The 113,307-nt window shown below is 64.2% G+C and carries 109 protein-coding genes and 1 pseudogene (2 of these 110 only partly in view); 42 read left to right on the forward strand and 68 right to left on the reverse strand.

Annotation, left to right across the window (positions count from 1 at the left end):
* A protein-coding gene (locus GGR90_RS03500) for a TonB-dependent receptor (RefSeq protein ID WP_137752008.1) crosses the window boundary here: on the forward strand, positions 1 to 1,336 show its final stretch. Its footprint begins 1,601 nt before the window's first position; only the last 1,336 of its 2,937 coding nucleotides appear in the window; the start codon falls outside the window, past its left edge; it ends in the stop codon at positions 1,334 to 1,336.
* Positions 1,337 to 1,735: 399 nt separating this feature from the next.
* On the opposite strand, the gene GGR90_RS03505 is transcribed toward GGR90_RS03500, so the two are convergent.
* Both GGR90_RS03505 and GGR90_RS03510 read right to left on the reverse strand, forming a co-directional pair.
* Positions 1,736 to 1,969 (reverse strand): hypothetical protein, encoded by a 234-nt coding sequence (locus GGR90_RS03505; RefSeq protein WP_152567707.1) that lies wholly within the window; start codon positions 1,967 to 1,969, stop codon positions 1,736 to 1,738.
* 191 nt (positions 1,970 to 2,160) lie between these two features.
* A complete protein-coding gene (locus GGR90_RS03510; protein WP_161786577.1) occupies positions 2,161 to 3,195 on the reverse strand; it encodes an MlaA family lipoprotein in 1,035 nt (344 codons plus the stop codon).
* A 930-nt stretch (positions 3,196 to 4,125) separates the two neighbouring features.
* Here GGR90_RS03510 and GGR90_RS03515 point away from each other — a divergent pair.
* Positions 4,126 to 4,938, forward strand: a complete 813-nt coding sequence (locus GGR90_RS03515; RefSeq protein ID WP_037557590.1) for an alpha/beta hydrolase — start codon at positions 4,126 to 4,128, stop codon at positions 4,936 to 4,938.
* A gap of 356 nt (positions 4,939 to 5,294) precedes the next feature.
* Here GGR90_RS03515 and GGR90_RS03520 read toward each other — a convergent pair whose 3' ends face one another.
* Genes GGR90_RS03520 through trbB form a run of 11 tightly spaced genes read right to left on the reverse strand, consistent with a single transcriptional unit; the run spans position 5,295 to position 14,554 of the window.
* On the reverse strand, positions 5,295 to 5,516 hold the full coding sequence (locus GGR90_RS03520) for a DUF2274 domain-containing protein (protein WP_167919392.1): 222 nt from the start codon (positions 5,514 to 5,516) through the stop codon (positions 5,295 to 5,297).
* Entirely contained in the window at positions 5,513 to 6,745 is a 1,233-nt protein-coding gene (locus tag GGR90_RS03525) for a TraB/TrbI/VirB10 family type IV secretion system protein (RefSeq protein WP_381448600.1), read from the reverse strand. The genes GGR90_RS03520 and GGR90_RS03525 overlap by 4 nt, the downstream gene beginning before the upstream one ends.
* A complete protein-coding gene (trbG, locus tag GGR90_RS03530; RefSeq protein WP_167919394.1) occupies positions 6,742 to 7,596 on the reverse strand; it encodes a P-type conjugative transfer protein TrbG in 855 nt (284 codons plus the stop codon). The genes GGR90_RS03525 and trbG overlap by 4 nt, the downstream gene beginning before the upstream one ends.
* Positions 7,593 to 8,276: a conjugal transfer protein TrbF gene (trbF, locus tag GGR90_RS03535; RefSeq protein WP_167919396.1), complete on the reverse strand. Its 684-nt coding sequence runs from the start codon at positions 8,274 to 8,276 to the stop codon at positions 7,593 to 7,595. The genes trbG and trbF overlap by 4 nt, the downstream gene beginning before the upstream one ends.
* Positions 8,277 to 8,280: 4 nt before the next feature.
* Complete coding sequence (gene trbL / locus GGR90_RS03540; RefSeq protein ID WP_167919398.1) at positions 8,281 to 9,561, reverse strand: P-type conjugative transfer protein TrbL; 1,281 nt, start codon at positions 9,559 to 9,561, stop codon at positions 8,281 to 8,283.
* Positions 9,562 to 9,565: 4 nt separating this feature from the next.
* Positions 9,566 to 9,808: a putative entry exclusion protein TrbK-alt gene (trbK-alt, locus tag GGR90_RS03545; protein ID WP_037557586.1), complete on the reverse strand. Its 243-nt coding sequence runs from the start codon at positions 9,806 to 9,808 to the stop codon at positions 9,566 to 9,568.
* 1 nt (position 9,809) lies between these two features.
* A complete protein-coding gene (trbJ, locus tag GGR90_RS03550) occupies positions 9,810 to 10,526 on the reverse strand; it encodes a P-type conjugative transfer protein TrbJ (protein WP_037557585.1) in 717 nt (238 codons plus the stop codon).
* The gene (gene trbE, locus GGR90_RS03555) at positions 10,523 to 12,976 is read right to left on the reverse strand and encodes a conjugal transfer protein TrbE (protein WP_037557584.1); all 2,454 of its coding nucleotides are present in this window, start codon (positions 12,974 to 12,976) and stop codon (positions 10,523 to 10,525) included. Before trbE ends, trbJ begins: the two co-directional genes overlap by 4 nt.
* A complete protein-coding gene (locus tag GGR90_RS03560) occupies positions 12,973 to 13,242 on the reverse strand; it encodes a VirB3 family type IV secretion system protein (RefSeq protein ID WP_037557583.1) in 270 nt (89 codons plus the stop codon). Before GGR90_RS03560 ends, trbE begins: the two co-directional genes overlap by 4 nt.
* On the reverse strand, positions 13,242 to 13,574 hold the full coding sequence (locus tag GGR90_RS03565; RefSeq protein ID WP_037557582.1) for a TrbC/VirB2 family type IV secretion system protein: 333 nt from the start codon (positions 13,572 to 13,574) through the stop codon (positions 13,242 to 13,244). The genes GGR90_RS03560 and GGR90_RS03565 overlap by 1 nt, the downstream gene beginning before the upstream one ends.
* Entirely contained in the window at positions 13,571 to 14,554 is a 984-nt protein-coding gene (gene trbB, locus GGR90_RS03570) for a P-type conjugative transfer ATPase TrbB (protein ID WP_037557689.1), read from the reverse strand. Before trbB ends, GGR90_RS03565 begins: the two co-directional genes overlap by 4 nt.
* Before the next feature lie 208 nt (positions 14,555 to 14,762).
* On the opposite strand from trbB, the gene GGR90_RS03575 reads away from it, so the two are divergent.
* The 4 genes from GGR90_RS03575 to GGR90_RS03590 are packed head-to-tail and all read left to right on the forward strand — an operon-like array spanning position 14,763 to position 17,123.
* The gene (locus tag GGR90_RS03575; protein WP_081933239.1) at positions 14,763 to 15,278 is read left to right on the forward strand and encodes a helix-turn-helix transcriptional regulator; all 516 of its coding nucleotides are present in this window, start codon (positions 14,763 to 14,765) and stop codon (positions 15,276 to 15,278) included.
* Between the two features lie 59 nt (positions 15,279 to 15,337).
* Positions 15,338 to 15,670, forward strand: a complete 333-nt coding sequence (locus GGR90_RS03580) for a hypothetical protein (protein WP_037557580.1) — start codon at positions 15,338 to 15,340, stop codon at positions 15,668 to 15,670.
* 41 nt (positions 15,671 to 15,711) lie between these two features.
* Complete coding sequence (locus GGR90_RS03585) at positions 15,712 to 16,185, forward strand: hypothetical protein (protein ID WP_037557579.1); 474 nt, start codon at positions 15,712 to 15,714, stop codon at positions 16,183 to 16,185.
* A complete protein-coding gene (locus GGR90_RS03590; protein ID WP_082639844.1) occupies positions 16,134 to 17,123 on the forward strand; it encodes a JAB domain-containing protein in 990 nt (329 codons plus the stop codon). The genes GGR90_RS03585 and GGR90_RS03590 overlap by 52 nt, the downstream gene beginning before the upstream one ends.
* On the opposite strand, the gene GGR90_RS03595 is transcribed toward GGR90_RS03590, so the two are convergent.
* From GGR90_RS03595 to GGR90_RS03675, 17 genes and pseudogenes are all read right to left on the reverse strand, one after another.
* Positions 17,099 to 17,536 (reverse strand): hypothetical protein, encoded by a 438-nt coding sequence (locus GGR90_RS03595; protein WP_037557578.1) that lies wholly within the window; start codon positions 17,534 to 17,536, stop codon positions 17,099 to 17,101. The genes GGR90_RS03590 and GGR90_RS03595 overlap by 25 nt on opposite strands.
* Positions 17,533 to 19,545, reverse strand: a complete 2,013-nt coding sequence (locus GGR90_RS03600) for a conjugal transfer protein TraG (RefSeq protein WP_037557577.1) — start codon at positions 19,543 to 19,545, stop codon at positions 17,533 to 17,535. The genes GGR90_RS03595 and GGR90_RS03600 overlap by 4 nt, the downstream gene beginning before the upstream one ends.
* A gap of 26 nt (positions 19,546 to 19,571) precedes the next feature.
* Positions 19,572 to 21,317, reverse strand: a complete 1,746-nt coding sequence (locus GGR90_RS03605) for a relaxase/mobilization nuclease domain-containing protein (RefSeq protein ID WP_037557686.1) — start codon at positions 21,315 to 21,317, stop codon at positions 19,572 to 19,574.
* Positions 21,318 to 21,901: 584 nt separating this feature from the next.
* A pseudogene (locus tag GGR90_RS03610) lies at positions 21,902 to 22,919 on the reverse strand (IS110 family RNA-guided transposase); the annotation flags it as partial.
* A gap of 211 nt (positions 22,920 to 23,130) precedes the next feature.
* Positions 23,131 to 23,757 carry a lytic transglycosylase domain-containing protein gene (locus GGR90_RS03615; RefSeq protein WP_245198478.1) on the reverse strand — a complete coding sequence of 209 codons (627 nt, stop codon included), beginning with the start codon at positions 23,755 to 23,757 and terminating at the stop codon, positions 23,131 to 23,133.
* Between the two features lie 84 nt (positions 23,758 to 23,841).
* Positions 23,842 to 24,174: a DUF736 domain-containing protein gene (locus tag GGR90_RS03620; protein ID WP_167919402.1), complete on the reverse strand. Its 333-nt coding sequence runs from the start codon at positions 24,172 to 24,174 to the stop codon at positions 23,842 to 23,844.
* Positions 24,171 to 24,761, reverse strand: coding sequence for a S26 family signal peptidase (locus GGR90_RS03625; RefSeq protein ID WP_167919404.1), 591 nt, complete (start codon positions 24,759 to 24,761; stop codon positions 24,171 to 24,173). The genes GGR90_RS03620 and GGR90_RS03625 overlap by 4 nt, the downstream gene beginning before the upstream one ends.
* Complete coding sequence (locus tag GGR90_RS03630) at positions 24,758 to 25,276, reverse strand: DUF2840 domain-containing protein (protein ID WP_245198479.1); 519 nt, start codon at positions 25,274 to 25,276, stop codon at positions 24,758 to 24,760. The genes GGR90_RS03625 and GGR90_RS03630 overlap by 4 nt, the downstream gene beginning before the upstream one ends.
* A 26-nt stretch (positions 25,277 to 25,302) precedes the next feature.
* Positions 25,303 to 25,545, reverse strand: a complete 243-nt coding sequence (locus GGR90_RS03635; RefSeq protein ID WP_167919408.1) for a helix-turn-helix transcriptional regulator — start codon at positions 25,543 to 25,545, stop codon at positions 25,303 to 25,305.
* Between the two features lie 102 nt (positions 25,546 to 25,647).
* Positions 25,648 to 26,046, reverse strand: a complete 399-nt coding sequence (locus GGR90_RS03640; protein ID WP_167919410.1) for a DNA -binding domain-containing protein — start codon at positions 26,044 to 26,046, stop codon at positions 25,648 to 25,650.
* A gap of 91 nt (positions 26,047 to 26,137) precedes the next feature.
* Positions 26,138 to 26,425, reverse strand: a complete 288-nt coding sequence (locus tag GGR90_RS03645) for a transcriptional regulator domain-containing protein (protein WP_209023548.1) — start codon at positions 26,423 to 26,425, stop codon at positions 26,138 to 26,140.
* 122 nt (positions 26,426 to 26,547) lie between these two features.
* Entirely contained in the window at positions 26,548 to 26,862 is a 315-nt protein-coding gene (locus tag GGR90_RS03650) for a DUF736 domain-containing protein (protein WP_037557681.1), read from the reverse strand.
* A 309-nt stretch (positions 26,863 to 27,171) separates the two neighbouring features.
* Entirely contained in the window at positions 27,172 to 27,603 is a 432-nt protein-coding gene (locus GGR90_RS03655) for a hypothetical protein (RefSeq protein WP_058539111.1), read from the reverse strand.
* 123 nt (positions 27,604 to 27,726) lie between these two features.
* A complete protein-coding gene (locus GGR90_RS03660) occupies positions 27,727 to 27,891 on the reverse strand; it encodes a hypothetical protein (RefSeq protein ID WP_167919412.1) in 165 nt (54 codons plus the stop codon).
* Between the two features lie 473 nt (positions 27,892 to 28,364).
* Positions 28,365 to 28,685, reverse strand: coding sequence for a DUF736 domain-containing protein (locus tag GGR90_RS03665; RefSeq protein ID WP_167919414.1), 321 nt, complete (start codon positions 28,683 to 28,685; stop codon positions 28,365 to 28,367).
* Between the two features lie 254 nt (positions 28,686 to 28,939).
* Positions 28,940 to 29,371 (reverse strand): hypothetical protein, encoded by a 432-nt coding sequence (locus GGR90_RS03670; RefSeq protein ID WP_167920800.1) that lies wholly within the window; start codon positions 29,369 to 29,371, stop codon positions 28,940 to 28,942.
* A 278-nt stretch (positions 29,372 to 29,649) separates the two neighbouring features.
* Positions 29,650 to 30,051, reverse strand: coding sequence for a hypothetical protein (locus GGR90_RS03675; RefSeq protein ID WP_167919416.1), 402 nt, complete (start codon positions 30,049 to 30,051; stop codon positions 29,650 to 29,652).
* Positions 30,052 to 30,203: 152 nt separating this feature from the next.
* Between GGR90_RS03675 and GGR90_RS03680 the strand changes: the two genes are divergently transcribed.
* The 5 genes from GGR90_RS03680 to GGR90_RS03700 all read left to right on the forward strand — a co-directional run bounded on the left by GGR90_RS03680 (position 30,204) and on the right by GGR90_RS03700 (position 34,660).
* Entirely contained in the window at positions 30,204 to 30,977 is a 774-nt protein-coding gene (locus tag GGR90_RS03680; protein ID WP_167919418.1) for a dCTP deaminase domain-containing protein, read from the forward strand.
* A gap of 2 nt (positions 30,978 to 30,979) precedes the next feature.
* The gene (locus tag GGR90_RS03685) at positions 30,980 to 31,333 is read left to right on the forward strand and encodes a hypothetical protein (RefSeq protein WP_167919420.1); all 354 of its coding nucleotides are present in this window, start codon (positions 30,980 to 30,982) and stop codon (positions 31,331 to 31,333) included.
* On the forward strand, positions 31,305 to 32,339 hold the full coding sequence (locus GGR90_RS03690; protein WP_167919422.1) for an oxidoreductase: 1,035 nt from the start codon (positions 31,305 to 31,307) through the stop codon (positions 32,337 to 32,339). The genes GGR90_RS03685 and GGR90_RS03690 overlap by 29 nt, the downstream gene beginning before the upstream one ends.
* A gap of 565 nt (positions 32,340 to 32,904) precedes the next feature.
* Entirely contained in the window at positions 32,905 to 34,212 is a 1,308-nt protein-coding gene (locus GGR90_RS03695; RefSeq protein ID WP_209023550.1) for a DNA cytosine methyltransferase, read from the forward strand.
* Complete coding sequence (locus tag GGR90_RS03700; protein WP_167919424.1) at positions 34,205 to 34,660, forward strand: very short patch repair endonuclease; 456 nt, start codon at positions 34,205 to 34,207, stop codon at positions 34,658 to 34,660. Before GGR90_RS03695 ends, GGR90_RS03700 begins: the two co-directional genes overlap by 8 nt.
* Here GGR90_RS03700 and GGR90_RS03705 read toward each other — a convergent pair.
* The 3 genes from GGR90_RS03705 to GGR90_RS03715 all read right to left on the reverse strand — a co-directional run bounded on the left by GGR90_RS03705 (position 34,589) and on the right by GGR90_RS03715 (position 39,404).
* Positions 34,589 to 35,899: a hypothetical protein gene (locus GGR90_RS03705; protein WP_167919426.1), complete on the reverse strand. Its 1,311-nt coding sequence runs from the start codon at positions 35,897 to 35,899 to the stop codon at positions 34,589 to 34,591. The genes GGR90_RS03700 and GGR90_RS03705 overlap by 72 nt on opposite strands.
* Positions 35,900 to 35,903: 4 nt before the next feature.
* A complete protein-coding gene (locus GGR90_RS03710) occupies positions 35,904 to 37,625 on the reverse strand; it encodes an AAA family ATPase (RefSeq protein WP_167919428.1) in 1,722 nt (573 codons plus the stop codon).
* 264 nt (positions 37,626 to 37,889) lie between these two features.
* Positions 37,890 to 39,404: a hypothetical protein gene (locus GGR90_RS03715; protein ID WP_167919430.1), complete on the reverse strand. Its 1,515-nt coding sequence runs from the start codon at positions 39,402 to 39,404 to the stop codon at positions 37,890 to 37,892.
* Positions 39,405 to 40,064: 660 nt separating this feature from the next.
* Here GGR90_RS03715 and GGR90_RS03720 point away from each other — a divergent pair.
* Positions 40,065 to 44,573 (forward strand): hypothetical protein, encoded by a 4,509-nt coding sequence (locus GGR90_RS03720; protein WP_167919432.1) that lies wholly within the window; start codon positions 40,065 to 40,067, stop codon positions 44,571 to 44,573.
* A gap of 66 nt (positions 44,574 to 44,639) precedes the next feature.
* Here GGR90_RS03720 and GGR90_RS03725 read toward each other — a convergent pair whose 3' ends face one another.
* Positions 44,640 to 45,809, reverse strand: coding sequence for a restriction endonuclease (locus GGR90_RS03725; protein WP_167919434.1), 1,170 nt, complete (start codon positions 45,807 to 45,809; stop codon positions 44,640 to 44,642).
* A 280-nt stretch (positions 45,810 to 46,089) separates the two neighbouring features.
* On the opposite strand from GGR90_RS03725, the gene GGR90_RS03730 reads away from it, so the two are divergent.
* Positions 46,090 to 46,749, forward strand: a complete 660-nt coding sequence (locus GGR90_RS03730) for a hypothetical protein (RefSeq protein ID WP_167919436.1) — start codon at positions 46,090 to 46,092, stop codon at positions 46,747 to 46,749.
* Between the two features lie 365 nt (positions 46,750 to 47,114).
* Positions 47,115 to 47,324: a hypothetical protein gene (locus GGR90_RS03735; RefSeq protein WP_167919438.1), complete on the forward strand. Its 210-nt coding sequence runs from the start codon at positions 47,115 to 47,117 to the stop codon at positions 47,322 to 47,324.
* Between the two features lie 217 nt (positions 47,325 to 47,541).
* Here the strand turns inward: GGR90_RS03735 and GGR90_RS03740 are convergent, their stop codons facing one another.
* The 6 genes from GGR90_RS03740 to GGR90_RS03765 form a co-directional block, all read right to left on the reverse strand.
* Entirely contained in the window at positions 47,542 to 50,937 is a 3,396-nt protein-coding gene (locus GGR90_RS03740; RefSeq protein WP_209023551.1) for a UvrD-helicase domain-containing protein, read from the reverse strand.
* Positions 50,934 to 53,579, reverse strand: coding sequence for a PD-(D/E)XK nuclease family protein (locus GGR90_RS03745; protein ID WP_245198382.1), 2,646 nt, complete (start codon positions 53,577 to 53,579; stop codon positions 50,934 to 50,936). Before GGR90_RS03745 ends, GGR90_RS03740 begins: the two co-directional genes overlap by 4 nt.
* A 75-nt stretch (positions 53,580 to 53,654) precedes the next feature.
* Positions 53,655 to 54,389 carry a DUF6602 domain-containing protein gene (locus tag GGR90_RS03750; protein ID WP_167919441.1) on the reverse strand — a complete coding sequence of 245 codons (735 nt, stop codon included), beginning with the start codon at positions 54,387 to 54,389 and terminating at the stop codon, positions 53,655 to 53,657.
* Positions 54,386 to 55,333 carry an AAA family ATPase gene (locus GGR90_RS03755; protein ID WP_167919451.1) on the reverse strand — a complete coding sequence of 316 codons (948 nt, stop codon included), beginning with the start codon at positions 55,331 to 55,333 and terminating at the stop codon, positions 54,386 to 54,388. Before GGR90_RS03755 ends, GGR90_RS03750 begins: the two co-directional genes overlap by 4 nt.
* Positions 55,333 to 55,845, reverse strand: a complete 513-nt coding sequence (locus GGR90_RS03760) for an HORMA-1 domain-containing protein (protein WP_167919453.1) — start codon at positions 55,843 to 55,845, stop codon at positions 55,333 to 55,335. Before GGR90_RS03760 ends, GGR90_RS03755 begins: the two co-directional genes overlap by 1 nt.
* Before the next feature lie 8 nt (positions 55,846 to 55,853).
* Positions 55,854 to 56,819, reverse strand: coding sequence for a CBASS oligonucleotide cyclase (locus GGR90_RS03765; protein ID WP_167919455.1), 966 nt, complete (start codon positions 56,817 to 56,819; stop codon positions 55,854 to 55,856).
* A 119-nt stretch (positions 56,820 to 56,938) separates the two neighbouring features.
* On the opposite strand from GGR90_RS03765, the gene GGR90_RS03770 reads away from it, so the two are divergent.
* Positions 56,939 to 57,853, forward strand: a complete 915-nt coding sequence (locus tag GGR90_RS03770; protein WP_167919457.1) for a helix-turn-helix transcriptional regulator — start codon at positions 56,939 to 56,941, stop codon at positions 57,851 to 57,853.
* A 508-nt stretch (positions 57,854 to 58,361) separates the two neighbouring features.
* Here the strand turns inward: GGR90_RS03770 and GGR90_RS03775 are convergent.
* The 9 genes from GGR90_RS03775 to GGR90_RS03815 all read right to left on the reverse strand — a co-directional run bounded on the left by GGR90_RS03775 (position 58,362) and on the right by GGR90_RS03815 (position 70,756).
* Positions 58,362 to 59,288 carry a nucleotidyltransferase and HEPN domain-containing protein gene (locus tag GGR90_RS03775; protein ID WP_167919459.1) on the reverse strand — a complete coding sequence of 309 codons (927 nt, stop codon included), beginning with the start codon at positions 59,286 to 59,288 and terminating at the stop codon, positions 58,362 to 58,364.
* A gap of 62 nt (positions 59,289 to 59,350) precedes the next feature.
* Entirely contained in the window at positions 59,351 to 60,292 is a 942-nt protein-coding gene (locus tag GGR90_RS03780; RefSeq protein ID WP_167919461.1) for a DUF2493 domain-containing protein, read from the reverse strand.
* Positions 60,293 to 60,732: 440 nt separating this feature from the next.
* A complete protein-coding gene (locus tag GGR90_RS03785; RefSeq protein ID WP_167919463.1) occupies positions 60,733 to 61,782 on the reverse strand; it encodes a DUF7146 domain-containing protein in 1,050 nt (349 codons plus the stop codon).
* Positions 61,783 to 61,794: 12 nt separating this feature from the next.
* A complete protein-coding gene (locus tag GGR90_RS03790; protein WP_381448599.1) occupies positions 61,795 to 66,147 on the reverse strand; it encodes a strawberry notch-like NTP hydrolase domain-containing protein in 4,353 nt (1,450 codons plus the stop codon).
* 94 nt (positions 66,148 to 66,241) lie between these two features.
* The gene (locus GGR90_RS03795; protein WP_167919465.1) at positions 66,242 to 66,886 is read right to left on the reverse strand and encodes an antitoxin of toxin-antitoxin stability system; all 645 of its coding nucleotides are present in this window, start codon (positions 66,884 to 66,886) and stop codon (positions 66,242 to 66,244) included.
* A gap of 92 nt (positions 66,887 to 66,978) precedes the next feature.
* Positions 66,979 to 67,479 carry a hypothetical protein gene (locus GGR90_RS03800; protein WP_167919467.1) on the reverse strand — a complete coding sequence of 167 codons (501 nt, stop codon included), beginning with the start codon at positions 67,477 to 67,479 and terminating at the stop codon, positions 66,979 to 66,981.
* Complete coding sequence (locus GGR90_RS03805) at positions 67,472 to 67,978, reverse strand: hypothetical protein (RefSeq protein WP_197411478.1); 507 nt, start codon at positions 67,976 to 67,978, stop codon at positions 67,472 to 67,474. The genes GGR90_RS03800 and GGR90_RS03805 overlap by 8 nt, the downstream gene beginning before the upstream one ends.
* A 125-nt stretch (positions 67,979 to 68,103) precedes the next feature.
* Positions 68,104 to 70,230, reverse strand: coding sequence for a ParB/RepB/Spo0J family partition protein (locus tag GGR90_RS03810; protein ID WP_037556203.1), 2,127 nt, complete (start codon positions 70,228 to 70,230; stop codon positions 68,104 to 68,106).
* A gap of 124 nt (positions 70,231 to 70,354) precedes the next feature.
* A complete protein-coding gene (locus tag GGR90_RS03815; RefSeq protein WP_037556205.1) occupies positions 70,355 to 70,756 on the reverse strand; it encodes a DUF2958 domain-containing protein in 402 nt (133 codons plus the stop codon).
* 234 nt (positions 70,757 to 70,990) lie between these two features.
* Between GGR90_RS03815 and GGR90_RS03820 the strand changes: the two genes are divergently transcribed.
* From GGR90_RS03820 to GGR90_RS03835, 4 genes are read left to right on the forward strand one after another with little or no spacing between them, the layout of a single operon-like run.
* On the forward strand, positions 70,991 to 71,182 hold the full coding sequence (locus GGR90_RS03820) for a DUF6771 family protein (RefSeq protein WP_167919469.1): 192 nt from the start codon (positions 70,991 to 70,993) through the stop codon (positions 71,180 to 71,182).
* Position 71,183: 1 nt separating this feature from the next.
* The gene (locus tag GGR90_RS03825) at positions 71,184 to 71,513 is read left to right on the forward strand and encodes a hypothetical protein (protein WP_167919471.1); all 330 of its coding nucleotides are present in this window, start codon (positions 71,184 to 71,186) and stop codon (positions 71,511 to 71,513) included.
* A gap of 11 nt (positions 71,514 to 71,524) precedes the next feature.
* Positions 71,525 to 72,037 carry an SOS response-associated peptidase family protein gene (locus GGR90_RS03830; RefSeq protein ID WP_167919473.1) on the forward strand — a complete coding sequence of 171 codons (513 nt, stop codon included), beginning with the start codon at positions 71,525 to 71,527 and terminating at the stop codon, positions 72,035 to 72,037.
* 28 nt (positions 72,038 to 72,065) lie between these two features.
* Positions 72,066 to 72,713, forward strand: a complete 648-nt coding sequence (locus tag GGR90_RS03835) for an SOS response-associated peptidase (protein WP_167919475.1) — start codon at positions 72,066 to 72,068, stop codon at positions 72,711 to 72,713.
* A gap of 24 nt (positions 72,714 to 72,737) precedes the next feature.
* On the opposite strand, the gene GGR90_RS19590 is transcribed toward GGR90_RS03835, so the two are convergent.
* On the reverse strand, positions 72,738 to 72,863 hold the full coding sequence (locus tag GGR90_RS19590) for a hypothetical protein (RefSeq protein ID WP_280740830.1): 126 nt from the start codon (positions 72,861 to 72,863) through the stop codon (positions 72,738 to 72,740).
* Positions 72,864 to 72,992: 129 nt separating this feature from the next.
* Between GGR90_RS19590 and GGR90_RS03840 the strand changes: the two genes are divergently transcribed.
* From GGR90_RS03840 to GGR90_RS03885, 10 genes are all read left to right on the forward strand, one after another.
* Entirely contained in the window at positions 72,993 to 73,610 is a 618-nt protein-coding gene (locus GGR90_RS03840; protein WP_167919477.1) for a type IV toxin-antitoxin system AbiEi family antitoxin domain-containing protein, read from the forward strand.
* Positions 73,528 to 74,508 (forward strand): nucleotidyl transferase AbiEii/AbiGii toxin family protein, encoded by a 981-nt coding sequence (locus GGR90_RS03845; RefSeq protein WP_209023553.1) that lies wholly within the window; start codon positions 73,528 to 73,530, stop codon positions 74,506 to 74,508. The genes GGR90_RS03840 and GGR90_RS03845 overlap by 83 nt, the downstream gene beginning before the upstream one ends.
* Before the next feature lie 278 nt (positions 74,509 to 74,786).
* Positions 74,787 to 75,542 (forward strand): LuxR family transcriptional regulator, encoded by a 756-nt coding sequence (locus GGR90_RS03850; RefSeq protein WP_342449882.1) that lies wholly within the window; start codon positions 74,787 to 74,789, stop codon positions 75,540 to 75,542.
* Positions 75,543 to 75,698: 156 nt separating this feature from the next.
* Positions 75,699 to 76,268, forward strand: a complete 570-nt coding sequence (locus tag GGR90_RS03855) for an acyl-homoserine-lactone synthase (RefSeq protein ID WP_245198383.1) — start codon at positions 75,699 to 75,701, stop codon at positions 76,266 to 76,268.
* Positions 76,265 to 77,143 (forward strand): phytanoyl-CoA dioxygenase family protein, encoded by an 879-nt coding sequence (locus GGR90_RS03860; RefSeq protein WP_167919481.1) that lies wholly within the window; start codon positions 76,265 to 76,267, stop codon positions 77,141 to 77,143. Before GGR90_RS03855 ends, GGR90_RS03860 begins: the two co-directional genes overlap by 4 nt.
* Positions 77,140 to 77,751 carry a GntR family transcriptional regulator gene (locus GGR90_RS03865; RefSeq protein ID WP_037556223.1) on the forward strand — a complete coding sequence of 204 codons (612 nt, stop codon included), beginning with the start codon at positions 77,140 to 77,142 and terminating at the stop codon, positions 77,749 to 77,751. The genes GGR90_RS03860 and GGR90_RS03865 overlap by 4 nt, the downstream gene beginning before the upstream one ends.
* Positions 77,752 to 78,005: 254 nt before the next feature.
* Positions 78,006 to 78,614 carry an RNA polymerase sigma factor gene (locus GGR90_RS03870; RefSeq protein ID WP_231732680.1) on the forward strand — a complete coding sequence of 203 codons (609 nt, stop codon included), beginning with the start codon at positions 78,006 to 78,008 and terminating at the stop codon, positions 78,612 to 78,614.
* The gene (locus GGR90_RS03875; RefSeq protein ID WP_037556225.1) at positions 78,611 to 79,600 is read left to right on the forward strand and encodes a FecR family protein; all 990 of its coding nucleotides are present in this window, start codon (positions 78,611 to 78,613) and stop codon (positions 79,598 to 79,600) included. The genes GGR90_RS03870 and GGR90_RS03875 overlap by 4 nt, the downstream gene beginning before the upstream one ends.
* Before the next feature lie 97 nt (positions 79,601 to 79,697).
* Positions 79,698 to 82,235, forward strand: a complete 2,538-nt coding sequence (locus GGR90_RS03880) for a TonB-dependent receptor (RefSeq protein ID WP_052182326.1) — start codon at positions 79,698 to 79,700, stop codon at positions 82,233 to 82,235.
* Complete coding sequence (locus GGR90_RS03885; protein ID WP_052182327.1) at positions 82,225 to 84,408, forward strand: prolyl oligopeptidase family serine peptidase; 2,184 nt, start codon at positions 82,225 to 82,227, stop codon at positions 84,406 to 84,408. Before GGR90_RS03880 ends, GGR90_RS03885 begins: the two co-directional genes overlap by 11 nt.
* A 2-nt stretch (positions 84,409 to 84,410) precedes the next feature.
* Here GGR90_RS03885 and GGR90_RS03890 read toward each other — a convergent pair whose 3' ends face one another.
* From GGR90_RS03890 to GGR90_RS03905, 5 genes are all read right to left on the reverse strand, one after another.
* A complete protein-coding gene (locus tag GGR90_RS03890) occupies positions 84,411 to 85,955 on the reverse strand; it encodes an asparagine synthase-related protein (protein WP_167919483.1) in 1,545 nt (514 codons plus the stop codon).
* A 176-nt stretch (positions 85,956 to 86,131) separates the two neighbouring features.
* Positions 86,132 to 86,776: a lasso peptide biosynthesis B2 protein gene (locus GGR90_RS03895; RefSeq protein ID WP_082656048.1), complete on the reverse strand. Its 645-nt coding sequence runs from the start codon at positions 86,774 to 86,776 to the stop codon at positions 86,132 to 86,134.
* Between the two features lie 56 nt (positions 86,777 to 86,832).
* A complete protein-coding gene (locus GGR90_RS19595; RefSeq protein WP_257545256.1) occupies positions 86,833 to 86,964 on the reverse strand; it encodes a hypothetical protein in 132 nt (43 codons plus the stop codon).
* Between the two features lie 743 nt (positions 86,965 to 87,707).
* Positions 87,708 to 89,126, reverse strand: coding sequence for an amidase (locus GGR90_RS03900; RefSeq protein WP_167919485.1), 1,419 nt, complete (start codon positions 89,124 to 89,126; stop codon positions 87,708 to 87,710).
* Complete coding sequence (locus tag GGR90_RS03905; RefSeq protein ID WP_167919487.1) at positions 89,123 to 90,487, reverse strand: MFS transporter; 1,365 nt, start codon at positions 90,485 to 90,487, stop codon at positions 89,123 to 89,125. Before GGR90_RS03905 ends, GGR90_RS03900 begins: the two co-directional genes overlap by 4 nt.
* A gap of 132 nt (positions 90,488 to 90,619) precedes the next feature.
* Here GGR90_RS03905 and GGR90_RS03910 point away from each other — a divergent pair, with 132 nt between their 5' ends.
* The 3 genes from GGR90_RS03910 to GGR90_RS03920 are packed head-to-tail and all read left to right on the forward strand — an operon-like array spanning position 90,620 to position 94,472.
* Complete coding sequence (locus GGR90_RS03910; RefSeq protein ID WP_167919489.1) at positions 90,620 to 91,522, forward strand: alpha/beta hydrolase; 903 nt, start codon at positions 90,620 to 90,622, stop codon at positions 91,520 to 91,522.
* Positions 91,523 to 91,556: 34 nt separating this feature from the next.
* Positions 91,557 to 93,785 (forward strand): TonB-dependent receptor, encoded by a 2,229-nt coding sequence (locus GGR90_RS03915; protein WP_167919491.1) that lies wholly within the window; start codon positions 91,557 to 91,559, stop codon positions 93,783 to 93,785.
* 60 nt (positions 93,786 to 93,845) lie between these two features.
* On the forward strand, positions 93,846 to 94,472 hold the full coding sequence (locus GGR90_RS03920; RefSeq protein ID WP_167919493.1) for a TetR/AcrR family transcriptional regulator: 627 nt from the start codon (positions 93,846 to 93,848) through the stop codon (positions 94,470 to 94,472).
* Here GGR90_RS03920 and GGR90_RS19600 read toward each other — a convergent pair.
* Together GGR90_RS19600 and GGR90_RS03925 are read right to left on the reverse strand one after the other, a co-directional pair.
* A complete protein-coding gene (locus GGR90_RS19600) occupies positions 94,469 to 94,603 on the reverse strand; it encodes a hypothetical protein (protein ID WP_280740831.1) in 135 nt (44 codons plus the stop codon). The two genes, GGR90_RS03920 and GGR90_RS19600, sit on opposite strands and share 4 nt — an antisense overlap.
* 141 nt (positions 94,604 to 94,744) lie before the next feature.
* A complete protein-coding gene (locus GGR90_RS03925; protein ID WP_167919495.1) occupies positions 94,745 to 95,080 on the reverse strand; it encodes a hypothetical protein in 336 nt (111 codons plus the stop codon).
* A gap of 83 nt (positions 95,081 to 95,163) precedes the next feature.
* Between GGR90_RS03925 and GGR90_RS03930 the strand changes: the two genes are divergently transcribed.
* Positions 95,164 to 96,090 (forward strand): LysR family transcriptional regulator, encoded by a 927-nt coding sequence (locus tag GGR90_RS03930; protein WP_167919497.1) that lies wholly within the window; start codon positions 95,164 to 95,166, stop codon positions 96,088 to 96,090.
* A gap of 138 nt (positions 96,091 to 96,228) precedes the next feature.
* Positions 96,229 to 96,999 carry a sulfite exporter TauE/SafE family protein gene (locus GGR90_RS03935; protein WP_167919499.1) on the forward strand — a complete coding sequence of 257 codons (771 nt, stop codon included), beginning with the start codon at positions 96,229 to 96,231 and terminating at the stop codon, positions 96,997 to 96,999.
* Positions 97,000 to 97,168: 169 nt separating this feature from the next.
* On the opposite strand, the gene GGR90_RS03940 is transcribed toward GGR90_RS03935, so the two are convergent.
* The gene (locus GGR90_RS03940; RefSeq protein WP_167919501.1) at positions 97,169 to 97,720 is read right to left on the reverse strand and encodes a hypothetical protein; all 552 of its coding nucleotides are present in this window, start codon (positions 97,718 to 97,720) and stop codon (positions 97,169 to 97,171) included.
* Positions 97,721 to 97,910: 190 nt separating this feature from the next.
* Here GGR90_RS03940 and GGR90_RS03945 point away from each other — a divergent pair, with 190 nt between their 5' ends.
* Positions 97,911 to 99,047, forward strand: a complete 1,137-nt coding sequence (locus tag GGR90_RS03945) for a beta-ketoacyl-ACP synthase III (RefSeq protein WP_167919503.1) — start codon at positions 97,911 to 97,913, stop codon at positions 99,045 to 99,047.
* A gap of 85 nt (positions 99,048 to 99,132) precedes the next feature.
* Here GGR90_RS03945 and GGR90_RS03950 read toward each other — a convergent pair whose 3' ends face one another.
* The 5 genes from GGR90_RS03950 to hisB all read right to left on the reverse strand — a co-directional run bounded on the left by GGR90_RS03950 (position 99,133) and on the right by hisB (position 103,231).
* Positions 99,133 to 100,215 carry a calcium:cation antiporter gene (locus GGR90_RS03950; protein ID WP_167919505.1) on the reverse strand — a complete coding sequence of 361 codons (1,083 nt, stop codon included), beginning with the start codon at positions 100,213 to 100,215 and terminating at the stop codon, positions 99,133 to 99,135.
* Positions 100,216 to 100,266: 51 nt separating this feature from the next.
* Positions 100,267 to 101,031 carry an imidazole glycerol phosphate synthase subunit HisF gene (gene hisF, locus GGR90_RS03955; RefSeq protein WP_167919507.1) on the reverse strand — a complete coding sequence of 255 codons (765 nt, stop codon included), beginning with the start codon at positions 101,029 to 101,031 and terminating at the stop codon, positions 100,267 to 100,269.
* Positions 101,032 to 101,149: 118 nt separating this feature from the next.
* The gene (gene hisA / locus GGR90_RS03960) at positions 101,150 to 101,893 is read right to left on the reverse strand and encodes a 1-(5-phosphoribosyl)-5-[(5-phosphoribosylamino)methylideneamino]imidazole-4-carboxamide isomerase (protein ID WP_167919509.1); all 744 of its coding nucleotides are present in this window, start codon (positions 101,891 to 101,893) and stop codon (positions 101,150 to 101,152) included.
* Positions 101,881 to 102,534: an imidazole glycerol phosphate synthase subunit HisH gene (gene hisH, locus GGR90_RS03965; RefSeq protein ID WP_167919511.1), complete on the reverse strand. Its 654-nt coding sequence runs from the start codon at positions 102,532 to 102,534 to the stop codon at positions 101,881 to 101,883. The genes hisA and hisH overlap by 13 nt, the downstream gene beginning before the upstream one ends.
* Positions 102,535 to 102,643: 109 nt before the next feature.
* Positions 102,644 to 103,231 (reverse strand): imidazoleglycerol-phosphate dehydratase HisB, encoded by a 588-nt coding sequence (gene hisB / locus GGR90_RS03970; protein ID WP_167919513.1) that lies wholly within the window; start codon positions 103,229 to 103,231, stop codon positions 102,644 to 102,646.
* Positions 103,232 to 103,327: 96 nt separating this feature from the next.
* Here hisB and GGR90_RS03975 point away from each other — a divergent pair, with 96 nt between their 5' ends.
* The 4 genes from GGR90_RS03975 to GGR90_RS03990 are packed head-to-tail and all read left to right on the forward strand — an operon-like array spanning position 103,328 to position 105,932.
* Positions 103,328 to 103,810 (forward strand): SspB family protein, encoded by a 483-nt coding sequence (locus GGR90_RS03975; protein WP_167919515.1) that lies wholly within the window; start codon positions 103,328 to 103,330, stop codon positions 103,808 to 103,810.
* Between the two features lie 4 nt (positions 103,811 to 103,814).
* Entirely contained in the window at positions 103,815 to 104,126 is a 312-nt protein-coding gene (locus tag GGR90_RS03980; RefSeq protein ID WP_167919517.1) for a hypothetical protein, read from the forward strand.
* The gene (gene fumC / locus GGR90_RS03985; protein ID WP_167919519.1) at positions 104,123 to 105,511 is read left to right on the forward strand and encodes a class II fumarate hydratase; all 1,389 of its coding nucleotides are present in this window, start codon (positions 104,123 to 104,125) and stop codon (positions 105,509 to 105,511) included. The genes GGR90_RS03980 and fumC overlap by 4 nt, the downstream gene beginning before the upstream one ends.
* Before the next feature lie 52 nt (positions 105,512 to 105,563).
* On the forward strand, positions 105,564 to 105,932 hold the full coding sequence (locus GGR90_RS03990; RefSeq protein WP_245198384.1) for a hypothetical protein: 369 nt from the start codon (positions 105,564 to 105,566) through the stop codon (positions 105,930 to 105,932).
* 125 nt (positions 105,933 to 106,057) lie between these two features.
* Here the strand turns inward: GGR90_RS03990 and GGR90_RS03995 are convergent, their stop codons facing one another.
* Complete coding sequence (locus GGR90_RS03995) at positions 106,058 to 106,624, reverse strand: DUF2585 domain-containing protein (protein WP_167919523.1); 567 nt, start codon at positions 106,622 to 106,624, stop codon at positions 106,058 to 106,060.
* Between the two features lie 50 nt (positions 106,625 to 106,674).
* Here GGR90_RS03995 and gmk point away from each other — a divergent pair, with 50 nt between their 5' ends.
* Positions 106,675 to 107,337 (forward strand): guanylate kinase, encoded by a 663-nt coding sequence (gene gmk, locus GGR90_RS04000; RefSeq protein ID WP_167919525.1) that lies wholly within the window; start codon positions 106,675 to 106,677, stop codon positions 107,335 to 107,337.
* A 130-nt stretch (positions 107,338 to 107,467) separates the two neighbouring features.
* Here gmk and GGR90_RS04005 read toward each other — a convergent pair whose 3' ends face one another.
* From GGR90_RS04005 to GGR90_RS04020, 4 genes are all read right to left on the reverse strand, one after another.
* Complete coding sequence (locus GGR90_RS04005) at positions 107,468 to 107,905, reverse strand: acyl-CoA thioesterase (RefSeq protein ID WP_167919527.1); 438 nt, start codon at positions 107,903 to 107,905, stop codon at positions 107,468 to 107,470.
* 1 nt (position 107,906) lies between these two features.
* A complete protein-coding gene (locus tag GGR90_RS04010; RefSeq protein ID WP_167919529.1) occupies positions 107,907 to 108,689 on the reverse strand; it encodes an SDR family NAD(P)-dependent oxidoreductase in 783 nt (260 codons plus the stop codon).
* Between the two features lie 112 nt (positions 108,690 to 108,801).
* Positions 108,802 to 109,971, reverse strand: coding sequence for an acetyl-CoA C-acetyltransferase (locus GGR90_RS04015; protein ID WP_167919531.1), 1,170 nt, complete (start codon positions 109,969 to 109,971; stop codon positions 108,802 to 108,804).
* 126 nt (positions 109,972 to 110,097) lie between these two features.
* Complete coding sequence (locus GGR90_RS04020) at positions 110,098 to 111,252, reverse strand: acyl-CoA dehydrogenase family protein (protein ID WP_167919534.1); 1,155 nt, start codon at positions 111,250 to 111,252, stop codon at positions 110,098 to 110,100.
* Positions 111,253 to 111,588: 336 nt separating this feature from the next.
* On the opposite strand from GGR90_RS04020, the gene GGR90_RS04025 reads away from it, so the two are divergent.
* Both GGR90_RS04025 and GGR90_RS04030 read left to right on the forward strand, forming a co-directional pair.
* Positions 111,589 to 112,458, forward strand: a complete 870-nt coding sequence (locus GGR90_RS04025; protein ID WP_167919536.1) for an SMP-30/gluconolactonase/LRE family protein — start codon at positions 111,589 to 111,591, stop codon at positions 112,456 to 112,458.
* 86 nt (positions 112,459 to 112,544) lie between these two features.
* Positions 112,545 to 113,307 carry the start of a M3 family metallopeptidase gene (locus GGR90_RS04030; protein ID WP_167919538.1) on the forward strand. The gene runs 1,436 nt beyond the window's last position, so 763 of the gene's 2,199 nt are visible here — the first part of the coding sequence; the start codon lies at positions 112,545 to 112,547; its stop codon lies off the right edge, out of view.

A 113,307-nucleotide genomic window follows, 5' to 3' on the forward strand; every position in this document is an offset into this window, starting at 1 on the left:
GACGTCGATGTATCGGAACAACTCGCTGGAATCGAATCTGGAGAGCTATGGGATTTTCGGCGAGGTCTATTTCGATCTAAGCGACCGGCTGACGTTGACCGGGGGGCTGCGTTACAACAATGACAAGAAGGATGTAACGGCGCGTACGACACTGATCAGTTTCCTGAACCCTTATGCCAACGATGGAGATCCGTTCGATACCCCGATAACGCCTCTCACCGGGCCGTCTGGACTTTTCGATGCCGACCCGGGGACACCGGGCCAACAGCTCGCCCAGTTTCGCGAAGTAAGCTTCGACGAAATTACCGGACGAGCAGTTCTGGCCTTCGAGGTTACGCCGGACAATTCACTCTATGCATCTTACTCGAGGGGTTACAAATCCGGCGGTATCAATCCTCCGCTTTCTCCGATTTTCGCCGTCAGCGAGAGTTTCGGCTCTGAATCGATCGATGCCTTCGAGATTGGCTCCAAGAACGTCTTCGCAAACGGCGCGTTGCAACTGAATGCCACCGCATTTTACTACAAATATAGTGGACTGCAGCTCAGCCGCATCGTGGCAAGAACGTCTGTGAATGACACGGTTGACGCCAATATCTGGGGTGTCGAACTGGAGTCTGTCATCAGGCCGGACCCGAACTGGCTTATCAATCTGTCCTTCAGCTATCTCAATGCCAAGGTCGCCGGCGATCAATTCTTCTCCAATCCGCGTGATCCGGGCGGCGGAGATCCTGATGCCGTGATTATCAAGGACATCAGCAATGGTGCGCACTGCGCTGTCACGGGACCTGCGCCTGGCGTTGCTGATGCGTTCGTTGCGGGAGTAAATGCGGCTCTCGGCCTTCGCGCACCGCAGGAATTTCCTTCGGACGGCAATATCGCCTCCAGCGGCGCGTTCGGCATTTGCGGTGTCCTCGCGAGCGCTATCCCTGCGAACAGCGGGATCCAGGTATTGAGTCCTGGCGTCGAGGTTAACATCAAGGGCAACACATTGCCCCAAGCGCCGAATGTCAAGGTCTCGATGGGCGTGCAGTACACGGCAGAGGTTGGGAATGGTATGACACTCGTCCCCCGCGTCGACATTTCCCTTACCGGAAAGCAATATGGCAATATCTTCAACGGCAGGATTAATCGTATCGAACCTTTCGTCCAGGCAAATGCGGTTTTACAGTTGAATGGCGCCGACGAGCGCTGGTTTGTCCGGGGGTTCGTTCAGAATATTTTCGATAGCAACTCGGTTACCGGACTTTATGTCACCGATGCATCTTCCGGTAATTTTACAAACATCTATACTCTTGATCCGCGGCGTTATGGTGTCGCCATCGGAGCAAAATTCTGACGATTTAGCGGTTCCAATCTAACTCGCATAGAAATCGCGGCGTCGGAGAGACGGGGGAACCTTCTCCGACGCCGGTTTCCATGCGCCAGGCCCAAGGCACCAAACGGGGGCATCTGCGACGGAAAGAGGCAAGTCATCTGGAGCCATCTCAAGGATCTCCGAATTTCGCGGCCTGTGCTTGCGATGTCGCATGCGACCGACGCGAACGGCGCGCTGACCGTTGCCCACGGGCACTTGTAGGAAGCACGCTGGTCTCCGGCACCGCGAGCTCGCGATCAATCCGGCAGCGTTCGGAGGCGGCACGATCATCGCGGCGGTTTGTGGCCCCTGATTGCCGAGTGCAGCATGACACTCTTGGCCGCCGCATCGATCACGATATTCCCAAGCTTGCTTGCGAACCTATAATTTTTGAACAGAAAAGAGATATCCAGATCCCAATCTGGCAGCCTGGTTTGCGCGGTAATTGAGCCATTCGGCGAGCAAAACACCCATCTGACGCGCGGCGCATCTTGCCACGCGAAGGCCCAGCGGTTCCCACGCAAAGCGACGAGCATTTGACATGGGACCATCGGCGAGTTCGGGAACGCCAGTCGGAGACAGCGCGAGGCACGCGTTCATGATCGAAAAACTCATCCGCGATGGCCGAACCGATAGCGGTTGTGGGCATTTGTCTCGACACGTCCGAAACCGGAAGACCAAACTTCAGCGAGGAAGCTTATTGAGATTCACCGCGGCGATTGCAGTTGACGGCTTGAGTTCCGTGCGAGCAAAATTTCGAAGCGCTTTGGCTTCTCTGCGCGCCCGCCAAATGTGCATCATTGGCGTTAAGGTCGCGGTGGCAAACCGTCCGAGGTCGGCGTCTCGAGTTCAAGGGGGCCGACGGAGATGAGACCTTCTGGATCGGACAAGGGCCCGGTCTGGCTGACCGTGATTTCTGTTTGAGGTCCAGCCTCGCCATTGCGGTCGCTGCGCCTAACTTTCAATGCGTCGATTTCGCGTTTGCGCAGTTCCAGATAGAGGGTCCGTGTCTCGACATAGGGATCAAGGCTTTCCTGTTGCAAGCGCTGGATTTGAGCGTCGCCCTCGATGCGGTCATTGAGTTGCCTGACCACAGTTGTCGGAACGGCATATGCCGTGCGGTCGAAAGGCGCGCCGACCGCGGTCGGCACGACGAGCAAGTCAATGCTGTTGCCCGCCAGATCGCGCAATGTCGTCGACCCGATAAGCGGAAGATAGAAATAGGGACCGGGCTCGACGCCGTAGAAACCCAATGTATTGGCAAAGCCGTTGCGTCGGTAAGGCAGATTGAAAGGCATTGTCTTCGCGACATCGAAAAGGCCGCCGACACCAAATGTCGTGTTTACGGCGAAACGGCCGAGCGTCTCGGCAGCCTTGCCGATCTTGAACTGTAACAGGAAGTTCAGAAAATTGACGGGTTCGCTGAGGTTACGCAGTGCATTGCCCAGCCCGTCGCGAACAGGTTCGGGTACGATACCTTGATAGCCCATCGCGACTGGGGCCACGAGCGCCGCATCGATCGACTGGACCGCCCGATAAGAGGCAATATTGACCGCTTGAAGCGGATCTCCCGGCGGCGCATCGCCACGGGCCGTCACCACAATATCATGGGGCGCCGAGGGCATTTCGGCCATAGTCTCGTCGTCGGAGGTTGCTGGCGCGGCTAAAGAGGGATGCGGGGTGTTGCCGAGTGCTGGCACAACGATCGGCGGCTCGGGTGGGGCCGAGGGATCATCTACCCGCTGCAACTCGGTCTCAGTCTGGCTTTCGGATGCGAGGTCGGTCGGAGGCGGCGCTACCCCGGACAGAAACAGAAGCGCGGCGACGGTTGCAGGGCTCATCGCGCGCGCGATCCCGCCACCATGAGAGGGGCGAACATTAATTCCATTTGCCAAACTCCTGCTTCGGCCAAGGGCCCGAAACGACGACCGACGACGCTCCCTCCATCGACCCATGTCAGCTGACCCACGATGCGGCCAATCCAGCTTTAATACTCCCCCATGAGTAGGGAAACATAAAGAAGCTCGGCCTGCCGTTTAGCCCAGCAACGTCCGTACGGACGGGCAATGGGACCAACCTGTTCTATCAGGTACGATTTTCGCTGGAGGACCCGGCATAGGCACTTTGCCGACGGTCGCTTAGTTCCGGGCTGGGCGGAAGCGGCTCGAAAACTAACTCTGCGGACGCGCCCGGTCTCAGCGCGAGCAACAGTACCGCCGTCAAGAGCGAGCCGAACATGCTCCGGATCAATGCTTTGCCCCCAACCACATTGCGCAACCCGATGACGAAAGTATCGCACCCTGCCTGAGACGCGAGCAGTGCTTGCCCGATCGAACTATTCAGGTTGTTCAGACAACCGCGCTGCGGCTTCAAAGGCGCGGCGCGTGTTTAGCGAGATTGATCGCCGACCCACGGCATGTCCCTAAAAAAATTGGACGCTAGCCCGAGAAATCATCCTTTGGTCACCCGGTCAATTAAGGGTTGGATGTCGTCAGGAGAAATTTTTCCGGTGGCGATCCGAGGTGAGGAAGCAGGAAAATGCGGAATGTGGGGCGGTTCGGAATTTCATTGCAGCGAAGCGTGATTCCAGCAGGCCTTTTGTGCTTTCAAGGCTTCGTTGTTGGCTGCAGCGAGGCCGAGACGCGTGATCCTGACGCTAAGGGCCCGACAAAGATGCCCGAGACGGCAAGCGTTGAGGGCAGGGAGGAGGGCGTGTGGCAACCCCAGCGGGCCATCAGCAGACGCCACCGTGGCCTGGAGCGGCGCCGAACATGGAGGATGTCAAACTTCCTCCAGAGTATAGCGAAACGGCAACGAATCCGAAACGCTTCGCCGGACGTCCGGTTACCGGCGCCTTCAACGTCACTGTGCCCACTCTCACGGTGTTTCCCGCCCAACAACCAGGCAATGGCACAGCGATGCTGGTTTTTCCCGGCGGAGGATTCTCCAAGCTCGCGATCGATCTGGAAGGTAGTGAAGTTCGCGACTGGCTGACTTCAAGAGGCACCACTTGCGTGCTCGTCAAATACCATGTTCCCAAAAGCGGCCACCATTATGATGAAGACTGCCATTGTGCAGTGACGCCCAAGCACCTCCTTGCGTTGCAGGTCGCCCAGCGTGCGATACGCCTGGTGCGCTCGCGCGCCAGCGAGCTCAAGATCAACCCCCGCAAGATCGGTGTCATAGGCTTCTCAGCCGGAGGGTATCTGGTCGCGCAGACCAGCAATATATTCGAACCTGCTTATGAGCCGGTCGACGAAATAGACAAAGTGAGCAGCCGGCCCGATTTTGCCATCGCAATGTTCCCAGGCCACCTGTGCAGATCGGGGGGCTCGCTTGATCCTGGTATCAAAGTTACCAAGATGACCCCGCCAACATTTCTTCTTCAGGCTTGGGACGATCCCGTCGATCCGATTTGCAATAGCATAGTCTATGCGCGAGCGCTGGACGAGGCAGGTGTTCCAGCGGAAGTCCATCTCTTTGCCAAGGGAGGGCACGCCTTCGCCATGCGCCCGCTGCGTCATCCCGTTGAGCGATGGCCGACGCTCGTGGAAGATTGGCTAAAGGACACAGGAATTCTTTGAGCAAATAGGGCAAGAAATGACCCCCTCTCCCCGGAATGTTCGCTACTCAGGGGAATCGCTGGTCTTGGCCGATCGGAGATCGCCGGGTTTCTGACTGAAACTAACCGAAAGCCGACAACGGTTTGAGCTCCAGGGTATCTTTTGGCGCTGCCGTACAATTATCGGTCGGCTCGCGACGCTATCCGCGCGGTGCGACCCAGAAGAGCTCTTCCTTTCAGGAAACAGAGATCTTCATCTGACGCCCGCACGGTTTCGATCGCGCGGGCGTCTTTTTTTTGGCGCACCGCCGCCAGCGGTTTGAACGAACACATATGGGTGATCACGCCTGACCGACGTGAGGATGACGCCGCAGACACTCAGCGCCGCCGCCGTTCCGTCGCAAATCCACGATCGGTCGCGATAAAGCGCTCGATCATCGGCACCGCGATCTTTTCCGGCGCCATAGGCGCCGCGAGGCCATTAGCCTTCGCATGCACCTCGGCATAGACGAGCAATTCGCGATGGAGGGATCCCGGCAATTCGATCGACAGCTTCACGGGCTTGTCGTCGACGATGGGGCCTAGGCGCAGCTTGCTCATGGGGCCGCTCCCGCCGGCGGTTCGAGTATCAGATCGCGTGTGACAAGGACCCGCAAAGCGAAGCCGGGGCGGATCGTGAGGGTTGGCGGGATGTTCATCTGGCGCTCGACGAGCCGCCGTCCCGATTGGTTGACCGTATCCTGCGGCCCGTCGCGAAGCGCCCGCACGAGCGCATCATCCCCGTCCGAGCCAAGTTCGGCTCCGACGCCGAGCAACGTAGAGACGAGCGCCGCGCGCAGCATCGACCCCCAATGATGGTCGGTGCGATCGGCAAGCCCCGCCATGCCCCGCGCATCGGCGCCGGGCTGACGATCGAGCCTGATCGATCGGCCACCGGGCAGGATCAGCCGGTTCCAGGCCAGCAAGACGCGTTCCTGCCCCGCGGAGATTTCGCTGTCATAGTCGCCGATCAGCCGGGCACCCTGCGGAATGAGGAGAATGCGACCGGTCGGGCTATCATAGACATTCTGGGTCACCTGCGCCGTGACCTGTCCGGGAAGGTCGGACCTGATCCCGGTGATCAGCGCGGCCGGAATGAGACTTCCGGCCTGGAGGATGTATGGCAAAGCAGGCGCATGAAAGCGCTCGGCGCTCTCGAACGGCTCGGCGGAGCCGCCCGCGAGAAAGGCGCGCCGCGCCGCCGCCGGAGTCCGCGCGCCGCCTTCGGGTGCCGACATGGTCGCGGCGGACGGTTCGATCGATCCACGCTGCGCGTCCGCCACCGGCGCGCCCGAGTTCCCTCCTCCAAGGAATATCCGGCTCGCCGTGGCGGCCTCGCGCTCCAGCCGCGCCCGATCGCGCGCCTCGTCGGCGGGCGAGCGCCCGCCGGCGGGCGGATTTCCCATCGGCGGCACCGGGATCGTTTCGCCGCTCTGCTGCGCCGAGACGATCGGCCGCCCAAGATCGCCGGGTAGCGGCGGTCCGAGCTTCGGCACCTTGCCATAGTCGGCGGGCGCACCGGTGACGACTTCGGCGCGGTTCGCTCCTTCGGTCGTGTAGAGGTTCTCGGCGGTCTTCGGGGCTACGGGTTGCAGCGCCCAGAACAGAGCGCCGCCGATCGCGGTGCCGCCTGCAGCGCCGATCATCGCGAGCGTCTTGCGCGAAAGCCGCATGACCCGCGGCGTGTCGCCGCGTAGCCGAAAAGGATCGAGCTCCGGGCCGGGCGCCGTGCGCTCGCCCGCTTCCGGCGCGTCGGCGGGCGCCACCGCCTCGCTTGCCGGCCCGGTCACGACCGCCCCCGGCGGCGCGGCATTTCACGCTCGATGCGGACGACACGCGCCTGCTTTCCGGCGCCCAAGCGGAGTTCGCCGCGCTCGAAAAGGCGGTCGACGATCATGTAGCGCCCCTGTACCCGGTAGTTCACGAGCTCGGCCTCACCGCTCCCGCCGATCACGAAAAGCGGCGGCATGTCGCCCGTTTCAACGCCCTCGCCGAACTCGATAAACAGCTGGCGCGTGTCGTCGAAGGCGCGCACTGGCCGCCAGGCGACCTTGTCGCCCGCGATGCGATAGCGAAAATTGAGCGCCGCCAAATCGATGCCTCCGGCCACGGGCGCGGCCCTGGCCGCGTCCGCCTCCGCGGCCTGCAACGCGATGAGCTCATCGGCAGGATAGGTCCAGGAAACCGAAGCCATATAGGTGGCGGCCGTCGCGCGGAGCTCGACATGATAGGTGCGCCGGTCGGTGTTGATGATCATATTGGTGGTGATGTCGGTCCGCGTTGGCTTCACGAGGATATGAACCCGGCGCTTGGCTCCGGCGCCGCTCACCGTGTCGCCGATGATCCAGCGCACCGTGTCACCCGAAGCCACCGGTCCCGGACCGACAAGCTGCTCGCCTTCCTGCAGCACGATGTCGGTGACCTGGCCGGGCGCAGTGTAGACCTGAAACAACGCGCCTTCCGACCAGGGATATTGCTGGATCGCATTGCGATAGCCTTGGGGGTCGGGCTGCACGCGCGCTTCGGCGTTAGCGCGGCCGACCCGCTGGCGGGGATCCGCAGCATCGCTAGCTTGGGCCGGCCAGGCCGTCAGCAAGAAGGCGGCCGCGACCGCGACGGAAAACGAATGAAATTTCCTCATTGGCTGAGTTCCTTCGACCAGTTGATAGCATTGACAAACAGCCCGATCGGGTTGCGGCGAAGCGCGTCGGGCGTGCGTGGCGGCCGGATCGCGACGGTCACGATCGCCGACCAGCGCGAGCGCTCGATCAGGCTGCCGTCCTGATAACGGCGCTCGCTCCAGGCGATGCGGAAGCTGTCCTTCGAAGCCCGAATGACGCTCGAAACATCGACCGCGACCTGGACCTTGCCGACCTCGGCGAAGGGATCGTTGGTGCGCGCATAATCGTTGAGCGCCTGCGCTCCGGTCGCGGTCGTAAAATCATAAGCGCTGAGCCAGTCGGCCCGCAGCACGACCGGATCGGCGGGGATCGAACGGACATGCTCGATGAAGCGCGCGAGATGGAACGCGACCTGCGGATCGGTCGGCTGATAATCGCCGTCGGCGGGCGCGACCGCGCGCGCTTCACCAAGCTTGTCGACCTCGACGACCCAGGGCGTGATCGTCCCGCGGGCCGACTGCCAGACGAGGCCCCCGGCAAGACCACCGGAGATGATCAGCGAGCCGAAGAAGGCGAGCCGCCAGTTCTTTGCCTGGACGCGCGCCGATCCGATCCGATCGTCCCACACTTGCGCGGCGCGCTGGTAGGGCGTGACTGGCTCGGGCGCGCGTCCGTAATGATTGGTGGGTCTTTTGAACATGGGATCAGTCCTTTTCGCTGATGTTCGGCGCCGAGCCGGCCCCGTGGCTGTCGCCGCTCTTGAGGGTCTGCGCGCCGATGGTCGCGCCATGGGTCACCGACTGGCGCCGCCGCATTGCGGCCGCCCAGGCCGGAGGCGCGCTCGCGGCTTGCGCTGGCGCCGCGCTATCGGCGGGACCGGCACGGCTCGCCGCGAAATTCGCGCGAACCCGTTCGGCCATGCTGCGAACAGGTGAAGCTGCGCCGCTGGCTGCGGTACGCGCCACATTCGCAAGTCCACCGCCGATGGCCTTCGCCCCGCTCTTCCCGGCCGCGCCCGCCGCATAAGCAGCCGATGCGCTCCCCGCACTGCGCGCACCTGCGGCAGCTGTACCGCGCGCTGCTGCGGCAGCCGCGCCGGTGGCCAGGGTCGCGCCAGCCGCCCCGGCGGCAAGCGTTGCGCCTGCGGCGACTGCGGTGCCGGCGGCGGCCCCTGCTCCGAGTTGCGGACCGCCTGCAACGATACCGTTCGCGATCGATGGGCCGAAGATGCCGAGGCCGAGCAGCGTCAGTGCGCCGAGCGCGATCGCCATGACCTGTTCGATGTCAGGCTCCGGACCGAGGCCGGCCTGCATGAAGCGGTCGAACAGGGTCACCCCGATGCCGGTGATCACCGCGAGGACGAGCACCTTGATGCCCGAGGATATGATGTGGCCAAGCACGCGTTCGGCCATGAAGGCGGTGCGGCCGAAGAAGGCGAACGGCAGCAACACGAAGCCCGCGAGCGTCACCAGCTTGAATTCCAAGATGGTAACGAAGACCTGCACCGCGAGAATGAAGAAGGCGAGGACGACGATCACCCAGGCGATCAGCAGGATCATGATCTGCACGAAGTTGGTGAAGAGACCGACCGGGCCGACGAGGTCCGCCGACGCATCGAGCAGGGGCTGCGCCGCATCGATGCCGGTCGCGGCGACGACGCCGGGACGCATGAAGTCGCCGATCGCCATGGCGCCGCCGCTCGCCTTAAGGCCGAGGCCAGCGAAGCTTTCGAGCATGATGACGGCCAGCGCCTGGAAGTTGCCGATGATGAAGGCGAAGACGCCGATATAGAGCGTCTTCTTGACGAGCCGCTGGATGATGTCCTCGTCGGTGCCCCACGCCCAGAACAGCGCGGCAATCGTCACGTCGATGACGATGAGGGTCGAGGAGAGAAAGCCGACTTCGCCCCCGAGCAGCCCGAAGCCGCTGTCGATATAAGTCGAGAAGACCGCCAGAAACTGGTCGATAACGCCGGTGTCTTCCATCGGGCTAGTCCTTCTGTCCAAAGAAATGGCGGCGCCTGGCGTCCCAGGCCGCTTCACAGTCCGCATCGGCGACCGTGACCGTGCGGCAGCGCTCGGCCACGTCGGCGGCTGCCGGGTGTGCGCCCGCCGCGGAGATCGGGGGGGCGGGCGCACGAGGCGTAGGCGGCGATGACGCATGCAGAATTGCCAGCGTGATGAGCAGGCCGCCCAGCACCGCGACCGCCGCTATCTTCGCCGCCCGGCCCATCTCAATTGCCTTTGCGGAAGCGGCGGAAGCGCTCGCGGCCTTCGGCCTCGGCGGCGGCGCTGCGCGCCGCGTCGAGCATCTGCGCCCGGCCCTGCGCGGCGAGAGCGGCGGTGAGGTCGGAGATCTGCTGCGACTGGACGGCGAGGATCTGGTTGCCCGCCTGCGCCGCCTGCAAGGCGCCGGTCGCCGACTGGCTCGCCGAGACGAGGGTTCCGATCGACTGGCGCGTGCCGCCGATGTTGGTGACGACGCCGGCCTGCACCTTCATCGCATCCTGGAACGCGCCGACGCTGTCGTTCCAACGCGCCTCGGCGTTGGCGACCATCGCGGCCTGCGGCCCCGACAAGGCTGCGCCCTTGTAGCGGGCATCGAAAGCGGTCTGGATATCGCCGACGTCATAAGCGACGCGCTGCGCTTCACTCAGCAATTGGCGGGTGCGATCGACCTGGCCTTGCAATTCCTTCAGCGTCGAGACGGGCAGGCTGGTCAGATTGCGCGCCTCGTTCGCCAGCGACGTCGCCTGGTTTTGCAGCATGGAGATCTGATTGTTGATCTGCTCGAGGGTGCGCGCGGCGGTCAGGATATTCTGCGCATAGTTGCGCGGATCGTGAACGATGCCGCCGATCTGCGCCGCGGCGGGAACAGTCACTCCGCTCGCGATCAAGGTCGATCCGGCGAGCAGGGCAGCAAGCAGCACGCGGTTCTTCACATTCTTCATAAAAAGGACTCCTTCAGCTGGTCGGGGGTTTCGAGGTTCGCGAGCAGATCGGCGGCCCAATAGAGGCCGCGGTGACGCAGCCAGAATTCGGCAAAATCGGCGTGGCCGCGCGTCTCGATCAGCTCGCCGATCTTGATCTGGTCGGTCTTTGAAGAGGCAGCGGTGAAAGCGAGTGCGATGTCGCCGAGGCCGAGTTCGAACAGCCGGTTGCCGCGTCGCGACTGGCAATAATAGTCGCGCTTCGGCGTTGCGCGGCTCAATATCTCGATCTGGCGATCGTTGAGCCCGAAGCGTTCATAGACCCGCGCGATCTGAGGCTCGGCGGCGCGTTCGTTGGGCAGGAAAATGCGTGTCGGGCAGCTCTCGATGATCGCCGGCGCAATGCGCGAGCCCTCGATATCGGCGAGGCTTTGCGTCGCGAAGATCACGCTCGCATTTTTCTTGCGGAGCGTCTTCAGCCACTCGCGCAGCTGCGCCGCGAAGGCGGGGCTGTCGAGCACGAGCCAGCCTTCGTCGATGATGATCAGCGTCGGTGAGCCGTCGAGGCGGCCCTCGATGCGGTGGAACAGATAGGCGAGGACCGAGGCCGCCGACGAGGCGCCGACCAGCCCTTCGGTTTCGAGCGCCTGAACACGCGCATCGCCAAGATGCTCGGCCTCGGCGTCGAGCAGCCGTCCCCAGGGACCGCCCACGAGATAGGGCGAAAGCGCGAGCTTCAGCTCTTGCGATTGGAGCAGGACGGCAAGACCGGTCAGCGTGCGCTCGCGGATTGGCGCCGTCGCGAGCGACGTGAGCGCCGACCAGAGATGCTCCTTCGCGGCCGGATCGACGTCGACCCCTTCGCCCGCGAGCAAGGCGGCGAGCCATTCGGCTGCCCAGGCGCGCTCCGCGGCCTCGTCGATGCGCGCCAGCGGTTGCAGAGCGACCGACCCGGCGCTGCCGGCATCGTGCAGCGCGCCGCCAAGATCCTGCCAATCGCCGCGCATGGCAATCGCCGCGGCGCGGATCGAACCGCCATAATCGAAGGCGAATATCTGGTTGCCCTCGTAGCGGCGGAACTGGAGCGCCATCAGCGCGAGCAGGACCGACTTGCCCGCACCCGTCGGGCCGACGACGAGGCAATGACCGACGTCGCCGACGTGCAGCGAAAAGCGGAACGGGGTCGAGCCTTCGGTCTTGCCGTAAAGCAAGGGGGCATCACCGAAATGCTCGTCCCGTTCCGCCCCCGCCCACACCGCCGACAAGGGAATGAGATGGGCAAGATTAAGGGTGGAAATCGGGGGCTGGCGAACATTGGCATAGACATGGCCGGGGAGGCTCCCGAACCAGGCCTCGAGCGCATTGACGCCTTCCACCGTGCAGGTGAAGTCGCGGCTCTGAACGATTTTCTCGACGAGGCGCAGCTTCTCGGCCGCGAGCGCCGGATCGCGATCCCAGACGGTGATCGTCGCGGTGACATAGGCGATGCCCGCCTCGTCGGCGCCAAGCTCCTGCAGTGCCATGTCGGCGTCGGCCGCCTTGTTCGAGGCATCGCTGTCCATCAGGACAGAGGCCTCGTTGGTCATCACCTCCTTGAGGATCGCGGCGACCGACTTGCGCTTGGCGAACCATTGCCGCCGGATCTTGGTCAGCAGCTTGGTCGCGTCGGTCTTGTCGAGCATGATGGCGCGCGAGGACCAGCGATAGGCGAACGCTTGGCGGTTCAATTCGTCGAGCAGGCCCGGGAAGGTGACGCTCGGGAAGCCGGTGATGGTGAGGGTGCGCAGATGATGATCGCCGAGCCGCGGCTCGAGCCCGCCGACGAGCGCTTCGTCGGCGAGCAGCGCGTCGAGATAGGCAGGCGTCTCGGGCACCCGGACGTGCTGGACCTTGGTCGAGACACAGCTGTGGAGGTAGGTTAATGTCTCGCCGTCATCCAGCCATTCGGCCTCGGGCATGAAGCCCTCGACGAGATGGAGCATGCGCCCCGTGCGATCGACGAAGCTTTTCAGCAATTCCTTGGGGTCGACGCCGGTCTTCGAGCGGCCCTCATAGAGCCAGTACTCGGCGCGCGCCGCTTCCTCTGCCGGCGGCATCCACAAGAGGGTCAGATAATAGAAGCTCTCGAAATGGGCGCCTTCCTCGCGGAACTGCTCGCGGCGTTCGACATCGACCAGCTCGGACACCGCATCGGGGAACTCGGACACCGGATAGGTCACCGCGGGCACACGCTGGGCTTCGACGAAGACTGCCCAGCCCGACCCGAGGCGCCGCAGCGCGCTGTTGAGGCGCGCGGTGACCGCCACGAGTTCGGCGGGCGTGGCGCTGTCGAGGTCGGGGCCGCGGAAGCGCGCCGTGCGCTGGAACGCGCCGTCCTTGTTCAGCACCACGCCCTCCGCCACCAGGCAGACCCAAGGGAGAAAATCGGCGAGGCGGGCGGATTTCGTGCGATATTCGGAGAGATTCATCATGAGCGCATCCAGACGGGATATTTGAGGTGACGCCGGGCGACGTCGACGAACTGCGGGTCGCGGCGGGCGGCCCAGACCGAGAGGGTGTGGCCGACCGCCCATATCGCGACGCCGACGATCCAGAGCCGGAGGCCGAGACCGACGGCGCCCGCGAGCGTGCCGTTGACGATCGCGAGGCTGCGCGGCGCCCCGCCGAGGAGGATCGGCTCGGCGAGCGCCCGGTGAACCGGAGCAAAGAAGCCCGGCACTTCCCCTTCCCGGCTCATCACACGAGCGCTCCGCCGCCGAAGGAGAAAAAGGACAGGAAGAAGCTCGATGCAGCGAAGGCGATCGACAGGCCGAACACGATCTGGACCAGCCGGCGGAACCCACCCGACGTGTCGCCGAAGGCGAGGCTGAGACCGGTCACGATGATGATGATCACCGCGACGATCTTTGCGACCGGACCCTCGATGCTCTCGAGGATCGACTGCAGCGGCGCTTCCCACGGCATCGACGAGCCGCCGGCATAGGCCGGCGCGGATACCGCAAGCGCAACGAACATCGCGGTCGAACAGAGCATGGCGCGCCGTGCGCCATGCCGAAGAGCATGGATCATCGATTTTCTCCTTCAGGGGTGATGAGCGGGGTCAGCCGATATTCGAGGTTCAGCCGGTCGAACCCGTCGATGCGGGCGAGTTCGGCGAGGCGCCGGCCCGTTCCGTCGCGGACGAGCACGGCGACCAGATTGATCGTCTCGGCGAGAAGAGCGCGCGGGACGGTGATCACGGCTTCCTGGATGAGCTGCTCCATACGGCGCAGCGCGCCAAGCGCACTCCCGGCATGGATTGTTCCGACACCGCCGGGATGACCTGTGCCCCATGCTTTCAGGAGATCCAGCGCTTCGGCGCCGCGCACCTCGCCGATCGGAATGCGGTCGGGCCGGAGGCGCAGCGAGGAGCGGACGAGATCGGACAGCGATGCGACACCGTCCTTGGTGCGCATCGCGACGAGATTGGGCGCCGCGCACTGCAGTTCGCGCGTGTCCTCGATCAACACGATCCGGTCGCGGCTGCCCGCAATCTCGGCGAGCAACGCGTTGGTCAGCGTCGTCTTGCCGGTCCCGGTGCCGCCCGCAACGAGGATGTTGAGCCGGTCACGCACGCCGCAGCGAAGTATGTCCGCAGCATCCGCCGACATGATGCCCGAGTTCACATAATCGCCGAGCGTGAAGACCGCGATTGCCGGTTTGCGGATCGCAAAGGTCGGCGCGGCAACGACCGGCGGCAACAATCCCTCGAAACGCTCGCCTCCTTCGGGCAGCTCGGCCGATACGCGCGGCGCGCTGCCATGCACTTCGGCGCCGACATGATGCGCGACGAGACGAATGATGCGCTCGCCATCGGCGGCGCTCAGTGTTTCACCGCTGTCCTCGATCCCTTGGCCGAGGCGGTCGACCCACAGCCGACCGTCGGGATTGAGCATGATTTCGATGACCTCGCGGTCGGCGAGCCAATCCGCGATCGCACCGCCCATCGCGGTGCGCAGCATGCGCGCGCTGCGGTGACGTGCCTCCAGCCGGATTGGTTCTGCGCCCATCGGGAACCCCGTTTCATGAGCCTTGGCGATGATGCCCGGCTCGACGGGGATGAGTAAGAGACGCAGAGAAAACCCAAATTCAACAAGGTTTTCGCGCCGTCGTACCGTCTCGTAGAAAGACAGGCCGTGGCGTAGGTCGATCCGCATCGGAACGGATAAAAATCATGGTGGAACTTGTGAAACGCCCGATTTTGACAACAGTGTAACAATGACTGATTCGGTGTCGCAGCCGTCAGAGGATGAATTGTGCTGGGCGCGGCTCACGGACAAGCAGCGCGCTTGTCTCGATCTTGTGCTTGAGCATCAGACCTCAAAGCAGATTGCGCGGCGGCTCGACATCTCGAAACAGGCCGTCGATCTCAGGCTCACGACCGCGCGCGATATTCTGGGAGCGGACAGTAGAGCCGAGGCGGCCGTCCGCTATGCGCGTCTCAAACGGACCTATGACCGAATACCATGGGATCCGATCATACTACCGCCGCAGGCCAGACTGATGCCATCCGATTTCCCGGACGGAGAGCCGGCCGCATTGGCGCTGAACGATCATGCATCGCTCGCCAAGCATCCCAATGCGGTCGACCCGCCGTTCAAGGGTCTCTGGAGGCGCGATCACGCGCGTTCGAGCAAAGTCTGGATCATGGCGGCGATGTTCGCCGGATTGATCCTGCTGACGCTGGCGGGGGTGACGATCGGTGAAACGCTCACCCGTCTGATTTCCGGCTGATCCTTTCATCCTGTCTGTCACCAATAGGCCGGAGCGATGCTTCCGGCAGAGGAGAAGTCATGTCCCAAGCACTTACAATCACGGCAGCCCGTCTGATCCGCGACGTACCCGCCGCCGAAGTCAGGATCGACGATGCACTCATCGCAGTGTCTTCGCTGATGACCAGCGTCGTCACCGCGCGGCGCGACACCGCCGGGGTGCCGGCGACCAGAGGGCAGGCAACGATCCGCCGATTGATGAAGGCGCAAATGGCGCTGGTCGATGTCAGCGGCGATATTCTGCGGGTTCATGGCGAACTCGCCGATATCGGGCGCGAGACGGCGGGTTATGACCTCCATGAATGCCCGTCGATCGCGGAGGCGGGAACGAGCGTGCGGGCGGCCGCAGCCTGACGCCGGTTGACCGGGAGCGACAGCCGTGAAAGTTTCAGGGCATGCGCATCGCCTTGTTTCTCGCTTTCTTGGCTGTTGCTGTCGGCTATGCCGCCTGGAAGGGCGGCGGGCCGGAACGGACGATGGCGGCGATCGCAGCAACGATGGTGGGCTTGGATCAATTGCTCCACCTGTTCGTTCCGCCGACCTTCGCTTCACTCGACACCGGTCATCTCGCGATCGACCTGTTTGGAGCCGCATCCACCGTCACGCTCGCGCTGTTTGCGCATCGCTTCTGGCCCATGTGCATCGCCGTCTTGCACATGGTCCCGCTCCTTGCGCACTCGAGCCGGATTCTCGACGTGGCGCTGCATCCGGCAGCCTATCTCGCGATGCAGGTGGCGACGTCCTGGCCGGTGCCGGCGATCCTCATCCTCGCAACCTGGCGCCACCAGCGTCGGCTGGCGCGCGGCGCCAACGAGCCATGCTGGCAGATCTCGTCGCGGCCATCGATCCCGAGCATTGCGAGTCCCTAGCCGAGCGACTGCTCGCGGAACATCGGACACTCGCACGCCTTTTCGCCCAGTCCCCCGAAGCGCTGGCGCGAACGCTCGGCAAGGACAGCCCGGTCGGCGCGATGCTCGTCGCCGCACGGTGCGCGACATTGGAGGCCATGCGCGAAGAGCTGAGCGGTCGCGGCATCGACCCCGACAATCCCAAATTGCTGCGTTATCTCAGGGCATCGATGGGCGCGCTTCCCGATGAGGCGCTGCGCGTGCTGTTCCTTGACCCGTCGCATCGCCTCATCGCGGATGAACAATTACAGCGCGGAACGCTCGGCCATCTCGCAATCTATCCCCGCACGATATTTCGGCGAGCGATCGAACTCGACGCCGCCGCGATCATTCTCGTCCATAACCATCCTAGTGGCGACCCAGCGCCCAGCCGGTGCGATATCGAGGCAACTGAACGCCTGGCTACGATCGGACAAGCGCTCGACGTCGAGGTGCTGGAACATATCATTGTCGCGCTCCGAGGGCATCGGATGATCCTCCGGGGACGACCTGCCTCCGGTCGGACGTCTTCGCCCGGCACGCTACTTCGCGACAGAATTGCCGATTGGCGGAACTCACCCGATGCCGAGTTGGCGCTCGCCAACGCGCAGCGCGTATGGCGGCGGCGCCTTCTGCGCCGACAACTTGTCGGCGCAGAAGGCCTGTTCGGCGAACCGGCTTGGGATATGCTCATCGATCTCTTCATCCATGAGGCAGCGGCGAAATCAGTATCGACCAGCTCGCTTTGTATCGCGTCGGGCCTTCCGAGAACGACGGCCCTCAGGCTGCTGCAGCGCCTTTGCGACGAGGGACTGTTGGCGCGGGAGCCGGATCGCCACGACGGAAGACGCAATTTCATCCGGCTGGCCCCCGATCTCGCGCAACGCCTCCTGGCCTATTTCGCGGCGGGCGACGAATGATCGCCGTCCACGTCGCGGGACAATTCGTCACCAAGCTTCGGCCCGAGCTCCATCCGGCGGCTCAGCGAATCGACAAAGGCCTCCCACCGTTTCTTGCCAGTCACTTGCGCCGCCCGGAGTGCCGCGTCAGGGAGCGGGGGATTGTTGATCAGCCAGGAGCGGACGAACAGCGCGAAGCCTTCGTTCGACAATTCGACATGCCATTCGAGCCGGTCGAGTTGCCGCGACAGCCGATCGAGCCGCCGCGTCAGCACGGCCTCAAGTCGCTCCTCATGATCGGGAGTGAGCAAAGATGCGAGCGCGGCCTCGACGATGTCGGTGCGCGTGATGCGGCGGCTGCTCGCGCGTTCGTCGAGCTGGCGCGCCAGCACGCTATCGATCCGGAAGGTCCGCTTGACCGACGACTTCCTCATAGTTCGATCCCGTCGTCCGGATCCTGCGACGCCAGGCGGGCGCCGCGGCGCATCGCACCGTCGATCGCCTTGCGCTCGCGGACGGGGTCATCCTCTCGTTCCTCGGTTGCGAAATCGAACTCGCTGACATCCGGGCGAGCCTCAGATACGATATTCTCATGGTCGGCCATCGCCGGCTCCTGCCGGATACCGCTGTTGGCGTCGCTATCGTCCTCCTCGCCGTCGCTCGCATCGGGGATCTCATCATGAACTGCGATCTCGACCTTCCCGCCGGACAGGTCTTTCGGTCGTTCCAACGCGCTCCAGTCGTCGGGACGGCTTTCGCCGACTTGCGGCGGCGCGGGCGGCGGCAGGATCCGCGCCATCAATCGGGGGTCGGCATAGTATTTGGCCTTGCTCGCCCGGATCGGCGCGACGCCGGCGACCATGACGATTTCCTGATCGGGCGGCAGTTGCATGACCTCGCCGGGCGTCAGCAAGGCGCGGGCCGTCTCGGTCCGCGAGACCATCAGATGGCCAAGCCAGGGCGATAGCCGGTGCCCGGCATAATTTTTCATTGCGCGCATTTCGGTGGCGGTGCCGAGCGCGTCCGAGATCCGCTTGGCCGTCCGCTCGTCGTTTGTCGCGAAGCTGACTCGGACGTGACAATTGTCGAGGATGGCGTTGTTCTGGCCGTAAGCCTTCTCGATCTGATTCAAGGACTGGGCGATCAGAAACGCCTTGATCCCATAGCCGGCCATGAAGGCGAGCGCGCTCTCGAAGAAATCGAGCCGCCCCAGCGCCGGAAATTCATCGAGCATGAGAAGAAGGCGCTGCGACCGCGCACGCGGATTAAGTTCCTCGGTGAGCCGCCGCCCGATCTGATTGAGGATCAGACGAATGAGCGGCTTGGTGCGGCTGATGTCGCCGGGCGGCACGACGAGATAGAGCGAGGTCGCCGTCTCCCCCGCCACAAGGTCGGCGATGCGCCAGTCCGACCGCCGCGTCACCGCAGCGATGACGGGGTCGCGGTAAAGCCCTAGAAAGGACATGGCGGTCGAAAGGACGCCCGACCGCTCATTGGCCGACTTGTTGAGCAGATCCTGCGCCGCCGCCGCGACGACGGGATGGATACCCTTCTCGCCGAGATGTGCCGTCGACTGCATGATGCGCAGGGTCGAGGCGATACCGCGCCGCGGATCGGAGAGGAAGGCCGCGACGCCTGCGAGCGATTTATCCTCTTCGGCATAAAGAACATGCAGGATGGCTCCGACGAGAAGCGAGTGGCTCGTTTTCTCCCAATGGTTGCGCTTCTCGAGGCTGCCTTCCGGATCGACAAGTACGTCGGCGACATTCTGGACGTCGCGCACCTCCCACGCGCCGCGCCGCACTTCGAGGAGAGGATTGTAAGCGGCCGACGCGATATTGGTGGGATCGAAGAGCAGGACGCGCCCATGCTGGGCCCGGAACCCCGACGTCAGCTGCCAATTCTCGCCCTTGATGTCATGCACGATGCAGCTGCCCGGCCAGGTGAGCAGCGTCGGCACGACAAGCCCGACGCCCTTGCCCGACCGTGTCGGCGCGAAGCATAGGATATGTTCGGCGCCGTCATGGCGAAGATAGCTCCGACCAAAGCGCCCCAAGATGACCCCAGCCTCGTCGAGCATGCCTGCGCGGCGGATATCGCCAGCCTCGGCCCAGCGCGCTGAACCATAGGTCTCGGCGCGCTGCCGCTCACGGGCCCTCCACACCGACATGGAAATCGCGACAATGATCGAGGCGAAGCCGCCCGACGCCGCGATCATGGCGCCGCGGTAGAAAATCGGCGGCGCATAGGCATCATAGGCAAACCACCACCAGAAGAAGGCGGGCGGCGGATAGACCGGATAGTCACCGATGCGGAACCAGGGCGCGCCGAGCGCCGGCTGAAATCCAAGCGCGCCCGCGGTCCACTGCGTTGCTGCCCAGACCGCGAAGATCACGATCGAACCGACCGCAGTAATCTGTCCCCAGAGGATCTTGTCGTTCATTGCAAAATGCCTTTCTAAATGCCTTTCTAGATGCCGATGCCCCGGCCCAGCGCCCAATCGACCGAGCCGCCGGGGGACATGGTGCCGGTGATGTGCTGGCCGAGATGGCGGTCGAGCGCGGGGCGCCAGGGGACGAGCTGGAAACCCAGCCCGTCGTCGATCATGGCGAAGCGCCCCGATGCGAGCGTCACGCGCTCGCGGTAGACGCCGCTCACATAGTCGCCGGCAGCCGACGATTTGTGGGCAAGGCCGGTCCGCTCGGCAATCGATGCGGTCGCGGCTTCCAGTTCGCGCGAAGCGAGCTTGTCGATGAGCCCGGATGACAGGGTCAGCCGGTCCCCGGCGCGCGACGCCAATCCCTGCTCGACGAGATAGCGCGCCCGCTTCTCCATCGCCTGGCGGATTTCGAGACCGAAGCCATTCCCGCACGCGACCGGTTCACGGGCGACGAGTTGGCGGTCGAGCCAGGTCGCGCCGGGCGCGGTGACCTGCGACGCGAGCGGGAGGTCCGAGCGCGTCGCAAGCGACATATGCGCGCGCCCCTTGCCATCCTCCCAACTGCGGAGCTCGACGATCGAGCCCGGCCTGGCATCACCGGTCATCTCCATGTAGTTGAAGCGGATGTGATGGGTTCGCCCGTCGGCGCCGTCGACGATCGCATAGGCGCTGCCGGCAAGTTCGTCATGCAACCCCCGCTCGACAAGGCGGCCCACGATCGCGGTCTCGGGCGCGCCGTCGTGAAGCGCGAGCGCGGCGGGATCGAAGCGGCGCCCGCCGCGCGACAGCGCGCGGTGCATCGTCTTGATGATATCGCCGCGCACCGCGACCTCGCGCAGCGCCGGCTCGGCGCCGGCCCCGAGCGCCCAAAGGCCGGCGCCCTGCCGCTCGGCGAGACCCATCTGCTCGAGCCGGGCGGCGCGGCCGACCAGCAGGCCGTGCATATGCCGGTCTTCGTTCGCTGCGGGGCGCAGATCGATGACTCCGCCCGCTTCGTCGGCGAGCCTCTGCAGTCGGGCATCGAGACTTGTCCAGCGATCGGCATCGACTTCGCGCGCGAGCGCGCTTTGCATGTCGAGCTCACTGCGTGGACCGAGTTCGAGCGTTGCAAGTGCTTCGGCCCGTCCGCGAATGCCTGCGGCGATATAGCCGCGGTCGATGACGAGATCGGCGCCATCATCGGTGACGCCGCGCACGAGGATATGGATATGCGGATTGTCGGTGTTCCAATGATCGACCGCGACCCAGTCGAGGCGGGTCTGGAGATCGCGTCCCATGTCCGTCATGAGATCGCGCGTGAAGGAACGGAGATCGCCGAGATCCGCGGCGTCCTCCGGGCTCACGATCAGCCGGAAGTGATGCCGGTCGTCTTCGCAGCGCGCGGCGAAGGCATCGCGATCGGCGGCGTCGCCGCCCGCATCGAACATGCTCGCGTCGCGGCCGTCACGGGTCACGCCTTCCCGCTCGAGATAGGAGATATGACGCGCCAGCGGCGCGGCGCGAAACCGCGCGCCTTGGTGGCGGACGACGCGCGCCATGACCGTGACGCGCCGGGCGCCAGGCTGACGGCGCATCGCCGCCATGGCCCGCCGGCCCCGTCCATGCGTGCCGGTCCCGCCGCCAGCGCCGCGGCCAGGCCGCGAGCGGGTGTAGCCCGACCGCGAGGCTGCTTTGCGCACCTGCGTAGCGAGCCGCTTGCCCTTGCCTGCCGACCCTGCCCCGCGATCGCGGCTCCGTCCCGGCCTGATGCGGAAATCATGGTCGTCACCGCGCATCGGGGGCGGTGCCATACGAAAAGTTGGGAGAAAACGGCGCGTTCAACGCGATGATATGGCAGATTTCGGCAGAGCCATACGCGCAAACCCGCAGAAAACCGACCATGGAGTGCCCGAAGCTGGCACGGCTTTTATCTTGCCCTCTTATTTGGCTCCCTGATTTTCGAAGTTTTCGCCATCTCCATCTCTCCTTCATAGCAAGTAATTGGCCCCTATTCGACGACAGGCTTGCAAGATCTGCGATGTGACGAGGGTCTGATACGCCGTGCACTCTTTCGGGCTCATCGACGGGATGTTGGAGCCGCACGTTCGCGGTGTTGGCGCCGTCGCGGCACATGTCGCTATCGGATTTACGGGGCAGCATCACAGGCACTCCGGCGTGGTCCGCGCGGGGCGGCCACAGGCAAGATATCGTGCTTCCCGTTTTCCAGGTCTGTATCATTCCTCTGCCGCTTGCGCGGACCTCCTAAGCTCGTTGCGCCGTCAACCGGCAGTCGATGGGGCGGTGGTTGTTCATGAGTTCGCGAGGCTGAGCCGTTGCAGTTTCGCGGCGTTCGATGCGTCGATGTCCTGCGCAGACGCGTCTGGATCGCCGACGTAAAAGGTACCGTCGCGCCACATTGCGTGCATCACGATCGCAAGTTTGCGGGCGACGGCGATGCGGGCTTTCGCGTGACACTTGGTCTTCGCGAGCTTCAGCCCCCATGTTTTGATCATGTCGCGGCCTTTGAACCGGGTGAGCATCGCCGACGCTGCTTCATAGAGCGCGCGGCGCACATCGGGATCGCCTGCCTTGCTGATGCGACCGTGGACATCGATCGACGTACCCGACTGCCATCGCTTCGACGTTAGCCCGAAGTAGGCCGCGACATTGCGCGATCGGCGGAACCGCTGCGGGTCATCAATCGCGCTGCTGAAGCTCAGCGCCGTCACCGGACCGACGCCGGGGATCGCCATGAACCGCCGACATAGCTCGTCGCGCATGGCGATCTGCACGACCAGCTTGTGCAGCGTCAGATACTCAGCCCACAGCGCAGCGCGCGCCCGAAGCATGCAGTCCATGAGTCCAGCGGTCAGCGCGTCGCCGGCGACGGCCTCGCGCACGGCCTTCTCCATGGCGCCGCGGCCAACCTTGCCGAGCCGGATTCCGAACACCTTCAGCGAGTGACGGATGGCATTTTCGAGGTCGAGGAACTTGCGCTTCAGATTGCGGCGCTGAACCAGCAGCAAGCGGATGCGATAGCAGGCGTCCGTCTTGACGTGCGCCTGGCGGAACCAGCCGGTCCGCATGATATGCGCGATGCCGAGTGCATCATTCGCGTCGGTCTTGTTGCGCTGCGCCGACAGCGCCGCGCGCACATGACGCGTTTCGAGGCAGACCGCTGGAACACCTTCCGCCAGCAGCTCGGTGTGCAGCCACGGCGACAGCGACCCGGCCTCGTGGCCGACGCGGCGCATGCGATCCGCATAGGGTCGCAGGGCCTCGGCGATCGCAGCCGGATCGGTTTCCACAGCGGTTTCGAACGCGACTTTTCCATCGTCGCCGACAACGCAGATTGCGGTTTCGTCGACCGAGACATCAAGGCCGGTAAAATATTCCATCACACGACTCCTTCGCTTCCGTTTGACCGGAGCGAGGGTCGCGCCGCTGGCATCCGCAGCGCAAGGTTTCTCATCGGGCGCAGCGGCCGTGCTGGTCGGAAGCAACGCCAAGTCCTCGCCAAATACGGCGGCACTCCCCGATTTCCCTTCCAGCAAGCCACCACAGGCCTACAGCAAAGCCCGTCAAAAAACCTAGCGGCTCCTCTGTCCGTCACTGGTCACGGCCAACGGATAAGGGGATGAAAAGCGGAGCACTTGCAGTCCGGGCAGGCGCAGCCAATCCCGACGGGCTTGCAGGTTGCGCGTCGTCAGACGGCAAATTTCGTTCGGCAAAGAGCCCCGCGTCGCGCCATCCAGGCGTGGATGAAGGCGTCATCGGCGCAGCCGCGGCGCTTTCCGATGCGTGCAATTCAGGCGCGATCTTGGCGACATAGGCGATCGTCTCAGCGGGCAGACCGCGGCGCCCCGATGCGTAGGCATCGGCGCGGCCCGGTCCCGCGTTGTACGCCGCGAGCATCAATCGAACGTCGCCGTAGCGGTCCCACATCTCGCGCAGATAGGCTGCACCGGCGAGGATATTGGCGCGCGGGTCGAACGGATCCCCCCCGAGCCGATGGCGCGCGGTCAGCGATGCCCAGGTACCGGGCATGATCTGCATCAGACCCATCGCCCCGGCATGCGAAACCGCACCAACCTTGCCGCGGCTTTCGGCGTGCATCACGCGCCAGATCCAAAGCTCCGGAATGCCGAAGCGCTGTGCCGCTTCGGCGACCGGTGCGGCATAAGGATGGCGCACCGATTGCACCGCCGCGGCAGCGGGCGCGCAGGCCAAAGGCATCGCGAATGACACAAGAAACGCGCCAAAAGGCACGCTGACGCGGAGCGCGAACCTACCCCCGAAGCGCAGCAGCAGCCCCATGGATCAGCTCCCGGCCTGCGGCTCGGGGCGCGACCACAGAATAGACAAATCGTCGTCGTCGGGGCCGAGGCGAACCAGATTTGCGCGCAGCGGAACAGCAAGGCTCGGGTCGTCGATCTGCAGCGCTATGTACAAGCCGCGCGGACCCGTGCGATCCCAACCGGCCCCGATCTCCGCACCAAGAGCGGGATCGCCGATCAATAAGCGCCAACCCGGCGCATTTTCCTTTTCAGAATAGGCTGCCGGTGTGAGCTCGATTTGCGCGTCGAACGCGAGTGTCTTGATCGAGCCGGAATATCCTCCTGTCGTGTTCCGGCGCATTGTCCCAATGATCATGATGACGTCTCCTTCTTGCCGAGTGATGGTGCGTGGTCGGGTTCGGCGGAGCCCCAGCGAAGCGCCGCCGCCGGATGGGTGCGCGTGAGGATCGGGTGCGCGGTGCCGAGCAGGCCGGCGGCGGATACCGGCCCGAAATAGCGGCCGTCGAGACTGTCGCGCGCCGCATTGACGAGAAAGAGTTCGCCGCGGCCGACGATCCGGCAACCCGTCCAGACGGGGAGCTGGCGGTTCGCCCGATCGCGCGCCAGCGCGCGGGCGACCGCCACGCCGTTCACTGTGACGAAGACGCCGGAACGGCAGACGAGCGCACCGGGAAGGCCCGCGACCCGCTTCAGCAGCGGCACGTCGCGCGGCAAATATCCGCGCTGCGCGAGAAATGTCCCGAGCGCGGGCGGCGGGTCGAGGGCGACAAAGTCGCCGAGCCGCGGCGGCGCGCCCCCATCGACCCTATAGAGGCCAGTCGGAGCACTGGCGCTCGCATTCCAGATGTAGCGCGGCGCGGGCTTCAGCCACGCGACCGCGATGAACAATGTGCTGAAGATCGTCGCGGCCGCCGCCGTGGCTCGGAGTGCGCGGCGGTTCATGACTCGACCGCCCGGCGGCGTAGCCATGCCGTGTGGCGGTCACGGGAATAGGGCCGGAACGGCAGCCCCGCGGCAATCCGGCTGCCGACATGGCGCCAATGATCGGGCGCCGCATCGCAGGCGTCAATGCCGGTCGCTTCGACCGCATCGATCGCCTCAAGCGCCTTTTGCACTTTCGGCCAGCCGTCGATCCGCGCCAGGATTTCGGCGCCGGGACGGACGAACGGGAGCGTCGAATAAGGCTCGCCAGGCGCAACCGCCGCGGCGATCGCGATGGTCGAATGGATCGTCCCGAAGTCGTTCGACGTCCAGCGCACATAAGAAAAGACGGCGCCGGGCCGGAACGCCGCGACGCGCGTGGCGCGGCTCAAGATCCGCTGGGCTGCGATGCGGCCGAAGCGGATCCACTGCTCATGTCGCCCCTCGATCCAGGTCATTTCGACCTCGGTGAGTATGGCGTCACGCGGCGACAGGTGTGCGTCAGCGTTGCGCCTTGCGGTCAGCGGCGGGCCCAGCGCCTGCTCAAAATCGGCGCGCCGCATCAGCGCTGCACCTGCCGCGCCGGGTGAACGGTTCCAGTGCCGGGATCGGAGGTCGACGAGCGACGGCCAAGTTCGACCCAGGCATCGAGTTCGTCGATCGCATAGACGACACGACCGCCGAGCTTGCGATAGGCGGGGCCCGTTCCATAGGATCGGTGCTTCTCCATTGTCCGGTGCGAAAGGCCGACCCGCTTGGCGGCATCGGGGGTGGTCAGAAAACGCGGCGGGTGACCGGTAGTCATGGGGAGCTCCTTCCAGCGGCCGGACCAAAAAGCGCGGACCGGCGGGCGATGTCGCGTCTTGGCGCGAAACAGGCTGCGCGGGGGAGCGGCTGAATTGCGGCGCTATATTTGTCGCCCCGCCCGGCCTGCGAGCAGCGCGCGGTAACCGCCCGCCGCCAGCGCCTCGGCTTCGCGGATGAGCCGCTGGGTTCGGCGGCGCTCGGGCGAGGATTTCCACGCAGCGCCGCGACCGACGATGAGGCGCGGATAGATGATTCGGTGAGCGACCTCATGGCTGGTCACGCCCCGTTCGCCGCGAAGATCGAGGATCGACAGCAACAGATCGAGCCGCTGCGCCTGGTAAGATGTCGGCCGAGACACTGCCGACGCGGACGCTGTTCCGCGGAGCCATTGTTCGAGATCGGCTACCGCCAGCAGGCGCGTCTCGGCCATGCCATCACAGGGGATCAGGGCAGCAAGCGGAACATCTGCCGGATCGCAGCGCAGCCAGATCCGGCGCATGATGCAGCCGTCGCCCAATATATAATGACCACCGTCAGGCGCGATCCGGAAGCCAAGGCGATGCGTCCAGCGAGCCGGATCGAAGCGGAGGTCAGCGGCGAAGGTCGGTGGTGCAGCGTCGAGGATCACGACATAGGAACAGACCGCCGCGTCCCAGAAGGCTGGCGCGTCGAGCGCGGAAACACGCGGATCGACCGGGAAAGCAGAGGCCCCATCGCCGGGCCATGCCCTCCTGCGACGCCGGATCGGCCTTGCGATCCGACATCACGCTTCGATAGTCACGGCGATAGTCCGGACTGCGGCGCAGAAACTCCTGGGCGTAGCCGGGAAAGTCGAGGCGCAGCGGCCCTTCGCTTTTTGCCGTCGTCTCGATCGCCATAACAGCCTCCGGGGAGACCGAAGAGTTGGCGATATGCGGGCATGCGCCAATTCCAAGACGCGGGGATATCCATCCCCAGTAATGGGTATCCCGCCCGGCGCTGCCGGGCGGGTCCCTGCGGCTCAGTCGCCGCGGCGGGTCTGGCGGCTCCAGACCAGGTCGTGCTCTTCGCCTTCGCCCGCGAACAGTTGCGCGAAGATCGGGGCGGTGAAGCTCGGATCGTCGAGCTTGACCGAAAGATAGGGGCGCTTGTCCTGCGTCTGCTTTTCCCAGGCTGCGCCGACTTCGACGTCTCCAACGAAAACACGGTGGCTGGGAGCATTGCCGCTGGGGTCTTTTTCGGGTGCGATGCGAACCGATTTCGCCTGCACCGAGAGAGTGGTGATTTGACCCCGATATTCTCCGGAGACTTTCTTGAACGTGCCGATCTTGGCCATGTCGCATTCCTTCCTTGGCTCGGGCCGCACCATCGCGGCCTCGATGCGCATCGGTCGTCAGCGGGGGACCGGCGGTGCAGCCGCAGGCCCGCAGCGCAGCGGAGGATCGCGCCGTTCGTCTTTCTTGTTTCGCGAGGAATGGCGGCACGCCAGGGGAAGAAAGTCGAACGGCGCGGTTGCACCAAGCCGGGCCAGCGAAGCGGCGCGCTGACAGATGGCGCATGTCGAGAGGCCGCGATGGGACGGCTCTGCGGACGGTTGCGTTGCCGGTCGGCCGGGAAGCGAAGACGATGAGAGGCGGGCGAACGCCTAGCTGTGCAGCGCTGGTCGCTCGATCCCACCCCCCGGCGACAGGAGATCACGCCAACCGGCATAGCCGGTGACGACGGCGGTCAGGATGGACATGCCGCGCTGCGTCCAGGGATTGAGGTCGGCCAGCATCGCGAGCGCGACCCCAACCTGAAAGCCAGCAGCCGCGGCGGCGCCAACGAAAATCAGGATGACGCCAAGCCTGACGGCGAGCGGAGCCGAGCCGCGCGCCAGGTGCCGGCCGAGGGTATGGACGGAGACACCCGCGAGCAATCCCACCGCTAAAATGACCATCCAGCCGAAACCTTGGTCCCGAAGCGTGAAGGCCAGACCAAGCCCGGCGAAGAGTGGCAGCGCGTAAGTCGCGCAGCGAAAGAGCAGGAGCAGACCATAAAATGCGGCAACCGCGCCAAGGATCAGCATCAAGGTCATGAACGTCCTCCCGTCGGACGCGCCCGCCACCACCTCCACAGCGCAAACTGCATATAGATCATAGCAAGAGCCGGCTCGAGGGAGAACCCGAACCGGCTCCAGTCTGGAACCAATTCCAGACGCTTAGCGATTGAACGGGTCATATTCGCTGACGATCGTTTCGGGATCACCGTCGAATTCGTCGAGCGGCATGACCGAATATCCGGCGCTGGTCTCGATGAGGATGATGACGGTCATCATGGTCCGGGCGAGGCTCCATCCGAGCGATTGGGCGGTGGAAAGCGGCATGGGATCAACTCCTGTCCTTGGGAGCGGGCCATTCCCGCTCGACAGGCGCCCCGCCGGACGGGGACAGGCCGCAATCACCGCGCGCGAAGCCGCGGCCCGAGCGAAGCGTGGGGACCCTTCACGGGTTGATTGAAGGAGGCCTGGCTTCGGCCAAGGGAATAGCGGCAATCGAGAGCGGGAATGGCCCGGTCCCATGCGGCAGAGCCCCCACGCCCCACCCCGCCCCCGGCTCGCCGCCGCCTCCCGGCCCCCTTGCTGACCTTTCATTTCGCAGACCTGTCGACATTCTGCCGTTCGCAACACGCGCGGCCCTCGCCGTCCGCGGAGCCCCGATAGCCGAAGAAGAGGGCAAGCAGGCGCGGGTCCAGAACCAACACTCGTCAGCACAGGAAATGCAAAAGGGCGGCCCAGAGGACCGCCTTCTCGTCGATAAGATCAAGCGGCTCCGCCCGAAGGCGGAGCCGGGGTGCCCGTCAGGCCGGCGGGTTCCAGATGATGACCTTCTTCATCGGGTCGTCGCCGGGGGCGTTGGCGACATTGCCGTAGATGGTCCCAAATTCAGGGGCCGACATCGTCACCGACACATATTCGGCACCGTTGTTCTGCGAGAAGCGCTTCCAGCCGGCACCGAGTTCGAATCCATTTTTGCGACTGAGGATGCGATAGTCGGGTTCGTTTTCCTTGGTCTTGCGACCGTTCGGAACGATGGCGATCGGCGCGGTGACGTTGAGGGTGGCAAGCGTGCCTTCGAAGCTGCCGTCGGGCTTGACGTTGAGGTTGGCGATGGTGGGCATGGATTTTCTCCTTCGGTTGCTCGGGGGACATCCCCGATGGCGCCAGAAAAAGGGACCGCGAACTGCCGTCACCGAGCGGCACGCGAGGGCGAACCCCGCATGGGGTTGACGGCCAAGGCGAGCCGGGCCCGCAGAAAGGCGACAGGAAGGGATGGCCTTGAGCAATGGCGACAAAGCCGCCGCCACGTCCATTCAACGATCAGCGCCTCACGCGAAGGCCGACCCACCCAACCTACGCCCCCGATCCGGTCCGGTCAGTCGCAGCGATGCGCACCCCAATATTTGTCCCAGCGCGCGGTAAGGCCGCTTCGAACCATCGCGCAGGAGATATCGCCGGACCGGGGCGATGTGCAGAAAGCGGCGGTGCGGGTGCCGCCGGCCCCGCCGCGCGACAGACAGCGCATGGCCGGTCCGCGGACGAGGATGTGTCCCGTCCGGTTCCGCCCTTGCGGCTCTCCGAGCAAGCCGACCAGATGATCGCGCGCCGCGATCGGATCGGCGTCCGGACAGGGATGCCCCGGGCTGCAACTGCCGTTCATCTCGCGCGCAGCGACGCCGGAAAGGCGGACATGCGGGCCTTCCGCGCACCAGATCGGCCCATCGCCGTCCCAGACCGCGACCGGTGTGCAGGAGAAGGATTGGCCGGCCGGAACGACGGAGGCGAGCAAGAACAGGCTGATCATTATCCGGTCCGTAATCCGAACAACGCGCCACTTCAAACGCCTCCGCTATTACAAAGCATCAAGGGTTAGCGCGAAGCGCCCAAAGAAGAACGCGCTCTTGGCGAGGCCGCAGGCGGGCGGCGTGCGCGCGGGCCTGTGGGCCAGCCGCCGCCCGGCAAGGATACTGAGCCGAGTGCGCTCTGCGCGGCCCAAGATACCGCGCGGCCCCTGGCGCCGCCTGCCGGCGCCAGAGCACGCTCAATTTAGCCGCGCTCGATCTGCCCGCGGCACCAGCGCCAAGTTCAACTCTTGTAACGAATGACGTGCCGCTGCTCGCCGCACAGGCCGCATCGCTCCCGTAACCGCTCAAAACCCCCAACACCGCTAAAGGTGCTGGTGGCGACGCTGGCTTGCGCCATTGAAGACAGGTCGAGGCGGTCAGTGATACATTCATCGCAGAGCGGCGTGCCGTCCATTCGCCGGACAAGAGCCTCGACTCGGTCTGCTATGGATGAACTTCTGGTCATAGGTCCGCCGTAGAGATAGATCGAGAGCCGGGAAAGCCACCTGTATACGAGAGCGAGGTCGGCCGATTTAAGACCGTCCAGCGTCAGGCGCAAATTAGAGATAGCCGACATTTGACGCTCACCATGGCGAAGAACATCGCCCGCCAAGAATGATATCATTTCGGACAAAATATTCACGAGCCGAGAAGCGATCTGCGATTGCTGTCTGTAGCAGACGCAGCCAAAGCTGCGCGCGGTACAGGAAGCAAAACGCTACATTATACCGGAAAGCGCCGCAGCTGCGTTCTCGATCGCGAGGATAAGCACAGCGGACGGGGGGGATGATAATAATGACCACATTGACCGACGGCGAAATCCGCGCCGAGATCGACTCGGGCCGGCTAATCCGCAATGCCGAGGCGAATAGTCTCGCCGGGGCATGTTACGAGCTTCGCATGGGCAGCGTATATTACGATCTCAGCGAAAACGCCGCGCGATTTGAACTCGATCCGCAGGCAAAAGTCCTGATCAAGCCTGGGCACCGCGTTGTTCTGATCACCGCCGAGGATGTCGACATTCCTCACGATATTCTTGTGCGCATTGTTTCGAAAGGGTCTCTGTTCAGCGTCGGCCTCAGCCCGGTCGCAACTTATGCAGACCCTGGGTTCAGCGGCAATCTCGGGATCGTGACCGAGAATGTCAGCGACAAATATATCGAGCTTCCGCAAGGCACGGGGATTGCAAAGGCCGAATTCACCCGGCTCTCGGGCCCCGTGACCAAGCCATATGTCGGTCAGCATGGGTTTCAGGCCGGCATCTGGCCTATCAAGACCCACCTGCAGCGGACGCACGAACAGGTGAAAGGCGACAACCGGGTCCGCAAAGAGCGCGAGGAAGCGCTCGCGCTGCTGCCAGCAGCGACGCGAACGATCATCCGGCAAGTCGAAACTACGCAGCTCTGGGTCGTGTGCGGCCTCGGCTTGGCGGTCATCGTCAATGCGGCCGCGCTGTTTGCTATTCGAAACCAGTGGATGGACAATGTCGATGCCATCATTACCAACTTGGTGGCGAGCGCAATTATCTGGATCGGGACGTTTCTCATCGCCTATTTTCGAAAGACCTGAGCATGGAAATTTCGGCACTGATCGAGCAGCAGATCGAACGCGACCGGCGTCGCGGCTTCAGGGTCGATTTCGAGACCGATGCGGCGCGCGAAGAGCAGCTGACGCACGATCTCATCGGGCTTTTCGGCGAAGTGGGCGAATTTTCGAACCTGCTCAAGAAAGTGACTCTGGCGCGGACCACCAGAGGGTATGCAGGACCGACACTCAGCGAAGCCTCGCCAGACCTGCGCGACGAACTCGCCGACGCGGCAATCTACATCTTCCGTCTCGTGACGATACTAGGTGGCGATCTGGAAAGGGACATTCTAGCGAAGATCGAACGCAATGATGAGCGATATCGTAACCTCGAGCGATAGGCGGACATTCTTCCTGGGCGTTAATACGGGCTACGTCACTGCCGACTTGCCCGACGACCGCTTTGTCGAATTTTACGAGAGCCGCGCGTCACCGCAGTTGCATTGTGCCATCGTCGGTAATGTCGTGGTGCCTGGCGGGTTCGGCAGCAACGCTGCGACGCCGACGCTAACGGACAATGTGATTTGGGAGCAGGTCGCAAAAGCGATTGCCGCTCAAGGTAGCGTACCGGGAATCCAGCTTGCGACTGCTTGGGAAGGCTATGAGGGCAGCCGGAAATTTGTCGGACTGGCCGGTGACCAAGTGATAAACACTGCGCGGGCGCTCGTTCACACGATGGGCAGAGGCGGGATCGGGGATATTCTCGATGCGTTTGACAGTGCAGCGGAGATGGCGCGCAATCATGGCTATGGCCATGTCCAGGTCCATGCTGCGCACGGCTATTTCCTCAGCCTTCTCGTCGACGCACGTATTTATGCCGAGGCGGAGCATGTTCTCGACCGGCTCGCCGCCATGGCGACCAGGCTTGCAGCCGACGGCTGCGAAAGCTCGATCCGGATATCGCTCAAGACGGGCGACACGGAATTCGACGCCGATGGGCGCGAGGAGTTTCAGGATCGGATCGCAGCCTTGCCATTTGACTTTTTCGATCTCTCGTCCGGCTTCTACAATATCGACAAACGTCTCATTTATCCGTCGCTCAGCCACATCCGCAGCGACCGGCTAGCCGAAAGTTTATCGGTTGCTGCGAGGCATCCGGCGAAGGCGTTCATTCTGTCGGGCCGCGCCGCGCACGTTGCGCCCGACGCTCTTCCACTCAATGTTCACATAGGGCTTTGCCGCGACTTAATCGCCAATCCCAATTTTCTCACCGACCCCGCCCATGGATGTTGCGGGAAAAACAAGTGCCACTATTTTTCGAGAGGCGCGGAGCATCTCACCTGTGCGCTCTGGGAGCGGGAACCCATGCATCTCGTTCGGCGAGAGGCGTCGGGCGACCGGGCATGAACTGCCAAGGCGACCTGGGGCGACAGGAGCTTCCGTACACACGCCGAACTGGTAATCGCGGCATTCGGCGGTCCATTTCCCCTGCTCGAGGCCTCCATCTGCCAACGTGGGGGCGCAGGCCTGTTGATGCGTGGCCGTGGTGCGATCCACATTAACGACGCAAACTCCGGGTTCTCAACATTCGCTCTGACGCAAACCAGCCTATTCTTCGCGGGTCAGATACTCAAAAAAATAATGTATCGGGCTCGCCGGTTTTAGTCTGGCTACCGCGGCACGCGGCACAGGCAAATACGATGAATTGATATTGAGAAACCGTTATCTCGTCCTCCGATTCTTGACATCGGTCGGCCGCTCAAGCACTAAGCAGATCGGAACAACGGGAGAACAGCGTTGACATCTCGACATGCAGTCGAAGTGCGCCATGCTCCCCAGTTTGCGACCGTCGCGCCAACGGGGCGAGAACGGTTGTGATCAAGATATCAGGGATAGTTGCCGCACGTCATAGCGATGCGCGGATCGGGGGAATCCGCATTAGTCGCGGGCAATTAGCGAACGGGACGCCAGTATGAACAAGTCAGGAAATCCCGAGGCAATGAGATCGATTGAGCTGTTCGCCGGATGCGGCGGCCTCGCGCTTGGGATGCATCGTGCCGGCTGGGATGGCCTGTTCGCAGTCGAGCGCGACCCGATGGCGTTCGCGACGCTTGCGGCAAACCTGATCGACGAGAAAGCTCCGTACCGCGCGTTCCATAATTGGCCGAGCTGGGTGCCTCGCCAAGGCACCGATCTCATCGAGCTCCTCCAAGACGAAGTATTCTGCGGTCATCTCCGCGGCCTGCGCGGCACGGTCGATTTGATCGCTGGTGGGCCACCCTGCCAGGGGTTCTCGGTCGGCGGCAAACGCGACGGCGAGGACGATCGCAATAGCCTGGTTTACCGCATGCTCGATTTTGTCGAATTGGTGCAGCCGCGCGCTGTGCTGATAGAAAATGTGGAGGGCATGGCCCGCCGTTTCGTCTCAAAGCCGGGCTCCGCGGGCATCTCGGTCGCCGAGGATGCGATCGCGAAGCTTGAGGATCTAGGCTATATTGCAAGCTACCACCTCATCAACTCGGCCGACTTCGGCGTTCCGCAAGCCCGCAAGCGCGTTGCCATCATAGGGGTGCTCGCCGCCGGTATGACGCGGCAAGCCCTGCATGACCTGACGGCACGGGCGATCGAGCGCGGTGCGAAGGCGGTTCGCGTCGAGCACGGGCTGCCTGAAGATGGCTTCATCAGCGTTAAGGACGCGATCGACGACCTATCAGGTTCGCGCCTTGTAGAGACCCCCGACAGCCCGCGCTTCAAGTCCGGCACTTACGCCGCGCCAAAGAGCGCATACGCCAAGCTGATGCGCGAGGGGGTTGCCGAGGGCGCGATCCCGGACTCGCACCGTATGACGGTGCATGGCGAGGGCGTGAGCGCGCTCTACGAGCTGGCTCACCGCACCCAGGCACCCGGGCGGCTATCCAAAGAGTTCCTGCTCGCCAACGGCACCAAGAAGGACAAGAAGGTTCTTCTCGACTCGTCGGCTGTGGTGGCGACGATTACCACGCACCCGGACGAATATATCCACTACAAGCACCCTCGCAACATCACGGTGCGCGAGATGGCGCGCCTGCAGTCGTTCCCCGACCTGTTCACGTTCCACGGGCGCTATACCATCAACGGCCCGCGCCGTCGCTTTGACGTCGCGCGTTGCAGCCAGGTCGGCAACGCCGTACCGCCGCTTATGGGAGAGGGATTGGGCCGCGCAGTGATCGAACTCCTCGGGGAAATCGATGTACTGAAGGCTAAGCCGAAAACTGATCCTCGCGCGAAAGTCGATGCCTAAGAACAACCGATCCGCCGCTGGTCAGCGGCGGATCATGCAGGCAATCCGGTCGAAAGATACGAAACCAGAGTTGCGCGTGCGTCGGCTCCTGCACACTCTAGGGTACCGATTTCGCGTCCACCTGAAAGATTTGGCGGGCAAGCCTGACATCGTCTTTACCAAGCGCCGCAAAGTGGTCTTCGTGCACGGATGCTTCTGGCACGGGCACCAAGCCGAGGGGTGCCCAGACGGCAAGCGGCCCCAATCGAATACCGGTTACTGGGACCCGAAGCTCGACCGGAATGCCGAGCGTGATCGCAAAAATACCGCTGCATTGCAGGCTGCGGGATGGGACGTCCTCACCGTCTGGGCATGCGAGACACTTAATGAGGACGCGTTACGCAGCCGTCTGATCGCATTTCTCGGCAGTCCCGTTGCCAAGGCCCCGGAGCGCTGCGCCGAAAGCTGATGCTAAATCTGCGGCGCGGTCTGACGACACCATTACGATGTCGCCCGGTGCGCCCTTAGGCGCAATGTTCGCCGGGAAAACAAGAATCGCCTTGGGCAGCTGGTGCTGGATGCCGCCCCAGATGCCTGTGAAATCCCGGAGATAGCCCATCACCTTGTACACACTGTCCCGGATATAGGCTGCGTCCTTGGTCTCTTTCACCTCGACGAGCACGCGGCGCTCGTCGAGGCCGGATTTGAACTGCACGATGATGTCGGGCCGCCGCTCAGATCCAGCGACGCCTTCGTGTGCGCCGATCAACTGCTGATACTCGGAGCCACAGCCTTTGAATATCCCGCTGGGCACTTGGTCGAAGAACACCTCGGCCCTGGTCCCGTCGGCGCGGCAGTAGGTCGCGACCGCCGAGCGCCCGCGCTGGATGAGGCCGTAGGCCTTGGGCTCACCGAAGCCGAGGTCGCCTTCGATCGCCTGCATAACCAGGATGAGCGCGTAAAGCTCGAACAGGTCCTCGCTCGACACTGGCGCCAGCCAGCCCTTTCGCAGCAGCTCCAGGATCTGCGCCCATTTGCCGCGAATCACTGCCTGGTCAAAGTCGCGCGCCAAGTGCGCCAAGTGCGAATAGCGGCGGTCGCGGTGGCGGATCGCGGTCGACAGCATGCGAGCGCTGATGCGGTGCTCGAGTTCCACGCCCTGCAGATAGGTGTTCGACAAGCCACGCGCGGCCGATTCGCGGATGCTGGCGAAACGCTGCGGCAATGCGCCGGTGCCGCGCCGGCCCATGTCGTTTGCGGCCATCATGATGCGGGTCAGGAACAGTTTCAGCAGCCGGTTCTCGGGGATGTCAGCGGACTTCTCGGTATGCTGGATCAGGTAACGGCCGCGAGGCACAGCGCCCGATAGCCGCCCAAGGATCGTCTCCTGCCATAATACTCTGCCCTTGAAGGCTTGCTCCACTGAAGGCGGGGAAGAGCGCGACCCATGACCGAGGTTCTTGAGCAGCACGGGAAGATCATGAAAGATGAACTGCTCAACCTCAGGCTGCGATAACCAATATGCACTGGCCAGCAGCTCGATACTTCCCCCCCGGTCGTCGAGGCGCGTCAGAAAGGATTGCAAGTCGACCTCGCTGCCGTCCGTGAACGCCGGTAAGAATTCGAGGTCGCGTCCCGGCATTAGATAACGGCCACCGCTCGCCGTGTCGCAGATCGCCCGCGCCCATATCTCGCGCCGCGAAGCCAAGCGACTACTCCATCGCGCCGGTAAACGTTCGAAGCCGCGCCATGCTCTCGGCTGGTAGCGCTTGCAAACCGAGCGAGGCCGCCAAGCTGGTTGCGATCTCAGCCGTCTGCTCGTGCCGGCCCTCGAACTGCGGGAACAGATAGGATTCGAGGGCTGCGAGTACGAGTATCGCCGGGTCGGCCTCGAACCGGCGCATGCGGTCGATGAAACGAATGATGTCCAGCGGGATCGCCGGCCCCACACGTAGCCCGAGCGCGCCGAGGCCTGTCCCGTCCTCGACCGCAAAGATCGCGACGAGGAGGTCGACAATCGCGTCATGAAACTTGCTGTCGCTGTCGTCGATCAATGTTGCCGCGATCTCCAGAATAGCACGGTAATCGACCTCGCCCGGGATCGCGATGTCGATCACCGCGACACGGCGTGAGAAGGCGAAAGACATCTGGAACAGGCTGGCTTTGTCGAAGGTGTTCATGGTGCCGATCAGGCGCCACGACGGATCAAGACCGTACACGTGGCTTTCCGGCTCTTGCGTGTTGGCCATGCCAAGCACGACGCGACGGTAGGCGCCATCGTCTTGGCGCTTACGGTAGGGGAGCATGATGCTCTTGCGCTTGCCCCCCAGCAGCGTGAACATCTCGCCGAACGCCTTGTCGATGTCGGCGCGGTTCATCTCGTCAATGATCAGCCACTTGTTCGCCGCCATCGCCTCGGTGAAGACACCCGGGATGAAATCGAGCGGCTCGGCGTTACTGCCGGCCATTGGGATCGGCATGTAGCCACCGATCGTATGGACGGACGTCCAATCGGATGTCGCGGTCACCACGTCGTAGTGCTGGCGGATCGAGCGGCAGACAGCCTCCGCCAGCTCGGTTTTGCCGACGCCAGGCGCCCCTAGCAACAGGACGTGCTTGCCCGCGGCCAGCGCGGCGACGACCTTCTTGTAAGCCCCCTCCATGCCGCGCAGGTCACCAAGGCTCGGCTCCGGCGGCAGATTTGTAAACCAGTCGGGTTCCGGCGTAGCTTCAGGCTGCCCCGGCTGAGCTTCGAGAGAAGTGGCCGCTGTATCATCACCGGTGGCCAACAGGTCGCTAAAGGCTTCGCCGGCGGGAGGAGGCGGCAGGTTCTCGCCGTAATAGAGCAGCAGGATGTTCTTCCCGAATTCGCGGATCGGCTGAAGCTCGTCGATTGCGGCGTCAACAGCCTTTACGAGCTCGCCAATATCATCCTCGATCGCGTCAAGGTTGCTATCGTTAGGATCGGTGACCTTGAACGTGATGTACTGCTCCAGCTGGCGCGTGACTGCTCGCACCGAGCCGGGCGCATCCTCCGCCCACCAGATGTCGGGATTACCCCAGATCTGATAATCGAAACCGCGCTCCCGCTCGAGCGGGTCGATCAGCGTCTCAAGCCGGTTCCGGATGTAGTCTGCGGCGCGTCGCGGCTCTGACTGCTGAGCACGTTCCGCACCGAGGAATATGCCAATCATCAATCGCGTCGGGTTGAGCCCAACCAACCAGAGCCGAACGTACACGATGCCAAATGAATCATGCTTTTGGACAATGCCCTCGGGATACAAGTCGAGAAAGCGCGAAGGGACACCAGTTGGCAACTCGCGCTCGCCGAAGGACCACCCGAAATTTCGCTTGGTGCCAAGCGCTCCGAGGAACGCCGGCAACGCCGTACTCACCGATGCCGCGTCGTCGGCAAGAAAGGCTGATAGAAACAACGACTTCCCCCAAGAATCATGTGCCTGATCACAGGCGTCATGGCCGCAGGGGATAGATTGCGAAAGCCATGGTGCCAAGCATCCTATACGCCCAAGCCCATCGAGCGCGATATCGCTGGCCGCTCATCCCGCGAGATGCATATGAACGGTCACCTTCCGAGATGCTCTCCCAGCCGCGCCGTTAAAGATGCTGGCGCACGCTGGTAGAGCGCGCCTATTTAAATAAATGTGATCAGGATGCGCAGACGTGCACCTCCCACCGCGCTATTCCTCGTGCCTTCCGATATACCCGACCAGAACATGGGGCGCAGACGGCGAGGTACCAAAGTATATTCGAGCGCACCGGTCTGGCGACGTTCCGTCGGTAGGCTTCGCATGGAAATCGCAGGTGACGTCGCGCCCGTTAACCGGGCGCGTACGAAACTTCCTTCCGCCGGCACTATTCTTGGCTGTTTCGGAATCCCCGCTGCACACAACGCCTTGCTCTTCGAGCCATTTGGGAATGGAAAGCCCCAAGGGGCCTTGGGCTAGTCGATTAGAAAGGTCGCCCAATGTCCTTAGATAACGCAGTATCTTTTCCGGTGGGCCAGCCTCGGAATTGAGGCGAGCGACGTCGGTGTCGGTTTCGTGGGCGATCTCGACTCTACCGGCCAGTTCTTCCCGGGCACGGAGTACTGCTTCTACGACCGATTGTGGCTCGGCACTGCCCGAAGGCAACTCTTCTTCATTCAGGCCAGCATCAGCCGGCCGCATCGTACGGAGCGCGGTCCAGGCGCTGCCGAGATTGTCGGTCAGGGTGCGTATCTCTGCATCCTTCGCATCGATCTCTTTCCGTAGCGCGGCTATTTGCCGTTCATACTCCACCGTGGGCGGCCCTTGGGGAGTGAGCAGTGCAGCCCTAGCCTTGTCGGCCACTGCGCGATCCGCAGCTCTCGCAAAATCGCCAAGGGATGGATCGTCGGATACATAGGTTGACGCGTCAAGAATACGCCCGCCAATCGCGGATCGGAGCCGTTCGCGCGCTAAGGGTTCACTGTCGGCCCGGGCCATCAGCCAGTCCCTAGTCCAGAGCGGATGTGCGCGAGGGTCTCCGCGGCTACCGCGCATCGGCCACAGCAGCCTTACCGCACCGTTGTAACAAGACCAGGCAGCGCCCCACTGCCTTGTAAGTTCCCAAGCCGCCTCTGGCTCAATTCGTACGACATGGGCCAACCCGCAGAGGTCCTGCGCCAGACGGTCGTGAAGGTCGCCCGCCAATGTCTGGCCGTCAAATTCCGAGACCACCACGATCGGCAAGCATCGCTTATCGAACTCTACGAGCGTCTGAAAGTCGTCGAGATGCGCTTTCGTCGCGACCATGCTGTGCGCGAAGACACGCTCGCCCGTCGCACCGACCGTCCAAGCGACATCGCCTTGGACCGCCGCGCGAATAAATTTGGGCGCCCGCAGCGAAATCCCGATCGGCGCAATGCCGAAATCGGAACTCAACGACAAGTTGGTCTGAAGTATCGTGCGGTTTGGAGACGATACGATATGAACGTCGGTTTGAAGAGTCCCGCCATCGATATTTTCGAGGATCGTAAAACAGGTACGGCTAAGATCACCCACCTTTTCGTCGACTCTTTCGACTAAAGCCTCTGCGCCGGACTGTGCAATAGTCAAGTTGCCATCGTGGCTGCTCGAAAACTTCCGATCTTTCCAGCGTTCGATAATCGCTGCGCCGGCCTCATGCCCTTGAACGCCTTCCGATGTCAGCTGTATCTTCGCGACAATGCGCATCCCCCCTCCCCTGCAATTTCACTAACCCGACGTAACCCGGATCAACAGCATCCTAAATGGCCGCCATTTCGACGATGGATAGGCTGATCCTTCTACTTGCCCATTCCCGCCCGGATTATCTAAAAGTAGCTGCTTATCCGTTCCGCGACTGGCACGTGTCTACCCTCCATCAAAAAGGCCGACCGAGCGACGGTCTCCGGGCATGCCTCCCGTCAAGGCCGACGATCCAAACTATTTGATCGAATGACGCTGCGCGGCGGCGGAAAAAGAAATCATAACTATGTTCTCGCAATATTGTTGACGTCGGCCTGTTGTAGACGGTCAGTGTTGCACTGAGTTTAGCGCAAGCCGACGTGCCGGCATTACGCCAGAAGGGCCCATCTAATTCAATGCGGAGATTGATTGGCTTGCAATCCGTACCGTGGTGAGTTGAGGTCTGGCAAGGGTCAGGGGAGGAGCGGTCGAGAATGTCGACAAAAGGAGCGTTTTGCAGCTCAGGGCTTGGAACATTGAGAAAACTGCCGCCCCAAAAGCGCGCGCGTAACATGCGCGGGACTTCCTGAAAATGGACGCCCGCCCAACGCCACGGCATCATGATATGATAGGCACGACTGACTCGAACACCGCTGTGCTCGGGCGATAGGCGACGGCTGGCTTATAGTGGCAAGCGACGACGAGACACTTGCGGGCCGAGCGGCGGCGGACCGGCTGGCACACGACTGGGACAATCGTGACTGGGTCCCGGGCGTCGTAACGACGGCATGGGCACGCGCGGCTGTCGCGCGCCTAGGTGAAATATTTGCCGAGGCGCCGTCGGTGATCCGCGCAAGCATGAAGGGCGCGGACAAGGGCGCCAGCACCTTGAGCCCTAGGCCATTCCAAGGAATAGTTGAGTGCCTGCAGAACGCAGACGACTTGGGAGCGACCAAGCTGCATGTCGCTTATCGCGGAGGAAAGAAGCCTGCCCTCCTGATCGTCCATGACGGGACGGCGGTGACGCTGTCCAACGTCTGCGCAATGCTGCTCCCCTGGCTCTCGACGAAGGACGCCGATCCCGACGCAGCGGGCCGTTTTGGTATCGGGCAGCGGACATTGAATTCGCTGGGAGGGCCAATCGCGCTTCATGCGCCGCCCTTTCATTTCGTGATGACTGGCAGCGGCCCCGTGGCATGCGAACCGGAGAGCGATGTCCCTAGCGTCTATCGGCCCAGCCAGCGCGACACGATGCTGGTCATCCCGCTTGCGCCATCGGTGAGCCCTGAAAGCATAGCCGCTGCCGTGCGCGAACTCGACGCTGACGCGCTGATCTTCCTGAAGTCCATCCGCCGTATCGACTTCCATCATCTCGGCGAACCGTCGCGTAATTTCGCGTTCGCGATCAACGTCACACCCGAGCGTAAGGGCTCGATGTTCTTTGGCGAAGAGGAAGCGGACGTCGCGATTGCTGACATACGGGTTGTCGAACCGAGCGATGTGCCGGGACCGCGAACTTACCGGCGTTACTCCACCCGCCGAAACCTCAAGCCTGGCGAGAAGCGATCGAACAAAGCGACCGGGACCTCCACACCGCTTGCCATCTGCGTACCGATTGACGGCGTGAAGCCCCTCCGGCTCTACGACCGCATGCCTTTGCCGATCGGCACTGGCTTGCCGATCGGCCTCGACGCTCAGTTCGATCCGGATGCTGCGCGTTCTACGCTGCAACCGAATAAGTGGAACCGACATCGGTTTGCCGATCTCGGCAAGCTTGTCGCGTGGGCTGCGATCGACGCCTTCGCAACCGATACGGTAACGGCGTGGAACCACGTGCCCCTGGAGGCCGAATTGGGTTCGTCTGACGAATGGGCATTGGCGCGTGTCCGCGAACTCGTCGTGACCAAGTGCCACAGCATACTGCAACGCCAACTGGTCTTCGATATGGAGTCCGGCCCGACCGAGCTGTCCGACCTCGCCTATGAGTGCCGCGAGCTCGAGCCGCTACTGACGGAAGAGGACGTCGAGGAATTGATGCCGGAGGGCATCTCTTTGCCGAGGTCGGACCGCGACGAGCAGGATCGGTGGCGCGATGTGCTGGGCGAGTTGGGCGCGACCGGCGAGATCGACGTGGTGAACGCACTGGAAATTCTCGACAGCCCCCACAAGCGCGCGACGAGCTGGTATGTCGACTTCGCCGCTCTAGCCGAAGAGCATGGCCTGTTGCCAGCCTTTTTGGCTCGGCCAGGCATCTTGCTCGCGGACGGCACGACCACCTCGCGTCCTGCATCGGCCGACATCTGGGTGTTGGTCAAGAAGGCCGCGCCGATTGCACTCGCGACGCGGCTCGGGCTCGCGCGGATCATCCACCCAGCATATTTGGAGTACGAAGCGCCGACAGCGGCCTTCGTGGCCAAACTTGAAAGCATGCATGTGCTGTACGAGGATCGCGACACCGCGGCGGACATCTTCTCGATTTTAGGGCGCGGTGTCGCCGAAATCGTTCAACCGTCGAACCCAATCAGGCTCGACGATGACGATCTCCTGGCGCTGCGTGACGCCTGGGCCGGATTGCCCCGAGAACGCCATTCAGAGCTAGGTATCAAGGTAGGCGCGCGGATCGCGGTACGCGCGACGTGGCTGGAAATGGACGGACGGCGAGCATCCGGATGGTTGCGGCCAGTGGAACTCTACCTTCCCGCCACGATCGACCGAGAGGTCGACAGCTTCGCCAAGGCAGCCGCGCGGACTCCTGGCCTCAGATGGGTAGACCCCGAATATGCCAAGCTTCTGAAGCAGAAAGCGGGGCGTTCGGCGATCGGTGCTCAGCGCCTCCTTTCCGCATGGGGCGTTGCCCGCGAGCCCAGGCTCATAAGGCCCACTGACGAGCGGACGCGCTGGGCGCGCGATCCTACGCCCGCCAGCCCGGTCGATTCCCCGATGCGCACCGCCGAGCAGCTGCAAAGTATTCGGGTGGGAGGCTATTACACAGATCTGATCGACGATCACTGGTCGCCCGACGCGGAGGCCGTTGCCCGGGATATTGCCAAGGCGCCGGTGAAGACGCGCCGCAAACGTGCCGTCGCGCTGGTTTCGGTGCTCAGTCGCGCATGGGAGCGGCGATTATCCGACTTTGCTACGGCAATCGCTGCGACGGCTTACTCAGGCTGGATCCGGGGTCCCGAGGTCCGCGCCACTTGGCTTGCCCGTCTCGGGGACGTGAAGTGGATGCCCGATGCGGGCAGCGGCTTGCAGCGGCCGACTGACCTCCAGCTTCAAGCGGCGGGGACGCCCGTGAGACCAGGCGAGCGGTCCTTCACGGTGGCACGGTTCGACGCGCACGTGCAACGTTCGGGGATCCTCGCTGCGCTCGGCGTGAAGGCCGGTCCGACGCAAAGGGACCTCATCGAAAGGCTTCGCAGTTTGCGTGCCGCGTCCGTGACTACGAGCACCGTCGATGAAGTGACGACGATCTACCAGCTGCTTGCGTCGTCGCTCCGTGATCGCAGCGAGGGTGTGCCCGAGGGACGGATGACCGCGTATCAACTTCGCAACGCGTTTCGCGCGGGCGTTGATGGTCCGGGCCTCCTTCTCGTCGGCAAACAGTGGCTGTCACCCGAAGCTGTCCTGCGCGGGCCAGCGATTTTCGGGCCGCGCCGCGCGTTCGCGCCGCACATCGACGGGCTGGAGCCGCTTTGGAAGACGCTCGGCGTCGAACCCCCCAATGCCAGCGATGCGATCGCCGTCCTCAAGGAATTGTCGGATGCGCCGCCTGCGCCGGTCGACCTCGGCGTCGCGATCCGCGCGCTCAAGCTCGTTGCTGCCGCCGTACCCGACATGTCGGTTCAGTTGAGAACTTCGCTGCGGCGGCTCCCACTCTGGATTGGCACGGCATGGAGCACGGAGCGCCCCATTTATGCATTCGAGGGCGAGGCGCTGCTCGCCAGCGCGCCGCCAAGCATGCCTGTCTGGAGGCCAGGTCTCACGTCGTTCGCGGCAATCGCTCCGCTACTCGAGCCATTGGGCGTCATCCTGCTGACGCCATCAGACTTTCGGCCAGAGTCGACGCCCGCTTATGGCGTTGCCGAAGGCGAACGACTTCGGCCGATATTTTCGCGCGCAGTGGCGCTGCTAAGACAGGAATTGGTGAAGGCTGACCAGAATCTCCTCGATAGCCTCGCGGTCGAATGGGATGACCTGCTCGCCGCCCAGCTGGTCGTCGACCCCGAGCTGACGATCGTTGGCGAACTTCCGACGGGAACGATCAAGCTGCCGGCAACGGCGCATATGGTGCGCGATCCCCTGCGCCTGATCGTCCGGGAGGCCGCGCAGGCAGGAACAGCGGAGAGTGGCGGCGCAGCGGTGGCGTCACTTTTCGACGGCGATCACCAGAAAGCGGCATGGGCATGGGCTGCCATATGGCCTCGCGCGGACAATGGAGAGCGGGCGGTGGGCGCGGTCCTTCCCAAGGCGCGGGCAGAGCGCAGCGGCGGCAAGGAGCGTCTCGACGAGCTTGCGCGTCAGGCCGCGCAACGTGAGCTGGCCGGAAAGCGCCGGACGGGGAAGCCCGAAACCAAGACCAAGACGCGCGTGCAGCCCGTACAAGTCCGCAAATTGCGCGAGTTGGACGAGCTTGAGCCGTCGGCCGGGGTGATCGTGAATGAAGGCGCGAAACCGTCCGGGGACATCGTGTTTGCGAGGCGGCAAGCAGCCAAGGAGAGGAAGTTCGGTCGGAAGCGCAGCCGCGACATCCAGAATGGCTCGGCACCCGCACGAACCGTGCTACCTCCCGTTACCGATCGCGAAAAGATGGCGCTCGATGCCGTCCGGCGCGCCCTTTGCCTAGACGTGGAACAGTTCAACGATCTGCGGGACACTCGCGGTGTGGGTGTCGATGCGATCGACGAGTTGCGCCAGTGCTATGAAATCAAGATGAGCTCAGGCGCGACGATGATGACCGACGTCGTGCTCACTGCCAGCGAAGTGGAGGCGGCGAAAAATGACCCGGACTTCTTCCTAGCGGTGGTGGCGGGGCTCGAGGACGGCGAGGGCGAGCTCCGGGTTCGTTTCATTTTCGATCCGCTCGCCAATTTGGACGTTCGGATGCGCAGCGATCTGACGCTTACCGGCGTAGATAAGGCCGAGGCGCTAGAATTCTCCTTCAAGAAGCGCCCCGACCCAACTGCGGCGAGTTGATAATGATAGCCGTAAAGATCGAGATCGACAATTGCGGCGTGGCACGCTTCGCGGTGAGCGCCGAAACTAAAGGGAAATCTTCCAGCTGTCAGCTTCGAGCCAAGAGCGCGAGTCCATTACTTGGAATTCCATGCCGTTTTGCAAATTGGTCACGATCCGTTCGATAATAGCTGGCAGGGCCAAGCCATAACGAACCGCAGGCGGCAATTCCCGCGCCGTGAATTCTCCCATGCCCGAATAGGTTTTCCGAAGCTTGCGAAGGTGGGCGTTAATCGCGCCATGTTGCGTCGCGGAGACAAAGATGCATACCGCGCTCTCAGCCGACATGGGTGGATGAAGGCGGATTTTTTCCATCCCGGTGACATTCCCGAATTTGGGGTCGATCCGCTGTTCAATGAAGGAACGAACGAGGAGCGCGACGTCGGTTTTATCCCAGACGGCGCGAAGGACGCCGCGAAAATATCCGTGGCTAAACATTAGCCGAAGTCCCTGAGCGATCATTTTCTCCTTTTCGCGGTGAGAATGAAGCTCATCGCGTACGGCGACAATTTTGCGCCGGTCAGCAAGACTCTGGTTCGCCTTTGCGTTGCGCGTCGCGATATCGAGCAGGAGCGCTTCGCTCTCCTGTTGGCGAAAAACGAAACGACCATCGGGAAAGTCGATAAGATCATAGATGAGCTCATCGACCGATACCGCAAGCTCTTCGTCTGAAAACAGGAGCTTCCCATTGGCGGCACGCCAACTCGCCAGCAGCGGCGCTTGCTTGCCTTGCGAATGCGCGCCGAAATGCTTTTGGGCGACGAGACTATGCCGCGTTGCGCGCCGCACCAGCTCGCTCCACCCGATGACCGCAACCGAGAACAAGCCCTGCTTCTTATGCTCTTGAGTGAGAGCCTGCGCCCGCGCAATTATCGGCGCATCGTCGACAGCAGTGGTGACGAGATAAAATTGCTCTAGTTTTGGGCGAAAGGCCTTCGCCTGCTCCACTTCCTTCTCGAGATCCCGCACGGTGAGCTTCGCCACCGGCCAGATCGATTTCTTTTTGCATTGAACGCCAATGGGCCAAACCGCGCCATGGCGGCCGATAATATCGATGCCATGTTGGGCTTGGCCGGCGCGACCGTTGCGCACAAGCGCTGCGTCGCGCCACTCTTCCTGAAAAACGTCGGCACAAAGCTCTTCGAAATGATCCCAGTTGCGTGGAGGCGGTTGCTCGAAATGCATATCGTAACTCACGTTGAACCTTCCCGCGCAAATCGCCAGACTGATATCGCCGGCTACAAGGCTGACGCTATACGCCTGATCCGAATTGACAGGCGACTATTCCATCGGAAGCGACGAAATTGATACGGAGCTACCACGTAGTTTGGCGACTTCGCCGCAATTCGCAGTCTGATCAGCGAAGTTTCTTCGCGATACCGCAGCCAAACCGATGCCGGTTGGCCCGCTGGGCTCCGATTGCGATACCTCCCCGCACGCATTTGACTTATCTTCCTTGCTCCTGTTTGGAGAGGGGATGTCACTGGAACGCCTTCGCAGCATCGTCGCGTTAGCCGTGCCCACGCTCTTTGCCCAAATTCACGGCGGCCGGATTCATTGCGAAAGCGAGGCTACGCTTCAGCTTCATCTTGGCCGCATCATAGCTCTGGCGGCGGAACTGAAGGCCGTCGGCCCCTTTGAGACATTCGGTATAGAATTGGAAAAGCCCCTCACCGAAGATCGCGGAGGGCGCGGACGGCTGGATATCTGGTTTCGGCTGACGACGGGCGACGGCGCGAACTGGAGGTGCGCGCTCGAACTCAAGCTTTTCAAGAAAGCGAACCAGCGAGAACCGAACAATCGCTATGACGTCTTCAAGGACATCGCGCGCCTTGAGCGGTGCGGAGATGTCGCCGATCTTGGCTTCATGCTCGTTGCGACCGATCACCGTCACTATATTGAGCAATCCGAATACTCGCGTGACACCCGTGATTTCGATTTCCGCGATGGCAAGACATATTCTGCTGGATCGCCGCTGGAATATCGGACCTCGAAGCCGCATGGTGCACCAATCACCCTGGCCAGTAACTACACGTTCCAATGGACGCCGGACGAATCGAATTTGCGGTATTTACTTCTGGAGGTCATCCCGATCGGCCCAGCTTCGACAACTCCTGGCGCGATGCAGGCGGTCTAATCCATGAAAGTCTCTACCGACATGCAAGGCTGGAGCATGCATGCAGCACAAAACTTCCTGTCAAACGATACCGGACCGTTGGCCCCCCGATCGACGTCAATTGCCGAGCAGTAGGTGGCCGAGGGCCGACCGGCAGCTTTCGGGCGGTTCGCCGTAAGGAGCTGACCTTCGTTCAGGTTTCTGCGAAGGCGCTAAAGACCTATTTGCGGCCATTTAGAGCACTATGTCCCCCTCCAAGCTTCTCATTTCGTTCATGGAACGCAGGACGAACCTGAGGTTCGATAGATCTGATATCACTGCTGGGCGAGCAGAGGTGCCATCGTTATAGAACAGGCCGGATCAAGGTAACTAGATGGAGGCGAGTAGTGGGTCGAAGCTGGCAGGATCGAGTCGATGCAGCCCGTCAGAATTTGATAGACCAGCGTGATCGCTTGGACCTGTGGGAACGCGAGCTCGCGAAGCTCGCGACCAAGGTAACGACCGAGGACGAACAGGAGAAGGTGATTACTGGCCTCAACGAGGCGACGCTCCGCATCAGGGAGCAGATCGACGTTTTAGAAAGTCTCGGCGTCTGACGGCTTGGATTGGTCAGCAGCAGACGAGGGCTGGCTTGACTCAGTAGGAGACATTCATGGCCGGTGTCCTTTTCTCAAAACCGGACGTCCATTCATACTATGCCGTGCAACTGGACGTGGGCAGGCAGCGGAATGACGGCTCTTGGACTCTGGGACATGATGGCGGATGTCACAGGAACCTTTTGCAATCGCGCAAAAGCGGTCGCCAATGCCACCACTATGCGGGCATCGTCGCTGGCTCCGGCGCGACCTCGATCACTTGGCCCGTCGTCATCATCACGATAAGCCCGCGCTCCGCGCCAGCCACGGCCAGATAGGCGCGGACCTGAGCGCGGTAGTGCTCGATCGTAGCCTGTTCGGGCGCGACGTCGCTCTTCCAGTCGACGATCACCACGGGACGACCATCGTCGTCCGTCGTCAAGGCGTCTGCCACGCCTGCTGTCGCGACCAGGCCCGCGTCCTCCTCTCGCAACGCGTATACGGGAAACTCCGGGAGCAGGTCGGCGCGCAGGACGGCGATCTCGGCGATGGCCAGGGTGCGCGTCACACATTCGCCCAGCTCGTCGGGCGAGAGACCGACCGCAGCGTCGCAGGCAGGGGTTCTGCCGAACGAGCGCACCAGAACCGCCGCACGAGCCGAAAGCCGCTCCGGCGCCACGCCTAGCTCCCCAGTCAGCACCTCCTCCATGAGCTTGTGGAGGATCAACCCGCGCTCCCGCCCGCCCTGGATCGGCGCAGGCGCGTCCAGAACAGGGGGCGGCGCCTCCCGGTCGCCGGGCCAGACCGCGGCCTCCTCGACGCGCATCACGAGGCCGCCCGCATCCTCGTCTCTGCTGGGAGCGAGCCACGTAAGGTGCGTCTGCAGGTCGACGATGCCCGCTGCCTCCTGCGCGAACGTCTCGCGCGTCTGCCCGTTCGTCACCGCCGTGGCCGGCTCGACCGCGCCTGCCGCGAGCTTCGCGGCATCGAAGGCCGGAAGATCGGAAGGGAGCAGGTCCACCAGACCGATCCACGCGCCCTTCTGCGGCACTACGTCGAGACGCGGCAGGAGCAGGAGCTCGCGCGCGCGCGTCGCCGCGACATACCAGAGCCGGATGCGCTCGCGGTCGAGCTCGTCCTTCTCCGCTTGCCTTGCGTCCTCGTAGCCCTTGGGCGCGACGCCGAACACCGGACAGTAGAAGGTGCCGGTCTCGCGATCCATGATCGCGGTGTCGGCGGGCACGACGCCCGTCATGGTGTTGACGGGGATCACGACCGGCCACTCCAGCCCCTTAGCGGCGTGCATGGTGACGAGCACGACGGCCTCCTCCTGCGCGTCCGGCCGACCCTCCACGGCCTTCTCCTCGTCCTCCCACGCGGCGGTCATCGCCTCGGAGAAGGCACGCAGGCCACGCACCGCGTATCCGGCCGAGAGGCTCAAATAGAGATCGACGTTGGCGAGCGCGCGCTCGGCCTGCCGCCCGTGCCGGGCGAGCAGGATCGGACGAACCCGCATCACGTCCACCGCCTGAGACAGCAGGTCGTGCGGCGTGGTCGAGTTGACCCGTTTACGTAGCGACTGGAGCCGGGCGACCACTTCGCGTGCGAGCGGGTGGCTCACGGTGGTCACGTCAACGCCTAGTCCGAGCCGCGGGATGCGACCGGGCTCGTCGTCCGACCGGGGAAGGTCACGGACGATGTCGAGAAGTTGCTCCTCAGTCAGGCCCACAAGCGGACCACGCAGCAGCGCCCCCAGCGCAAGAGTGTCGCGCTGGTCGGCCAGCACGCGCGTCAGCGCGATAAGGTCCTGCACCTCCTGGCGGCGGAACAGGCCCTTCCCGGCCTGGGTCGCGACAGGGACGCCGTGTCGCTCCAGCGCTTCCTCGTAGCGCCACAGGTCGCGGCTGGTCGGAGCGAGCAGCGCGATGTCGCCGGGCCGACAAGGCCGCGGAACCCCGGCCTTGCGGTCCTGCACCATGTGGCTGCCAATCAGCCGCGCGCATAGCTCGCCAACTGCCTCGGCCTCGGCGTCGCGCTGCTGCTCGACGCTCGCCCCACCGCCCTCGTCCGCGGCAGCGACATCGACGGCCGCGACGCAGACGCCGCCTTCCGGGTCCTCGTGGAACACGTCGAGCGCGGTGAAGCCCGGCTGGCCATGGGCCGACAGCGCAGCCTCGAAGCGCTCGTTCACGAACGTCAGGATCGAGCCGCAGGATCGGAAATTGGTGGAGATGGACACGACGCCCTCGCCGTCGTGCGCGGAGAACGCGTCGCGTGCACGGACGTAGGCACTGACGTCGGCGCCGCGAAAACGGTAGATCGCCTGCTTGGGATCACCGACTAGGAACAGCGCGCCGGGACGGATGCGATACCCAATCCAATCGGCGGGATCATCGCCGGGGTCGCCGCACAGGCGCCAGAGGATCTCGGACTGGAGCGGATCGGTGTCCTGGAACTCGTCGACCAGCACCTTCTCGTAGCGTTGACCCAGTGCTTGGCGAACGGCCTCGTGGTCCCGCAGCATGTCGCGGGCCGCATTTATCAGATCGTCGAAGTCGAGCTGCGCGGTAGCGCGCTTATGCGCCGCGTAGCGCTCGAGAATGGGCCGCGCGTCGGCGATCAACGCCGCCAGGACATGGCCGGCCACCGCCTGGACGAGATCCGTCCACGCAGCACAGCCCGCCAGGTAGAGTTCCTTGGCATCGTCGTGGAGCTGGTTGCCTTCGGCAGTCGAGCGGCCCACGGCCTTCGCCGCCGCGCCCCACTTCCCCTTCTTCGCATAGGACAGGAACGACCCGGCCTTGGTGCAGAGATCAGGATGCGGTCGGCAGACGAGAAGGCCGACCAGCCCAGCTGGCGTCGCCAGCTCCGCCGCCGACGGAAGCGCGGCGGCCATCCCTGACATAAGCCGTGCGATCGCAACCGTCTCCGGTTCGGCCACATCGGTGTTAGCCAGGAAGGCGGAGAGGTCGACAGAAGCTTGGCGAAATGCCTCCATGGGACCGGAGAGCGGTTCTGTCGTCGGCGCCACCAGATCGCGGCGTCCGCGCAGCTTCCTGGCGATTGTGTGCATTAGCGCGACGGTGGCACCGTCGGCGTGCAACACCATCTCCGCGAGTACGCCGCCCTGGCCATGGGACAGCCGCTCGCGGAGATGGGCTTCGACGATCTCGAGGAACACGAGGTCCGCTTGGCCGCTGTCCATGACGGAGGCACCCGGGTCGATGTCGGCCTCCACGGGGTAGGGCTTGATGAGCCGCTGGCAGAAGCCATGGATCGTCGAGCAGGTGATCTCGTCGATTGCCGCGCTTGCGGTGACCAGGTTGTCGCGCTGAGCCTGAGACAGTCCGTCGGGGAGGCCCACCCGCAGCTCGGCCGCGACGTCGCCCGCCGCAAGGGCCTCGACGAACTCGCGCACACGGGTGACCAGTTCGCTGGCCGCGAGCTCCGTGAAGGTAACGGCGGCAATCGAACTGGGCGGGACGCCCTGCGCCAGCATCACCGCGACGCGCCCCGCCATGACCGCGGTCTTGCCGGAGCCCGCGCCAGCCTCGACGAGAATCGACCGGTCGTGGCAGCTGATCGCGTCGTGGCGCGCGCTGTCGTCGTTGAGGATCATCACTTCCGGCATCATTTGGCCTCCCAGACCAGAGTGGCCTCGCCAAGCCGCTCGGCTACCGCGACCGACTTACGCTTGCAGTAGGTTGCGCCGGCATTGGCCGGTAGGGCGAAGGCGAGTTCGTCGTAAGCGCCACCGGTATCGGGTCCCGGCAACGCCGCCCCGCTGGCCAACGAGGCGCGGGCGGCGCTCAGGTAGCCGGTCACCTCGTCCAGCACGGCTGCCGGATCGTCGAGCTGGAGGTCCAGCGGTTCACGCGGGTAGAGGAGCGACGCGACGATATCGACGTGCTCGCCCAACAGCTCCCTGACGGCGAAGGCGTAGAGGCAGCGCTGCAGCTCGCTGCCCTTGTTGAGCCGGATTGCCTCGCGAGGAGCCTTTCCGGTCTTGTAGTCGCGGACAAGCGCGCGGGCGCCGTCGCCCGACACGTCGAGACGGTCGATGTAGCCGGAGATCGAGAAGCCCGTGCAGGGTATGGTGACCTGCGCCTCCGGATCCCAGGGAAGCTCCGCGTCCGACTTGCGCTCGGAACCGCCGAATGGCACCTCCGAATAGGATCGGCCGCCCGGCAGCAGCTCCTCGCCGTACGACAGCGCGCGGACGGAAAGCTCCCGTGCCTCGGAGAGCGTGCGGCTCCAGATCACGTGCGGAGGCACGGGACGCTCGCCCTCCCACTCCGCCGCGACCTCGGCGGCTGCCTCTGCCACAGCGGCCTCGATTGCGGGACCATCGGCTGCAGCCAGGCCGCCCGACAGCTCAAGGCCGCGGAGCGCCCGATCGAGCACGGCGTGGATCAGGTTGCCGTTCTGAAGCGGGTCCAGCATCAGCGGCTCGGCGCTGCCCTGAGGCGCCTTCCAGCCGAGTCCATACTTCCACACGAAGTTCATCGGGCTGCGCAGCATGGCCTTGAGCGAACTCGCCGACTGCAGGCGGCCGAGCGCCTCGAGGATGACCGGATGATCCGGCCGCACAATGCCGTCATGTGGCGTGACCGCTTCCACGCTCCAGTCGCGCCAGCAGGCGCGGGCGCTGGCGGCTTGGTCGTCCACGGCGAAGTCCGAGGGGCGGGCCATCAGCCGGTCCGTCTCACTGAATGCGTGCGCGGGCACTGCGTTGCGACGCAGAAACGTTTCTTCTCCGAGCCCGGAGAGTAGCGGGCTTCGCCCGAGAAGGCGCCCGTCGCTGTCGCGTCGGGCATAGGAGAGGACGACCTCGGCGGACGTGGTCGAAAGGATCGTCGTGAAGTCGCGGCGGTCGGCGACAGTGACCGGTAGCGGATCGAGCTCGGCAGTCGGGATCACGTGATCGGGAATGAGGCGGTCCTCGGCGATGCTGCGCGGCCAGCGCGAAGAGTTGAGCCCGATCAGGCGCACGTGCGACCGGGGCGAAGCCGCCAAGGCGCTCGCGGGCATCCACGCCACGGACACGCACGCCTCGAGGCCGTCGTCCTGCTTGAGCGTCTCGAGCGTGATGTCGATGGACGGGGCGGGACCCGCGAGGAGCGCCTTGCGCCAGATCGCCAGCGCGCGTCCCGGCAGGAAGGCCTCGCCGATGCCAGCCGCCTCTCCAGTCCCCTGGTGCAGCAACGTAACAGCGTCGCGCAGTTCCTGCGTGTGGTCCACGCAATCGGGCCAGTCCGAGGCGGAGAGGCGGGCGAGGAGACGTTTCCAGGCCCCGGTCGTCGAGAGCGGCGCGTCGGTGGGCAAAACGCCCAGCCAGCTTTCGGGCAGGGAGGCGAGCGGACCAGACTCGCCACATAGCGAGGCCAGACGACGGATGCGAGTCTGCGAAACGCCGCGAACCAATATGTCGGCGAGCGCGGCGGCCGCCTGCCCATCACGGGTGGTCACCGTCCGGACACCATGGACGAAGTGCAGGTCGATGTTGGCATCGCCGCGAAGCGTCATGAAGTGGTCGTCATAGCCAGCGGGAGACGTGGTGGCGATGGCGATGTCCGCGGGCGGGACGCCGGAGGCGAGCAGGCCGCGCGCCCAGCGCATCGCTTCGACCGCCTCGTGATAGGCAGTGGCCGCACTCACGACCGACGTCCCCGGCGACGCGGCAGACGCGCGAGCGACGGTGACGGCGTCGTCAATCCAGTCAGGCACCGAGCGGGGACCGGCCGACCAGCGCACGGGCACGTGCCGGGCCAGCAGCGCGAGCAGCGGGCGCCAGCAGGGCGACAGCTCTGTGAGGCCATCGATCTCGACCGGCCCAAGCACCGCCGGCGCGTGCGCGACGCGGGCCGTCGCCGCCGCGACGATGTCAGCCGGCCGCATCATCCCGTCAGGTAGCGCCGCGAGCACGGCGGCCTCAAGCCGTGCGATGGCATCGAGGCGCGGATGCTCCGCCGCGCGCGCGCCGAGCTCGATGCCGACGCGCCAGGCCTTGTGCAACGTGTCCGCCGCCGCCCCGACCATTCCCGGGAGCAGCTTGATGCTCTCCAGCTCGCCCATTTCGGTCAAGGGCAACACCGCCTGGATCGCCACGCGCAGGCTCTCTTCGTCGATGACCCGGACGAAGCCCCCCGCAAGCCGGCCCGCCGCCTGCTCGAAGGACATGATCTGGACGCCGTGGCGGCCGTCACGCGCCGCTTCCAGGCGCGCCCCCCGCATCGCGAGCCGACCGTGGACGACAAGAGTGGAACGGCTAACCATCGTCGTCCTCGCTTCCATGCTGCTCGGCGCGCGCCGGGGTGCCTGCCAAGCTGCGCCGCCTCGAACGTTCGTAGATCACGGCAACACGTCCACGTCGAGCCAGCGTGCATATGCCCTGACGTCGATCATCGGCACGGTGGCCTTCTCCTGAAGCCGCGCGATCAGCTCGAGCAGGAATGCGGTCGCCGCCTTGCCCATCGGCGTCAGCGTGCCGCATCCCTCCTCACCACAGGAGAATATGCCGTGGGCGGCGACGCAGCCGAGGTCGAGCCGGTCCTGAGCGTCGGCGACGGCCAAAGCGCTCACGAGCGGGTCGCCCAGACCCGGCCTCCAGTCGCTCTCCAGAGTGACCAGACCGCCGATAATCCGCTGAAGGGGCTTCGGTGGGTAGAGGCCTCCCGCGTGCGGGATCGGGAGGCTCGTCCTGCGCAGCGCCCGGACGCTCGCCACCTTCTCGCGCGCATAGGCTACCTGCTCAGCGTTGATCGTCTGCTTGGCCTCGAACACCGCATAGACGCTTTCCGCTGGAATCACCGTCTGCCCCTGGAACTTGAATATGAAGGGTGAATACTGCCGATCGAACACCACGATGTCGATCTGCTGGCTGAACTTCCCTTCACTGTCGACGACGTGCGCCGATGCCGCCTGATAGCGTTCAGGGAGGTATGTCTGCAGCAACTCCAGCCAGACGGCCTCGCTCGCGTCGCCCTTTGTGCCCGGATGGCCGAACGCCTTCCTCGCCCGAGCCAGCTGCTGCTGGATGTCGTCGTGAAGCTCCGAAAGGAGCGTCTGGATGGACCAGTTGCTCATTTCGCATCTCCCGTCGCCTCGTCCCGAAAAGCCGGCGTGGCCGTCATAGCCTTCGCGATCTCAAGCGCCCTCGGGCCCTTGACCGCGCGATCCGGATAGGCGTCGAGCGCGATCGCCGGCAGCAGGCGCTGAGCTAGGTCCGAGAAGGTGAAGCCGGGTGCGCCCCGCGTCGGCCCCGTCGCGTCGACGAGCGCCTGAACGTGGCTGCGGCTCACGCCGAGCGGGCCGAGCCTCAGCGACAGGATGTGCGTCCGCTGCTCGTCATTCGGGCGCGTGAACGCCATAATGTCCGCAGCGCGTCGTCGCACGGCGGGATCGAGCGCGTTCAACCGGTTCGTACACATGATCACCGCGGCCGGCAGCCGCAGATTGGCCAACCGATCGATGCCGCGGATGAAGGCGTTGACCCCTGCGCGGTCCTCGTGGTGCATCTGCGCCGCCTCGCGAGACTGGGCCAGCGCGTCGGCCTCGTCGATCAGCAGGATGATCCCGCCCTTGGCCTTGCCCGAGCACTTCAGGCGAGTGGCGGCCTGCACGCTATGCTCGAACGCTGCGGTGAGCAACTGGGTCATCTCGCCGACGCGTCCCTGACCACGCGTGGCGAGGCTCAAGGGGAACAGGGTGAGTTCGATGCCCTCCTGCCGGGCGACCGCGTCCCCGATCGTCTCCGCGAGCTCGGTCTTACCCGACCCAACATCGCCGGCTAAGATGACGAGCGGCGGCCGACGAAGCACCACGTCGAGCAGAGGACGCGCCTCCGCCGCGTGGAAGCGCTCTGCCCATCGCTCCAGTCCGTGTGGATTTACCAGCAGGCCGAGAATCTTGGCGAGGCGGGACTTCTGGTCGTCGAGACCGACGAGCCGCGCGAGCCGCTCCTGCGGATCAAAGTCGGGATAGGTCTGGCGCCGCTCGAACAGTTCGTCGAGCCCGGGCATCGTCTGCATCAGTAGCTCCTCACGCTGGACCGGTCGAGCGCGCGGCCCCCGGCGGAATAGGTCCGGTCGGAGTCGAGATAGCCATCGACCGCAGGCTCCGAACCACTCGTGCGGAAGATCGGAAGACCTCCCTTGAACGCGTCGCGCTCTGCCTGCGACAACCTGAAGAACGCGTCGCTGTAGGTCATAAAGCTGGTGAAGCTGGCGCCCGACACGTTCCTGCCGGGCCTGATCCTTCCCGGATCGTCGTCGTTGGCCGAGCCGCCCGCCAGGTCGCGCGCCGCATACTTCAGCGTTGGCTCGACCCACAGACCGTTGCGCTTGAAGCCGTAGGTCACCTCGGCGAGATAGCTGGCTTTCATCATCGCGACGGCCTCGCCCTCATACTCGGCGATCTCGCGGTCGGAGGGCCAACCATAGAGGCGCTGAATGCGTTTCAGGTCGGTGGCGATCTTCGCGGCAATGTGCCGCGCATGCGTCGCCGTGAATGTGATGCTCTCGGATATGGTGTAGCTCGACATCGCAGTCCTCAGATCTGGAAGGTGGAGCCGAAGACCTTCTGCCAGTAGCCGACGGTCAACTGCTTGTTGGGGGCCGCCAAGGCGGCGTCAATCGCGTCTCCGGCGTCGAGCGCGGCATCGACGATCTCGTCCATGTTGGCGGTGGTGTAGAGCCGCGACACATTGTTTACGGCGTTGACCGGGTCGATAATCCGCATCGGTTCGGTGAACGCACAGATGGCCGAGAGCGGATAGTAGTCGGGAAACGCGATGCGATCCTCTAGGCCGCTCGTCGCGACATAGGTGAAGAAGTGCTGGAGGGCCTCCGGGTAGTCTGACAGGTCGAGGCCGTCGTCGCAGAGCTTTGCCAGTATCAGCTCGATCATGAAGGACTTGAAGCGGAAACCGTCCCGCTCCTGCTTCTGCCGATGCGCCCAGAACTTCACCAGGCGGACGACCTGGGCGAAGTGTTTCACCTGCGCCTTCTTGCGCTTTGCCGCGAACTCGAGATGGAGCGGGATGCTGGTCTCGAGGAATGACCCGTCGTCCTGGCTGACCAAGTTGCCATACCATTGCGGGTCGCCGTCATAGAGGATCGGCACGACGTCCACGTCCAGACCGGTGCCGCGGAACGAGACCGTCACCGAGTACGTCTGCGGCTGCACCTGGTCGGGTGCGAAGTTGGGAAAGGCCTTCCGCAGCCGCTCGGCCAAATACGTCAGCAGCTCCGTCACCGAATGGGGAGCGTCAGCGCCGCTGATGTAGCATGCGACGTCGATGTCGTTCAGGGTGCGGAGCGCCGTGCCCTTCGCCAAGCTACCCGACAGCATCATCTTGCGCAGGGTGAAGTCAGGATGCTGGCCGACATAGCCCTCCAGCTTCTCGCGAAGCCGCCGCGCCTGCGCGCGATACTCCTGCGCCTTTTCCTGCGGCAGGTTCACACGCTCCTCGGCGAAGGAAAGGATGTCGCGGTGCCCGACGTGCTCACGGCTCACAGACTCGTCTCCTCGCCGCCCGACATCCCTTGACGCGGGCTGATAATTGGGCGAATCATCAGCTGACCCGCTAGGAACTATATGGGTATAGATTTAATACCCGTCAAGGAACGATACCCATGGCAAACGAAGAAAAGCGTCCGTGGACGCAGAACCGTCGGTTCGAGTTCATTGAGTGGAAGCTGTTCTGGGAGGGCGGTCTCAACAGAAGCGACCTCGAGACCACCTTCGAGATCTCGACGCCGCAGGCTTCGGTGGATCTCCGCCGCTACCGCGAGACCGCCCCTCACAACATAGAGTACGACGGCGTCGGCCGGACGTTTCGGCCGACACCCGACATGAAGCCATCGTTCCTGAAGGTCTCCGCCGATCGGTTGCTGCTACAGTTGCGGGCGCTGTTCTCGGGCGCACTGCCCAGACGTGAGATCTGGTTCCGCGACCTTCCCGGCACCGACATCGCCCCTGACATAGTACGGCACGTGGACCCGAACTGCCTTCGGCGCATCCTTGACGCGATCCGCACCCGGCAGTGCGTCGAGGTCAGATACCAGTCACTGACCAACTCGCGGACGAGAATCATTGCGCCGCACGCGCTCGCCTACGACGGCTACCGCTGGCACGTCCGTGCTTGGGCATGCGACCGCGACGACTTCCGCGACTTCGTCCTGACCCGCATCGATGAAATTAAGTCCGGCCCGCCGGCCGACTTCGACCCGGCGGACGATCTTGAGTGGGAGAACTTCGCGAGGCTTGAGCTTCGTCCGCATCCCGGGCTGACTAAGGACCAGAGCTTGGCGATCGAGCGTGATTACGCAATGAACGACGGCAAACGCGAGATCGATGTACGGCTGTCGATGGCTTACTACTTTATTACGCGGATGAATCTGGATCTGTCCGACCTTCCACCTGCTCGTGCGCAGATTTGCCTGAGCAATATCGATGAGGTGCGTAGGGCGATTGAGGAAGCCAAGGCCGGGTCGAAGGTACGGATCCAGAAACGGAAGAGCCGCGCGTCAGATCAATTGGAACCATGACCGTAGGTCTCGGTCAAACGCAAACACCAGAACGCTCTTCAGGCATGATAGCGCCATCGGTCCGCATCGCATGGCGAACGACGACGTCCAGCATCGCAGGCGGAGCGCCTAAATGTCTTAGATCGGGGGGCGTAGCTGTCAGTGGGAGCCTCCTGAACAAGCGTCCGCTTACGCCGACTGATCGCCCGAAAGCGGGCGGGCCGTTATCCACCCAGTCGTGTCTGTCGACGCTACCTAACCGAACGTCAGCTATCGGGATCGGCGATAAGCGCGTTGAACGGCGGGGAAGCGGGCGCAAAGCCGACGTACAAAAAAGGCGGCCTAAAAGGCCGCCAAAGTTGAATGGAGGAGCCCTCCATTTGGGTCGCGTCGCTCCCACTAAAGGATTGGATCACAATAGCCACTGGATTCAGGATACCGTAGCGGAATGTCGGGCAGTGATGCCACGAGGCAACACATTGTTTCCTCAGTAATTATGTCTACGAGAAAAGCGGAGGCTATTTGGTAATCAACCTGGACGACAATTGGCTTCCAGGGCCGCAATACGCTCGGAGCAGACCGCATGCACCGCGCGGCCGAGCTCCTCGACACGTACCGCGAGCCACAGGAGATCATCCTCGCTAATCCGAAAATGCTTCGAATAGCGCGCCTTCACATAGGCTTCCTTCAGCTTCTCGAAACGAGATCGGTCCGTCTTCAGTTCACGCGGCCATGCATCCACCAGCCGCATATCCAATCGCTCGGCTTGAGTGCGCAAAAAGCCCAGATTGTGGACGTGGGGCGTGTAGAAGGTGCAGACCAAAAGGACGCAATGATAGAGCCGCTCAGTGGCTTGATGCGTATCAAACGCCGCGTCCTTGAAGTGACCCTGTTCGCGGTAATACTGCGCTCCCCCAAAGCGTTTCATTGCCGCAGGAAACCACTCGTCGAAATATTCCTTCGCCATCGCCAACGCCTGCTCGGGCGTCTTCGGCTTCGGCTTGTGCAATTCCTTGTCGTCATATTCGTAGAGCGCGACCCCGTCGCGCGCGACGTCCATGAAGAAATAGCGCCCGTGCGCAAGCCCGTCGTTCACCTCCTGCAGCGTGTGAACGATGAAGTTGACCGGCGTGTGGAGCGTCTTGTCGATTGCAAGCTCGCGAGTCAGCCGGTCGTCGAGCTTCGACCAGAAGTCGATCTTGTCGGTCAGGCGCTTGTCGTTGACGATGATCAGCAAATCGAAGTCCGAACGATAGCCTTTAGCGGTGTGCGGCTCATCCACCCAGCCACCGCGCGCATAGCTGCCGTAGAGGATGATCTTGTCGATCCGGCCCTTCTTCTTCCAGCTCATCGTCCCGAGCGCCAGGGCATCCTCGAATTCTTCGAAGATGATCGCCTTCACACGCTCGAGTTCGCGCTGCTTGTTCGCCGGGAGATGATCGAGATCGGTTTTCATTGATTTTCATCCTGTAATCCTGCTCGCCGGATGGCAAGCGCCGTCAGATCCAAATCGGCACCTCAGCCGCCTTCCTTGATGCGAAAATCCCAGACCGGAATGCCGAACGCCCGCGCCTTGTCGACGAGATTGTCCTGGATGCCGGTGCCCGAGAAAACGACCAGACCGGCCGGCATCGCATCGATCATCCGCTCGTTGCGCTTGAACGGAGCCGCCTTCTTGTAGCGATTCCAGTCGGGGCGGAACGCAACCTGCGGCACGCCGCGCGCATCGGCCCAGCAGGCGGCGGCGCGCTCGGCGCCGGTCGGCGTCGCACCATGCATCAGCACCATGTCGGCATGACGGGCATGCACCTTGTCGAGCGCTGACCAGATGTGGCGATGATCGTTGCAGGTCGGTCCGCCGCTGAAGGCGATGCGGGTTCCCTCGGGGATCAGGGCCTTGGCCTTTTCGCGGAGACGCTTGTCCATGAAGTCGCGGCTGTCGATCATCGCCGCGGTCATCATCTTGTGACGGACGCGCGACCCGGTCCGCGGGGTCCAGGCCTTGCGGGCGTGGATCCGGAACTGCTCGGCGGCACATTCGCGAAAAAATTCCATCGTGTCGCGCCGCTCGATCATCGTGATGCCCTCGGCGATCGTACGTTCGAGTTCGACCGAGCGGATTTCGCTGCCATCCTGCTCGCGCTGGAGTTCGCGCTGCGCCTGTTCGTTGCGATCGAGCTCGCGCTCGACGCGCTCGCCGGCGCGGTGGAAGATATTGACGACGCCCCAGAGCAGATCTTCAAGATCGGGCTCGATGCGGGTATCGACGAGGCAGCCCGCCAAGGCGTCGAAGATGTCGGCGACGGCGCCTCCGGCAAGCCGGTCGCATGGGAGCGGCCGTGCGTCGGGTTCATCCTCAAAGGGCCGATGGCCGTAAAGCTGCATTTCCTGGAGCAGGTAGGCGCTGGCGCCGGGCTCATACGGTTCGCCGCGTTCGGGAAGGTCGGACAGGTCGATCATGTCATTTCTCTTGTCTGGGGCCGCGCCTCTCGCGGCCTTCGCGGCGACGCCCCGGCGGCGGCGGGTGCGGGTTCGCACCGCGCGGGGACCCCGCGCGGCCGAAGCGCCAGCGAAGGATGGCGGGTTCGCGGCTATTTTGTTTCGCGATGCAAAGGGGCGCCAGCCCCGGCGGAAAATAGCCGCGAGCAGAGCCATTGCGCGGCCCGCGCACGCTGCCGCAGTCGCACTCCAGCGAAGGCCGAGGCGCGGCCTCCCGAGAACAGGCTGATCGGGCTTCCCCTTCCCGGACCGGCTTGATCCGATCCCCTGCGGAGAGGTGACACTCCGCTGTCCGAAACAGCTATGGGTTTTCGGGCAACTTGAGGATGGTGCGCGCGATTGCGACGTCGCAATTCGCGGCCGCCATGCTGGAGGCGTTGCGCCGTTCGCGCCAGGCGCGATCATGTTGCGTCCAGCATCCGCTCGGCATCGCCGATGTGCATCTGCGGGGCGATGAAAGCGGCAAGCTGCGAACGGCTCATCTGCATAAGATCGCTGTTCAGATCGTCCAGCGCCGGATCGAGCGGCAGGATATCGATCCCCAGCGGTGCGGTTCGCTCGGCAAGGGCGGCGAATGCGGCGCGTCCGGCTTCATCCGGTTCGCGGGCAACATAGAGGCGGCGAAGCGGCGCAGGAAATTCGAGCGCCGCAAGATGGGCCGCCGACAGACCTGCGACGAGAGGAAGTGCCGGGGCGATTTCGCGCAGCGAGAGCATGGTTTCGATGCCCTCACCGAATGCCATGACCTCGCTCGAGAGCCCGAAACGCACGCCGTGACCCAGTAAATGTCCCATCGCGCGCCGCGGATAAGCCACGGGCGCCTTGGTTGATCGGTGCGGATCGAGCCAGGTGCGATGGACGCCCATGAGCGAGCCGCCGAGGTCGGTCACCGCGGCGATCATCGCCGGATATGCCGACTTGACCGAGGGGGCATCCTCCTCGGACCGGCGATAGTAGCAATGCGGGTGGCATCGCAGCGCGGGCAAATCGCCGCCGCGCCGAAGCGCACGGCTCGCGAGATAGTTGCGCACCGGTGTCCCAGCGATGGGCTTCGAAGCCGCCCAAAGCCGCGCTGCCGCCTCTGCGCTGCCAGCGGGCGCCCCGCGCGCCCGGCGCGGACGCGGACCCTGCGTGCCGGCGTCGGATGGAGGCAAGCTCAGAAATCGCCGCGCCTCGGCGAGCGTTTCAGCGAGGTTCGCATACGCGCAGCTGGCGGCGATGATGTCGAGCAGGTCGCCACGATCGCCAGTCGCGGCATCGGTCCATTTGCCCGCCGTGCGGCGGCCATCGCCGTCGACGAGACGCACATAAAGACTTCGCCCCGGCGCATTGCCCTTATCGCCGACCATCCAATAATGGCCTTCGCGGCGACCGTTCGAGAGGTAGTGGCGGCACACCGCCTCGGCATTTTCACCGAGACGACGCGCAAGTTCACGGACCGGACTTTCCATGGCGGGGCTCCTTCAGGCGGCCTTGCGATCCGCGATCCGCTGGATCGGAAATCGATCCACCAGCCGCGCGAACACGTCGGCGCCAGCAGCCCCTGCCGGCACGTAGAGCTTCAGTTGCCACGAGACGATTTCGGAAATCAAGCCAAATGCCTTCAGCCGGTCAACACCAAGATCGTTGAAGCCGGAAAGCTCGATCCGCCAGTCGTTCATGGCGCGAACGCGGCGCAGCATCTGGCCGTCCGCAAGGTGAAAGACAGCCTCGCCCTTCTGCAGAAGTTGCCACGCTTCGTCTTTTGGGAGGTCGCACGGCGTGTCGCGGATCACCGATGCCACCCAGCCCGGCGAGACCTTGCGCCCGATGATGCGTTCGCCCTCGTCGGTCTGGAGCCGGTAGACGCGCGACGATTCCTTTGGCAGCAGCCGCCAGATGGGCAGCAGCAAGCCCGACACCATGTGCAGGGTCGACGTCTCGTAATCGGGAATGTCCGCCAGTTCGGCCTTCCAGACATCGGCGAACTGATCGCGGTCGGCAGGCTGCCAATGGCTCATGACGAAATCGGCGAGCAGCATGTGGCTGGCGTCGAGGGGCCGATGGAGCCGCACGCGCCGGTGGATTGCGCCGTCGTCATCGATCACGCTGCGCGCGCCAAGCTTCACCGCGGCTCGCTGCGAGCGCTGGTTCACAAGCAGTTCGCCGCCGCGTGTCCGGACGAGCGCCAGTGCATCGTCAAGATCGAGCGGCAGCACCCGCTGCTTGCGCTCGATCGTCAGAAGCTGCGTCGCCGCCCCGGTGCCGGGATGGGTGTAGATCGTCTGCCGTGCGTTCACCGCGAAGCTCTCAGCGCGCAGGGTTTCGAGGCCGATCTCATAGGTTCCCGCAGCGACCGCCGCCTCGATGCGGTGCACGAGCAGACCCTCGAAGGCCTCGAACAGGATGTTCTGGAGGTCGATCGTGAGGGCCAGCATGCGATTGAGAAAGGTGGTGATCGGGGGCAGTTCCTCGCGCAGGCAGCCATCGATATCGAGCAACGACAATCCTGTCGCGCTTTCGAACGTCAGCAGCGAGCAGCCTTCGACCTTGGCGTTCACGATCAGCACATAGAGTTGGCGCAGTGCGTCGCGGGCATAGAAGGATTCCAGATTGTCCTCGGGCCGGAACATATTCTGCCCGCCCGTCTGACGCTGGCCGCGCGTGATCGCTCCCATCGAATCGAGCCGCCGCGCGATCGTCGATATGAAGCGCTTCTGCGCCTTGACGTCGGTCGACACCGGACGAAACATCGGTGGCTGCTTCTGGTTCGTTCGATTTGTCCGCCCGAAGCCCTGGATCGCGGCATCCGCTTTCCATCCTGCCTCGAGCAGATAGTGAATGCGCCGCCGCTGGTTCTTCGCGCCGAGATCGGCATGATAGGATCGTCCCGTTCCGCCGGCTTCCGAGAAGATGAGGATGCGCTTCTCGTCGTCCATGAAGGCGTGGGTCTCGCCGATGTTCGCGCTGCCGGGGCGGTTCTCGACCGCGAAACGCACCTCCCCACCTTCGCCCGTCCGCGGGACGATGCGGCGCGACCGCCCCGTGACCTCGGCGACCGTCTCGGTCCCGAAATGCTGGACGATCTGGTCGAGCGCGCCGGGCACGGGGGGCAGCGCGGCGAGCTTCTCGATCATCGCATCGCGCCGCCGGCAGGCCTCGCGGCTGACGATGATGTTGCCGCCCTCGTCATAGGCGGGCCGCGAAGCAAGATTGCCCTCGCCGTCGGTGCAGGGCTCGAACAATTGGACCGGAAAGCCGTGCGCGAGATAGTCGAGCACATATTCGCGCGGCGTGATGTCGACCGACACATCGCTCCAATCCTCCGCCGGTATTTCGGCGAGCCGGCGCTCCTGCAGCGCCTCACCGGTCGAGACGATCTGGACCACCGCCGCATGGCCCGCCTCGATATCGCGCGCGATGCTCGCAATAGCACTCGGGGTCTGCATCGCGGTGATGAGATGGTTGAAGAAGCGCTGCTTGGTGCTCTCGAACGCCGACCGCGCGGCGGACTTCGCCTGCGCATTGAGCGTGCCATGCTCGGCGCTCGTCACCCCCGCCGCCTCCATCGCCGCGGCGAGATTGTTGTGGATGACCTGGAAGGCCGCGGCGTAGCTATCGTAGATCCGGCGCTGCTCGTCGGTCAGCTTATGTTCGAGCAGTTCATATTCGACCCCGTCGAACGATAGCGACCGTGACGCGTAGAGGCCGAGCGCCTTGAGGTCGCGCGCGAGCACCTCCATCGCCGCGACACCGCCCTGCTCGATCGCGGCGACGAACTCGCCGCGCGAAGCGAACGGAAAGTCGTTCCCGCCCCACAGGCCGAGCCGCTGCGCATAAGCGAGGTTCTGCACCGTCGTCGCCCCCGTCGCCGACACATAAACGACACGCGCGTCGGGCAACGCATGCTGGAGCCGAAGCCCCGCCCGACCCTGTTGCGACGGTTTCTGGTCGCCGCGCCCGCCCTTGCCGCCTGCCGCATTGGCCATCGCATGCGCCTCATCGAAGACGATCACCCCATCGAAATCGCGGCCGAGCCATGCGGCGATCTGCTCGATCCGGCTCGCCTTGCCTTCGCGGCCCTGCGAGCGAAGCGTCGCATAGGTGGTGAAGAGGATGCCTTCGGCAAGCCGGACCGGGGTGCCCTGCCGGAAGCGCGACAGCGGCGTGACGAGCAGGCGCTCCTGCCCCAGCGCCGCCCAGTCGCGCTGCGCATCCTCAAGCAGCTTGTCCGACTTCGAGATCCAAAGCGCCCGGCGGCGGCCCTTCAACCAGTTGTCGAGAATGATCCCCGCGACCTGGCGGCCCTTGCCCGCGCCGGTCCCGTCGCCGAGGAACCAGCCGCGCCGGAACTGGACCGCCACCTCATTGTCTTCGCTCGCGGCGCTCACCACGTCCCACGTCTCGTCGACGGTCCACGCGCCGGACAGATGGTCGGCATGGGCCTCGCCAGCATAGATGACCGACTCAAGCTGGGCATCGGACAGGAGACCGTCGGCAGCGAGATTTTCGGGAAGATGCGGGCGATAAGAAGGCTGCGGCGGCGCGACCGACGCCATCGCCGCCGACTGAACCAGCGCGGTCGGATGGGGTGACGCCCCCGCAATGCGCAAGGACTGAAGCCCATAGGGCTCGTAGATCGCCTCGCCGAGCTGGCCGATGGGCGGCGACCACGCGATCGTCTCATAGACCAGCTCGCCCGCAGCGACGCACGCGGACTTTTCTGGTCGCACGGATCCCTTGGCAAGAGGACTGAGAGCAGTCGATGCGCCGCGGATGAACGGAGTTGCCGCTGCTGGCGCAGGCGGCGGCGGGGCCGGTCGCGGCGGCACATGGCTAGTCACCCAAACTAGCAGCGTCGCCAGGTCGGGTGCTTCCCCATGGCTCGCTGGCAGCAGGGATGGATCGGCTGCAGGCACCTTGTCGATAACAAGCAGGCGCGTCGAGGTCGTGGTGCCATGCTTGGCATAGACTTTTCCAGCAATCGCGGCCGAAAACAGGATCTTCGCCTGCTCCTGTAATCGGACAAAACCGGCGCGGAAAGCCGCGGCCTCGGGCGCGCAATTCGCCCCGACGATCGCGACCAGCCGACCGCCGTCGCGGAGCCGCGCGAGCGCGGAGGCGATATGGCGAAGTGCAGTGCCGCGCATCGGGCGGTCGACGTGCGCCGTGGCGGAGAAAGGCGGGTTCATGAGGACGACGTCGGGGACGAAAGCAGCGTCGAGACGGTCGTCGATCGACGCGCCATCATGACGTGTGATTGGCACGGCGGGAAACAGTAGCTCGAGAAGCTCGGCGCGACCGCCGGCCAACTCGTTGAGCGCGAGGCTCGCCCCGGCAAGTTCGGCGTGGATCGCAAGCATCCCTGTCCCGGCCGACGGTTCGAGCACGCGGTCGTCAGCATGGATCGAGGCCGCGTGCGCCGCCACAAAGGCGAGCGGCAAAGGCGTCGAGAATTGCTGAAGGGACTGGCCTTCCTCTGAGCGGCGCGTCTGGGTGGGAATGCGGGCGGCGAGCCGCTCCCACATCGCAAGCACGCGTTGCGGCGAGCGGTTTTGCGCCGCAAGCGCGCCGCCGTAGCGGCGAAGCAACAGGACCTGCGACGCCTCGCACGCGTCATAAGCCGCCTTCCAGTCCCAAGCACCGGCAGCATCGGTCGCGCCGAAGGCGCGTGCCATCGCCTCGCGAAGCTGGGCCGTGGAAAAGGGTTGGCCCGTCTCGAGCAGAGGCTGAAGCGCCTGGGCGGCATCGAGCAGGCGCCGGGAAGCGGGCGCGACCGAGCTGGAAGGAGCGGTCGCCGCGGCGCCGCGCGCCGCAACGGGGAAGGTCATTCGCATGGCTGAAATCCTTGGGAGAGCGGGGCTGGAATGAACCGCCCGCTGCTCTCTCCAGGATCCGGGGGTTCCCCCTTCCCGGCCCCGCCTCTCCCTCTCAACCGAAGCGAACCCCATCCTCGGTGAAGCCATATTCGTTGAGACGGATCATCTCGTCGATGGCCTCGTCCGACGTCAGATGCTCATATTCGTTCTGGAGCCGCCCGTAGAGCCAGCGCGCCAGGTCGCGCAGCGCCTCCTTCACATCGTCCTCGGCGTCAGCCGTCATATCCTGGACGACCGGGCTGTCGCGCTCGACCGCAATGTCCATGCTATATTCGTGATAATAGCGACCGCGATGGCCAATGCGCGCGCGGAGCTGATAGAAGTTGCGGCGCTGAATCGAGCCAAGGGCATCGGCGATGCGATGAAGTTCGACATCCTTGGGCGCGTAACGGCGGATCGCCGCCGATGCGCCCTTGGCGTAACTGTAATCGCCTTCGAAACAGGCCCCGTCGCCCTGGCTCCAGAAACCGGAAAACCAGATGCAGGGCTTCCGGCGCGTCCCGCCGCCGAAGAGGCGCACCGAGGTCGTATCGAGACGGACCCCCAATATGTCGCAGACGCGCTCAAAATCCTCATAGACAAATTCGAACCAGTCATGGTCGAAACCGCCTTCGCGATACCAGGCGCGCGCCTTCTCCTTTGCGGCCTCCGGCAGTTTATCAATGCCATAGACGGTCGTTTCGATTATCGAGGGCATGAAATCCTCCTCTCAGCCCAAGGGGCCAGAAATGGGGAAAGCCCGGCGAGGGCCGGGCTTTCGCAGTCGGTGAACGATGGTCTGGACAGGCGTCAGCCAGGGGCGTCGCCCGACAGGCGGGCGATGGCCTCTTCGAGCCATCCCGCCGTCGAGACCGATTCGATTTCGTCCGCCGTGATCAGCGTCGCGGCGCCGCCGAAACCGTCGGGCCGCATTTTCGAGCAGGTCCATGCGGCCTCGACCTCGACATGGTCGAGCGCCGAACGGCGGATGATGTCCTGAAAAATGCCCTCGAAGCCGATCACCGACATATCGAGTTCGAGCTCGGCATCGTCGGCATCGCATTTGGCAATCTCCTGCCGGACGAGATCGGCAAGGCCGCTTGCGACACCGTCATCTTCGGTGAGCAGCGCCTTCACCTCCGCGAGGTCCAGGAACAGCAGATCGTTCGGACCATGGCCGGCGCAGAAATAGACATCGTCGCCGACATCCTCATGATCGAATATCTGGCCGAGAACCTTATATTCGAGCGCGGTCATCGCAGTGCGCGGGATATCCGGACGGATAACGGTCTGGGAAAAATAATCAGCCATGGCTCGCCTCCCGCGGTGCGGCCGCGCTTTCCGCCGCCGCCGGTACCGGCGGCGGATCGCCCTCGACAACCAGCGGCGGCACTGCGAATTCCGCGGTGTCGAAATAGGCCATCGCAGCCTCGATCGAGCCGAGCTCGACGAGCAGACGGCGATCGAGCAGGACCCGGTCGCTTTCATCGATCATATAGCTGTCGACCGTACCCGAGCCGCGGTAGACGAGCCGCTCGGGCGACCATTCGCCGGGATAGCTGCCCGACCAACGGACAAAGGGCAGACTTTTCTCGACGCAGAAGGCCTCGAGATTGTCGATCTTGCCCCAGGCGCAACTCTCGTCGAACAGCGCGAGCGGCTGGCCCACGACGCGGCTTTCGGCGTCGAAGGGCTCGCCGCCCCATTCGGGCGACAGGCCCTCAAAGGCGATGATATGGAGCAGCTCTGCGAAAACTGGAGCAGAGATTTCGCCGCCGATCTCGATCGATGCGGGAACGCGATCAGCCATGACAGCCTCCATCGTTGGAGCGGCGAATGGGATTTGAATTATTCATGTCAGGTCTCCAAAAAAGGGCCCGGCCCGGCATCGCTGCCGGGTCCGAGGTTCGATTGTCAGTGATGGGCGGAAGCCGATTATTCGGCCGCGACAGGCAGTTCGGCGTCGTTCGCGCCGTCCAGTTCGACTGCATCCTCGGCAAGGAAAGGAGGCAATTCTGAGTCGGCGGGATCGCCCTCCGCGTCGCCGAGTTCAGCATCGTCGAGCCCCGGCGTGCGCATCGGCTCAGGAAGCCAGGCCGCATCTTCGAGAAGCCGTTCCGCCTCGCGCGCCATGTCGGCCTTCTTGAGATGATCGATCATCTCGGCAAATTGCGTCCCGCGCGCCTCGGCGACGTCGGCGAGGATCCGCGGTTTCGTCACCGAGCGGAAATAGCCCTCGACCGTCGGCCGCCAGCCCGCTGCAACGAGATCGAGCCCAACCGCCCGCGCCAGCACATCGCTGTGCGCGATCCGGCGCGCCACGCCGTGCGCCGAGATGCGGCCATTGTCGTATTTGGGAACGATCTCGGCCTGGGCATTGACGCAGAGCGAGGTGCAGTGCGCGAGGAGTTTCGCCTGCTCCTCGCCGTCGAGGGTCAGCAGAAAGTCCCAAAGCTCCTTGTCGTCCTGCGGGAGCCGCTCTTTCCATGCCGACGCGCGCGCGTCGATCGCCTGCGCCGGCGCGCAATCGCGCAGGTTCGTCGGCGCGTTGCTGAAATAGACGCGGTTCGCCGCGATCTCGACGCAACTTTCGCGGGTAGCGGAATAGAAACAGCCGAGAACAAGGGCATGGAGCACCGCAGCGAAGGCAATGGCCGGATCCTGGGCAAAGGCGTCCTGGAGCGCGAGCGTGCGCCATGCGGTGAGATCCGACACGAGGCGATCGGGAAGCGGACGCAGCGCATCGGATTCGTCTTCGCCATCGCTGCCCACAGGCGGTATGACGTGATCGCCATCCCCGCCGCCACGCAGGCCGGACCCTTCGCCCCCTGCTTCCGTTTCCGGATCAGCCTCGCCATCGGCCAGTTCCCGCTCCGGCTCGTCCTCAGCCCGCACGAACCCGCGCTCGTTCCGCACCGATCCGTCGCGGTCGATCGAGACGAAGGCGCCAGCGCGTCCCATCTCGGCGGGATCGAAGACGAGCGGGCGGTCGACGAGCGCGCCGAGTTCGGCGTCGATGGCATCGATCCGCGCATGCACTTCGGCGGGCACGTCCGGCACCTCGGACCATTGCTCGCAAAGCGCCTCGCTTTCAGCCTCGAGTGCGGCGACGCGGGCCTGTTCATCGTCGGTCATCGGGACCTCCGTGCGGTCGATCGCGCGCAGGTCGCGCGTCGCGTCCCACGGCAGGTCGATCGAGGTGGTCACCCATTTCCAGCCCTCGGCGAGAATGCGCTCGCCTTCAGCTTTCAATCTTTCGTCGACCAGCCGGTCGAGCAGCGCCGGGTCGGTGAGCCAGCCGCCTCCGTCGGCCTCAAACAAGTCGCGCACCACGCCGCCGCCTGCCGTGACATAGGTATCGACGCCGACGAACGCTGCGCGCTTGTCGGTGACCCTTACGCTGTCCTCGGTGAGTTTCTGGCGGATGAAGCCGGGGCTCTTGTTGAAACTGTGATCGAGCTGCGCCCAGAGCTCCTCCTGGCGCTGATGATCGTCGGCGACGGTGAAGGCCATCAACTGGTCGAGCGTCATCCCGTCGTCGGCATAGATGTCGTGGAGCTTCGGTGACACCGCGGCGAGCTTCAGCCGCTGGCGCACGACCGCGGGGGTGGTGAAATGATGCGCCGCGATCGCCTCGACATCGTCGCCCTTGTCGACCATCGCCTGCATCGCGCGAAACTGGTCGAGCGGATGGAGGCTCTCGCGCATGGCATTTTCGGCGAAACTGTCGTCCTCGGCGAGAATATCGCTGTCCGCCGCGCGCACGACGCAGGGGATTGGCGCATCATTCGCGAGACGCTTCCGCTTCACCAGCAGTTCGAGCGCGCGATAGCGCCGCCCCCCGGCCGGTATTTCATAGCGGCCCGTCTCCTTTCCCGAGGCGTCGCGTTCGGGCCGGACGTTGAGGCTCTGGAGCAGGGTTCGCCGGTCGATATCGTCGGCGAGCGCCTCGACCGACACGCCGGCTTTCACCCGCCGGACATTGGACTGGGAGAGAAACAGCCGGTCGAACGGGATGTCGCGCGACGGGCTGAGGATGAGTTTCGGGGCCTGTCTGGCCATGGGCTTTCTCCATGACGGGCCGCCGCGAGACACTCTCCCGGCTCCTGGACCCGTCACGAAGGCGCCAGCCCCCCTCTTCCTCCCGGGGGCCGCGCGTGGCGGTCCCGGCAGGCGGCCAGGCGCGTCAGCCGCGCCCCGAAAGTCGTTCGACCGCGCGCCGGAGCCTTTGCTCCCCCAACACGATCGACCCCGCTCGCCGCGCCGCTTCGGCATAAGCCGATAGCGGGTGGCTTGCCGTGAAGTGGAGGTCGCGTTCGATCGTGAGGCCGAACGGAAGGCGGACGGACTCGAGTTCGGACAGCGCGAAGCTGCCGAGTTCGGGGCAGCCGAAGCCGAGATCGGCGAGGCCGAAGAAAATACCGTCCGCATCGATCTCGGTCGCGAGCCAGGTCGCCGCGCCGACGGGGCTGAACAGGCGGACGACCGGTTTGGGGTCCGGCTCGCGTTCGCCGCGCGAAAGCGTGTCGATCCGGGTGGCCAGATTGGCGCGAAGCTGCGCCTCGAGCGCGGGGGTCAAGAGTTTCATGGTACTTTCTCCTGGGGCGACCGGCGGCGAGCCTCTCTCGCCGCGCGCGGTCCGCCGCCCAGGGGCGGGCCATCTCTTCCTCGCCGGTTTCTGGCGTTGCCGGTGGCGGCCGCGCGCCCCGGACCGGGCGGCGACGGGCGGCAGCGGCAGCAAGCGCCCGCTGACCACGCAGGCCGCCCGCGCTGTCCCGGTCACCCACTTGCCAAATTGTTCTCTCTATGTTCTCATTAGGGCATGGACAATATCGATACTGCCCGAGTCGCAGAGACCATCCTTTCCGCCCCTGGCTGGGCGCGCGTGGGTATCACCGCGCCGACGAATCACATCCGTGTCGAGGCCGCGTTCGAACTCGCGCGTGCGATCGTCGAGAGCGTGCGGGCCGGCGCGGAGCCCACGAGCCCCGACCGGCTCGGACTTTCCCTGTGACGTGGGCGGATGGACAAAGGACGGACAGCATCGCGCCACGCATGTCTTCGAGGCCGCGGCCTGGTTTCGGGCGATCAAGCCCGTTTGCCGCTGCGGGCATAGCGCGACGTTCAATCCATATGGGATCTGGTGGCGCTTCGAGTGCAGGATGTGGGACGGCAATCTCGTCAAGGCGTGCCAGAAATTCTGGTGCGTCCGCTGCGGCGCGCGGACAGGCAAGCGCGTTCGCCCGGTGCGGATCGAACTTGTCGACCCAGGTCCGGATGACATCGCCCTGCCGATGCCCGAAGAACGCGAATGGAAGCGCGCGCTCAGCCGTTTCCGCGCCTGAGGACTGACCTTATGGATATCGAGACGGACGACGCACTGGTCGGCATCGGCAAGCTCCACCGCGTGATGGTTTGGGACGGCCAGCGCGAACGCGAGAAGGAGATGCTGTGGGGCCTGCCCTCGCGCGATGCCGATATATTCCAGATCCCGCTCCTGAAGTCCGAGACCGCGATTATCGATCGGCCCTGTCTGTTGCTCGCCAATGAGTTCGGCCTCGTGAAGCGGGGCAAGACAATCTATGCGGCGAGCCTCATCACCAACGAGCCCTTCTTCTGCATCGCGGCGGTCTGGCGTCCGGCGCACCGGCTGTGGCCCGAGAGTTTCGCGGCGCTCACCGTGTCGGCCTATGACGATCTGGCCCCGCACAAGGATCGCCATGTCGGCGTGGTCCGCCCCGAAGACTGGTTCGACTGGTTGATGGGAGCGCGGCCGCCGCTGGACATGTTGCGGCCTTTCCCCAAGAATAGCTTCAGCATCATGCCGCCGATCCAGCAGAATTTCGACGAAATGCTCGGCGCGGCCTGACCGAAACCACCCAAGGGGACTCGCCGCCATGTGCAATCTCGTGACCCTCAAGGCTTCGGTTGCCGAAGTGGCATCGGCGTTCGGCGCGCGGCGCCCGCTCACCAATGCGCAGCCGGGAGAAGTCTATCCGGGCGGGCAAGGTTTCGTGGTGCGCGATGATGCGGGAACGCGCGCCCTCCAGTCGATGACCTGGGGCTTCCCGGTGCGGCTCAAGCATATGAAACCGACGAGCAAGCCCAAGCCCGTCAACAATGCCCGCGACGACAAGCTGATGACCTTCTGGCGAACATGGTTTACCAATCCCGCCCAGCGCTGTCTGATCCCGATCACGGCCTTCGCCGAGGCCGAAGGCGAGAAAGGCAAGATGACGCGAACCTGGCTCAGTGTGACCGACCAGCCGCTCGCCGCCTGTGCCGGCCTCTGGCGTCCGACCGACGAGTGGGGCGATTGCTATACAATGGTGATGGTCGACGCGACCGAGGAGCTGTTCGACATTCACGACCGGATGCCGGTCATTCTTCAAGCCGCAGATCATGACGCCTGGCTGCAGGCATCGGCTGAGGAGGCAATGAAGCTCGTTACCCAATATCCGGCAAGCCGGCTGGAGGTCGAGCGGACCGACGTCCCGTGGTTCAGCCGCAAGCCCCAGAGCGCGGATACCCCCACCCTCCTTTGAGAATCTGGATAGCAGGGCGATGCTTCACCCGCCGAACAGCGATCGGATCGCACTGACGAGTCCGGCAATAAAGGAGCCGCCGACGAGAACGGCGGCGAACCAGAATTCGATCGCCAGCGCGCGCGATTTCCATTTCGGTTCCTGATCCATCTGACAGGCATGCCATGACCGGTGAATGTAGGAAATAGTGGAATCCGGCCCATGTCCGAAGACCATAATCATTGCATGACATGTGACAAAACCTATGATACATCGCGTTCTAGTTAGAGGTTTTGTCACATGCACGCATCGATAACACAAGGCGAGACGCTTCGAGCGCTCTTTGGCGCGCATCCGATCCTGCGCGCTCGCGAGCTACGCGCCGCAGGCGTGGCACCCGAAACCATCGCCCGCGCGGTCGAGAGTGGCGACATCGACCGTATCGCGCGCGGACTCTACCAGCTCCACGACGCGCCGCTCGACACCGACCAAGGCCTCGCCGAAATTGCCAAGCGCATCCCGAACGGGGTGATCGCCATGGTATCGGCGCTCGCTTTCCACGGGCTCACCGACCAGATGCCGCGGCGGGTCTGGGTGGCAATCGGACCCAGCGACTGGGCACCGGCCATTGACTATCCACCCGTCCGGATCGTCCGCCTCGCCGACAAATATCGACGCCAGGGGATCGCGCATCACAAGGTCGCCGGGGTCGATGTTCCCATCTATTCGGTTCCCAAAACGCTGGCCGACCTGTTCCGTAATCCGCGCCTCGTCGATCGCTCGGTTGCGGTCGAGGGCCTGCGCGCAGCGCTCGATCAGCGCAAGACGAGTCCCGGTGAAATCGCCGAGGCCGCGGCAGCGGGCGGGGTCTGGAAGCGGATGCAGCCCTATCTCGAGGCGCTCAGCTTCAATGGCTAAGGCACCCGTCAATCTGGCAGCCTCGGTCAAGGACCGGCTGCTCCAACTGGCGCGCAAGGAGCGCCAGCCCTTCGATGTTCTGCTCGTTCGCTTCGCGCTCGAGCGCCTGCTTTACCGACTGTCGCTCTCGCCGCTGCGGGACCAGTTCATTCTCAAAGGCGGTCTTCTCGTCACGCTCTGGCTCGAAGACGATAATCGGGTCACCCGCGACGCCGACTTTCTCGCCTTCGGCGACGCAAGCGCTGCACGGCTGATAGCGGATTTCGGCGCGATCTTGAAAATCGAGGCAGCTGACGGGCTGACTTTCGATATCGACGCACTCACCGCGCGGCCGATCCGCGAGGGAGACGAATATGGCGGCATGCGGCTAACAACGACCGCCTTTCTTGAGCGAACGCGTATCCCCATCACGATCGACCTCGGCTTCGGCGACGCGCTTTCGGAACCGGCGGCGCCGACTTCCTTCCCGACGCTGCTGGACTTTCCCGATCCGGAGATCCGCACCTATTCGCCGACGAGCGTCATCGCAGAGAAATTCCAGGCCATGGTTGCGCTCGGGATCGCCAATGGCCGCATGAAAGATTTCTACGACCTCTGGGCGATTCCGCAGGCCTGCGACATCAATGCTCAAGCGCTCGACGCAGCACTTGCGGCAACATTCGATCGGCGCGCCACGCCGATCCCGGCTGGCCGTCCTCCAGGGCTCTCCGCTGCCATGTTCGAAGACGGCGACAAGCGGCGGCAGTGGGACGCCTATGCCGCGAGCCTTGAACTCGAAGGCGTGACATTCGCCGCCGTGATCGACGCGGTCTGGGGTCTTGTCGCGCCGAGCTGCGAACGACTGCTTGCCCATCACGTGTCGATCGCCACCTCGCCTCCCGATGCCGCCGGTGCGTGACGCAGAGTTCGCCGCGGTCGGCGTACGAAGGCATTAGGTGTCAATCTGGGCCCGATTGGTGCCCCAAGCCGCTTTATCAGGTGATTTCCTGTCGTTACACCAAAGAGGCGATCAGCATTGCGTAAAGAGGCTGAGGTATGACCTGCCCGCCGCAGTGCGAGGACCATCGCGCAGCTTGTCCAACTTCGTCGTCTTCCGGAGAGGAAACGGGAGCGACGAACCATGGAGCGGATCGCAGGCGGACGGGTCGGGAACGTGCCGGCGGCCGATGAATCGACGTGAAGCATTTTAATCTGACGGAGGAACTCGCACACGACATATCAGGCGCCGACAAGGAGGAGCAGCTCTTTGCCGCCCTGTCGAACGCCGCCGACCGCATGGGATTTGATCTTTTCGCGCTTGCCTTCGATCGCCGCGGCGGCGGCGGCGAGGGTGCATCGATGCTCGTGCATAATTATCCCGACGCGTGGGCGAATGTCTATGTCGGCTTCGATCTCAGCGGCACCGACCCGATCCGGCGCGCCGGCGAAAAATCCATGACGGGCTTTCAATGGCGCAATGTCGATCACTACATCCCGCTTTCCCGCGGCGACCGGCAGTTGCTGAAGGTCGCGCGCGACAGCGGTATCGGCGACGGCTTCACGGTGCCGCGACACTTGCCCGGCGAAGCGACCGGAAGCTGCTCCTTTGCCGTCGCTCCCAATGGCAGGATCCCGCTCGAGATGCTCCACGCCGCCGAGATCGTCGGCGCCGTTGCGCTCGCCGCGGCGCGGCAACTCATCGGGACAGGCTCCTATATCCGGCGGGCGGCGCTGACCGAGCGGCAGCGCGAATGCGTGCTCTGGTCGGCGCGCGGCAAGACCGCCGGCGAGACCGCCGGCATCCTCGGCATCAGCGAAGAGACCGTGGTCCGTCATCTCAAGATCGCGCGCGAGCGCTATTCGGTGCCGTGCCGGCAAATGCTGATCCTCTGCGCCCTGTTCGACGGCGTCATCGGCTTTTCGGATGTCTATGACTGGTGGCGCCCGCTCTGACGCTCGCACATAAATCGTCCCGGGATTGCCCATTTCTGGGCATAGCGGCGCGGTGGGAATGATGGTCTGATCCTGGCACCGACAAGCCAAGGAACCATCATGATCACTCAATCCACGCGGGCGCATGACGCGCCCGGGAATGCGGCGCTTCGCGCCATGTTCGCCGCCCGCAAGCAGGTCTTCATCGACAAGCAGCAATGGGATTTGCCCGCCCTCGATGGCCGCTTCGAGCTCGACCAATTCGACACCCCGGACGCGCGGTACCTGATCCTGCTCGATCCCGATGATCTGCGCCACCGGGCGTCGGCGCGGCTGCTGCCAACCACGGCGCCGCACCTGCTCGGCGACATCTATTCGCATCTTTGCGCCGACGGGGCGCCGTCCGGGGAAGGCGTGTGGGAGATCAGCCGCTTCTGCCTCGACCCCGCACAAACGCCCACCGAGCGCCGCGACGCGCGCAACCAGTTGGTCACCGCGCTCGCGGATTATGCTCTCCACCACGGCATCGGCGAATATGTCGGTGTCGCAGAAGCCGGTTGGTATCACACGATCAGCAAATTCGGCTGGACATGCCGCACGCTGGGTCCCGTTCACAGGGGTGGCGCGTGCAGGATACTCGCCCTCAGCATAGCGATCGACGCGGACACACTTCCCGGCCTGCAGCGCACCGGCACCTACGCGCCGCTTGTCCTCAAATTCGAAGAAGGCGGGGAGCCGGGGCGATGAAAAGGGATCTGACCGAAGCCGATCTTCCTGGCCTGCTCGTCGATGAGCTGCGCCGCAAAGGCTATTGCATCATGCGCAACGAGGCGGTCGCGCGCGTCCATGCCCTCGCCAGGGATCTCGATCCGATCTTTGCCGCGACGCCTTTTTGCGAGGGCAATTTCTACGGCCGCCGCACGAAACGGTTCGGAAGCCTGCTCAAAAGATCGCCGCATATGGCCGATCTGGTGCTCAACCCGATCATCCTTTCCGCCGTCGAGACGATTCTCGGGACCGGTTGCGACCGGATCCAGCTGAATCTCACGCAGGCGATCGAAATCCATTCCGGCGAGGTGCGACAGTTCCCGCACCGCGACCAGAATATGTGGCGCGGCGCGGACGGCACCCAGGAGTATCTGGTCAACGTCCTCTGGCCGTTGACACCATTCACAAAAGAGAATGGCGCGACGCGGATCTTTCCGAAGAGCCACGGCGCGAAAGGCATGGCGAAAACTGATCTTGGCACGCCCATTTTCGCCGAAGGCAAGCCGGGAGCAGCGATATGCTTTCTGGGATCGACCGCGCACGGGGCGGGCTCGAACCTCAGCCAAGAGGTCCGGCGCGGCGTGCTCGTCAGCTACAGCCTCGGCTGGCTGAAGCCCTATGAGAATTTGTGGCTCGCCTATCCGCCCGAGGTCGCCCGGACGTTTCCTCCCGAACTGGCCGCGCTCGCCGGCTATGCGCAGCACCGCCCGAATCTCGGCAATTACGAAGGGCAATGCCCATCGATCCTGCTGCAAGACGAACGGCCGGCGCATATCGGCGCGATCGACGCGCTCCGTACCGACCAGGCCGACGCCGTGTCCGAATTCGCTGCTGCGGAAAGGAACGAAAAATGAGCCCGGCACACGTGTTCGAGCCGACCTATGAGGCGATCAAGCGTCAGCTGATGAGCGGAGAATGGGCTAGCGGCACCCGGATCGAAGCGGCCCGTCTCGCCGAAGATCTCGGGGTCAGCGTTACCCCGGTTCGCGACAGTCTCTACCGGCTCAATGGCGAGCGGATGGTCGATTTCGCACCGGGCGAGGGCTTTCACGTTCATCGGCTGACCGAAACCGAGTTTCGCGACCTGCTCGAGTTGCACCTGATCTTGCTGCTCGCGGCGCTTGCGACGGCGCCAAAAGGCTCGGCAACTTCGGTCCCCGCTGACCAGCCCTATCCCGACCGCATCGCGGACCTGTTCCTGGCGATCGCGGAGCGCTCGGCGAACAGCGAGATCGTCGCGAGCATCGCAGCGATCGGCGACAGGCTTCAGCTATCGCGTCATTTCGACGCGATGATCCTTGCCGACATCGACGCAGAGTATAACGCGATCGCGATCGCCTTCGCCGATGCAGAGCCGCAAGCGCAGGTTCGCAATCTCCTGCTCGGTTATCACGAGCGGCGCGCGCGTGAAGCGGCCAGCTACGCCCGAACGCTCGCCGGCCATCCGGGTCGACAGCCATGATCGCTGGCCGAAATGGGAGTGACGTTTTGCTTGTCAGCGCCGCCTACAATTGACATGATTCGACGGCGCAGGAGCATCGCTGGCAGTTCCTGCGCGGAATATTTCGCCAGGCATCATATGCGCCAGTCCCTGACCGGACCGGCGGCCCAACCGGTCCATGGTTCGCGCGAGCGACCAAACGGCGGCACTGCACTGGAAGACGGGTCTCTGGCGAATGCCGGCTGGTCCCGTTCGTGCCTCCGGGATTTTCTGTCGTGTCTTCCTGTACCTGCGGCGACCGTGCGCCGCCGCGTCACCCCTTTTCGGTGTCCTCGGCCTGCCATGCCCATCCGGCCGATCGTCCCCCTTCGGCCGATGAGCGTCCAGAAGCCGGGCACGATCTGGACGCGATATATCGGACCCATCGCATATCGCTCTTCCATTTCCTTCGCCGCAAAGCAGGAGCCGAGGAAGCACCGGACCTAGTGCAGGAAGTGTTTGCTCGCGCCGCGGGGAGCGCACAGCGCCACCAGCTCATCAATCCGGGCGGGTTTCTTCGCCGCATCGCCCAAAATCTCCTTATCGATCGCGCGCGGCGCCAGAAGTCCGCGCGGGCGATCTTCTTTCCGCTTCGCGAGGAGCGCGACGGCGCGACGCCTGCGGCGCAGGAGTGGAACCTCGAAGCCGCGGACCTGCTGCGATTGTATGAAACGGCGGTTGACGCCATGCCGCCAAAAACGCGCCGCGTTTTCCTGATGCACCGGGTGGACGAACTCAGTTATCGCGAGATACACGAACTGCTGGGCATCAGCATCGCAACGGTGGAATATCATATGATGAAAGCGCTCGGTCAGATTTCAAAGTTGGTGGACGGCGGCCGATGACGAGCACAAGCGGCGGCAACTATCCCGTCGATGAGGTCGCGCAGGCGTGGCTGATCAAGATGCGCGGCGAGGACGCCGGCGCGCTGCGCGGAGAGTTTGAAGCGTGGCTCCTCGCATCGGCCGATCATGGCGAAGCCTACCGCCGCGCCGAACGCCGCATGGCGGCCATGGCGGTTCTCAAGACCTCGCAGCGCCACGGAACAAGCCATGCCGAAGCGCGGCGGGGCCGGGTTCGCGGCTGGCTGCCATGGGGCGCCGCCGCGACCGCAATCGCGCTGCTGATTGTAGCATTCGGGGCTGGAGGCGCCTCCCTTCCCGGCCAGCCCGGCAGTGCGTCCACCGCGCGCGCCGCCGAACCCCTGATTACGCAGCGCGGCGAGATCCGCACGTTCCGGCTTGCCGACGGCTCGCGCGCGACGCTTGATACCGACAGCCGGCTGGACGTCGCGTTCGGAGACGGCGACCGCAGCGTCCGCTTGGTAAAGGGCAGGGTCCGTCTTTCCATCGCCAAGCAAGCTAAACCGCTCCATATCGACGCCGGGACAGGCGCAGCAATCGCGAACGATGCCGAGATCGACCTTAGCCTCGACGAGGCCGGAACGGTCAGTGCGGCCCTCCGGCGCGGCGAGGCCGGCCTGCGCGCAGACGCCAAAACCGGTCCTGCGACCGCGTTGTCACAGGGAAAGACGCTGACCTATCGGCGTGATGGCAAGTTGCAGTTCGGTATGGCCCAAGCGTCTGACATTCCCGCAAACTGGCCCGAAGGCTGGGCCGAATATCGTTCGATAAGGCTCGACCGACTGGTTGCGGAGGCCAATCGCTATGCCGTCATCCCGATCGTGATCGACGATGCGGCGAGCGCCGCGCTTGAGGTTTCCGGCCGCTTCCATCTTAGCGAGACCGATGCTTTCGCTGAACGGATCGCAACCCTGTTCGGTCTCAGGGTCGAACGCACGGCGAGAGCCATCCATCTTCGCCGCCGATAATTTTTTCACCCAAGACTAAGGGGCTCCCCTTCGCCCCGTCAACGCACCCCCACTGGCCGCCTGCCTGAAGCACGGCCGAGGAAATGGGGGAGTGATAATGTTGAAGAAGTCCCGTTCGCTGGTCGCGCTGCTGGTCGGCAGTGCCACCTGTTTTTCACCTACGGTTGCGCTGGCCATGCAGCAACAGCGCCAGCCCTACGATATGCCCGCGCAGGATCTCGACGACGCGCTGCGCAGCGCTGCCACGATTGCCGACATCGAGCTCTACGCATCGTCGCGCGATCTTGATGGAAAGACTGCGCCGCCGTTGAAAGGCGAGCTGACGAGCCGCGAAGCAATCGAGGCGCTCCTCAAAGGTAGCGGGCTCACCGCAAGGTTCGAGGTCGGCTCGGTGGTCATTTCCAGACTCGCCTCCGCCGAAAATGCCGCCGCGACCGAGGCCGAGCCGATTGTCGTGACGGGGTCACGGATCACGGGCGCGCCCACGGCAACCCCTGTGATCCGGGTGACCTCGGAAGACATCCGCAACTCCGGCCATGCCGATCTTGGCGAGGTGGCGCGCAGCTTGCCGCAGAATTTCGGCGGCGGCCAGAATCCCGGGATCGGAAATTCGCAAGGCGCCGCGAATGAAAACGTGAACGCCAATGGCGCATCGACTTTCAACCTGCGCGGTATCGGTCCCAATGCGACACTGACGCTGATCAACGGCAATCGCTTTGCCTACAGCAGCGTCAATTCGGTGATCGACGTCAGCGCCATTCCCATCGCGGCGGTCGACCGCGTTGAGGTCGTGGCCGATGGGGCATCGGCCATCTACGGCGCCGACGCGGTCGCCGGGGTCGTCAATATTCTTCTCAAGCGCGACTATAAGGGCGTATCGACCAGCGCCCGGCTCGGCCTTTCGACCGACGGCGGCAATTTCCAGCACCAATATAATCTTCTCGGCGGATCGCGCTGGTCGGACGGCGGCATCATCGCGGCCTATGATTATTCGCACGGTACCGCGATCCGGGCGAAAGATCGCAGCTATGCCTTCGCCAACAACCCCGATTCGACGCTCTTCCCTGCCCTTCGCCGACACGCGGTTCTGCTGAGCGGTCACCAGTCGCTTGGCGGCGGCGTCACCCTGGCTGCCGATCTTATTTACAAGCGCGGAAGGATGGAGTCGGCGACCGGTTTCACGGTCGCTCAGCCGCTCCGAAACTCAGGGCTTGAGGCGCGCACCAAGTTCGAAACATTTGGCGTCGCACCGACGCTGTCGGCCGCACTGTCGGCCAATTGGAAGCTGAAAGCGGGCGCGTTTTTCGGCACCGACACGACCGATGGCATCAGCCAGAACTTCAGCGGCGGCGCGCCGAGCACTGCCACCGCGCGGCACTTCTTCAACCGGAATATCGCGGTGGAGGCGGGACTGGAGGGGTCGCTGTTCGAGCTCCCCGCGGGCCCCGCGCGACTGGCCTTTGGCGGCGGCTATCGCACCAACCGTTTCAAATCCGAAATCGGAACCCGCAGCTTTTCACGCTCGCGCCGCAATCATTTCGCCTATGGCGAGCTTTTACTGCCGATCGCGGACCCCGATCAGGATCTGGCCTTTGCGCACCGCGCTTCGCTGACCGGGGCGCTGCGCTATGAGGATTATTCGGACTCCGGCGACATCGTCACCCCGAAGCTGAGCTTCGTCTATGATCCGGTCGAGCAGGTCCGGCTGGGGGTGTCATGGGGCAAATCCTTCAAACTTCCGACGCTCTATCAACAATATTCCGGCTATGTTGCGCTGCTCGTGCCGGTCGGCGGCTTCGGCCAGGGATTTCCCGCTGGTTCGACCGTCGCTTATGCTCTCGGGCCGAACGACCAGCTCGAGCCTGAACGCTCCGAAAACTGGACCTTCAGCGCGACCGTGAAACCGCTCCATGGTCTTGAGGTTTCGGCAAGCTATTTTCGGATCGACTATAAGGATCGCGTTGCGCCGCCGCTCGCCTCGGGCGCCGGGGTTCTGAACAATCCGATCTTTGCTGATCTCGTTACCTTAAATCCTGCGCCGGCCCTGCTCGACACCATCTTCGCCGGTGCCGATGGCGGGCTCCAGAACATTACGGGGTCTCCCTACGACCCGGCGCGCGTCGTCGCCTTCCTCGATGCTCGCGACCGCAATATCGCGCGGCAGAAATATCGCGGCGTCGACATCGCGGTACGATATGATGCCCAGCTTGGCAGCGACCGGCAGCTGAGCCTGAACGCCGGAGCCACCTGGCTCGACAGCAGTCAGCAATTGCTTCCCGGCCTGCCGGTGACCGACCTCGCGGGAACAATCTTCCGCCCGCCGCATTTTCGGGCGCGCGGCGGGCTCACGCTGAGCGACAAGGCCTTCTCGCTCGCGGCCTTTCTCAATCACAGCGCGAGCGTCACGGACAATCGTCGTCCGGCAGCCATCAAACTTAGCGGATCGACAACGCTTGACCTGACCGGCCGATTGCGGCTCGGCGCAGGCACGGAAGTTGCGCTGAGCGCACAGAATGTCTTCAACAGCAAGCCGGAGCCGATCTTCACCACCTCGCCTTTCGATGCTCCGTTTGACACGACGAACGGGTCAGCAATTGGCCGCTTCCTGAGCGTCACGGTTCGGCATGACTGGTAGCATCCGCCTATGGCCGCTTCTTCTGTTGGTCGGTCTCGCTAACAGCGGGACGGCCGTCGCGGAGGAAGGTCGGCGCTGGACGCTCGAAGATGTGGTGACCGTCCCGGCGGAGTTCGAATTGAGCTTGGCGAGCGACGGCAAGTCGCTCGCCTATCTCGAACGGCGAGCGGATCTCCAAAAGAATGAGACCGTCTCAATTCTTCATCTGTTTGACCTGCGCTCGCGCGCCTCGCGCGAGATTCTGCGCGCGGCGAGCGCAGAGCAGCTCCGACCGTTGCCGAACGGCACGGGCTGGAGCCTACTGCTAGATCGGGGCGACGAGCTTCAGCTCTATGCGCTCGACGCCGAAGGGACGATCAAACCGCTGCTGGTGCGCGATGCGAAGGTTACCGTCGGCCAGACCGAAGGCGCGCTGTTCGCCGTGCGAAGCGGTGCGCCGCGCCGGATCGGGATTTTATATCACGACTGGTCTCCCGACGGACAATGGCTTTGGTACGCCACGCTAAAGCCAAGTTCGGAACCGGCCAATGTTGCCATCGACGACGCGGTGGTTAGCCAGCGCAATCGGCGTCGCGCGCCGGTCCGGGCGATCGTAGAACTGCGCATACGGTCGGCGACGGGCGAAGACTGGCTGGTCGCATCGCGGCCATCGGGCGACCGGCTTGCTTTCTATTATGGCGGCCATGTCGAATGGACCGACGAAGGGCCGCGCTACCAGTTAGAGCAATCCGATGCGGAGCGGGCCGACGGCATCGGGACCTTTTCCTGGAGCTTTGTCACCAACGCCAGCCGGCCCATTCAGGAAAGTTCGGGTTTTCCGGCGATCGGTCTGGTGCGCGGCCCGAATGGCGGAACTCTTGCAAGCGAGGGTTTCGGCAGGACGCTTGCCCTCACGGAGACGCACACCGATGGCCGAAAAACTCACTATGGTCGCCAGCCCTATTACATCGGCGACCCGCGTTCGGCAGGAAATTGGCTCTCGGGGGATGGGCTAAGCGCGCTGCTGGGGGTGCGAACGACCTCGCATCCACGGTACGGGTTGGTTTTGCTTACCGGTCGGCACGCAACGTCGCTGATCCGCCCCGGCAGCTTGACGGCCTGCGACTTTCGCGAGGATCTCGCGTGGGGCATTTGCGTCGAGGAAGGGCTGAACCAGGCGCCACGGTTCGTCCGTGTCGAACCGAAAGACGGGCGCGTGCAGGCCATCGCTCCGCTCTCCGCTGCTCATGATTCGATCGCACCGTTGCGCGTCACGCCGCATCAATGGACAAACCGGCTCGGCTACCGATCGACCGGATTCATCGTCTGGCCTCGCAATTACCAGACAAGCAGTCGCTACCCGGCGATCATCATCACTCATGGCAGCGATGCGGACGAGCGCTTCGCGAACGTCGATCTGCAATGGAACTACCCCGCTCAGCTGTTCGCCGAGCGCGGATATGTCGTCATTCTCATGAACGACCCCTCGGCTCGGCAGCAGGCTGAGCTTTGGCACGCCTATATGATATGGTCGGGCGGCCCAGGCACACTCGGTCCCGAAAAGCTGCGCGAGCTGATCTGGATCAACGGCGTCTATAGTTTTGAAGACGCGATCGCCGAGTTGGCAAGCGAAGGCATTGTCGATCCCGACCGCATTGGCATTGCCGGGTACAGTCGGGGATCGCAGATGGTGAATGTCGCGATGACCCAATCGGAGATGTTTCGCGCTGCTTCCAGCGGGGACGGGAATTATCTTGAACCCGCATCCTATTCAGATCCGAAAGACGGGTATCACGCCGTCTTCGGCGGCCCACCTTCAGGTCGTTACCTCGACGCCTATCGCCAGCTGTCGCCCTCGCTCCGTGCCGATAGGGCGTGTGCTCCGGTCCTTCAGCAAATGGCTTCTCCCTTTGCGGGAGCGATCGATTTCTACGCCGCGCTGCGCGAAGCAAAGGTTCCTGCGCAGATCAGTCTCTATCCTGGCGAGACCACCGCCACCGATGAGACCCATCTGTTTCACATCCCCTCCAATCGGCTGCGCGCGATGCAAGAGAATCTGGCGTGGTTCGACTTCTGGCTTCGCGATCGGCGCGACCGGGATCTGGATGACAGAGGCGCATTCGACCGCTGGGCGAAAATGGCGGCGCAATGGAAAACAAGGTGTGTGCAGACGCGAGGCGCCGAGCGGCGATAGCCTTATGACGCGCGAACATCCGTCCACCAACGAACCCAGCTTTCCGCCGCGCAAAGTGCGAGGATGCGCTGCGCCTTTTCGAAGCCCGCCACCGTCGGCTGCGAGGCTCCTTCCAAGGTCCTGAGGTCGAGCAGACCGGCCCGCGCCAGCAGGCCAGTGCGCAGCAGGTCGCCGGCATGTTCCGCGTTCGCCTGGAATATGCGCTGCATGAAGCCGCCCGGCCCGCCCTTGGACGTGCGGCGCAATAATTGCACAGGGACGATGGATTTGAATGCCGCCCGAGCGACGGCGCGATCCCTGCCGCCCTCGATCCACTGCCATGTCGGGATTGACAGGCATGTTTCGACGATTGGTTGCGACAGGAGCGGCGCGACATGCTGCGGATGGGAGCGGCGGGGATACAGCTCGATGCTGCGATGCGCGCGCGCCAGCAGCCTGACATGCGCCGCCTTGCCGGGCGGCGTGCCTTCGGGCGCTTCCATCCATGGATGGGGCGGCCTCGGCACATCCAGCTCGGCGATCGCGGCGGAAGAAAGCCCGGAAGTGTCGCGATGAAGTTTTACGGGCCGGCTGCAGTCACGATAGCGATCCCAGGCGTGCCGCAAGATGGTCGCACCGCTGGCTCCCGTCAGATCGCTCAAATCGCGCAGGGTGTCGAAAAGCCCGTGACGCGGTCCCTGCGCCATGAAACGATCGACGAACGGCGAGGCGCTGCGGATCGCACAGAAGATATTGTCCCCGCCATTGCCCGAGAAGAAGGCATCGATTTGATGCTCGCGGCGGAGCTCTTCATGAGCCGACGCGATTGCCTGCATGTAGAATGGCGCGTGCGGCCAAGGGTGGTGCGGCGCCACGGCGCGATCAATCTCAACCTTGCCGAGGTCATAGTGGGCTTCAAGCAAGGGAACGCCAATCGCCTTGGCGAGAATGGAAGCATAGCGGCGCTCATCGCCAATCGCATCGTCTTCGATCATCGTCAGGCAATGAAGCGCGGCGGCGCGGCGAGATGCGGCGCCGGCGACAATCGAGGAATCGAGGCCGCCAGATACGCCGGTCAATATGGAATCAAAGCAGGACGCCCAGCTTTCGATACAGTCGAGCGCCACGGCGCGAAGCTTACGGGCGGCCACCTCGAACCGCTTGTGGGGGACCTGCGTCCAATCCCACGGTGACCACCAGCTTTCCAGACGACGCGATCCCGAAGTAATGATCAGACATTCCCCTGGAAGCAGTACCTGGACACCTTCGAGGCAGGTTTCTCGGCTAGGCGCGCCTCCATTAGCCAGAAACCGCGCAACTGCCGGATAATCGACGCCGCCACGTCTGCCGAGATCGGCAGCGTCGCTCGACGCTGTGACGCCCGCCCCATCGGCGCGGTAATAGACGGGCAACAACCCGGACGGGTCGCGAAATATCGCGAGACCTCCACCGGGCCGCGCCAAGATGGACACATAGCCGCCCCAATAGTCGGACACGAGCGACCGGCCGCTAGACGCCGCCATTCTGGTTACCGCCGTTTCATGCAGATCCAACACGCGGCGGCTCATTTCGCCTCGCTCGAACAGGTGGCCGATCAGATATCCATGCCCACCCAGGGCAAGCGGCTGTCGATCGCACCAGAGCCGAGCGCCTGGAAGCGATAAGGCGGGTGGGTCCGCTTCGCCATTGTCACGATCAGCCTGTCCCGACGCCTCGGAAATCTCGATGCGAAAGTACCCCGGCATCAGGCGACCAATATCGGTGTGTAGGGGGTCACCACATCGAGCGGATCGGTCAATACCGCCGAGCCCAGCTGCACCCAGCAATGCGCGGCGAATGGCAAAGTTACGCCGATCACCAGCCGGGCCTCGCACCCCTTTCCGGCCAGCACACGGCGCATTGCAACGCCGCGGCTGAGGCATTCATCCATGCCGGAAAAATAGTGACGCGCTCGCTTAAACGCCGCGGCTACCTGGCGTGCATCCGACCGTTGAACGTGCGGAGCTACTGGCACGCCGTGCAAAAGATTAGGCAGAATTTCCATTAGAGCGAGTTTCCGAACATGCCGCTGAGCTAGGGCCAGGACCCATACCGAACGGGCTGTCTCAACCGCCGAAGCCCTTTCGAGATTTGGCTCCTCGAGAACACTGCTGGTCGGAGCGATCCTTTCGGAACTAGATTGATCGACCGGCGGCGCCAGATGGTGCAAGCCGCGTGCGGCAAGCCAATCATTGTCACCCTCCTCTTGCGCTCCGGCGACAATCCGGGAAAAGCGATCAGCCGCACTTTGCTCAAGCATGAAATAGCGATCGCGGGACAAGTCCAGAAAGACGAAGGTGCCGCCGACTCTGCACCAATGCGTGGCAGCTGAAGTGATGACATTCATCATGGAAGCGCGCGACGGAGCGGTGGCGTGCAGTGCGAGGACTGCACGCCACGCGTCAGTCAATCGTCGGCGCTGATGCCGCCGAGGATAAACTTGTCCCCGGGCTGTACGTCCTGCTGGCCCGACGGCAGCGCGCCGAGGGTTTCGTCCTGGGCGGCGCCGAGATCGATGATGTCGTCATGCGTTTTCATGTCACGTTCCTTTTCAAGGTTGCGACCAAGATGAGTCGCAGTTGAAAAGTATGCCTCGCGTCAGAGCGCTACTATTTAATAATCCAATTATTATTCTAGGCGTTGCATCGCGAAAAAGTGACCGAGCAAAGGAAACGCGCGTCTGGAGCACGTACCACCACCTTTAGCAATTGCCTGGACATACGTGGCGGAACCCGGTCACTCGCCCAGTTGACTGTACGGGCGCGCGCCTATTTCCAACAGATCGACCGCAATCAGCAACCAAAACTGCGACCGAAAATGGATCTAATTGGAGTATGCCGTCCAAAGCTGCGCCAGCGGGGTTGCGCGCTGCGATACCGGCGATCGCTAGATCGTCTGATCCTGTCCGGCGGTGCTAGCCTGAACTGATCCAATTTTCTGATGAGAGGCACCAGATTCTTACCCACGGCACGGTACTTGTCGCGACCTTGGAGAGGTTAACTGAGGGAGGATATGAGAGGCAACCTACAGGATTTGAACCGGTGACCTTCGCCATCAGAGAGTCGTCAAGATTGGTCTTGGAAAGGTCCGATCGAAGAGCAGATTTGCGCGTGGCCACGAGGTTTTTTCGCTCCTGAAAACGGTGATTGCTGGGTGATTGCTGGCCAATTTTTGGAGGTCAAAATTCTGTTAAAAGTCATTCTATTTCAATAGCATGATTGACTTGTCACATGAAGTGTGGTATTTCCGTTACCGGCGCCGTTAGAGTCTTTCCGAACCGGTCACCGGTCGCCGACCCAGATCGGCGGGACATGCCGCTGCCATTCGATCGCGGCTTCGAGCTGATAGGCGAGCGCCAGCAGCAAGGCCTCCCCGCCGGGGCGGGTCGCGAACTGCACGCCGACGGGGAGCCCGTTGTCGCTGAAGCCGATCGGCAGGCTGATCGCGGGGGTGCCGGCGAAATTGTCGATCCAGCAATAGCCCGCATAATCGATCAGCGGGTCCTTCTGATCGTCCCAGGAAATATCGGGGCCGAACACGCCGATGCGCGGGATTTCGGTGCCGAGCGTCGGCGTCATCCAGATGTCGATCGCCTCCAGCCGGCCCAAATAGGCGGCGACGACGCGCTCGATCGCCGTCCATGCCGCGGCGAATTGTTCGTCGCCGATCGCCTCGCCCGCCGCGATCAGCGTCGCCGAGCGGTGTTCGAGGTCTTCGGCTTTGACCTCGATCCCGATCGCCTGCGACAGCATGCCGAGGCGGCGGCTGAACATGCCTTCGGTGATCGTACCGAGCAGGTCCATCGCGGCCGGGGCGTCGAAGGGGAGGTCGGCGTCCGCGACCTGGTGGCCGAGCCGGCCCAGCAACGCGATCGCATCGCCGAAAACGCGCTGGACGCTGGCGTCGGGCAGCGCGCCGGTTCGCATCACCTGGCTATAGGCATGGATGCGAAGGCGGTGATCGACGGGCGACGTCACGAGCGGAACCGGCGGCAGGCAGCTCGGATCGCGCGTCTGCGTCGCCTCGAGCCACGCCGCGGTGTCGCGCACGGTGCGGCTGACGCAGCCGTTCACCGTCAGATCGGCGAGCGACCGGAAGGCTTCTTCGCCGGCGTTGCGGCCGCGCGACGGCTTCAGACCGACGAGCCCGCAGGGCGCGGCGCCGTGGCGGATCGATCCGAGCCCGTCGCTCGCATGGGCGACCGGAACCACTCCCGCGGCCACCGCCGCCGCGCCGCCGCCCGACGAGCCGCCCGGCGTATGATCGAGGTTCCACGGATTGCGCGTCGGGCCGAGCAAGGGCGATTCGGTGACCGCGTTCAGCCCTAGCTCGGGCATCGCCGAGCGCGCGATCGAGATCAGCCCGGCGCCCTTCATCGCCCGCGCATAGGGGGCGTCGTCGGGCGGGATGAAATCGCGCAGCGCGGCCGAACCGAAGCTTGCGGGGATGCCCTTTTCGGGAAGCATGTCCTTGATCAGCGTCGGAACGCCGGCGAGCGGGCCGGATCGCGCCTCGCCCGCCTGGCCGCGTGCGCGCTCGAAGGTCGGCCAGGCGATGAAGTTGAGCTGCGGGTTGACCGCTTCGGCGCGCTCGATCGCCCGATCGACCAGCGCGGACGCGGTGACGCGCCCCGCCGCCAGCGCCTCGCGCATGTCGGTCATGTCCGAAGGGGCGGAACCGGTCGATCGCGTCGTCGTCATAGGGAATCCTCTAGGAGCGCGGGCCGGATCGCCCGGAGAGTGGAGGCATAGGGGCCGGGCGCGAAGGCCATCAATATCGCCGAGGCGACCAGCGCCGGCAGGCTGACGATCGTGATGGCGTAGAGCATACCGCGTGGCCCCGCGATCAGGCCGGAAATCCAGCCGATCGCCAAGGGTGATACGGCGAGCGCGAGCGCGTTGACGATACCGAGCAGCGCCAGAACGCGCGAACGGAGGTGCGGCGGCGCCAGATTTTGCAGGACGCCGGGCATCAGCGAGGAGGCGGCAATGCCGAGCGCGCCCTGCACAGCCGCGATAGCATAGACCTGAAACGCCGAGGCCGCGAACGGCAGCAAGGCGGCGGGCAACGGGGTCAGCGCGACGAAGATCGCGGCGGCCCGGACGGGGTCAAGGTCGGCATCCCTGCGGCGCAGCCTGAGCATCAGCGGCGCGAGAAGCACGCCGGCCACCGTCGCGATGACGATCGCGGTGCCGAGCCCGACGCCGACGGTCGCGGGATCGATCCCGAACGCGCGCGGCAGCGCCAGCGGGAACCACATCAACCCCGAGGTCATCGCGACCGCCATCGCGAAAATCGACCCGAAGATGCAGGCCAGCGTGCGCCAGTGCGCCGTCGCATAGGGGATGAAATCGCGCGGGGCGGCGTCATCGGCGGCGGTCGGTGATCCCGCCCCGCCACCATGATGGCCGAGCGGCATCGTCAGGACGAGCAGAAAGAAGATCGGTCCCGGCAGCGCGATCAGCATCATCGCGAGGCGCCAGCTGTCGATACCGGCAAGCCATCCGGGGAACATGTCATGCGCTCCCGCCAGCCATTGCAGCATCGCGCCGCCAAGCGCCATGCCGAGCCCGGCGCCGAGCAGCGAACCGCCGTAGAAGATGAAATTCGCGGTGTTGCGCTGTCGTTCGGGAAACAGATCGGGGATCAGGGCGAAGACGATCGGTGCAAGACCCGCCTCGCCGATCGCGATCCCGATCGTCGCGGCGAACAGGCCGCCGAAGCTGTCCTGAAAGGCGAAGAGCGCGGTCGCCAGCGACCAGCAGGCGACGCCGAGCGCGAGCAGAAGCCGGCGCCCGAACCGATCGGCGAGCCAGCCCATCGGATAACTCGCGACGCTGGCGAAGACCGCCATGCCGAGCCCCTGCAACATGCCGAGTTGCAGGTCGGTAAAGCCGAGCGACGTCTGGAGCGCCGGCGCGATCAGGCTGAGCATCTGGCGCACGACGAAGGCGAAAAGCGTCGTCATCAGCAACACGCCGAGCCCGTACCACGCCCATGCGGCGGCACCCCGCGCTTCGCGCGCTTCGCCTTGGGCCGCCCTTGATATTTGGATTTCCATATCGCTCTCCCAGAGCCTGTTTCGCCGGACATAATAAACAAGTTGACTTTATTGTAAATGGGGCAGATGAGTCGCATCGACGAAAAGAGGCTGGCGGCGTCGAGCGGCAGCCCACCCGTCGGGAGAAGATCGATGTCCTTTTCGGTGCGCACCGCCCTCGAGCAATTCGCCCTTCCCCATCCGTCGGGGTCCCATCCGTCGGGCCCCCATCCGTCGGACCAGGGCCGGCTGACGATCAGCGTCGCACCGCCAGCAGGACCGATGCCCGACAGCGGCGTTCCCGTCCTTTATGTCGTCGATGGCGACCTGCTGTTCGGCATGGCCGCCGAAATCGCGCGCGCGGTGTCGAGCGTCGCGGCCTTTCCCGCCCATTATGTCGTCGGCATCGGCTATGACGCCGACTATGCCGATTTCCTGAAGCTCCGCACCGCGGACCTCACCCCGCCGATCGGGGCCGAGGCACTGGAAAACCTCGGCGGACTCGCCGCGGCGATCGGCGGCGCCGAGAGCGGCGGCGCCGATGCGTTCCTCGCCTTCCTGACGGGCACGCTGCGCGCCGAAATCGCGGCGCGCTATCCCAAGGCGGCCGATGGACCGCAAATATTGTTCGGCCATTCGCTCGGCGGGCTGTTCGCCGCGCACGCGCTGCTGACCCGTCCCGACAGCTTCGCCGCCTTCATCGCGAGCAGCCCGTCGCTCTGGTGGAACGGCTTTGCGATCCTCGGCGAGCTGCCGGCGTTCAAGGAGCGGCTTGCCGCCCTGCCCGACCAGCCGCGCGTCTTCATCGACGTCGGCGCCAGGGAGCAGGAGCTGCCGACGAGCGTGCCCGACGGGATCGGCGTGACGCTGGAGGAAGCGCAGGCGCAAATCCGCGCCGCGCGGATGGTCGACGCCGCAAAGGAATTTGCCGGCGCCGTCCGCGACGCCGGCCTGACCGAGCTCCGCCATATCGCCTTCGCCGACGACGATCATGTCTCGGCCGCGCCCGCCGCCATACTGCACGGCATGCGCTTCGCGCTCGGCCGCGACCGCTGAAACGAACAACGAAAATCCGATGAGGGGACTGACTATGCGACTTCCGACCAAGGCCCTGGGTGGCACCGCCCTTGCTCTCGTGCTCGTCTCGCCCGCCATCGCATGGGCGCAGGACGGCGAAACCGGCTTCGGCGAGGAAATCGTCGTGACCGCCCAGAAACGAACCCAGTCGCTGATCGATGTGCCGCAGTCGGTGTCGGTCGTATCGGGCGCGACGCTCGAGCAGCAGGGCGCGACCAATTTCGCCGACTATCTGAAAAATGTTCCGAGCCTGCAACTGGTGCAGGGCACGCCCGGTCAGGGCCGGCTCGTGCTGCGCGGCGTCAACACCGGCGGGGTCGCCTCGACCGTCGCGGTCTATATCGACGAGACGCCTTTCGGGTCGAGCACCGGGCTGGCCAACGGATCCGAACTCGCGGGCGATTTCGACAGCTTCGACATCGCGCGGATCGAGGTGCTGCGCGGCCCGCAAGGCACGCTCTATGGCGCGAGTTCGCTGGGCGGTCTGCTGAAGTTCGTCACCAACGAACCCTCGACCGCGGGGTTCGAGGCGAAGGCGCTCGGCGGGGTCGAATTCACCGACGGCGGCGATGCCTCGTACCGCGGCGCGGCGATGGTCAATGTGCCGCTCGGCGAGACTTTGGCGTTTCGCGCCTCGGGCTCGTACCGCAAACAGGGCGGCTATATCGACTCGATCGGCACCGCCGGATCGAACGTCCGCAGCAACATCAATGATTTCGAAAATTACGGCGGGCGCGCGTCGCTGCTGTGGAAACCCGACGCCGATCTCAGCGTCCGGCTGAGCGCGCTGATCCAGAATCTTTATGTCGATGCCCCCGGCATCGTCGAGGCCGATCCCGCGACGCTGAAGCCGCTCTATGGCGGCCTGACCCAGTCCGAATATCTGCCGACCTTCAGCGATGTGAAATACCGGCTCTATAACGGCACGATCGACTATGACTTCGGCGGCGTCACGCTGACGTCGGCGACGAGCTATGGCGAGCAGCTCCAGTCGTTCCGCGCCGACTATACCGCCAATCTGTCGGCGGCGCTCGGCGGCTCCTATGTCTATTTCGACCAGCAGACCGAAAACCGCAAATGGACGCAGGAACTGCGCCTTGCGTCGAACGGCGGCGACGTCCTCGAATGGATGGTCGGCGGATATTACACGCACGAAAAGGCGCGGATCTTCCAGAATCTGAAGACTGCCGTGCCCGGCACCCCCGGCGTGCTGACCCCGATCGACCTGCCCTTCGACTATGCGGTGTTCAACCTCGACTCGCGCTATGAAGAGATCGCGGGCTTCGCCAACGCGACGTTGCATCTGTCGCCCTGGTTCGACGTCGATTTCGGCGGCCGGTACAGCCACAACAGCCAGCGCGCCGAACAGGTGACCGACGGCGTGCTGCTCGGCACCGCGGTGATCGACGGCCTGCGCTCGTCGGACAATGTCCTCACCTGGTCGGTCGCGCCGAAGGTCAAATTCGGCGATCAGGCATCGCTTTATGCCCGCGTCGCCAAAGGCTATCGCCCCGGCGGCCCGAACGTCATCCCGATCGGATCGCCACCCGGAACGCCGACGACGTTCGAGCCCGACACCGTCACCAGCTATGAAATCGGCTTCAAGGGCGACACCGCCGACCGCAGCGCCTCGATCGAGGCGGCGCTCTATCATATCGACTGGCAGGACATTCAGCTCGCGGCGGTGGTCAACGGTTTCGGCGTCAATGTGAACGGGACGAGCGCGAAGGTCGATGGCGCCGAAATCGTCGCGACGCTGCGGCCGGTGCGGGGTTTCACGACGTCGATCGGCTTCACCTTCACCGATGCGAGGCTCAGCGGCGACACCGATCCGTTGGCGGTGGGCGCGGTGAAGGGCGACCGCCTGCCCTTCACCCCCAAATATGCCGTCAGCCTCAACGCCGATTACCGGTGGGATCTGGGATCGGACGTCAGCGCGTCGATCGGCGGGTCGATCCGGTCGCTGTCGCGGCAGAGCGGCGGCTTCGATCCCGCCTATCGCGCCGCCTTTGGCGAATTCGCGCGGGTGGACGCCTATGAGGTGGTCGACCTGCGCGCCGGGCTCGATTTCGGGCGCTATGCGCTCAGCGCCTATGCCAATAATCTGACGGGTAGCGGAGGGATCACGTCGACGCAGGCGCTGCTCGGCGTCGCGGGATTGCCGCGCAACGCCCATGGCGCGCTCGGGACCGGCGTCATCCGGCCGCGGACGATCGGCGTCAATGCGACCGTGGCTTTTTGAGGCGGCTCGCTTATCACCGGCGCACCCGCTATCGCAGATGATCGAGGCATGACGAGGACCATGACCAGACCCCGGCGCAGCCAGGCCGACCGCAGCGCCGCGACCCGCGCCAAGGTGCTCGCGGCCGCGCGCGATGTGCTCTGCTCGCAGGGCTATTCGGGGGCGACGATGTTCGCGATCCGCGACGCGGCGGGGATGAGCCTTGGCGCCATCCAGCACCAGTTCCCGACGAAGGCGAAGCTGATGGCGGCGGTCGCCGCCGAGTTCGCCGCCTATCGCACCCGCATCTATGCCGAGGCCATTCGCGCCGGCACGACGCCCCGCCAGTCGATGGAAAATCTGATCGACGCCAATTACCAGATGGTCAGCCGCCCCGAAATGGCGGCGGTGCTGGAGATTCATCTCGCCCGGCGCAACGACCCCGATCTCGATCAGGAAGTCGGGCCGAGCGCGCGGCGCTTCGACCGCAGGGTCCGCTTATGGGGCCATTTGATCCTGCGCGCGGCGGGGATCGGCAATGACGAGGCGTATCAGACGCTGCAACTGCTCAACAACGCCGTCACGCGCGGCCTGACGGTCGAATATATCCGCAATCCGGACATGGCGCTGATCGAGCGGTCGGTGGCGATATGGAAGCGCCAGATGCTCGAACTGGTCTTCGGCCCTGACGAGGCCGGCGGTTCCTAGTCGTCCGCGCGCTTGGCGGCCTTTTCGTTCCGCAGCCGGTTTTCGCGCATCGCAAGTTCTTCGTAGCGGCAAAGCGGGACCGCGGGCTTGGCGGCGTCAGGCGTTTCGCGGCGGGGTTTCTTGTCGGGCATGGCGCCGGCCATCCTAGCCTACGCGCCGCGCATAAACAAATGGGGCGGCCTCTTGCGAGGGCCGCCCCAGTCATGTGGATCCGTCGGGGAGAGGGAGAGGACGGTTCCGGAGATTGGTGTCGGTTGCCTTAGCGCGCCAGATTAACGGGCCGCCATCTGGCTGTCGGTTTCGACTTCGGCGACGCCGGCGATCTTGAGCGCGGCGCGGAACTGCTTGGCGGCGGCGCGTTCGTTGCCCGCTTCGCACAGCTTCTTGCCGGTCGAAACGAAGCGTTTGGCGCTCGACTGCTTGCCGCCCTCGACGCCGCTCGCGGCGACATGCGCCTGTTCGGCGAGTCCGGCGCAGCGATAATCGCCGCCCGACTGGGCATAAGCGGGGCTCGTCGAGGCGATCAGGCCGGTGAAGGCGAGCGCCGAAGCGGCGACGACGGCGAAAGCGGTGGGAAAGCGGCGGAAAGAGGAGAGCTGATAGGCCATGGGAGAGGTTCCTTTCGTTTCTTTGTGCAACCTTTTTAGGTGCGGTTGCGCAGATAGATAATCCTCTATAATCTGCAAGTGCTTTGAAGCAGGATTTAACAATCCCCCAAGGGGCGCTCGACGGGATCGAAGCCTTCCTGCGTGTTGCGGAAAGGCGCAGCTTTTCCGCCGCGGCCGCCGACCTCGGCGTCTCCCCCTCCGCGATCAGCCAGACGATCAAGGCCCTCGAAACGCGCGTCGGCGCGCCCCTGTTCATGCGCACGACACGCAGCGTGGGCCTCACCCAGGCGGGCGAAATGTTCCTCGAGCGCGCCGCCCCCGCCTATACCGGGCTCGCCGACGCCTATGAGGCGGCGCGCAACCTCGGCAACCGGCCTGCGGGACGGCTGCGGATCAATTTGATGCGCGGCGCGGTGCAGCCGCTGTTCGAGCCGATCATCGCGGGCTTTTGCGAAACCTATCCCGACATCGAACTCGAGATTTATGCCGACGACGCTTTGGCCGACCTCAGCGCCGGCGGCTTCGATGCCGGGGTGCGGATGGGCGAATCGCTCGACGCCGACGTGATCGCGGTGCGCCTGACCGGCCCCTTCCGCTTCGTCGTCGCAGCGGCGCCCGCCTATCTGGACAGGCACGGCCGCCCCGAAACGCCGGAGGAGCTGCGCGAGCACCGCTGCATCCGCTTTCGCCTCGCCACCGGGGCGCTGATGCCGTGGACGTTCGAGAAGGGAAACCGCGAATATGACGTCGGCGTCACCGGTCCGGTGATCGTCAACGACTGGATCGCCGCGCTCGTCGCGATCCGCACCGGCGTCGCGATGGGCATGATGGCCGAGCCGATGGCGAAGGCGATGGTCGCCAGTGGCGAACTCGAACTGGTTCTCACCGACTATTGCGCCGCGACCTCGGGGCTCTTCCTCTATTATCCGGGCCGCAAGCAGGTGATGCCCAAGCTGCGCGCCTTCATCGATTATGTGCGCGAATATCTGCCCGACGAGATCGCCGGCTAGAACCGGTCCCGAAATCTGTTTCCTCGCTATTCGACCCGACGCGGAAACAAATCCCTTTGCCGCCAGCAGAAAATTTGCGCTGGCGCATTGCCGCAAATCCCGGCAGCAAGTTGTCAACTAAAAGAGTTGGGATGACATATGATTGATCTTGCGGCTATCGACTTCACCGCGCTTCTGCCGTTCATCCTGATCGGCTTTGCGGCGCAGCTCGTCGACGGCGCGCTGGGAATGGCGTTCGGCGTGATCTGCAACACGTTGCTCGTCGCGGTTCTGGGCGTTCCCCCCGCGACCGCTTCGGCGCGCATCCATGTCGTCGAAATTTTCACCACCGGCGTGTCGGGGTTGAGCCATGTGTTCCACCGCAATATCGACTGGCCGCTCTTCTTTCGCCTGCTGATCCCCGGAGTGATCGGCGGGGTGCTCGGCGCCTATGTGCTGTCGTCGCTGCACGCCGAGGTCGTGAAGCCCTTCGTGCTCGGCTATCTCGTGCTGATCGGCATCTGGTTGCTGATCCGCGGCGTGCTGTATCCGCCCAAATTTTCCAAGCCCAAGGTCGTCGCACCGCTCGCCGTGGTCGGCGGGTTCCTCGACGCCGCGGGCGGCGGCGGCTGGGGTCCGGTCGTGACCTCGAACCTGCTCGTCCAGGGCGGCGAGCCGCGCAAGGTCGTCGGCACGGTCAACAGCGTCGAATTCTTCCTCGCGGTCGCGGTTTCGGTCGCCTTTATCTGGCACCTCGGCATCGGCGAAATCCTGGGCCCCACGCTAGGCCTGATCATCGGCGGCGTCGTCGCCGCACCGCTCGGCGCGATGATGGCGAAACGCTTCTCGCCCAAGGTCATGCTGATGCTGGTCGGCGTCGTGCTGATCGCGACGAGCGCGTTCGGGCTGTACAAGGTGCTGGTCGGGTAGCGGGGAGATGGCCGGTTACGGTGGGTAGCTGCCGCTAGCTTTTACAAACCCGTTCGCATCGAGCGAAGTCGAGATGCCCCTCGGACTGGCGCTGCGTCGACGGGTGTCTCGACTTCGCTCGACACAAACGGAAACAAGGGGCGTCTCAAAACTACATCAAAACCACCGATCAATTCGCCGGCTTCGGCTCGTCGATCTTATCGACCCATTCGGGGAAGAAGCTCGGTTCGCGCGCCGACCAGCCGGGGGCGGTGGCGGCGGCTTCGCTGATCGACTGGAGCAGGATCTTGCGCTTGTCGGGGTGAAGGTGCGGCAGCGACGCGGCGGCGCAGAAGGCGCCGGGCAGCCACGGCCGCGCGTGCGCGCCGAGGAGGCGTTCGTAGAGGAAGCGGTAGGCGGCGAAGCCCGGCAGGCGGTCCTGACCGAGGTCGAAGGCCGACACCGCGATCAGCGGCGCCATGAAATGTTCGAGTGCGTCGAGCCCGCTGTCGTCAGGGATATGCGCGCGAATTTCGACGAGCCGGTGATAGACGCGTGCCTGGACGCGGATCGCGGTTTCCTCGACCATGTCGCGCGACCAGCGCGCGATCGCATCGTCGCGTTCGAGCCCGATGTCGAGCGAACGGCGGATGTAACGCTGGGTCGCCGCGGGAAAACCCGCAAATTCCTTGAGTTCGGAAAGGGACAGGTCGCCTGCGGCCGGTCCTGAACGCGTCGCCATGGTCGTGCTCCCGCACGGCGCCCGGGGAGCCATCCCCCCGGAGGCCTGCGTCAGCCAATCTGCCATCCAAATGGTTAGTGTCAGGTTAACCATGATGTTAGCGATCGTTCAGCCATAGCCGGGCGTTGCGCGGCGACGCAGCGGAGCCTAATCAGCGTGTCTTGAAACTGTAAGACACACGAGACCCACCATGTCGCATTCACCGCAGCCGGTCATTTCCGCAACCGGCCTCTTCACCCCCGCCGAACGCATATCCAACGAGGAACTCGTCGCGAGTTTCAACGAATATGTCGCGCTGCATAACCGCGAAAATGCCGACGCGATCGCGGCGGGTGAAATGCCCGAACTGACCGAATCGAGCGTCGAATTCATCGAGAAGGCGAGCGGCATCGGGTCGCGCTTCGTCGTCGACAAGGCGGGCATTCTCGATCCCGCCCACATGGCGCCGCGCATCGCCGAGCGCGGCAACGACGAGCTGTCGATTCTCGCCGAGATCGCCGTCGCGGCGGCGAAGGATGCGCTCGCGCGCGCCGGGCGCGATGCGCGCGACGTCGATGCGGTGCTGTGCGCGGCGTCAAACATGCAGCGCGCTTATCCCGCGATGGCGGTCGAGATTCAGGACGCGCTCGGCATCGACGGCTTCGGTTTCGACATGAACGTCGCCTGCTCGTCGGCGACCTTCGGCATCCAGACCGCCGCCGACTATATCCGCGCGGGGCACGCGAAGAGTGTGCTCGTCGTGAACCCCGAGATTTGTTCGGGGCATTTGAACTGGCGCGACCGCGACAGCCATTTCATCTTCGGCGACGTCGCGACCGCGACTTTGGTCGAGGACAAGGAGATCGCGCCCGCGGGACATTGGGACATCCTCGGCACCAAGCTGAAGACCGTCTTTTCGAACAATATTCGCAACAATTTCGGCTTTTTGAACCGCGGCCACGGGGGGATCGACCAGTCGGGACCGAAGTCGGACAAGCTGTTCGTTCAGGAAGGCCGCAAGGTGTTCAAGGAGGTCGTGCCGATGGTCGCGAACATGATCGTCGAGCAGATGGAACTGCTGGGCCTCGCGGGCGGCGACATGCGGCGGCTGTGGCTGCATCAGGCGAACACCAATATGAACCGGCTGATCGCGCAGCGCGTGCTGGGCCACGAGGCGAGCGCGGACGAGAGCCCGACGGTGCTCGACACCTATGGCAACACGTCGAGCGCGGGGTCGATCATCGCCTTTCACCTCAATCACGAGGATATGGTCGCGGGGGATACCGGGCTGATCTGCTCGTTCGGGGCGGGGTATAGCGCGGGGACGGTGTTCGTCCGGAGGACGTAACCGTCGCCCCCGCGAAGGCGGGGGCCGTTGGCAACCTTGCGCTACGCCCATAGCGGCCCCCGCCTTCGCGGGGGCGACGATTTTCCTACGGCACGAAGGTCGTGAACAGGTAGATCGCGAACAGCATCAGGTGGATCACCCCCTGCAGCACGGTCGTCCGGCCGTTCGCGAGCGTCTGCACCGACACGATCAGCGACAGGAACAGGAGCACGGTCGATTTGGCGTCGAGGCCGAGGCTGATCGGCATGTCGGCGACGATCGACAGGATCGCGACCGCCGGAATCGTCAGCCCGATCGTCGCGAGCGCCGAGCCCAATGCGAGGTTGAGGCTGGTCTGGAGGCGGTCGGCTTTCGCCGCGCGCACCGCCGCGAGCCCTTCGGGAGCGAGGATCAGCGCGGCGATCAGCACGCCCAGCACCGCCGGCGGCGCGCCCCAGTCGGCGAGCAGCGCGCCCATCACCGGCGAGAGATTTTTCGCGAGCAGCACGACCGCGACGAGGCTGGCGAGGAGCAGCGCGCCCGAGATCGCGGTGCGCTGGACGGTCGGCGGCGCGGCGTGCGCGTCGGGTTCGTCATGCGCTTCGCCATCGGGAAGGAAATAGTCGCGGTGGCGCACCGTCTGCACCAGCGCGAAGGTCGCGTAGAGGATCAGCGACACGACCGCGACGAAGCCGAGTTGGGTTCCCGAATAGAAGGGGCCGGGGACGCTCGAGGTGAAATTGGGGAGCACGAGCGTCACGACGGTCAGCACCGTCAGCGTCGCGAGCGCGGCGCCGATGCCGGTGCGCTGGAACCTTTGTTCATGGTGACGGAGGCTGCCCGCGAGCAGGCAGAGGCCCATCAGGAGGTTGAGGATCACCATCACCGCCGCGAACACCGTATCGCGCGCAAGCGTCAGCGCCTTTTCGGGTTCGGCCTGCATCAAGGTGAGGATCAGCCCGACCTCGATCACCGTCACCGCGAGCGCGAGGATCAGCGTGCCGAAGGGTTCGCCGACGCGGTGCGCGATCACCTCGGCATGGTGGACCGCGGCGACGACCGCGCCCGCGAGGATGAAGCCGACGAGCCAGGCACCCAGCGGCATCGCGAGGCTCGCCATCGCGGCGAGGAAGCCGAGGATCGGGAAGATATCGTTGGTGTGGGCGGCGAGGCGGAATTTGGCGGTCATGGGGGCGTCTATTGCAGCCACTTTCCGACGTGGCTACCCCCGACGGAGCAATTAATGTGCGCGGACGGGCAATCCGGCGGCGGCGAGCCGCGCGTGGGCTTCGGCGACCGTCGCTTCGCCGAAGTGGAAGATGCTCGCCGCGAGCACCGCGCTCGCGCCGCCTTCGATCACGCCTTGGACGAGATGGTCGAGATTGCCCACGCCTCCGCTCGCGATCACCGGGACGCCGACCGCATCGGAGATCGCGCGGGTGAGCGCAAGGTCGTAGCCGTCCTTCGTGCCGTCGCGGTCCATGCTGGTGACGAGCAATTCGCCGGCGCCGAGGGCGGCGAGGCGGATGGCGTGCTCCACCGCGTCGATCCCGGTGGGCTTGCGGCCGCCGTGGGTGAAGATTTCCCATCGTCCGTCTTCCACACGCCGCGCGTCGATGCTGCCGACCGCGCACTGGCTGCCGAAGCGGTCCGCGATGTCGGCGACGAGATCGGGCCGCGCGACGGCGGCGCTGTTCACCGCGACCTTGTCGGCGCCCGCGAGCAGCAGTGCGCGCGCATCGTCAGCGCTCCGCACGCCGCCGCCGACGGTGAGCGGCATGAAACAGACCTCGGCGGTGCGGGCGACCATGTCGAGCAGGGTGCCGCGGCCCTGATGGCTGGCACTGATGTCGAGGAAGCAAAGCTCGTCGGCGCCCGCGGCGTCATAGGCGCGCGCGGCCTCGACGGGGTCGCCGGCGTCACGCAGGTCGACGAAATTGACGCCCTTGACGACGCGGCCGTCGGCGACGTCGAGACAGGGGATGACGCGGACGCGGACGGTCATTGAGCCAGCCTATTAGGTCCGTTCGTGTGGAGCGAAGTCGAGACACCCGTCAGTACAGCGCAAGACCGATGGGCATCTCGACTTCGCTCGATGCGAACGGGAATGGGATGGCAGTTCATCACCGCCCCGCCGCGATCGCTTCGGCGAGATCGAGGCGGCCGTCGTAGAGCGCGCGGCCGGTGATCACGCCTTCGATGCCGTCGGCGACGTGGGGGCGGAGCGCATGGATGTCGCCCAAGTCGGCGACGCCGCCGCTGGCGATCACCGGGATGCTCACCGATTTGGCGAGCGCGACCGTCGCGTCGACATTGCAGCCCTTGAGCAGCCCGTCACGGCCGACGTCGGTGAACAGCAGCGCGGCGACGCCGGCGTCCTCAAAGCGTCGCGCGAGATCCTCGACGCGCACGTCCGAAACATCGGCCCAGCCCTCGGTCGCGACCATGCCATCGCGCGCGTCGACGCCGACGACGATGCGGCCGGGGAGGTCGCGCGCGGCGGATTTGACGAATTCGGGGTCTTTCAAGGCCGCGGTGCCGATGATCACGCGCTCGACGCCAAGCGCGAGCCAGCGGTCGACACCTTCGCGATTACGGATGCCGCCGCCGACCTGCACCTTGCCCGGGAAGGCGGCGATGATGCTCTCGACCGCCGCGCCGTTGACGCTCGCGCCCGCGAAGGCGCCGTCGAGGTCGACGACGTGGAGGTGCGATGCGCCCGCGTCGGCGAAGAGGCGTGCCTGCGCCGCCGGATCGTCGCCATAGACGGTCGCGCGCGCCATATCGCCCTCGGCGAGCCGCACCACCTGCCCGCCCTTGAGGTCGATCGCGGGGAAGATGGTCAGGCCAGAATCTACGGGCGCCATGCCAGGAATCTTTCGAGCGTTGCGAGGCCGTAAGCCTGGCTTTTTTCGGGGTGGAACTGGACGCCGAGAATGTTGTCGCGACCGACTGCGGCTGCGAACATCACGCTGTGATCGCTCATCGCCAATATCTCGCTCTGCCGGGCCGCTTCGAAATAATAGCCGTGTAGAAAATAGGCTTCGCCGAGCGCAAGAACCGGGTGGCACTCACCTGCCAACTCCTCGACGGCTAATTTTCCCGATTTCCCGTCAAACGGAATGACATCGTTCCAGCCCATGTGTGGGAAGCGATATCCGAACCCCTCCTCGAAGCGTCGCACGGTGCCGCCGATCCAGCCGAGTCCTTCGTGCCGCCCATGCTCCTCGCCCGCATCGGCGAGCAATTGCATGCCGACGCAGATGCCGAGGAAGGGGGCGCCCTGCCCAAGCACGCGGCGTTCCATCGCCTCGACCAGCCCGTCGATCGCCGAGAGGCCGTTCATGCAGGCGGCGAAGGCGCCGACGCCGGGGAGCACAATGCGATCGGCCTTGGCGACAACATCGGGATCGGCGGTGACCGCAACATTGTCGGCGCCCGCCGCGACGAGCGCATTATGCACCGAGCGAAGATTACCCGCGCCATAGTCGATCAGGGCGATGGTCATTCAGTCCCCCTCCCGCTTGCGGGAGGGGTTAGGGGAGGGCATGTCCGATTAGTGGCGGCGGCCTGAAACAGGCCCTCCCCCGACCCCTCCCGCAAGCGGGAGGGGAGAATCATAGCACGCCCTTCGTGCTCGGAATCGCGTCGCCCTTGCGCGGGTCGATCTCGACCGCTTGGCGCAGCGCCCTGGCCAGAGCCTTGTACATGCTTTCGGCGATGTGGTGATTGTTCTCGCCGTAGAGCATCTCGATGTGCAGCGTGATCCCTGCGGTCTGCGCGAAGCTCTGGAACCAGTGCGGGAACATCTCGGTGTCCATCTCGCCGAGCCGCGGCTGCGAGAAGGAGGAGTTATAGACGCAGTGCGGGCGCCCCGAAATGTCGAGCACGCAGCGCGTCAGCGTCTCGTCCATCGGCGCGTGCGCCTCGCCGTAGCGGGCGATGCCGCGCTTGTCGCCGAGCGCCTTGGCCACCGCTTCGCCGAGCGCGAGCGCGCTATCCTCGACCGTGTGATGCTGGTCGATATGAAGGTCGCCCTTCACCTGCATCGAGATGTCGATCAGCGAGTGGCGCGACAATTGCTCGACCATATGGTCGAGGAAACCGATGCCGGTGGACACTGAATATTCGCCCGTTCCGTCGAGATTGACGGTGATCGCGATATCCGTTTCCTTGGTCGTGCGCTGGACTGTGGCGGTTCGCATGGGGACCCCTTAGAGCCTATTTTTCGCGTTGCAAGGTGACTTTCCCCCGCCGAGACCTCTTGACCGGTGCGCGGCGCGCGTTCATCCCCTCGCCCCATGAGTGACGATGTACGCGACAGCCTGATTCCCTATGACGAAATCGTGCAGGACGCGCTGCGCGCCGTGGTCGGCCGCGTGCTCAGCCAGATCGTCGGTTATGACAGCCTGCCCGGCGAACATCATTTCTACATCACCTTCAAGACGCAGGCTGTCGGGGTCGATATTCCGGCGCATCTGATCGCCAAATTCCCCGACGAAATGACGATCGTGCTGCAGAACCGCTTCTGGGATCTGAAGGTCGAGGACGATCATTTCAGCGTCGGCCTGTCGTTCAACCAGACGCCGTCGATCCTCACCATCCCCTATGCGTCGATCACCGCCTTCGTCGACCCATCGGTCGATTTCGGGCTGCAGTTCCAGGTCAGCGACGACGACGAGACGCAGCCCGAGCCGCATGACGAGGCCGACAACGATCGCCCCGAGGTTACGGCCGAGGATGGCTCGAATGTCGTGACGGTGGATTTCGGCAAAAAACGCTAACGTCGTGGGCCCACTCTGGCCCCCGAGCCGTTTCTGGCAATATTGGGCGCTCGCGGGCATGCTCGTCCTGACCGGCGCCTTCTGGTGGGGTGTCGAGGGCTATGCCCTGTTCGAGGGCGGCTATGCGCGCAGCCAGATCGCCGACGGGCTGCTGCGTTTCAGTCTGCTGGTGCTGACCCCGGCGCTGGTCCTCGTCTGGCTCGTTGCCGGATGGCTGCGGCGGCGGGTCGGCGAGGGCGGCTATTGGCAGTTGCTCGGCCTCGTCGCGATGATCTGGGCCGGGGCGATTCTGATCACAAGGATGCTGATGGCATGAGCACGCGAACGGAAAGCGACTCGATCGGCGAGATAGCGGTTCCGGCCGACGCCTATTGGGGTGCGCAGACGCAGCGTTCGATCGAAAATTTTCCTTTCGGCGCGCGCGAGCGAATGCCAATCGAGATCGTCCACGCGCTCGCGCTCGTCAAACAGGCCGCGGCGCGCGTTAATCGGAAACACGGACTGGACGCGGCGCTGGCCGACGCCATCGAGGCGGCCGCTGCGGACGTTGTTGCGGGTAAATTCGACGACCAGTTTCCGCTCGTCATCTGGCAGACGGGCAGCGGCACCCAAAGCAATATGAACGTCAACGAGGTGATCGCAGGGATCGCCAACGAACGGCTAGCCGGGAGCCGCGGCGGCAAGTCGCCAGTGCATCCGAACGATCATGTGAATATGAGCCAGTCGTCGAACGACAGTTTCCCAACTGCGATACATGTCGCGGCCGCCCTCGCTCTGCGCAGTCGCTTACAGCCCGCCATCCTTCAGCTTTGTGGCGAGCTTGAAGAAAAGGCGGAGGATTGGTCGGATATCATCAAGATCGGCCGCACGCATCTTCAGGATGCAACACCGCTAACGCTGGGGCAGGAATTTTCGGGCTATGCGGTGCAGCTTGCAAAGGCGAGCGTGCGCATCACCAGCGCCTCCACGGACATATTCCATTTGGCGCAGGGCGGAACTGCCGTTGGGACCGGCCTAAACGCTCCCACCCAATTCGGCGAGGACATCGCGCACGAGATCGGCGTGCTTGCGGGTGTCGAATTTTCAAGTGCGGCCAATAAATTCGAAGCACTGGCGACCAACGACGCGCTCGTTGAACTTTCGGGCGCCCTCAACGTTATCGCCGTTTCGCTAACCAAGATCGCGAACGACATCCGCCTCCTGGGCTCGGGTCCGCGCGCTGGCCTCGGTGAGCTCGACCTTCCCGCCAACGAGCCGGGTAGCTCGATCATGCCCGGTAAGGTCAATCCGACGCAATGCGAGATGCTGACGATGGTAGCCGCGCAAGTGATCGGCAATCATCAGGCCGTAACGGTCGGGGGGCTTCAGGGTCATCTCGAGCTCAATGTGTTCAAACCGCTGATCGGCGCCAATGTGCTGCGCTCGATCGATCTGCTGAGCACAGGCATGATCGCCTTCGCTGAACGCTGCGTCGCCGGTATCGAGCCCAACCGCGCCCGGATCGCCGAACTGGTCGATCGCTCGCTGATGCTCGTCACCGCGCTCGCGCCCGAAATCGGCTATGACAAGGCGGCGAAGATCGCGAAGCACGCGCACGAGACCGGCAGCACGCTGAAGGAAGCCGCGCTCGATCTGGGCTATGTCGATGCCGCGACCTTTGATCGCGTGGTCGATCCGCGCACGATGCTCGGTTCGGACTGAACGGAACCCGCAGGGGCCGCCGCGGATTGATAAGGGGGAAGGAGACATGGGCATGATAGGCAGGATCGTCGGCGGGGCGCTGGGCAGCGCCATCGGAAAGCAGAAGGGCAATCACCCGGTCGCCGGGGCCGTCATCGGCGCGGGCGCGCTGTTCGCGGCGCGGCGCCTGTTTCCGCAACGCTATGCCGCGCTCGCGGCGTGGGCGGCGGCAGGCTATCTCACCAAGAAATGGGCCGAACGCGCCGAGGCACGCAAGGCGGCCGAGGAAGCGCATGCGATCGATCCGGCGCTGGCTCAGGCTGGCGTGGTCGATACCTATGCCGGGACCGCCAATATCCCGCCCGACGGGCAGACGATCGGCGACGCGCTGCCACCCGCGATTCCGGTCGAAGGCAATGCGGGCAGTAGCTCGCTTCACTGAGCTTATTTGTTAGCAAGTCTATTTCGTCATCCCGGCGAAGGCCGGGATCCCGACCTCGAACTCTACTGCGGCGGCGAGATTCCGGCCTTCGCCGGAATGACGAAGAAGTTAGGCCTGCTCAATCGTCAACCCCCCGCCTGCCATTCCTTCACCGCCTCGATCGGCGAGACCAGCATGAGGACGTTGAGCGTCAGATTGTCGCGGATCGCCCATAGCGTGAACAGTTCGAACGCGATCGCGATAACCACCGTCGCCCACCAGCGCATCCGGCTGGCCGCGAGGAAGCCGATCACCATGAAGATGGCATCGCTCACCGAATTGAGGATCGAATCGCCCGAATAACCATAAGCCATGGTGACTTCGCGATAGCGGTCGATGATTACGGCTGAATTTTCTAGGATTTCCCACGCCGCCTCGACCCCGATCGCGAGCGCCAGCGCGATCCACAGCGGCCGGGCGGGGATCAGCCAGCGCGACAGGCCGAAGAATATGAAGCCGTGGATGACATGGCTGAAGCTGTACCAGTCCGACACCTGCTGGCTGTTCTGGTTCGATTGGACGGTGCCGTGCCACAGGCTCACGGTCCCGCATGGGCAGATCGGCGGACGCCCCATCGCGAACAGGATGGCGGCGAAGGCCGCGAGCAGTGCCGCGGCGATCAGCCAACCTCGTCTTGAAATCCCCAGGATCATAGCCGCCCCTTCCCGCTTGACCGCGCCCGTCTCTCGCGCAATTAGCGCCCATGGCTGAAAGCGTCCACCTGAACCGCCGCGGCGTGTTGTTCGTCCTCTCCTCGCCCTCGGGCGCGGGCAAGACCACCATCTCGCGCATGATGCTCGAAGCCGACAAGGATATCGCCCTGTCGATCTCGGCAACGACGCGCCCGCCGCGCCCCGGCGAGGTCGACGGCGTCCATTATCATTTCGTCGACACCGAGACGTTCAAGAAGATGGCGGCCGACGGCGAGTTTCTCGAATGGGCGCATGTCTTTGGCCACCGCTATGGCACGCCGCGCGCGCGGGTCGATGAATTGCTCGAGGCGGGCAAGGATGTGCTGTTCGACATCGACTGGCAGGGGGCGCAGCAGCTTTATCAGGAGGCGGGGCCCGACGTCGTGCGCGTGTTCGTGCTGCCGCCGACGATGGAAGAGCTGGAGCGCCGCCTGCGCTCGCGGAATACCGACAGCGACGAGGTGATCGCGGCGCGGATGGAGCGCGCGGCGAACGAGATCAGCCACTGGGACGGTTACGACTATGTGCTGATCAACGACCATGTCGAAGGCTGTTTCGACGAGGTGCGCGCGATCCTGCGCGCCGAGCGGCTGAAGCGGCGGCGGCAGATCGGTCTGATCGGCTTCGCGCGCGATTTGATCCGCGCGGTGCCGGACGCGGACAAGAAGCTTTAAGCTCTCATCCAAATCCGTTCGTGCCGAGCTTGTCGAAGCACCGGTCTTCCCTACTCAGACGGGGAAGAAAGAACGGCCCTTCAACAAGCCCAGGGCGAACGGACGATAGGGATATTCTTTGCTCTCGCGATCAGACCGGCCTCGCCAGCTTCTCTTCGAGCTCCGCCACCATCGCCGCGCGCAGCGGCTTCGCCTGTCCATCGGTGCGGCACACCACCACCGTGTCGCAGGTCGCGATGCAGCCGCCGTTCTGGAACATCGCCTGGACGATCGTCAAGCTCGAGGTGCCGAGGCGGCCGATGCCGGTCGCGATCTGGACCGGGTCGGGGAAATTGCCCTCGGCGAGATAGTTGATCTCGACCGCGGCGACCATCGTGCGCTCGTTCGCGGGGCGCTCGTCCAGCGGACGCACGTCGCGGTTGAGGAGGACGCGGCCGCTCTCGAACAAGGCGGCAAAGGCCACATTGTTGAGGTGGCCGTTGATGTCCATGTCCTGAAAGCGCGTCTGCAATTCGATTGCGACGGGGTAGCTGGCGGGGTTTAGCCGCCAGCTTTCCGGTTTGGGCATATCAGCGCGGCGCCATGCGGATGCCGCCGTCGAGGCGGACGTCCTCGCCGTTGAAATAGCCGTTCTCGATCATGCACATGGCAAGATTGGCATATTCGGCGGGGACGCCGAGGCGCTTCGGGTTGAGCACCGAGGCGCCCAGCGCATCGCGCACCGGCTGCGGCGCGCCGGCGAGCAGCGGGGTGTCGAAGATGCCCGGCAGGATCGTGTTGACGCGGATATTCTCGTTGCCGAGGTCGCGCGCGATCGGGAGCGTCATGCCGACGACGCCGCCCTTCGATGCCGAGTAAGCCGCCTGGCCGATCTGGCCGTCTTCGGCTGCGACCGACGCGGTGTTGACGATCGCGCCGCGCTCGCCGTCTTCCATCGGATCGAGCGTCAACATGCCCGCGGCCGACTTGGCGATGCAGCGGAAGGTGCCGACGAGGTTGATCTGGATGATCCAGTTGAACGCATCGAGCGGGAAATGCTTGATGCTGCCGTCTTCCTTCGAGCGGCTCGCGGTCTTGATCGCGTTGCCGGTGCCCGCGCAGTTGACGAGGATGCGTTCCTGGCCGTGGGCTTCGCGTGCTTTCGCGAAGGCGGCGTCGACCGATGCGTCGTCGGTGACGTTGCATTCGCAGAACACGCCGCCGAGTTCGGCCGCGATCGCGAGGCCCTTTTCTTCCTGCAGGTCGAAGATCGCGACCTTCACGCCCTTCGCGGCGAGCGCGCGCGCGGTCGCGGCGCCGAGGCCCGAGGCGCCGCCGGTGACGACGGCGGATATTGTGGAATCGAGTTTCATCTATTCAGTCCTTTCTCTAACCCGCTCGCCCTGAGCTTGTCGAAGGGCCGCTCTTTTCTTCAAGAACGGGGCTTCGACAGGCTCAGCCCGAACGGAAAAAATTGATCGGTTGTTACAGCCGCTCGACGATGGTGACGTTGGCCTGACCGCCGCCTTCGCACATCGTTTGCAAGCCATATTTGCCGCCGGTCGCGTCGAGCACGCCGAGCAGCGTCGCCATCAGCTTGGTGCCCGAGGCGCCAAGCGGGTGGCCGAGCGCGATCGCGCCGCCGTGCCGGTTGAGCCGCGCATGGTCGCCGCCAAGATATTGCAGCCACGCGAGCGGCACGGGCGCGAACGCCTCGTTGACCTCATAGGCGTCGATGTCGCCGATCGTCATGCCCGCCTTCTTGAGCGCGCGTTCGGTCGCGAACAAAGGTTCTTCGAGCATGATGATCGGGTCGCCCGCGGTCACCGAAATATGGTGGATGCGCGCACGCGGGGTCAGGCCATGGTCCTTGAGCGCCTGTTCAGACACGACGAGCGCGGCAGATGCACCGTCGCAGATCTGGCTCGACGTGGCCGCGGTGATCGAACCGCCTTCCTGCAGGATCTTGACCCCGGCGATGCCTTCGAGCGTCGCGTCGAAGCGGATGCCCTCGTCGACGCGGTGCGTCTGGCGGCCTTCGGGGGTGTCGATCTCGACCCCGACGATCTCGCGTTGGAAATGGCCCGCCTCGGTCGCGGCCTTGCCGCGGCGGTGGCTTTCGAGCGCATAGGCGTCGAGGTCGTCCTTGGTCAGCCCGTATTTCTTGACGATCATCTCGGCGCCCATGAACTGGCTGAACATGATGCCGGGATATTTTTCCTCGAGCCGCTCGGACTTATAATGGCCGAGGCCCTCTTTCATGAACAGCGTCGCGACGCTGCCCATCGGGACGCGCGTCATGCTTTCGATGCCGCTCGCGAGCACGATGTCCTGCGTGCCCGACATCACAGCCTGCGCGGCGAACTGGATCGCCTGCTGCGACGATCCGCACTGGCGGTCGATGGTGACGGCGGGGATCGAGTCGGGCAGTTTCGAGGCGAGCACCGCGTTGCGGCCGACGTCCATCGTCTGCTGGCCGCCCTGCGACACGCAGCCGGTGATGACGTCGTCGATCGCCTTGGTGTCGAAATCATTGCGGTCGGCGAGCGCGTCGAACACCGCGGCGCCGAGGTCGACGGGGTGGACGCCGGCGAGGCGGCCGCCGCGCTTGCCGCCCGCGGTGCGGACGGCGTCGACGATATAGGCTGTGGCCATTGGGGAGTTCCTTTCTCAAGGGCGCAATAAATAGGGACAGTCCCTATTTATGCCCGGTGACAATCGAATTGCGGGATCGCATTTCGCATAAATAGGGACTGTCCCTATTTATTGCTCGCGCCGCCGTCAGAGCTTGCGCCCGATCAATTCCTTCATGATCTCGTTCGTGCCGCCGAAGATGCGCGTCACGCGCGCGGCGCGCCAGGCGCGGGCGATCGGATATTCGTTCATATAACCCGCGCCGCCATGCAGCTGGAGGCATTTGTCCATCACTTCCCACTGGAGGTCGGTGTGCCACAGCTTTGCCGCGGCGCCCTCCTCGGGGGTCAATTCCTTCTTCATGTGACGCGCGAGCGCCCAGTCGAGATGCGCCCAGCCGACCTGCAACTTGGCCTTCAGGTCGGCAAGCACGAAGCGGCTGTTCTGGAAATCGAGGATCGGCTTGCCGAACGCCTTGCGGTCGCGCGCAAATTCGACCGTGTCGTCGAAGGCGCGCTGCGCCGATGCCTGCGCCGATACCGCGATCGACAGGCGTTCCTGCGGCAGTTCGCTCATCAGATAGATGAAGCCCTTGCCCTCTTCGCCGAGGCAGTTGGTGATCGGCACGCGCACATCGTTGAAGAACATCTCCGATGTATCGGCTTCGTCCTGCCCGATCTTGTCGAGGTTGCGGCCGCGTTCATAGCCGTCGCGGTCGGCCTCGACGAGGACGATCGACACGCCCTTCCACGCCGGCTCGACCTCGGTATCGGTCTTGACGCAGACAAGGATCAGGTCGGCGTTCTGACCGTTGGTGATATATGTTTTCGACCCGTTGATGACGTAGTGATTGCCGTCCTTCTTCGCGGTCGTGCGCATTCCCTGAAGGTCGCTGCCGGTGCCCGGTTCGGTCATCGCGATCGCGGTGATCACCTCCCCCGAGACCATCTTGGGCAGCCAGTGCTTCTTCTGCTCTTCGCTGCCATATTTGACGATATAGGAGGTGACGATATCCGACTGGAGCGAAAAGCCCGTGGTGGCGCGGCCGTAATAGGCGCTTTCCTCGTCGACGATCGCATTATAGCCGAAGTCGAGGCCGAGCCCGCCATATTCTTCGGGCACCGTGGGGCACAGCATGCCGAGCTCGCCCGCCTTGGGCCAGATCGACTTGGGAACGATCTTGTCCTCGGCCCATTGCGCCGCGTTCGGCGCGACTTCCTTTTCGAGGAACTGGCGCACGGTCGCGCGAAACGCCTCATGATCATCGGTGTAGGCGGACCGCGAGAGACTATCGAGCGACATGATGTTCCTTTCCTGTGGGCGGCCCAACGCGAGCGGGGAGTCGACCGCAACTTTCCCGGCCAAGAGACCTTACGTTTACGTCCACGTCAAGCAGAAAGACGCTACGGCATGAGACTCTATTCGTCGCCGCTTCATCTTTCCTCGTCATCCCGGCGAAGGCCGGGATCTCGCCCTCTCGGAATGACGCACCGGCGAGATCCCGTCCTTCGCCGGGATGACGACTTGAAGAAGGAAATGTCACGCACCACGCCGACGGCGCGCTCCAAACCTCCCCGGAGCGCCGAATAGGTTTGCAGCCGCTGGGCAGCATCGCCCGCCCGCGCTAAGATCCTGCGCATGGTCCAACTGCTCCTCGACGCCCGCGCCCTGCTCGGCGAATCGCCCGTCTGGCACACCGCCGAAGCCCGCCTCTATTGGGTCGATATCGACGGCCGCAAAATCCATCGCACCGATCCCGCGACCGGGGCCGACGAGGTCATGGAACTCGCCGAACAGGTCGGCTGCATCGCGCCGCGCGCGTCGGGCGGGCTCGTCGCGGCGCTCGAAAATGGCTGCGCGCTGATCGACGCATGGGGCGCGGCGCCGCGCCCCTTCGGCCCGGCGGTACTCGCGGACAAGCCCGAGCAGCGGTTCAACGACGGGCGCGTCGATGCCCTCGGCCGGCTGTGGGTCGGCAGCCTGACGAGCGACAAGGCACATCCGGCAGCGACGCTCTACCGGCTCGATCCCGACGGATCGCTGACCGAAATCTTTGGACGGTTGACGACGAGCAACGGCGCGGCGTTCAGCCCCGATGGCGCCACCTTCTATCACGCCGACACGCCGACGCACGCGATCCGCGCCTATGACGTCGACATGACCGCCGGGGCGCTGAGCCATGGCCGCGTCTTCCACCAGTTCGAGCATGGCAACGGCCGTCCCGACGGCGCCGCGGTCGATGCCGAGGGCTGTTACTGGTCGGCGCTGTGGGACGGGTGGCGCGTCGCGCGCTTCTCGCCCGCGGGCGAATTGCTCCAGACCGTCGAATTGCCGGTGCAGCGCCCGACGATGATCGCGTTCGGCGGGCCGGATTTGAAGACGGCGTTCGTCACCAGCGCGGGCAAGAATCTGACCGACGAGGAGCGCGCGCGCCAGCCGCACGCGGGCGGCGTGTTTGCTTTCGGCGTCGACGTCCCCGGCCTGATTCAGCAGGAATTTGGCGCCTAGGCACCTTGCACCCCCCCGTCATCTCCGGTTAAGACGGCCCCTGACATGGTTTCATCCGAAACCTTATCCTCCGGGGAGATATGCTTATGCCGCGCAGCGCGCAGCCTTTCGTCCGTCCTTTGTCGATCCTGCTTGCATCCACCGCGATGATGGCGGGTTATAGCCAGATGAGCATCGCAACCGCCGCCGAACCGACCGCCGCCGCTCAGCCGGCCGCCACCGTCCCCGCGGGCGCGAACCCGCTGCTCCAGCCCTGGACCGGTCCCTATGAAGGGGTGCCGCCGTGGGACAAGATGGACCCCGAGCTGTTCCCCGACGCCTTCACCAAGGGCATGGCCGAAACCAAGGCGCAGGTGCAGGCGGTGATCGACAATCCCGAGGCGCCGACATTCGAGAATACGCATGTCCCGATGATGCTCGCTGGCGACACGATGGACCGCATCTTCGCGATGTGGGGCGTCCAGACGTCGAACAAGTCGAGCGACCGCGTCGAGGATATCGACGCCGAATGGAGCCCCAAGCTCACCACCTTCTACACCGAGTTGTTCCTCGATCCGAAGCTCTTCGCGCGCTACAAGGCGGTGTACGACAAGCGCAATTCGAGCGGGCTCGACGCGCAGCAGATCCGCATCGTCGAGCGCAGCTATGACGAGATGGTGCGCGACGGCGCCAACCTGTCGCCCGCCGACAAGACGAAGCTCGTCGCGATGAATTCGAAGCTCGAAGGCCTGTTCTCGGCCTTCTCGTCGAAGCTGCTCGGCGACGAGAAGCTCTATAGCTTCGTCACCGACAAGGCCGAGCTCGCGGGGCTCGAGCCCGGCTTCGTGGCTTCGCTGGCGGCGGCCGCCG

Source organism: Sphingopyxis italica (genome assembly GCF_011926545.1).
Lineage (GTDB): Bacteria > Pseudomonadota > Alphaproteobacteria > Sphingomonadales > Sphingomonadaceae > Sphingopyxis > Sphingopyxis italica.

Bases quoted from the DNA above. Each gene is read 5' to 3' on its own strand.
- GGR90_RS03505 (WP_152567707.1), bottom strand. From the start codon at position 1,969: ATGAGTTTTTCGATCATGAACGCGTGCCTCGCGCTGTCTCCGACTGGC.
- GGR90_RS03510 (WP_161786577.1), bottom strand. From the start codon at position 3,195: ATGAGCCCTGCAACCGTCGCCGCGCTTCTGTTTCTGTCCGGGGTAGCG.
- GGR90_RS03515 (WP_037557590.1), top strand. From the start codon at position 4,126: ATGGAGGATGTCAAACTTCCTCCAGAGTATAGCGAAACGGCAACGAAT.
- GGR90_RS03520 (WP_167919392.1), bottom strand. From the start codon at position 5,516: ATGAGCAAGCTGCGCCTAGGCCCCATCGTCGACGACAAGCCCGTGAAG.
- trbG (WP_167919394.1), bottom strand. From the start codon at position 7,596: ATGAGGAAATTTCATTCGTTTTCCGTCGCGGTCGCGGCCGCCTTCTTG.
- trbF (WP_167919396.1), bottom strand. From the start codon at position 8,276: ATGTTCAAAAGACCCACCAATCATTACGGACGCGCGCCCGAGCCAGTC.
- trbL (WP_167919398.1), bottom strand. From the start codon at position 9,561: ATGGAAGACACCGGCGTTATCGACCAGTTTCTGGCGGTCTTCTCGACT.
- trbK-alt (WP_037557586.1), bottom strand. From the start codon at position 9,808: ATGGGCCGGGCGGCGAAGATAGCGGCGGTCGCGGTGCTGGGCGGCCTG.
- trbJ (WP_037557585.1), bottom strand. From the start codon at position 10,526: ATGAAGAATGTGAAGAACCGCGTGCTGCTTGCTGCCCTGCTCGCCGGA.
- trbE (WP_037557584.1), bottom strand. From the start codon at position 12,976: ATGATGAATCTCTCCGAATATCGCACGAAATCCGCCCGCCTCGCCGAT.
- GGR90_RS03560 (WP_037557583.1), bottom strand. From the start codon at position 13,242: ATGAGCCGGGAAGGGGAAGTGCCGGGCTTCTTTGCTCCGGTTCACCGG.
- GGR90_RS03565 (WP_037557582.1), bottom strand. From the start codon at position 13,574: ATGATCCATGCTCTTCGGCATGGCGCACGGCGCGCCATGCTCTGTTCG.
- trbB (WP_037557689.1), bottom strand. From the start codon at position 14,554: ATGGGCGCAGAACCAATCCGGCTGGAGGCACGTCACCGCAGCGCGCGC.
- GGR90_RS03575 (WP_081933239.1), top strand. From the start codon at position 14,763: ATGACTGATTCGGTGTCGCAGCCGTCAGAGGATGAATTGTGCTGGGCG.
- GGR90_RS03580 (WP_037557580.1), top strand. From the start codon at position 15,338: ATGTCCCAAGCACTTACAATCACGGCAGCCCGTCTGATCCGCGACGTA.
- GGR90_RS03585 (WP_037557579.1), top strand. From the start codon at position 15,712: ATGCGCATCGCCTTGTTTCTCGCTTTCTTGGCTGTTGCTGTCGGCTAT.
- GGR90_RS03590 (WP_082639844.1), top strand. From the start codon at position 16,134: ATGCTGGCAGATCTCGTCGCGGCCATCGATCCCGAGCATTGCGAGTCC.
- GGR90_RS03595 (WP_037557578.1), bottom strand. From the start codon at position 17,536: ATGAGGAAGTCGTCGGTCAAGCGGACCTTCCGGATCGATAGCGTGCTG.
- GGR90_RS03600 (WP_037557577.1), bottom strand. From the start codon at position 19,545: ATGAACGACAAGATCCTCTGGGGACAGATTACTGCGGTCGGTTCGATC.
- GGR90_RS03605 (WP_037557686.1), bottom strand. From the start codon at position 21,317: ATGCGCGGTGACGACCATGATTTCCGCATCAGGCCGGGACGGAGCCGC.
- GGR90_RS03615 (WP_245198478.1), bottom strand. From the start codon at position 23,757: ATGCCTTTGGCCTGCGCGCCCGCTGCCGCGGCGGTGCAATCGGTGCGC.
- GGR90_RS03620 (WP_167919402.1), bottom strand. From the start codon at position 24,174: ATGATCATTGGGACAATGCGCCGGAACACGACAGGAGGATATTCCGGC.
- GGR90_RS03625 (WP_167919404.1), bottom strand. From the start codon at position 24,761: ATGAACCGCCGCGCACTCCGAGCCACGGCGGCGGCCGCGACGATCTTC.
- GGR90_RS03635 (WP_167919408.1), bottom strand. From the start codon at position 25,545: ATGACTACCGGTCACCCGCCGCGTTTTCTGACCACCCCCGATGCCGCC.
- GGR90_RS03640 (WP_167919410.1), bottom strand. From the start codon at position 26,046: ATGCGCCGGATCTGGCTGCGCTGCGATCCGGCAGATGTTCCGCTTGCT.
- GGR90_RS03645 (WP_209023548.1), bottom strand. From the start codon at position 26,425: ATGGCGATCGAGACGACGGCAAAAAGCGAAGGGCCGCTGCGCCTCGAC.
- GGR90_RS03650 (WP_037557681.1), bottom strand. From the start codon at position 26,862: ATGGCCAAGATCGGCACGTTCAAGAAAGTCTCCGGAGAATATCGGGGT.
- GGR90_RS03655 (WP_058539111.1), bottom strand. From the start codon at position 27,603: ATGACCTTGATGCTGATCCTTGGCGCGGTTGCCGCATTTTATGGTCTG.
- GGR90_RS03660 (WP_167919412.1), bottom strand. From the start codon at position 27,891: ATGCCGCTTTCCACCGCCCAATCGCTCGGATGGAGCCTCGCCCGGACC.
- GGR90_RS03665 (WP_167919414.1), bottom strand. From the start codon at position 28,685: ATGCCCACCATCGCCAACCTCAACGTCAAGCCCGACGGCAGCTTCGAA.
- GGR90_RS03680 (WP_167919418.1), top strand. From the start codon at position 30,204: ATGACCACATTGACCGACGGCGAAATCCGCGCCGAGATCGACTCGGGC.
- GGR90_RS03685 (WP_167919420.1), top strand. From the start codon at position 30,980: ATGGAAATTTCGGCACTGATCGAGCAGCAGATCGAACGCGACCGGCGT.
- GGR90_RS03690 (WP_167919422.1), top strand. From the start codon at position 31,305: ATGAGCGATATCGTAACCTCGAGCGATAGGCGGACATTCTTCCTGGGC.
- GGR90_RS03695 (WP_209023550.1), top strand. From the start codon at position 32,905: ATGAACAAGTCAGGAAATCCCGAGGCAATGAGATCGATTGAGCTGTTC.
- GGR90_RS03700 (WP_167919424.1), top strand. From the start codon at position 34,205: ATGCCTAAGAACAACCGATCCGCCGCTGGTCAGCGGCGGATCATGCAG.
- GGR90_RS03715 (WP_167919430.1), bottom strand. From the start codon at position 39,404: ATGCGCATTGTCGCGAAGATACAGCTGACATCGGAAGGCGTTCAAGGG.
- GGR90_RS03730 (WP_167919436.1), top strand. From the start codon at position 46,090: ATGTCACTGGAACGCCTTCGCAGCATCGTCGCGTTAGCCGTGCCCACG.
- GGR90_RS03740 (WP_209023551.1), bottom strand. From the start codon at position 50,937: ATGATGCCGGAAGTGATGATCCTCAACGACGACAGCGCGCGCCACGAC.
- GGR90_RS03745 (WP_245198382.1), bottom strand. From the start codon at position 53,579: ATGGTTAGCCGTTCCACTCTTGTCGTCCACGGTCGGCTCGCGATGCGG.
- GGR90_RS03750 (WP_167919441.1), bottom strand. From the start codon at position 54,389: ATGAGCAACTGGTCCATCCAGACGCTCCTTTCGGAGCTTCACGACGAC.
- GGR90_RS03755 (WP_167919451.1), bottom strand. From the start codon at position 55,333: ATGCAGACGATGCCCGGGCTCGACGAACTGTTCGAGCGGCGCCAGACC.
- GGR90_RS03760 (WP_167919453.1), bottom strand. From the start codon at position 55,845: ATGTCGAGCTACACCATATCCGAGAGCATCACATTCACGGCGACGCAT.
- GGR90_RS03770 (WP_167919457.1), top strand. From the start codon at position 56,939: ATGGCAAACGAAGAAAAGCGTCCGTGGACGCAGAACCGTCGGTTCGAG.
- GGR90_RS03775 (WP_167919459.1), bottom strand. From the start codon at position 59,288: ATGAAAACCGATCTCGATCATCTCCCGGCGAACAAGCAGCGCGAACTC.
- GGR90_RS03780 (WP_167919461.1), bottom strand. From the start codon at position 60,292: ATGATCGACCTGTCCGACCTTCCCGAACGCGGCGAACCGTATGAGCCC.
- GGR90_RS03785 (WP_167919463.1), bottom strand. From the start codon at position 61,782: ATGGAAAGTCCGGTCCGTGAACTTGCGCGTCGTCTCGGTGAAAATGCC.
- GGR90_RS03790 (WP_381448599.1), bottom strand. From the start codon at position 66,147: ATGCGAATGACCTTCCCCGTTGCGGCGCGCGGCGCCGCGGCGACCGCT.
- GGR90_RS03795 (WP_167919465.1), bottom strand. From the start codon at position 66,886: ATGCCCTCGATAATCGAAACGACCGTCTATGGCATTGATAAACTGCCG.
- GGR90_RS03800 (WP_167919467.1), bottom strand. From the start codon at position 67,479: ATGGCTGATTATTTTTCCCAGACCGTTATCCGTCCGGATATCCCGCGC.
- GGR90_RS03805 (WP_197411478.1), bottom strand. From the start codon at position 67,978: ATGGCTGATCGCGTTCCCGCATCGATCGAGATCGGCGGCGAAATCTCT.
- GGR90_RS03810 (WP_037556203.1), bottom strand. From the start codon at position 70,230: ATGGCCAGACAGGCCCCGAAACTCATCCTCAGCCCGTCGCGCGACATC.
- GGR90_RS03815 (WP_037556205.1), bottom strand. From the start codon at position 70,756: ATGAAACTCTTGACCCCCGCGCTCGAGGCGCAGCTTCGCGCCAATCTG.
- GGR90_RS03820 (WP_167919469.1), top strand. From the start codon at position 70,991: ATGGACAATATCGATACTGCCCGAGTCGCAGAGACCATCCTTTCCGCC.
- GGR90_RS03830 (WP_167919473.1), top strand. From the start codon at position 71,525: ATGGATATCGAGACGGACGACGCACTGGTCGGCATCGGCAAGCTCCAC.
- GGR90_RS03835 (WP_167919475.1), top strand. From the start codon at position 72,066: ATGTGCAATCTCGTGACCCTCAAGGCTTCGGTTGCCGAAGTGGCATCG.
- GGR90_RS19590 (WP_280740830.1), bottom strand. From the start codon at position 72,863: ATGGATCAGGAACCGAAATGGAAATCGCGCGCGCTGGCGATCGAATTC.
- GGR90_RS03840 (WP_167919477.1), top strand. From the start codon at position 72,993: ATGCACGCATCGATAACACAAGGCGAGACGCTTCGAGCGCTCTTTGGC.
- GGR90_RS03855 (WP_245198383.1), top strand. From the start codon at position 75,699: ATGTTCGCCGCCCGCAAGCAGGTCTTCATCGACAAGCAGCAATGGGAT.
- GGR90_RS03860 (WP_167919481.1), top strand. From the start codon at position 76,265: ATGAAAAGGGATCTGACCGAAGCCGATCTTCCTGGCCTGCTCGTCGAT.
- GGR90_RS03865 (WP_037556223.1), top strand. From the start codon at position 77,140: ATGAGCCCGGCACACGTGTTCGAGCCGACCTATGAGGCGATCAAGCGT.
- GGR90_RS03875 (WP_037556225.1), top strand. From the start codon at position 78,611: ATGACGAGCACAAGCGGCGGCAACTATCCCGTCGATGAGGTCGCGCAG.
- GGR90_RS03880 (WP_052182326.1), top strand. From the start codon at position 79,698: ATGTTGAAGAAGTCCCGTTCGCTGGTCGCGCTGCTGGTCGGCAGTGCC.
- GGR90_RS03885 (WP_052182327.1), top strand. From the start codon at position 82,225: ATGACTGGTAGCATCCGCCTATGGCCGCTTCTTCTGTTGGTCGGTCTC.
- GGR90_RS03890 (WP_167919483.1), bottom strand. From the start codon at position 85,955: ATGAGCCGCCGCGTGTTGGATCTGCATGAAACGGCGGTAACCAGAATG.
- GGR90_RS03895 (WP_082656048.1), bottom strand. From the start codon at position 86,776: ATGATGAATGTCATCACTTCAGCTGCCACGCATTGGTGCAGAGTCGGC.
- GGR90_RS19595 (WP_257545256.1), bottom strand. From the start codon at position 86,964: ATGAAAACGCATGACGACATCATCGATCTCGGCGCCGCCCAGGACGAA.
- GGR90_RS03900 (WP_167919485.1), bottom strand. From the start codon at position 89,126: ATGACGACGACGCGATCGACCGGTTCCGCCCCTTCGGACATGACCGAC.
- GGR90_RS03905 (WP_167919487.1), bottom strand. From the start codon at position 90,487: ATGGAAATCCAAATATCAAGGGCGGCCCAAGGCGAAGCGCGCGAAGCG.
- GGR90_RS03910 (WP_167919489.1), top strand. From the start codon at position 90,620: ATGTCCTTTTCGGTGCGCACCGCCCTCGAGCAATTCGCCCTTCCCCAT.
- GGR90_RS03915 (WP_167919491.1), top strand. From the start codon at position 91,557: ATGCGACTTCCGACCAAGGCCCTGGGTGGCACCGCCCTTGCTCTCGTG.
- GGR90_RS03920 (WP_167919493.1), top strand. From the start codon at position 93,846: ATGACCAGACCCCGGCGCAGCCAGGCCGACCGCAGCGCCGCGACCCGC.
- GGR90_RS19600 (WP_280740831.1), bottom strand. From the start codon at position 94,603: ATGCCCGACAAGAAACCCCGCCGCGAAACGCCTGACGCCGCCAAGCCC.
- GGR90_RS03925 (WP_167919495.1), bottom strand. From the start codon at position 95,080: ATGGCCTATCAGCTCTCCTCTTTCCGCCGCTTTCCCACCGCTTTCGCC.
- GGR90_RS03935 (WP_167919499.1), top strand. From the start codon at position 96,229: ATGATTGATCTTGCGGCTATCGACTTCACCGCGCTTCTGCCGTTCATC.
- GGR90_RS03940 (WP_167919501.1), bottom strand. From the start codon at position 97,720: ATGGCGACGCGTTCAGGACCGGCCGCAGGCGACCTGTCCCTTTCCGAA.
- GGR90_RS03945 (WP_167919503.1), top strand. From the start codon at position 97,911: ATGTCGCATTCACCGCAGCCGGTCATTTCCGCAACCGGCCTCTTCACC.
- GGR90_RS03950 (WP_167919505.1), bottom strand. From the start codon at position 100,215: ATGACCGCCAAATTCCGCCTCGCCGCCCACACCAACGATATCTTCCCG.
- hisF (WP_167919507.1), bottom strand. From the start codon at position 101,031: ATGACCGTCCGCGTCCGCGTCATCCCCTGTCTCGACGTCGCCGACGGC.
- hisA (WP_167919509.1), bottom strand. From the start codon at position 101,893: ATGGCGCCCGTAGATTCTGGCCTGACCATCTTCCCCGCGATCGACCTC.
- hisH (WP_167919511.1), bottom strand. From the start codon at position 102,534: ATGACCATCGCCCTGATCGACTATGGCGCGGGTAATCTTCGCTCGGTG.
- hisB (WP_167919513.1), bottom strand. From the start codon at position 103,231: ATGCGAACCGCCACAGTCCAGCGCACGACCAAGGAAACGGATATCGCG.
- GGR90_RS03975 (WP_167919515.1), top strand. From the start codon at position 103,328: ATGAGTGACGATGTACGCGACAGCCTGATTCCCTATGACGAAATCGTG.
- fumC (WP_167919519.1), top strand. From the start codon at position 104,123: ATGAGCACGCGAACGGAAAGCGACTCGATCGGCGAGATAGCGGTTCCG.
- GGR90_RS03990 (WP_245198384.1), top strand. From the start codon at position 105,564: ATGATAGGCAGGATCGTCGGCGGGGCGCTGGGCAGCGCCATCGGAAAG.
- GGR90_RS03995 (WP_167919523.1), bottom strand. From the start codon at position 106,624: ATGATCCTGGGGATTTCAAGACGAGGTTGGCTGATCGCCGCGGCACTG.
- gmk (WP_167919525.1), top strand. From the start codon at position 106,675: ATGGCTGAAAGCGTCCACCTGAACCGCCGCGGCGTGTTGTTCGTCCTC.
- GGR90_RS04005 (WP_167919527.1), bottom strand. From the start codon at position 107,905: ATGCCCAAACCGGAAAGCTGGCGGCTAAACCCCGCCAGCTACCCCGTC.
- GGR90_RS04010 (WP_167919529.1), bottom strand. From the start codon at position 108,689: ATGAAACTCGATTCCACAATATCCGCCGTCGTCACCGGCGGCGCCTCG.
- GGR90_RS04015 (WP_167919531.1), bottom strand. From the start codon at position 109,971: ATGGCCACAGCCTATATCGTCGACGCCGTCCGCACCGCGGGCGGCAAG.
- GGR90_RS04020 (WP_167919534.1), bottom strand. From the start codon at position 111,252: ATGTCGCTCGATAGTCTCTCGCGGTCCGCCTACACCGATGATCATGAG.
- GGR90_RS04025 (WP_167919536.1), top strand. From the start codon at position 111,589: ATGGTCCAACTGCTCCTCGACGCCCGCGCCCTGCTCGGCGAATCGCCC.